Source organism: Streptomyces sp. NPDC050625 (genome assembly GCF_040654755.1).
Taxonomy (GTDB): Bacteria; Actinomycetota; Actinomycetes; order Streptomycetales; family Streptomycetaceae; genus Streptomyces.
The window spans coordinates 171243-261912 of sequence record NZ_JBFAIQ010000009.1; the positions used below are offsets into that span (position 1 = coordinate 171243).

Here is a 90670-nt window from a genome sequence, read left to right on the forward strand (position 1 = left end):
CATCACCGCGAGCGGCAGCGCGGGGTTCGCGGCCGCCGCCTCGACCACCTGCCAGTCGTCGTCGGCGAGCAGCTCGATCAGGACGTCGGGCGGCAGGGCCGCATGCTTGGCGGCTACGGGCCGGGCCTGCCTGTCCGCCAGGCAGGCCAGCAGCGCCAGGGGTGTGGCGTTGCGGTGCCGGGCCACCACGCGGAACACCTTCTGCACCGGCGGTTCATGCCGTGTCAGCTGCTCCAGCAGCGCGGGCGGCGTGTCCGGGTTGGCCGCCACCTTGGCGGCGACCCGGACGCCGTGCCGGTCGGCCATGGAGCGCAACTGGGCTGCGGACAGTCCCGGGTGCCCCGCGATCGACTTGAGCACCTTCGCGTCGGGATCGACGGCAAGTACGTCGCGGATCTCGGCCGGCAGATCACGTCGTTCGGCCACGAGCATCCGTACGCCCGGATGCGGGGACTTGGCCAGGTCCTTGACCTCCGCCGGCGATGCTGCGGCGATCCGGGGCAGCAGGGTCGAGCCGATCCTTGCGGTGCCGGCCAGGGCGGTGAGCAGGTCGAGGGGCACGTTCGGGTTGAGCGCGACGCTGCTCCGCACATCCGGGCTGGGGTCCATGGCCAGCGCGCGCATCACTGCCTCACCGATCACGGGATTCTTCGCGAGGTCGGCCCGGACACCGGGAGCAGGGTCATCGGCAAGCCGTGCGCAGAGCTGCGGCGGCAGGTCGGGGCGGGCCGCCAACTCCCAGCGCAGCACCGGTGAGGAGTGGTCGGCAAACCCGATGAGAACGTCGATCGGTGTGGCCGGGTTACGCAGCGCCCTCTCCCGCAGCGCGTCAAGGGTGGACTCGTGGGAACCGTCGCACGCGGCGCCCGGCAGCAGATCGCAGTCGGGCCGCGGGCAGTTCTGATCGTGCACGAAGGGCGTCGCCTCGCGATCGCAGACCAGGCACCGCCCGGCCGGCGGTATGCCCTCGCCCGTGACCAGCATCGCGAGGACATCCGGTGGCGTCGACTCGTTGGCCGCCACGGCGCTGCGCACTTCGGCGTGCGGGTGCCGCGCGAGCCGGGCCGCCATGTCCGGCGTCGTCCACAGCGCGAGTTCCACGACGACTCGTACGTCCGGGTCGGCGGCGAGTGTCTCCAGGACGTCGGACGGCAGACCGGGACAGGCAGCCAGCCTCTCCCGGTGCTCCACGACCGGGTCCGTGGCGAGCAGACGGGCCCACTCCGGGCTGCCCGCGCTCTCTTCCAGCAGGGCGAGCGCGGCCCGCGGCTGTGCCACCGGATCGATGTCGGCGACGGTCAGCCTGCCCTCGTAGGCAAGGTGCACCGCTGCCCCCTCGACGCGCCCGGCCAGCGCCACCGCCTGGGCATGGCTGAGGTCGTGACGGTACGCGAGAGCCTCGGCGAGTTCGGTGTCCGCGAGCTCGATCAGCCTGTCGACCAGCCCGGCCGGGAGGGACGGATTGACGGCGAGCCCGCACAGCACATGGTTCACGGAAGCATCATGCCGAGCCGGCTATCGAACAGCTCGCGAATATCGGACCACCGGTCGCCCGGCGTCGGATCGGTGCGCCAGCGGGCGCGTACCACTCCGTCGGCGTCGGGCATGACGGCGGTGAACAGAGGCACACGCTCGTCCGCAGACATGGAGAGGAGCTCCGCGGCCACGGCACCCGAGATCCGGTCGGCCAACTCCTGATATCCGCTCTCGTCGGCGACGACGCTGTGGATCCGGCCGTCCTCGTCCTGCCAGACACCTTCCACCAGGCCGTCGGCGGGGAAGGCCCCGAGGACCGCGTCGACGTCGGAGGACAGGTCCGGCCACACGGCCGGCCGGGCGCGGGGAGCGATCCCGGCCCGCACCGAGTCGATCGTGCCGGAGGTGAGACGGTGCCAGCGTGAGGCGCCCTCGACATAGGTCTCCTCCAGGAGCAAGGCGCGTCCCGAGGTGACCGGCCAGTGCAGACCGGCCCAGAACTCGTCGTCACCCGGTCGCTGGACCTGCGGTTCCTCGTCCATGTCCATGTCGTACGGGGAAGCGGTCAGGCGTTCCGCGAACAGCCCGAGCGCGCGGGTCCGCGCCACCGCCTCCTCGCAGGGCCGGTTGCCGCCGACGTAGAGGTACTGGTCCCATCCGACGTGCACCGCGAAAGCGCCCTCCACTTCCAGCCGGCACCAGGCTCCGCCGTCGCGCAGCATGACCCGCACCAGCTCCAGCCCCGTGGCGAGCGGTATCTGCGCTCCGTCGTGAATGCCGGCCAGGCCGGCCGGGAAGAGTCCGTCCAGCCCGAAGTCCCTCATCGGCGGCTCGGCACCGAAGTGCACCAGGCCGGGGATCTGTGGCTCGCGTACGGACAAGCGGTCGACACCGGCTTCCTTGGCGAATGCCTCGACGGCCTCAAGATAGGCAGACTCCACCTTCCCGTGATCGCTGACGACGTCCTGATCGCCGGTGTAGCGGCCGTGTTCGTCACGGTCGGCCGGGTCGTACTTGGTGACGCGGTGGACGTAGGGCAGGGGCACAGCCCCATGTTCCCGTGCGAGATCGGCATCGTCCCAAGGAATTTCCGTGGGAGGGGAACAGAACGAGACATCGATGCGGCGCTGACCGGCCTGGCAGACTGCACGGCGTGAAGACCCTGACACCCGAACGCGCCCTCGTGCTGGTGACCGCCGGCATAGCCTGCCTGGTGACCGCATCGGGCGGACTTCTCGGCGCTCTGCTCGGCGGCTGGATCGTGGCGCTCGTCGTAGGGGGGATCGCCGGGGCGGGTTCCGTCGTCGGCGCGTTGCTCGTTCGGCGGCGGGCCATGGCCGGTTTCCGTGCCGCCCGGCAGGAGGCGACGACCCGCGGCTACGCCGACGGCATCGCGCACGGCGTCCTGGTCGGCGTGGCCAACTACCAGGCGGCCGTCTTCCCGATGAACGTCGGTGGCGTCACGGACGACGAGCGCGCCGCACGCCGCACCGTCGCCTATCGGCTCGCGGCCGAGGACGAAGTGCCCCATCCGGTGCGCGAGGCGGCGGCCAATGCCCTCGCCGCGCTGGACGACGAGGATCTCGAACGGGTCCGGGATGCCATGTCGAAGCTGTATGCCGCGGTGCACGACCAGGTCGTCTCCCCGCAGGGGTGACCTGTTCAGTCGCGCAGTGGCCGCAGCCCGGGAGGCAGCTTTCCCTCCCGTTGCCTGCCCCGTCCCCACCGCCGTCGTACCGCCTCGGACACCCGCTCGCGCTCATATCCCGTGTGGGTCACGAACGCCTCGATCACCTGCGCGGCGGGCCGGTGCGGTGGCACGGCCATCAGCACCGCGTCGTATCCGTCCGGCAACGGCGGGGCCACCACGGCGACTTCGTCCCCGGAACGCAGCCGCAGCACCACCGCCCGCAGCCGGTCCTCGTCCTCGGGTACGGTGCGCAGCCTGGCGTGCAGAGTGTCCTGCGCCGGCGAGTACAGCCGTACGTGAGCCAGGAGCGCCCCGCGTTTGTACTCCTGCCAGCGGTCGAACCCGAGGCTGCGCGTCGGCGGTTCCTGCCACGGCCGCCGCGCGTCCAGACGCTCCAGCAGGCGCCGCAGGAAATCCCGTACGGCCGGCTCGTCGTGCGGTTGCCAGGACAGGTCCTGCTCCCACGCGTCCACGGCCAGGGCGGCCTCGATGCCCGCGTACTGCTCCTCGACGGTGAGGTCGTAGATCGGCTGCTCCAGGACCATGCGGGCGATGCGCTCGACCTCTTCGGCACTCAACTCCCTGCTGAACTGCAGGCAGTAGAGGATCGCCGTGACCACCCCTGGATGCATGCGCACAGTATGACCGTCCCGGTTTCCCAAGCCGTCCCGCTGCGATGACCTCGGCGATTCAGCCGGCCTTGCGCGCCACGCCCCCGTAGAAGCCGATCTCGGCGGATCTGGGCGGCGGCGGGGCGTCCGGGCGCCAGAACGGAACCTGGGCCAGGCCCGGCTCGATGAGTTCGAAGCCGTCGAAGAGTCGCGTCACCTCGGCGCGGGACCGCAGATTCAGCGTGGCCGTGGCCCTGTTGTAGATGGCCTGCGCCCCACTGCGATCGGCGAAGTCGCCCGTGGCGTGCGAGAGCACCAGGAAGCTGCCGGCCGGAAGTGCGTCGCGCAGGGTGGCGACCACCTCCGCGGGCTGCTCCGCGTCGGTGAGGAAGTGCAGGACGGCGACGAGCAGCAGGGCGACCGGCTCGTCGAAGTCGATGACCTGGCGGACGTCGGGGTGATCCACGATGGCCCGAGGGTCGCGCAGGTCGCCGAGCACGATGCTGGTCCTGCCGGCGCGGCTCAACAGCGCGTTGCCGTGCGCGCTCACGATCGGATCGTTGTCGACGTACGCGACGCGCACGTCCGGTGCCGCCTCCTGAGCGATCTCATGCACGTTCGGCGAGGTGGGCAGCCCGGTACCGACGTCGAGGATCTGACGGACACCGCTGCCGACGACGTACCGGACGGCCCGCTGCATGAAGGCGCGATTGGCCCGCACACCGATCCGCACCTCGGGCGCCGCGGCGGCGAGCTGGTCGCCGGCCTCGCGGTCCACCTCGTAGTTGTCCTTGCCGCCCAACAAGTAGTCGTAGATCCGGGCCGGATGCGGCCTGCTGGTGTCTATCTCCTCGGCACGCACGCCGTCCTGGGTCACACCGCGCTCCTCTCAACGGGTACCAACAGTTTCGCACACCAACTACCGTGCACAGGCGCGGAGTTGGGGAAGAATCACCGCACGGCGGTCGGCGCTGTCCTGAACGGCAGGCCCGGTACTCGCCGAGGACGGAGTTGTCGGCGTCGGCATCTCAGTGGGCGATCCCGTGGACACGGGTGGTGATGGGGGGCCGTACACTCGGCAGCCGTTGCAAAGCGGTTGAAACCGCCGATCGGAAGGCCACGTTGCTCATGTTTCAGGACGCCCCCATCTATCACCAGCTCATTGCCGAGCGCGGTGACGTGCCCGCGCGGGTCCGCGACGCTGCCGCGAGCATACGGCGCGACCTCGACGCGGTGATGCAGACGGGGCACTCCATCGGTTCCTTCGAGTCCGGCGCTCCGTTGGCGAGACAGGCCATGCCCTCGCACCCCGCGCTTCCCCCCGCCCCACCACTGCTATGAAGGCCCTCGCGGCGAGGAAGGCCGGATGCTTCTCGCTGGCCTCGCCGTAGGTGGGTGCCTGCCGAGTCGCTCCGCGCCTGCCCTAGGGGTGTTCGAAGAGCTGAAGCAGGCCCCCGAGCGAGAAGCACAGGGCGCCGGTGAGTGTGCCCCAGTTCGCGATGTCGGTGTTGACCAGCAAGCCGGTGGCGGGACGGGTGAAGGCGGCCAGGGCCGAGACCATGAAGAGGACGGAACCGAGCTGGTTCACCGCGACCACCCACCAGCCGAGGCTGCGCCGGCGGACGCAGAGGCCGCCGTGGCAGATCTCGACGAACGCCAGGTGACCGGAGGCCAGGAAGAGCGCACAGCCGATCACGTCGGGCACCCAGATCAGCCGGTTGACCTGCTGGACGCTCAGGCCCTTGAGGAAGGAGTCCAGCAGGTTCACCGCGAAGACGAGTGTGCCCAGGAAGAGCACGAAGGTGCTCAGCCAGTCCACCCTCATCGGCTCGTAGCTCCACCAACGCCAGCGACGGGTGATCAGCCGGCCTTCGCCGCCGGCGACATGGCGCGGTGCGTTGATCACCTGGAGCAGCGAGACGTATCCGCCGGTGTTGAAGAACAGGCCGCCCGCGAAGTAGATCGAGGCGCACACCGTGGCGTCGCCGGAGCCGAACTCGGCGACCGCCGCGCCGGCCGCGAAGAGGGCCCCGCCGAGCGTGAAGGCGATCCCGGCAAGGGTGTTGAGCCGGCTCAGCCGGGCGATGGCCGCCGGGTCCGCCCGGGTGTGCCGGACGGCCGCCGCCCCGCGCGGGCGGACGGCGAGCACCCCGCGCCGACGCGCGGTCCGTGACTCCCAGACGGCGGTGTCACCGCCGGGGAGTCGCCAGGTGACCCGGGTGGTGAAAGGTCCCGCGCCCTCGGCGCGCTGCTCGGGCTGCCCCACGCGCCGAGCCTAGACCGCGGCCGGGCCGGGCAGGCGGGCGAAACGCCGTCCCACCCAGCCGTCGGGCGCGGCCGAGGGGAGGGGATACGAGGCGCGGGCTGCGCCGGCTACAACAGCTCGGCGTCGTTCAGGATCAGCATGTCCGCCACGAAGCAGGTGACGGCACCCTCCGCGTCCCGGCCGATCCACACCGGGTACGAGCCGTCGCCTCGGCCGCTCGGGTAGGCGATGAGGTTGGTCCCGGTGGCCGGGTCCTCCAGGATGTGGACGCCGTTCTCGTCCGTGGCCAACTCCAGGGTGCCGTCGGCCATGCCCTCGCCGTAGCGCCGCCCGAGCTCGCCTGCCGTGCCGGCGTCGACGAACGCACCGGTCCCGCTGTCCACCCCGAAGCCGTAGAACTCTCCCTCCCGCAGCAGGCGCGTGTCCTGGCCGTCGAGCAGGGCCGGCTCCCAGCCGACCGTCGGCCGGTCGGAGACCAGGATGCGGACGGCGGTGTCCTCGTCTATGGTCATCGGCTTGCCCCAGAATTCGGTGTCGTACCCGGCGGAGGCGATCTGTACGGAATAGTTGCCGGGCGGCACGGTCACGGTGAAGCCGGCGTCCTGCTCGCACGTGGTGTACGTGGGATCACGCGCCACCAGTCGGCCGCTGGGCAGCCGCAGCGTTCCGGCCGCCGTCGGTTCACGGACGGTGTAGACCTCGTCGCGGTCCGAGAATCGCGCCCCCGCGGTGAACAGCTCGTCCAGGTGTCGTGGCCGCAGCCCCTCGGGCGTATGCCAGTTGGGCTCGGCAGGCTCGCCGTCCGGTTGGTCCGCGCTCTCCCGCAGCTCGTGGTCGCCGGCGCCTTCGATGCACAGTGCCGGTAGCAGGCGCAGCCACTTGCCGAAGGCCGGAGACGAGAACCACCGCTGCGCTTCAGGAAGGTCCGCGATGGTGTGGCGCGAGCCACCCCGGTCGCCCTTGGGCTCGACGATCTGTCGTCCCTTCCCGTCGGGCCGCAGATGGAGGGTCGCGCGTGCCGCGTCCGGTGCGAACTCCGGTGCCTCGTCGTTCTCGTAGACCCAGACGCGGCGGTACAGCAGGAAGAGCCGGTCCTGCGCGAGACGTCGCAGGTCCACCTCGACGCACCGGCGCCCCCGCGTGTCGTACAGCCACAGTCCGATGTAGTCGCGGGCGTGGTGCAGGTGCGCGACGATCACTTCGGCACCGTCACGCGGCCGGAGCACCAGCGCGTACGGCTCCCCCGCCGCGTCCCGTCCGGCGGCCTCGGCAGTGTCGATCGGTCCGAGCACGGCCGCGCGGGAGGCGTCCCATCCCTCGCCGTAGGCAACGTCGATGATCTTCTCGTCGCTCATCAGGACACGGCCTCCTGGTCGAACCACGGCTTGGACTCCGCCCAGTGGGCGACCCAGCCGGCGAACCCGCAGGCCGCGGTGGTGTGTCCGAACTCGGCGCCGAAGGGGGCCGCTCCGACGTCCGTGATGTTCCATATCTGTCCGCGGTGCTGGCCGGTCACGACGAGATGCCAGTACATGCCGCAGCCGTCGGTACCGAGCACCAGGGAGCCGTGGTTGAAGACGGCGTCGAGGGCGGATTCGTCCGGCTCGTCCTCGGCGCCCTCCCACAGCCACTCCTCCACCAGCGGAAACGGCCGGCTCAGGTCGCGCTCCCCGGCGTCCCCGCCCCAGTCGTCGGGCAGCTCGCCCAGCCCCAGCAGGCCATGGTCCGGCGGCCCCGTGTAGGAGCCGTCGGTCACTTCGGCGACGAAACTCCGGTACGGCTCGGGCAGCACGATGCCGTGGCGCGCTTCGAACGCATGGACCTTGTCCCAGCCCAGTGCCGACTCGCCGCCATCGTCCACGTCGAACGCGGCACGAAGAGCCTTGAGTTCGGCCGGATCCGCTTGCTCGGTGTTCATGGGGCCATGAAAGCAGCACCCACTGACACCGCTTACCCGGGTCGACATCGGTTCGATCCCGCCCCCCTGCCCGTGCCCAGGCGTCAGTCCAGGAGCAGAGGGTTGGGCAGGGTGGCCGCGGGGTGCATGCGGAGCAGGGTGTGGAGGACTCCTGACAGTCCGGACATGAGGCTGGGCGAGAACGCCTCGCGGGCCAAGCCGCCCACCGGGCCGCGTTGTTCGAGGCCCGTGAGGAGCTCGCCGTCGAGGTCGGACGGGTCGCCGAAGTCCATCGACGTCAGGAACTCCCACAGGCCGAGGTCGCCATGGCACAGGGTGTGACTCCAGCCGAAACCCTCGGCGGCGCAGGCGCGTGCCGCGCGCCGGGCCATGTCGAGGTGGGCGGGATCGCCGGTGCGCCGGTGGAGGTCGAGCATGCCGATGCCGACGCCCGCGCTGCCGTGGCACCAACTGGTGAAGAAGTCCTCCTCGGCACCGACGCGTACGTCGAGCCAGTTGCCGTGCTCGGGCCGGTAGAGGGACTCCTGGTAGTGGACGGCCCGTTCGGCGAGGTGGGTCCAGTCACGCCGGTCCGCCGCGGAACCCGCGTCGCTCAGGGCGAGCCGGGTCAGCGCCCAGCCGATGCCAGTGGCGCCGTGGGCGAATCCGCCGATGCCCTCGGGGTTGAGCCGGGTCGTCCAGCGGGCGCCGCTCGCGTCGACCGTGGCCAGCCCGGCCAGCCGGCGGCCGATGTGCGCGGCGGCGCCGAGCCAGCGGTCCTGCCCGGTGGCCGCGGCCAGGTTGAGGAGGGGCACGATTCCGCCGGCCGTCCCGTTGAGGAGGTCCACCTCGATGTCGTCCTCGACCAGTCGCCCCTCGGCGAGCAGCAGCGCTCTCTCGGCGGCCCGTTCCAGCAGCAAGTCGTCACCGAGCACCCGATGCAGCGCGAGCCACGTCCACACCTGGGAGGCGGCACCGCTGAACGCCCCGGGTGACGGCGTCGGCGTCTTGTCCTCGGTGCTGAACAGCACCCGCAGTGCCCCCTCGTACGTCTCGGCGACGCCCGGCACCTCGTCCGCCCTGCCTGCCCGCACCTCGGTCACGTACTCGGCGAGGGCCAGGGCGACTCCGCCCTGCCCGGTGTAGAGGTCGGCGGGGAGTACTCGGATGGACCATCCGGCCGGGGTGAAGACGGGGCTGATCCAGGTGACCGTACCGTCCTCGCCGCGCACCGCACCGTCGCACAGCCGTCGTACCATCTGCGCGGCCAACTCACGGCGCCGCCGCTCCCGGTCGCGGGCGTGCGGGTCGCGGGCCGCTTCCTGCACTCGCGCGGGCAGGGAACGCTCATTGAGGTAGGCGCCCACGAGCGCGTCCTGGATCACCGACTCCTCCAGCGCCAGGTCGGCGGTGCGCCAGTCCTCGACCGTGGTCCGTACGGCCGCCGCGTCCACGGTGAAGGTGAACATCGGCACGTCGCCGGCGAGGAGTTCCGCGATCTCGCCGTCGATGGCGGCGCGGTCCGTCGGTGCGCCGGGCAGCACCTCGGCGTTGCGCAGCAGGATGTCCCGGGCGCGCTCGACCGCCGCCGGCTCGTCGTGCAGGGAGGCGGGGTGCCACAGCATCCGGCCGATGTCGACGTACGCCTGTGTGGGCCGCAGGATGCGTCGCGCCCGGGCGCCCTCGAAGCGGCGCAGCAGGAGATGCGGGCCGTTCCCGGGCCGGTGCAGATACGCCGTCATGTCGCGGAAGCCCGCCAGGATCCGGTCCCAGTACGCGCTCAGCACCGGTGTGGGGCTGGGGTGGTTGCCCGCGCCGGGCATGGCCACCAGGTCCACCTCGAAGCGGGCCGCGGCGGTGCCGCCGTCCGCGATCACCGGATTCGGGATCAGCGGCTGCTGGCCGGGCAGCGCCCCGACCCCGGAGATGTCCACCCCGCCGAGCGCGAAGCCGGTGCCGCGTACGGGCAGCAGTCCGGTGCGCAGCACCGTACGACGGATGGCCGCGGCGGCCACGTCCACGGCGTCGCCCCGGCCGCTGGGCGGGAAGGGCGCGGGGGCGTCGAAGAGCGTCTCGGCGTCCACGATCACGGGCACCGGGCCCGCGGCGATCATGTTCTCGGCGTGCATGTCGGTGCCGCCGGTGAAGCGCAAGACAGCCAGCCAGTGACCGACGTTGCGGTAGAACGCGGTGAGTTCGGTGTCGTCCGCGCAGTAGCGGTGGCGGACGAACTCGGCCCAGCCGTAGCCCTCGCGCGCCAGTGTGCGCGGCACCCGGATGCGCTCGTGCGGCGCCGGGGCACCGGGGAAGCCCTGGAACAGTTCGTCCAGCAGTGCGCCCAGTGCCACATCGGCCTCGGACGGCCGGGGTTTGTACATGACGCTACCGCCTGCGAAGTCCACCCGGCTGACGGTCAGCCCGCCCCGGTGACTGTCACCCGCCCCGAACGCGACCCCTCGCAACTCCCCCGCAGGTGCCCCCAGCAATGTCCGCAGCAACTCGCGGTCCGCGGCGAGCCGTTCGGCGAAGCCCGCTGTCGCCGCCACCGACAGCCGTGCAACGGCCGCGATCCGCGAGCCGAGGGTGGGGTATCGGCCGGCCAGCCGGTCGAGATAGCCCTCCTCGCAGGACTGCTCGATGAACGAGGCCCATGTGTCCGTGTCGGAACCGGCCCCGGTCGCGCCGCCGTCGGCGGGCCCGGCGCCCGCCGCCATGCGCAGTGCGTGCAGTTCGATCAGGAACAGCCGGGACAGCTTCGCGTGCAGGGACCTGAGCAGGGCGGTGTGGCCGGCCTCCAGCACCACTTCCCGCTCCGCGGGGCCCAACGCGTCCACGGCGGTCAGCCGCCGAGCAAGGTCCTCCCGCCAGGGACGGGCGATGCCGCGTACGGGTTGGCTGAACCACTCGGCCTCGTCGCGCTTTCTTCCTCCTCCCGTCTCGTCTTCCAATTCCGCCTGTTCCGCCTGTTCCGCGCGCTCCGGCGCCGATCCGCTCACCCGTCCACCGCCCCCATTCCGCATTCCGCCGCGCGTCCGCGCCCTGCCAGGCGCCCCGAACCCACGTGGGGAACCGCGCGACCGGCCGTACTCGGCACGCGGTTCCCCACGCTCCTGTCTTCGGACCTCACTCCGTGGTGGCGCCCCAGGCTCTGGTGACGCCCCGGGCGATCAGCAGCACCAACTGCCGCGCGACCCGCTCGGGCTGGAACAGAAGCCGTAGAGGGAGTCGCTCGGGTCGGTCAGCGCGGCCTCCGCGGCTGCGCCGCCGACGTAGAGCGGCCCGGCGGGGTTGATCTGGCCGTACGCGCTCTCGGCACCCGACAGCCAGGCATCGAGCACGGCGGCGGTGTGAACACGGGTCTGGGGCATCAGCGGCCTCCGGACGTAGGAAATCGGGCGGATTGCCCAGCCCTGAGTATCACCGGCTTCGACCACCCCTCAGACGGCTAATCCGGCCACAGTCGTACGTTGTTCGTGCGGTGTGTCGTGGTCCGTGAGGCGTCCGGGGCGAGGGCACGGTCCCCGCCTGTGTGACGGTGCAGGGCTGGACCACCGGCTGACTACGGCACGCCGAGCTCGAAGAGGGCGTAGCCCGCGTAGGAGCCGGAGGCCAGAGCGGCGATGCCGAGCAGCGTGCACTGGAGGGGCAGGCTGAGGCGGCGCAGAGCCATGGCGAGGGGGATGAACAGCGGGAAGGCCGGGAGCAGATAGCGGGAGACATTGCCGAAGATCTGCTGGCTGCTCAGGACCAGGGCGATGGTGAGGACGGTGTGGACGACCAGCACCACCGGGGGCCGCAGCCGGATGAGCAGGGGGATGAGCGCGACGGCCAGCAGTACCGTTGCGACGCCGATGACGTCCTCGAAGGGGAACGCGAAGAGGTAGTCGAAGTGACCCACCGGGACGGATGTCAGCACATCCAGGGTCTGCCGGCCGTAGTCGAACTCATGCGCCCAGGCACCGGCCTGGAGCTTGAAGTAGCCGCCGTAGTCGCCCATTCGGTGGCCGACCCAGGCCAGATATCCCAGCAGGCCGAGCGGTGCCAGGGCCATCGCGGCCAGCGGGCGCAGGACGCCGTCCCGGCGGTGGCGCAGTGCGCCGCCCGCGGCGACGGCGAGCGCCGCGATCAGGGCGGCGGCCGTCGGCCGGTTGAGTCCCGCCGCACAGGTGAGAAGGCCTGCGGTGAGCCAGCGGCGGGTGAGTACGGCGTAGCAGGCCCAGGCGGCGAGAGCCGCGTAGAGGGAGTCGGAGTAGACCGCCCACTCCACACCGGAACCGGGCCATACGGCCCACAGGCCGGCCGCGGCAAGCCCGGCTCGCGGGCCACCGAGCAACTCGGCGATCGCGAAGATCCCCGTGGCCGCGACGAACGAGGCGACGACGGAGACCACCAGGCCCGCACCGTACGGGCCGAGTCCGGTGATCTCTGAGGTGAGCCGCATCAACGCGGGGTAGAGCGGGAAGAACGCCGCCGAATTGCCCTCAAGGGTGATCAGTCCGGTGGCGCCGGGGACCGGCACCAGCTCCGGGTGGTATCCGTGCAACGCGATCTGCTGGTACCACCAGCCGTCCCAGGTGCCCAGGACGTCCCACGCATGCGCTCCGCCGCCGAAGCGTGGGTGCTTCGTACGGTAGTCCCCCGCGGAGTGCAGCAGGTACATGAAGGTGCAGAAGCCGAGGAGTTTCAGGGCGCCGTACAGGGCCAGGGCGGGGGCGTAATGCCGGGCGGTCTCGCGTATGCGGTGGCTTGGGCCGGGAGTCGGGAACGAAGGGGGTTCATGGCCGGGCGGAGCCGCTGGTGTGAAGTTCGGCATCGGGTCGGTGCGGGTGTTCATGAGGCGGCGGGCCCTGTCAGGTGTCGGCGGGGTCCGACGCGGAACACCCAGGCCCTCATGAGCAGGAACCGCAGCAGCGCCGCGGCGAGATGGGCGGCGGCCAGTACGGCGAGTTCGGCACCGTGGCCGGCCTTGGGCGCCGCGAGTTGCAGCGCGGCGAGCGAGCCCGCGGTCAGCGTCAGGCCGACGACGAAGGTCACCAGCCCTCTGGCCTGATGGCGCAGCGCGCCGTCCCGCCCGCGCAGCCGGAAGGTGAGGCGCCGGTTGGCGGCCGTGTTGACGCCCGAACAGGCCAGCAGGGCAAGGGCGTTGGCCGCCTGCTGCCCGGCGGCCGGGCGCAGCGCCGTGAACAGCAGCAGATGCGCGAGCGTGCTCACCGCGCCTATCACCGCGAACCACGCCAGTTGCCTGGCCTGCCCGCCCGGTGACTCACCGGCTCTGCTCCGGGTCAGCGCCGCCCAGGGGAGCGTGCCACGGGCCAACGCCCTGGCGACCCTGGCGATGCCGCGCAGATCGGCGAGCACGGTGGCGCGGATGTCGACCCGGCTGTCCGGGTCGTCGATCCAGTCCACCGGCACTTCATGGATACGCAGCCCGGCCCGCTCGGCGATCACCAGCAGCTCGGTGTCGAAGAACCAGCCGGAGTCGCGCACGAGCGGCAGCAACCGCTCGGCGACGTCGCGCCGTATCGCCTTGAACCCGCACTGGGCGTCCGAGAACCCCACGGCGAGCGTGCAGCGCAACAGGGCGTTGTAGCCGCGCGAGATGACCTCCCGCTTGGGTCCGCGGACCACCCGTGAGCCGGGGGCCAGACGTGTGCCGATGGCGAGGTCGGAGTGGCCCGAGATCAGCGGGGCGACGAGGGGCAGCAGCGCCGCGAGACCGGTGGACAGATCCACGTCGACATAGGCGACGACAGGGGCCCGTGACCCCGACCAGGCCGCGTGCAGCGCCCGGCCGCGCCCCTTCTCGGGCAGTCGTATCCACTCCACTTCGGGCAGTTCCTCGGCGAGGCGCGCGGCGATCCGCGGGGTTGCGTCGGTGCTGGCGTTGTCGGCGACGGTGATCCGGAACGGGTAGGGGAACGTCTCCCACAGATGCGCGTGGAGCCGCCGTACGTTCGGCTCAAGGTCCGTCTCCTCGTTGAACACCGGCACCGCCACGTCCAGCACGGGCTCGTCATGGTGGGTCGGCAGTGGTGACCGTGGTGGCAGAGGGGCGATGTCCAGCGCTGAGGCCGACCTTGGATTCATCACGTTGTTCCTTGTTTGTGATCGCTCGCAGGGCATGCCGAAGGCACACCGGGGTGGTGAATTGGCCAATGAGGTGAGGTGGGGAAGAGGGGGCTCCGGGGCGAGTGCCGCGCGTGCTAACCGCTCGGACTGACCACCGACGAAGGTTCGCTGGACGTGTCGACCCGTTCCGTCGAGGACGCCGAGGGCGGGGGCGTGGTGACCGTGCTCCCCGAGGTGGCCGTGTCCGCAGACTCGGTCGCGGGTGGGTTGCTCGGGTCAGAACTCCCGTCCGTGGCAGGCGGCGCGGAGGTCGTCGGCGGGCCACCGGTGTACGGAGCGCTCGTGGTCACGGACGGGGAGGGGGTCTCGCTCTCGGTGGCGTCCGGCGTGGGTGACGTGGTGGCGGGGTCCGACGGACTGGTCGCGGGGCGCGGGTGGGGTCCGCTGGGTTCGTTCCTGACCGGGGCGTGGGGCCACAGGAGGATGACGATGCCGAGTCCGGCGACCGCCAGGGCGGAACCGGCGGCCCTCTGTACGGCGCGGACACGCCGGCGGGACCGGACACCGGCCCGCAGCCGCTCCCGCTGCTCGGGCTCGAAGGGGGTGTGCTCCTGGGCGCTGCGCATCAGTTGCGCCAACTGTCGCTCGAAGTGGTCCATGGCTCCTTCCTCACCTCACCGGCTCGATGACGTCGGCCAGGAGCTGACGCAGCCGGGCCACTCCACGCGAGGCATGGGACCGCGCGGTGCCCACCGGGCACCCCAGCACCTCGGCGACCTGCCGGTCGGGCAGGTCCTGGTAATAGCGCAGGACCACGGCCGCCCGCTGCCGCGGACTCAACTGGGCGAGTGCCGCCTCCAGTCGCGAACGCTCGGCCACGGTCGCCGACATGTCGCCCGTCGCCGCCACCTCGGGCAGTTGCTCCACGGGGCGCTCGCCCCACCACCGACGCCGGGCCGAGCGTCCGGCGGCGCGGGCCAGCACCTTGCGTACGTACGCCTCCGGCGCCTCGTCGGCGATCTTCGGCCAGACGAACCACAGCTTGACCAATGACTCCTGCAACAGATCCTCGGCCCGATGCCGATCACCTCCGGTGAGCAGACGGGCCAGATGGAACAACCCCGACCAACGGGCCGCCACGAACTCGTCGTACTCACCGGCCCTCGTCTGCTCCATCCCTGCGGTCCCCGTTCTTGCCGGCTGTCTACATCAGGGAAAAGGCACTGGCCTGGCCGTAGCGCTGCACTCGACGGGAGTGATCCGCATCACGTGAGGCGGGGCCCGGGCATGCCGATGGCCCCGGACCGCTCTCGCGATCCGAGGCCATCGGAGTGGACGGGTCGGGGGCCGCTCAGCCCCGGCCCATCGGTCCTGACGCGCCTTGCGTCAGCCCTGGCGCGCCTTGAAGCGCGGATTCTTCTTGTTCACGACGAAGGTCACGCCCCGGCGGCGTACCACCTGCGCGCCGGGCTTGGACTTCAGCGAGCGCAGAGACTTACGCACCTTCATGGCTGTCTGTTCCTCTCCTCCGGACTCCTACGGGCTCCTCCGGGCTCTCTTCGGGAGCCCGGACCACGGTCGGCGCTCAGCGACCGGCCGCGGCGGTACGGCCGTATCGCCGCTCGAACCGCTCCACCCGGCCTGCGGTGTCCACGACGCGGGTGTTTCCGGTGTAGAACGGGTGGCTGGCCGACGAGATCTCGACGTCGATCAGCGGGTAGGTGTTGCCGTCCTCCCACTCGATGGTGCGGTTCGAGTCCGCCGTGGAGCGGGCCAGGAACGTCACGTCGGCGGCGCGGTCGCGGAAGACGACCGAGCGGGACTCGGGGTGAATGCCAGGCCTCATGGGTTTTCCTCCTCGTGCGTGCGTGGCGGCTGCGTCCGTGTCCGTGGAAGCGGCAGCGGCCGGGTTCAGCGCTCCTCGCGGAACAGGACGTGCGTCCCCGCCACTCGGTCGTACTTGCGCAGTTCGAGCCGGTCAGGGTTGTTGAGACGGCTCTTGCGCGTCATATAGGTGACTCCGGTCCCCGCCGTCGACTTCAGCCTGACCACGGGGCGCGTGTTGGTGCGTGCCATGAGTTCCTCCTTCACTCACATCCCGATCTTGACCCGGGCATGTCAGCTACCGATATAACAGCCGCTCTCGTCGCCGCATTCCCGGGTTCCGAGTGGGAGGTGAGGAGCTGTACACGGTCCGGGGACACCGTCCCCTTCACGATCACGGCCCGTACAACCGGACCAGCGCCGCAGTCATTCCCTCCCCGACGACAGCGGCACGGCCCCTGACGGATGACCGACTCCGGTCCGCTCCCGTACGGTCACAGTTCGTGTCAGCCGACGTGCTGTCGGCGCCGATGACGGACTCGACGCCCCCGGGCAGCAGATCGAGCGGCCGGCACCACTCGCGCAGGTCCGTTTCTCCGACCTCGCCGGCGATCGGCTTGCCGACGTGCCGGGTCAGGGTTTCGGTGAGCGGCAAGTCCAGGTAGTAGCCGTGGGAGGGGCCGCGGTGGTCCGCTCTCAGCCGGGCCCGCATGTAGGTGCTGGTGCCGTCGGCGGCTACGGAGTCATGGCCGGGGCTCGTGAGTGGCCAGGAGTTGATCGATGGCGGTCAGGATCGCTGTTACCGCGCCCGATTCGGCGGCGAGGGCGGCCAGGGAGACGGACGGCCACCCGTTGAAGTTCGTGTTCCGTAGCTGGTGCAGCCGTTCGTCCAGGCCGCCGGCGCTCGGCAGGGCATCGGCGAACGCCGCTGTCGCGTCGAAGCCGAAGCGCGTGACGATCGACCCCAGGCTGAAGGCGAACTCCTCTCTCGCGGGGTCCTCGTACAGGGACAGCGTGCCGATCGGCACCCATCCGCCGCCGGCCATGCGGTAGTGCACGTTCATGCTCGGAAAGCGGCCTGTGCCACCCACCAACTTCCCACGCGACTCCGCGTGTTCGAGCAGCGCCGTGGCCACGCGGCGCACCTCCGGGGTGCACCTGGTGTCGAGGGCGGCCTGCAGTTCGGGACGTGTCGTACGTTGCGTACCGCCGTGGCCCGATGGTGTCTTCGCCGCCGTCGCCACTTCGCCGTACACACGCGGTACGAGAACCTTCAGCTCGCCGTCGCCCCGGTACTGGGTCAGCTCAACGGCGTACACATCGGTCTGGCGCATCTGCCGGTTGAGGAACTCGACTATCGCCCGCAGCTCCAGCGGGATGCGGTCGGCGACGAACAGCAGTCGCATCTGACCGGCGGCCAGCCGTTCCTCCACCGTCGCCCAGAAGTCGTCGGAGGAACGTTCACCGAGCAGTTCCCCGTACGCCTGCTCCACGGAGCGGCCGTCCGTCCGGCAGGTCTCCTCGAAGGAATGCTGCAACAGCGCGGCGGGCCAGTACCGGGCGGCGTTCGCGGCGTAGTCGAGCATCTGGCCCACGACTTCCCGGCGCAGGCGGGTGTCCGTGGCCCGCTTGACCTCCACCAGCGTCGGCACCCCGTCGGCGTCGACGAAGAGGTGGTCCAGCCGGTACACCGACCCGCTATCCGCGCTGGTCGGAACCCCCATCTCGCGCGCGACCAGCACGAGCCGCAGGGGCTGCCCGTCCGAGAGGGTCCCGAAGTCCAGGACACGCGGATGCCTGGCCAGTAGCTCCTGGAACTCCTCTTCCGTGGCGAACGCGGTCGCCTCCAGCGCCTCCAGCCCCGCCCCCACGACGAACACCGGCTGATCAGCCACCCCTGCCCCTCCCCCTTCGGGCTCCTCGGCCATGACCCTGGGTTCCATCATCGCCCACCTGCGCGGTCAACCAGCCGCTTCAGGTACGCACTCAGGTACGCACTTCCGAGGGGACCGGACGCGCACCCGCCCAGCCCAGCAGGACCACCGAACACACCGCCGCGAGGGCACACCAGGTCGAGACGAACTCCAGGCGCCACAGGGTCCAGCAGACAAGCGCGCCGACGGCGACCACGATCCCCAGCACCACCACCCGCCGGTCACCGGACAGGAGCAACGAGCCGACGGTGGCCAGCAGGTAGCCCGCGACGAGCAGTTGTGGATGGGAGAGGTCGACCGCGTAGCCGACCGTGCGGCCACGGATCTCGGCCGTCACCGGGCCGGTGGCGACGGCGTAAGCGAGCACCACGCCCGTCAGCACTCCGGCCGCGAGGGGGAGCGTCAGCCGACGCCGGGCCGCAGGCGGGGCGGCACACACCACGGCCACCGGGCCCCAGACGGCCAGCAGCGGCAGCGCGATGACGGCCCAGACGACGGTGGCGGGTCCACTGCCACCGCCCGCTTCCCAGACCATCGACTCGACGATCTGATGGGCCCCGAGCAGCAACGGCAGCGCGGCGAGCGGAAGGTCCCGGCGCCTGCGCACGCGTGCCACACAGGCCACCCCTACGGCCGCCACACCGGTGCCGGCCACGAGATCGGCCGTCGCACTCCAGCACATCACGCCACCATGAGGTCCGTCGTCGTGCGCATCCGCCCTCGCCGCGGATCACGCTACGTCCTTGATACCCAGGCCGCCCGGGTGACACGACAGCCGCCCCGAGGTACCCATCGTCCCCCCGGGGATGATTGGCTGACCCCGGCCATCGCACCCCGGCCCGACCGGGCCGACCCGCAGGAGGACTCCGCACCATGAGCAGCCCCTACACATACGAGTACAAGGTCGTCACCTTCCGGGAGTCGCTGATCGGCGACGCCCTGGACAGCGACAAGCTGGAGAAGGTCCTCAACAAGCACGCGGAGGACGGCTGGGCCCTCAAGGCCATCACCTCCGCCGACGTCAAGGGCCGCATAGGCCCCGGAGCCGTCGAGGGCCTCCTCCTGACCTTCGAACGCCCGCGCGGCTGACGGCCCCGACCGCAGACCGTGCCACGCACCCGCCCGCCCGGAGGGAACCGGGCGGGCGGGTGCCACTGTCCACGTCGACACGGTCAACGCCGGGTCCGCGCCGCCCACCGAGAGCCGATACTGGGCCGCATGACCCACCTCACGCCGCAGCAGCGCGCCCTCGCCGAGGCGATGTCGGAGGTCTCCGAGGCAGCGTATTGCGCCGGCTGGATGGAGGGCACCGAGTACGACGTATGGCGGCTCCTTCACCACGGCGGCCCCTGGGGAATGGCGAGCGCCGAGCAGTTGGTGCCGCTCCTGGCCGCCGTACGCACCGCACTTGAGCGCGCCGGGTGCTGGATCACATGGGAATCGGACGCGCCCGACGAGCGACCGATCACCCTCGACGAGTGGCGGCGCCTGTACCAGACATGGGCCCTCCGGAAGCAGGCCTACGATCATCCCCATGAGCGCGTGGAACGAGAGTCTTGATGCGGCGGGGATACGGGACCGGCAGTTGCGCCGCGACTACGACGCTCAGCGCGAGCTCGTGGCGCGTGCCCGCCGTACCGCCTACCTGGCGGCCCGGCTGCTGTTGCCGCGGCCGTTGCTGCCGCACGTGGTCGCGGCGACGGCCGTGATGGATCACGGTGACGACCTGTTGGACTCGGGTCCCGAGGCACAGCGGTTCGCGGCCTGGGCAGCGTGGGAACAGCAGGTTCGCAAGGGGCTGGACTCCGGGGTGAGTGACGATCCTCTGGTCCGCACGCTCGTGCACTCCGCGGCCGCCCGTCCGCGGCTGCGCGAGGCGGTGGAGTCGTATCTGTGCGCCGCCACCGCGGAGTTGGAGTTCGGCGGCTTCGCCTCGGAGGCCGACTACCAGGCCTACCTGGATGCCTATTCGCTGCCGGCCTTCATGCTGGTCGGCGTGCTGCTCGGGCCGGACACCGACACGGCCCCGTACCGGGCGGCGTGTCGGACGCTCATCGACGGAAGTCAACGGCTGGACTTCGTCAACGACCTGGCCGAGGACCTGCGTGAGGGCCGGATCGGCATCTCCGCCCAGGCGCTGGAACACCACGCCGTCACGCTCGAAGACCTCGCCGCGGGCCGGGTGCCGGCGGGCCTCGCCGAGCTGGTGAACAACCAAGTCGCCGCGGCCCGGGCATCGTTGGCGGCCGCTCGGGAGCTGCCCGCCCTGACCACGGCTCCCGGCCGGCTGCTGTTGACCGCCCTGGTCGACATGGAACTGCTGACCGCGAAAGCGGTACTCGCGCGGGGGCCACGCCTGCTGCAGGGCTCGGCGAGCCCGTCGCCGGTGGCTGCGCTGCGGGTACTCATGAGCGCTCGTCGGCGTAAGTAGACAGCGGCCGCCCGCCCGCGCCGAACGGGGAGCGGGCGCACGCGGCGAGCGGAGCGTTCCTCGTGCTCGCCCGCTCCCCGTTCGGGCAACCGGCGGCTGAGCAGCCGCCGAATCAGCCGCTGTTACGCGGCAAGACGCTCGGCAAGAGCCTTCGCCTTGGCCTCCGCGTCCTGCAGGGCACGCTCCCGGGAGGACTCGTAGAGCGGCACGAGTTCGGCCATGGCCGGGTTGTGGGGGGCCAGGGTGAGTTCGGGGACGATGAAGTCCAGGTCCAGGGCGAGGGTGTCGGCGAGGATCGCCGTCAGGTAGTTCTGGACGTACTCGAAGGGCTCGCGCGGGGTGCCCGGCGCGTAGGAGCCGCCGCGGCTGGCCACGACGGTGACGGGGGTGCCCTTGGCGGAGTGGGCCTCACCGGCGGTACGGCCGATCAGGATCACGTTGTCCAGCCATGCCTTGAGGGTCGACGGGATCGTGAAGTTGTACATCGGCGCGCCGATCAGCACCGCGTCCGCCTGCTCCAGCTCCTCGATCAGCTTCACGCGCTCGGCGAAGGCCGCCGCCTGCTCCGGGGTGTGCGCCGCGGGATCGGCGAATCCGGCGGTGTGGGCGTCGGCGGTGAGGTGCGGGACCGGGTTCGCGGCCAGGTCGCGGTAGATCACCGTGCCATCGGGGTGCTGCTCCTGCCAGGTCTTGCGGAAGGCGTCCGCGACGGCACGGGAGGCGGAGCCCCCGCTCGGGAACACGGACGAGTCGATGTGCAGCAAGGTGGCCATGCGTGTCTCCAGAAGAGCGAGCCCGAGGCGAAGCCCCCGGGCTAAGTTTTCGTACCTAGCTATATCTAACACAGGTACTTACTTTTTTTCACCCCCTCACGGCAGGGCGATATCCTGATCCCATGGCGGCGGATCAGAACCACGACGTGGCGGCATGCAAGCGAGTCGACGACGGCATCACTCGCGTCTTCCAGCTGCTCGGTAAGCGCTGGAGCGGCCCGATCGTGGCCGTACTGGTGGAACAACCGGCACATTTCGCCGATCTGCGCCGGGCCGTCCCCGGCATCAGCGAGCGCATGCTCTCCGACCGGCTGGCCGAGCTCGCCGCCGCCGGACTCGTGGTGCGCGAGGTCGACGAAGGACCGCCGCTGCGGGTCTCCTACCGGCTGACCGAGTCCGGGGCCGCGCTGGAGCCCGCACTCAAGGAGCTCGGCGAGTGGGCGAAGAAGCACTTGCCGGAGACCGGGCCCTGCGTGGAGACGGCCTGGAAGTGACGGTGGCGGCCGACGGCACCGGCGACGGCCCGATCGTCGTACGGGGGTACGACCAAGGGCGCACGGGTCGGCCCCGGACACGCACCTGAGCAGCGGTGCTTGAGCAACGGAGTCACTTGAGCAACGGAGTCAATGGATGACCAGTCGGGTGTTGTTGATCTCGCCGGCGATGAACGCGGCCCTCCGCCAGGCCCGTTTCGACGACGGTTCCCCACTCGACTCGGCCGGCACGGCCCGTGCCCGTTCGGCCGCCGATGCGCTCCCGGCTGCCGACCGCACCCTCACCTCCCCCACCGTCCGCTGCCGGGAGACGGCCTCGGCGCTAGGCCTCGACGCCACCGACTCGCCTTCGCTGAACGGCTTGGACATGGGCCGCTGGCGAGGCCGCACCCTGGACGACGTCAGCACCGCCGAGCCGGACGGAATGGCTCGCTGGCTGACGGATCCTCAGGCGGCGCCGCACGGCGGGGAGTCGGTGCACGAGCTGTGCCTGCGCGTTGCGCACTGGCTGGACGGGACCGCGCAGCTCTCCGGCCGTACCGTGGCGGTGGTGGAGCCGGAGATCGTCCGTGCCGCGACCCTGCGGGTGCTCGGAGCGCCGGAGTCCGCCTTCTGGCGTCTCGACGTACCGCCCCTGACCGCAACCGAGTTCAGCGGTCGCGCGGGACGCTGGAACGTGGGGCTGGGGAGCCGGCTCGGGGCAGCCTGACGCGTCTCAGGACCGCAGGAAGTCGGCGAGACCTTCCAGGAGCCGGTCGACGTCCGCCGCGTCGTTGTACGGCGCGAGACCCATCCGCAGACCGCCGGTGTCGCCAAGGCCGAGGTGCCGGGAGGCTTCGAGCGCGTAGAAGGAGCCGGCGGGTGCGTGCACGCCGCGGGCCGCCAGGAAGCGGTAGGCGACCGTCGCGTCGCGGCCCTCGAAGGTGAGGAGCAGGGTCGGGGTGCGGTCGGCCGCGCGGGAGTGGATCGTGATCCCCTCCAGTTCCGACAGGCCCTTGTCGATCCGCGTCCGCAGCGCGTCCTCGTGTCCTTCGAGGGCCGCGGCCGCGGCGGCCAGTCGCTCTCGGCGCGTGCCCGTCGCCGCGCCGTCGAGGCCGGCGAGGAAGTCGACCGCCGCGCGCGTACCGGCGAGGAACTCATAGGGCAGGGTGCCGAGTTCGAAGCGCTCCGGGACCGTGTCGGTCGACGGGAGCAGCTTGTCCGGGTGGAGGGATTCCAGCAGTTCGGGACGGGCGGCCAGGACCCCGTGATGGGGGCCGAGGAACTTGTACGGCGAGCAGGTGTAGAAGTCGGCGCCGAGCCGGTCGACGTCGACCAGGGAGTGGGCGGCGTGGTGGACGCCGTCGACGTACAGCAGCGCGCCGGTCTCGTGCACCGAACGGGAGATCTCGGCGATCGGGGGCCGGGTGCCGATCAGGTTGGACGCGGCGGTGACGGCGACCAGCCGGGTGCGCTCGGAGAGCACGGCGCGGATGTCGTCGGCGGTCAGTTCGCCCGTCGCGGGGTCGAACTCGGCCCACCGGACGGTGGCACCGGCCCGCTGCGCGGCCTGGATCCAGGGCCGGATGTTGGAGTCGTGGTCGAGCCGGGTGACGACCACCTCGTCGCCGGCGGCCCAGCCCTTGGCGAGGGTGCGGGAGAAATCGTAGGTGAGCTGCGTGGCGCTGCGGCCGAAGACGATCCCTGCGGGGTCGGCGGCGAGCAGGTCCGCCATGGCACGACGGCTTTCGACGACGATCGCCTCGGCGTTGGCCTCCCCCACCACTTCGTGGCCGCGGTTGGACAAGGGATGGGCGAGGGCGTCGGAGACGGCCTGGATGACCGGCTGCGGGGTCTGTGTGCCTCCGGGGCCGTCGAAGTGGGCGATCCCGGCGGCGAGGGCGGGGAACTGGGCGCGGATGCCGGTGACGTCGTAGCTCACGGGTGCTCCTGTCCAGGACTGGGTCTGGGACTGGGACTGGGTCTGGGACGAAGTCGAAGTGCGCGGGAAGCATGTCATCCGGTTCTCCCCCATGACAGCACCCAGGACGCCTGGATCTCGAACAGCGGTGCACGCCGGCCGAGACACTGACGGATGCCGTGCGGCTCAGTCCTTGATCGCCGCGAGGACCAGTTTCTGCAGTTGCTCGGCGGTGTGGTCGAGCGGCTGGGTGCTGCGCTTGGCGCGGCACATGGCGACCGTCCCCTCGACGGCCGCCACGACGAGGGTGGCGAGCTGCGCGGCCTGGTCGGGGTCGGCGCCGTGCTCGCGCAGGGACCCTGCGAGCAGGCCCTCCCACTCGTCGAAGATCTCGGCGGCCGCCGCCACGGCCGCGGGGACCTCGTCGGTCGGCGGCTCCTCGATGGAGACCGCCAGGACAGGGCATCCGGCACGGAACTCGGTGTCGACGACCACCTTGCGCCACAGGTCGAGGAAGGCCCGCAGGCCGGCGGCCGGGCCCGCCCGCAGTTCCTTGCGCAGGATCCGCGCGACGGTCTCACCGGCGTAGCGGACGGCTTCCGTGGCGAGTTGCTGCTTGCCGTCCGGGAAGTAGTGGTAGGTCGAGCCGAGCGGAGCCTTGGCATGCTTGGCCATCTCGCGGATGCTGGTCGCATTCAGGCCACGTCGACTGATCATGTCGGCCGCACCGGCCACGATCCGTTCGCGTGTCTGCGGACTGGTCTGGTTCACCTGCGGATTCTCCTCGCACTCCGCCGGATATAACGGCCGTCATAGTCTATCCCCTACGCGATCTGGTCAGCGGCCCAACGGGCCCACTCCCGGCGCATGGCGTTGAAGCGCAGTCCGTACTCCAGGGCGATCCGGCCGTAGACGGAGAGGTTGTCGTCGTCCCAGTCGATGTCCCGCGCCAACTGGTCGAGCTCCGCGTAACTCTGCTCGGACAACTCGGTGAGCTCGGTCAGATACGCGCGTGCCTGCTCCGGCTTGAGCACTCCGAGGAAGAAGACCCGCAGCAGCAGATCACTACGGGTGTTGCGCTGGGGCTTCGTCTCGGTCAGCCAGTGCCGCAGCTCGGCCAGCCCGTCCTCGGTGAGGGCGTACTCCTTGCGGCCGCGCGGCCCCTCGGCCGCCACCGTGATCAGCCCGGTGTCGGCCAGCTTGGTCAGCTCCGTGTAGATCTGGCTCTGCGTGGCCGGCCAGACGTTGGCCAGCGACGTATCGAATCGCTTCAGCAGGTCGTAACCGCTGGCGGGGCGCTCCGAGAGAAGACCGAGCAGTGCGTGTCTGAGGCTCATGCCGCCACTGTACCTCTCATATTCCAGGGTTGACATGTCGATGCCGGACCTTCTACTTTTGACATGTCGCGACAGAAACCCGAAACGGAGAGACCATGTCCTACCTGCGTACGTTCCTGCCGTGGATCGTCTTCGCCGTACTCCCGTCGGGGGACTGGCAGTGGGCAGCACTGGCCGCTCTGGTGGTCGCCGTGGCGCTCGTCGCCCAGCAGGTCAGGGCCGGCACCGGATTCGACGCACTGATCATCGAGTTGGGCTCGGCGTTCTTCTTCGCCGCACTGGCCGTCGTCGCCTTCGCCGATCCCCACTCCGGTGTGCACGACTACTCCGCGGCTCTCTCCTCGGGCACCCTCGCGGTGATCGCAGGCGTCTCGCTGGCCATCGGCAGGCCGTTCACCCTGGGCATCGCCAAGCGCACCACCCCGCCCGAGGTCTGGGAGCTCAAGCCGTTCATCCGCACCAACGTCGTCATCACCGCCGTATGGACCGCGGCCTTCGTCCTCACCGCCGTCGTCCTCGCCCTGGTGGCACACGCCGGAGACGCCCACTCCACCACCGCGACAGTCATCCAGATCGCGGGCTTCGTCGTCCCGATGGTGTTCACCATCCGCTACGTCGCCCACGTCCAGGCCAAGGCCGGGCAGATGGCCCGATGACGACTCACTCGTGCGGTAGGACCTCGCCGTCGGAGCCGCCACCGCGCACGACTTCGGCCCGCACCGCACCCCCGGCGGCCCTGGCCCCGGCGATCTCGCCGCTGTGCGCGGCCACCACCAGGGCGATCACCAGCGGCACGGTCCACACAAGGACATGAATCGAAGGGGGGTAGCTCGCAAGGGAGTAGCCGTCCCCTGACAGGAAGGCGACCGAGAGTGCCGCGAGCGGCAGACCGGCGGTGAGCCCCGCGAGCGTGCCCCTGAGCACGGGGCGCCCAAGCAGCCGCCGGGGTGCGGCCGCCAACATGAGCGCCGCGCCGGCGCCCAGGACGATGCCCGCCGCCATACTCACGAGGGCGGCTACGACACCCGCGGTGACGAGCGTGCGGACGGTCCCCCATCGGCCCCCGACCAGGAAGACGAAGGCGACGACCAGGCACCCGCCGGCGAGGGTCCCCGCGGGCCATGCCCCAACCCGCGCGCCCACGCGGACGCCTCGCCCGACGACCGATCGGACCTCCATGCGTGGCCTCCCCTTGCCTTCCTCAAGCACCGCCCGGCTGCGCGGTGTCCGGCCCTTCGGCCATTCGATGAATTGTCCCCACCGGTTCGGGTGACAGGCTGCGTTTTCTTCGGTCCTCCCGCAGAGGCCGCCCCTGAACTGGGCCCTGCATCGAAGCGCGGGCGCCGGTCGGCGCCGGCAAGAGAAGGGACATCGGATGCGCGTACTGCGCGCTCTCATGGGGAGCACCCTCGCGTGGCTGCTCCTGATGGTCGGCATCGCACCGGCCACGGCTCAAGCCGCCCAGCAGGGTGCGGTCGGCATCGCTCACTGCCCGACCGAGCACCGCGGCCGCGGGAACAACTCCACGCCACCGGCGCTCCAGAAGTACTTCATGGACGACTGGCGGCTGGGACCGGCGGACCTTCCCCGCACGGGCGCCCTCGGCCAGATGCTGAAGGGCTATCACCGCACGGACGGGACGGACGCCTACTGGTTCCTCGGCTGCTACTGGCAGACGGATCCGCAGACGGAGAAGTCAGGCTGGTGGTACCCGGACAACAACGGCTTCGTCCTCCAGGACGGCAAGCCGGTCGAGCGTGATCTGACGCTCCGCGCGGGGCAGTTGCTCGACCTCTTCGGCAGCGGCTTCGGCCGCTTCCTCGCGCCCGCGGGCACGCCGTACGCCAAGCGCGCGATTCCGCCGAGCAACCTCGACACCTTCGACCCCGCCCACCCGTACGGCTATCACCTCTACCGGGTCCTCAAGTCGTTCACCGTCCACGCGGGCCCGATCAGGCCCTGGTTCGGCCAGCCCGGCCAGGGGCTCCAGTACCTCACTGACAAGCCGATCCCCGAGCTCGTCATGCTGAAGGACCTGGAAGAGCTGCCGGTAACCTGACCGCGGCAGACCCTGGGTGGTCTCGGGCAGCGGCGCCGGAGACCACCCGGGCGACCACGGACAGGACCGACCGACCTGATGGACAGAGCAGAACTCGTCGAAAGACTCCGCGAGGCGGGCGTTCCCGAGGCGTTCTACGAGATTGCCGGTGTCGCCGCCGTACCCGCCCGACCCGATGCCCATTACTTTCTGCGTCGTACGGCGGACAGTTGGTGCGTCGGCCTGAGCGAACGCTCCCAGGACAGTGTCATACGGCGATTCGCCACCGAGGCCGACGCCTGCGCGTACCTCTACGACACGCTCACGCGGGCACTCGCTCCGCCGACCGGCAAGGCGGCGCCCCTGGAGGAACTGCTCGCGGACAGCGCGGAGATCCAGCGTCAGGCCTGGGAGGACTTCGAGCGCGCGGCACGGCACGAGGGCGACGAAGACGCCGGCTCCTGAGCTCACTGGAAAGGCGGGGCAGGCTTGAAGGACGAGGGCGCGGGTCCTGGAGGCGGTCCGCGTACGGGCTCGGGCCTGGACGAACGGGCGCACGCGCGGCAACGGTGGGCGGCGCGGGCGTCGTTGACGTTCGCCGGGCTGGCCGTGATCGCACCGCTCGGCACCGCGTCCTCGGCCGGGGTGGTACTCGTGCTGGTCGGGGGCCTGTCGCTCGCCGTGTGCCTGGCGGCGCTGTGGTGGACGCTCACCCGGCGGGGTTGGCTCCGGGCCGCCGCCGGGGTGCTCGCGGTCGCCGCGCCCGCCGCCGCGATCGCGCTCTTCGCCGTGGCGCGGCTGCTGTGGCTGCCCGTCCTGCTGCTGGCCCTGTGGGGACTTGCCGTATGGACCGGGAAGGTCGCGCTCAGCGGCACGCGGTCGCACGTCGTACGGGTCGTCGAGTACGACACGCCGCCTCCGGCACAGCCGTATCTGATCATGAACCCGTGGTCCGGCGGCGGGAAGGTCGAGCGGTTCGGGCTGAAGGCGAAGGCCGAGGAACTCGGGGCCCACGTGCATCTGCTCGGCGCCGGCCGGGCGGACGGGCCCGAAGACGTCGTCGCGCTGGCCCGTGCCGCCCTCGCGGAAGGCGCCGATCTGCTCGGGGTCGCCGGCGGGGACGGGACACAGGCGCGGGTCGCGGCCGTCGCCGCGGAGCACGACGTACCGTTCCTGGTGATCTGCGCCGGGACCCGCAACCACTTCGCCATGGATCTCGGGCTCGATCGCGGCGACCCCTCGGCGTGCCTGGACGCGCTCCGCGACGGGGTCGAACTCCGGGTCGACCTCGGCTTCGCGGGCGAGCACCCCTTCGTGAACAATGCGTCCTTCGGGGCGTACGCCGCGGTCGTGCAGAGCCCCGCGTACCGGGACGACAAGGTGCGCACGACCCTGGATCTGCTGCCCGAACTGCTCACCCACGAAAGTGGGCCGCGGCTCACCGCGCGCGTCGCGGGCACCGGCGGCCCCGACATCGTCATCGACACGCCCCAGGCCGTCCTGGTCAGCAACAATCCCTATCGCATGGACGACGTGGCGGGCCTCGGCTATCGGGAGCGGATGGACCTGGGCGTGCTCGGGGTGCTCGGCGTCAAGGTGGAGAGCGCTGCCCACGCTGCCGGACTGCTGCGCGGACGGAATGCCGAGGGGCTCACCGCGGTCACCGCCCGGCAGGTCGTCGTCGACGGCGACAAAGGGGACGTCGAGGCCGGCGTGGACGGCGAGGCCCTGGTGCTGCCCGCACCGGTCGACTGCCGCATCCGGCCCGGCGCCCTGCGGGTCCGGGTCCCGCGCACCCGGCCCGGCGTCCCCGCGGTCACCCCGCCCCTGGAGTGGCGGCGGCTGCGCAAGCTGGCGGCGACGGTGGGGCGGACGGCCCTCCCGAAGCGCCGGCAGAGCCGGTAGCGGCAAGCGCCCGCCTCAGCAAGGGCGAGTGCAGGCGCAAGTGGCCGCCTCTACAAGCCCTTTCCACCCACGCACAAGTGAACCAACTGCCTCCAAACGGTAGTTGATCTACTCCTCGTCACATGGAATTCCCCGATTGGACGGGCGCGAACAGGGTGCGCAGAAAGCGTTTGCCGCTAAGTTTTGGCATGCTCACACCCCGATCGGTCCACCCCCCCGTAGGAGACACCCCCATGCGCAGACTCGTCGCCTGCCTGGCGGCCGCGGTCGCCGCCCTCGGCGGGCTCACGACGGCAGCCACGCCGGCCGCGGCTGCCGGCTCGGGCACGTTCAGCGTGCTCACGTACAACGTCGCCGGCCTTCCGGAATCCCTGTCCAGCGCATCGACACCGCGCGACACCAGCACGACGGAGATCGGCCGGCGCATCGCACCGTACGACATCGTCAACGTCCAGGAGGACTTCAGCTACCACGCGTACCTGTACTCCACCGACACCCACCCCTACCGCACCGCCACCAGCGGCGGCGCGGGCATCGGCAGCGGGCTCAACACCGTCTCCGACTACGCCTGGGACGGTGACGACTTCGAGCGCGTGAAGTGGAACTCCTGCCAGCTCGACTCCGGCGACTGCCTCACCCCGAAGGGCTTCACCTTCATGCGTGAGCGCCTCGCCGAGGGTGTGTACGTCGACTTCTACAACCTGCACACCAACGCGGGCACGAACGACGGCGACCTCGCCTCGCGCGCGGACAACCTGAACCAGATCACGTCGTTCATCCAGTCGCACTCGGCGGGCAACGCGGTCGTGGTCATGGGTGACACCAACACCCGCTACACCCGCACCGGCGACACCATCGCCGAGTTCGCCGCGGCCAACGGGCTGACCGACGCCTGGGTGCAGCTGATCCGCGGCGGCACACCGCCGGCCAAGGGCAGTGACGCGCTGGTCTGCGACCAGACGGGGGCCACCGTGCCGAACACCTGCGAGGTCGTGGACAAGGTCCTGTACCGCAGCAGCAGGCTCGTCACGCTGAACGCCACCGCCTACAACAACGAGCACGCCAAGTTCCTGACCTCCGACGGGCTCATGCTCTCGGACCACGACCCGATCACGGTCGGCTTCTCCTGGTCGCAGAACCCGGACTTCCAGCTCAGCGACCAGTTCGGCGGTCCGCACGGCGACTACTACCAGGACATCGACAAGGTCCCCGCCGGCGCCCGCGCCACCACCGTCGCGCTGCGCTCCGGGTCCCGGGTCGACCAGGTCGGCATCACCCTGAGCAACGGCACCACGCTCACCCACGGCGGAACCGGCGGCACGGCGTCGTCGCTGACGCTCGGCAGCGGCGAGTACGTGACGACCGCCTACCTCTGCGAAGGCGTGAAGGACAGTCACACCCGGATCTTCTATGCCAGGTTCACCACCAACCTGGGCCGCACCCTCGCGGGCGGTACGACCACCTCGGACTGCGTGACCCGTACCGCACCGTCGGGCTGGCAGATCGCCGGCTTCCACGGACGTTCGGGCGACGAACTCGACAAGGTCGGCTTCATCTACACCAAGCGCTGACACCTAGCGCTGACACCGGGCGCCGGCCCATAGCGGCCGGTCGGCAGCGCCCGTACACCTGTGGGACGGAAGCGACCCCAGGCGTACGGGCCACCGGCGGACCCGAGTTCACCGGTCAAGGCGACTCCGACGATCTGACCCAGCCCAGCGAGCGCTCGACGGCCCGCTTCCAGTCGGCGTACTCCCGTTCCCTGCGCTCGGGGTCCATGTCCGGCAGCCACTGGGCGGCCCGGTGCCAGTGGCGGCGCAGGACCTCCAGGTCCGACCAGTAACCGGCGGCGAGCCCGGCGGCGTAGGCGGCGCCGAGGGAGACCGTTTCGGCGACCATGGGCCGTACCACGGGCACGTCGAGCACATCGGCGACGAACTGCATGAGCAGGTTGTCCGCCGTCATCCCGCCGTCCACCTTGAGCTGCTTGAGGGGGACCGAGAAGTCGGCGTTCATGGCGTCGACGACCTCGCGGGTCTGCCAGCCGGTCGCCTCCAGGACGGCTCGGGCCAGGTGTCCCCTGGTGATGTACGAGGTGAGGCCGACGATGACACCGCGCGCATCGCTGCGCCAGTGAGGTGCGAACAGACCGGAGAACGCGGGCACGATGTAGCAGCCGCCGTTGTCCTCGACCGTGCGCGCGAGGGTCTCGATCTCCGGGGCGCTGCTGATCAGGCCCAGACGGTCCCGGAACCACTGGACCAGTGAGCCGGTGACGGCGATCGAGCCTTCCAAGGCGTAGACGGGGGCCTGGTCCCCGATCTTGTAACCCACGGTCGTGAGCAGCCCGTTGCGGGACCGCACGACATCGGTACCGGTGTTGAGCAGCAGAAAGCTGCCCGTGCCGTAGGTGCACTTCACCTCTCCCGGGGAGAAGCAGGTCTGGCCGAACAGGGCGGCCTGCTGGTCGCCGAGGGCCGCCGTGATGGGGACGCCCGGGAGCACCAGGCGGGCAGCGCCGTACCGTTCGGCGGACGACCGGATCTCGGGCAGCATCGTGCGGGGCACCCCGAAGAACTCCAGCAGCTCCTCGTCCCAGGTGAGCGTACGGATGTTCATCAGCATCGTGCGGCTGGCGTTGGTGGGGTCGGTGATGTGCAGGCCGCCGTCCGCTCCCCCGGTGAGGTTCCAGATGAGCCAGGTCTCCATCGTGCCGAAGAGCACCTCGCCGTCCCTGGCACGCTGTTCGAGCCCGTCCACGTGATCGAACAACCAGCGCAGCCGCAGTGCGGAGAAGTAGGTCGAGGGCGGCAGACCGCAACGCTCCACGAAGAACTCCTCGCCGGGGCGCCGGCCCAGTTCCTCGACGAGCGGCGCCGTGCGGACGTCCTGCCAGACGATGGCCCTGTCCAGCGGGGCACCCGTACGCCGGTCCCAGAGCACCGTCGTCTCCCGCTGGTTGGCGATACCGATCGAGGCGACGTCCTTCGCGCCCACCCCGGTGCCCGACAGTGCTTCGGGCACGATGCGCTGCAGATTGCGCCAGATCTCCAGGGCGTCGTGCTCGACCCATCCGGGCTTGGGGAAGTGCTGCTGGTGCTCACGCTGCGCGACCGTCACCAGCCGCCCCTGCTGGTCGAACAGAATGCATCGAGTGGAGGTGGTGCCCTGATCGATGGACATTACATACCGTTCAACCATGATCAGCTCTGCCTTCCGATGTGTCGAGGAGGCGGGTGGCTACCAGCGAGCTGCGCCCAGGTCTCTGGAGATCGCCCGTGCGGCCTCACGGAGCAGGGTGATCAGGTTCGGGAGGGGACGGCCCTGGCTGTCGCAGATCCGCTCGACCGGCCCGGACAGTCCGATGGCGCCCACGACGAGACCTCCGTGCCCTCGGATCGGCGAGGCGACGCCGGCCTCGCCCATGCTCATTTCCTGGACCTCGGCGGCCCACCCGAGTTCCCGGACCTCGGCGAGCGCCCGGGAGAGCTCCTCCGGGTCGACGATCGTGTGCCGTGTGTAGGTCTCCAGCCCGAATTCGAGAACCGCTTCCAGAGGGGCGGTCCCGAAGGCCAGCAGAACCTTGCCGAGCGAGGAGGCGTGCAGCGGCAGCAGTGCGCCCACGTCCAGGGTCTGGAGCGTGTCGTCCGGCCGGAAGACGTGGTGGACGACCAGGACCCTGCCCTCCAAGGGGGTGCCCAGGCGGACGGCCTCCCCGCTGCGGGCGGCCAGGGCGTCGGCCCAGTTGATGGAGCGCGACCGCAGCTCGTTGACGTCCAGGTAACTCGTGCCGAGATGCAGCAGCGCGGCCCCGAGCTGGTACTTCCCCGTCGCCGCGTCCTGCTCCACGAAGTCCACGTGCTGGAGCGTGCGCAGAATGCCGTGGGCGGTGCCCTTCGCCAGCCCGAGCGAGGCCGCCACCTCGCCGAGCCCGAGCCGACGGGGCCCACCAGCGAGCAGCCGCAGAATTGCCGCCGCCCGTTCGATCGACTGGACTGGGCCGGCCATGAAACGAGCCTAGTACGGCCGTGGAGGGACCGCCTTACGTGCAGCTCACCGGCTCAGCACCAGGTGAGGGCCACCGTTCGACAATGCCGACCACCGTTCATTGACCGACTCGGCTCGTCTGCCTAACGTGCGGGAAAGCGCACTGAGCCCCGGCGATCCGCCGGCAGCGCTCACCGGAGGAGAGCACATGGCGGCACAGCTCGAAATCAGACCTGGGGGGGTGGTCGAACACGTCTTTCCGTTGCCGCCCGTCGCCGGCGCCGTCTCGGCCATACGCCGGAGTGTGAGGGCGGTCCTGGCCGCCTGGAACGTGCCTCCGGAGATCGTCGACGACGCGATCCTGGTGGTGACGGAGCTGCTCACCAACGCGCTCGTCCATGCTCTGCCACCGGCCGAGCTGCGGCTGTCCTGGGGCCCGCGCGACGGGCTCAGGACCCTGCGCGTGGAGGTGACCGACGCGGGACCCGTACTGGCCGCCGGTCAGTCGCCCGACGGAATCGACCCGGACGAGCACGGCCGGGGCAAGCAGATCGTCCACGCACTGGCCGCTCGGCACGGCATGCGCATCCACTGCGGTGGGGTCACCCGGTGGGCCGAGCTGGTGGCGGTGTGAGCACGGTGGGGCGGTACTCGGGACCACTGCCTGCGACCGGACCGTCGAGGGCGACGCCCCGCCGGATGCGCGTCCGGACCGACCGCCTGATGCTGGTGATGTGACCAGGCAGTTTCGCGTCGTGGTCTCGCCGCCCTCACCGAGCGGAGGCCGCAGAGTGCGCGTGGACGGCGAGATCCTCGGGCTCGCGTACGGTGTGCCGGACGTCGTCGAGTTCCTGCGCCGGGCCGGGCTGGACATCGACCCGGACGAGGTCGCCCATTCACCGCTGATCGAATGGCGCGAGGTCGGGCCGGATCAGTGGGGCCCGCAGCAGACGTGACGCGCCCTTGATGTTCAGAGATCGAGGTCGGCGGCGGCACTGTAGGCGTCCTGGGCCACTGGACGACACCGGCCGGAACCGGCGGCGGGATTCGAACCCGCGTCACCCGCTTGAGAGGCGAAGTAGCCGCTGCCTGCGCACCTGAACAAGAAGCACCGTAGCGTGGGCCGCCGCCGCGGGTCATCCGGTTTTCGCAGGGGCCCATCCCCCGGTTCTGCCGGTCCGTCAGCCAAAGGGCAGTGTAGGCGTCGATGTGCGGGTCCGACCGAGGCGCCGACGGCGTACGACACCGTGAACAGCACCGCCAGCAGCACGAGGTACCCGCAGAGGGCGGGCGGGGGCGAGCGAGGCGTGCCGAGAATCGTCCATCAGCCGCGTCTCCAGATCACGTCCGTACCTCCGTACCGCTTCAGGAGTCGGCGCGAACGGCGGCCGAGTTCCGGGGGCCCTCTCCGGCCCGACGGCGACAGCTCCGCCTCCGGACCGGCGCGGAGGCAGAGCTGCCGGGGTGCGTCAGGGCACGGGGACGATCCCGTGCGCCCGGGTCATGAGCGGCGCGTGCGGCTGGTCATGTAGACCGCTCCGGCTCCGGCGACGATCACCACGGCGGCGCCGCCCGCGATCAGGCCGACCGGGGCGCTCGCGCCCGTCTCGGCCAGGGGCGGCTTGCTGTCACTGGGCGACGGCTTCGGGGTGGTGGGCGGTGTCGACTGGAGCGGGGGCACGTCCGGCGTCGTGGGAGGCGTGGTGGAGGGCTTGGGGGTGGTCGGCGGAGTGGTCGCGTGGCTCGGCGGCGTGCTGTCCGCCGGGGTGGTCGGGGTCGCGGGCGTGGACGGGGTCGGCTCGGACGGTGTGGGGGTGGGCGGGTCGGGGGTGCCGGGGGTGCACGCCTTGTCCCCGCCGTTCCACGCGGCTATCAGGTGGTAGGGGGTGATGACGTTGTCCGGCTGGTAGGGAACGGGGCCGTGGCCCTCGCCGGTCTTGCCGTCGTACGAGATGTCGTCGCCGTACAGGTCGATCTGGCCGTAGCAGTCGGGCGATTGCACGGACAGGTGCTGCCAGGTCCGCTTGGCGTCGTCCGAGCCGGCCACGTCGGCGGCGGTGAGGTAGACGGTGGCCTTGTCGACCAGGGTCTGGTGACCGGAGGTGTACCAGTTCGAGCCCTCGGTGGTGTACTCGGCGAGGGAGACGGGGTATTTGCAGCCGTCGCCCACGGTCTGGCCCGGGGCGAGCCGGACCTCCACGGTTCCGGGGGCGCTGTCCCACTGGTGGAACCCGCCCTGCGAGGTCCAGTCCGCGCCGACGGTCTTTCCGCCGGCGTCGACGATGCGGTACTGGACGGTGGCGGACTGGCAGTCGGCGGCCGTCGTGGCGCTTGCGGCACCGGCCGCGACCAGGGGGACGATCGTGCCGGTGAAAGCGGTTGCCGCAAGAGCGGCCAGAGTTCTCGATTGATGCGAACGCGACAAGATAAGCCTCTGTGAAGGTGAAGGTGTGGGAGGTGGTGGACCGCGAGCGCCGACACGGGCAGACGCCATGAAGGCGTGGACGACCGAGTCACTCGCGTCACTTCGCTCGCTTCAGGCCCAGCGAAGTAAGCGAATTCTTGCCGCCTTTCACAACTCCCGTCAATTCTTCACGTGTTCGGCACATCGAGTCGCGCAGAGGAACCCTTCGACGCACCGGGACGGGCGGGCAGCCGCCCCCTGGCCTGCGCCGGGGCCCGCCCCACGAAGCCGTGCACCGAGGCTTGTCGCGGGGCGCCGAGTCTGATTGGGTACCCCGGCGCGCGATGGGCGCGGCAGGCAGAACGGGAGCGTGCGGCGTGCGTCCGACGGTACGGCAGGACATCAGGGAACCCTTGCCCGAAGGGCTCGGGCAGGCGATACGTGAGACCGCAGGAGACATCGCCACGCTGGTGCGGGGCGTGTCCGACACGACCGTCCCCGTACCGGGATCCGAGTGGACCCTCGGCGAGGCGGCCGCCCATCTGGCACTGGCCAACGAACTGATGGCCGACCTCGCGGCCGGGCGCGAGCGCCCCTACGGGGACGGCACGCCCCAGAGCCTGGCCGCCGCCAATGAACAGTCCCTCGCCGCCTACGGGGAGCGCCGGGCGGAGCCACTGGCGGCGGTGATCACCGAGCAGGCCGACGCCTTCCTGGCCGCCGTGGCGAGGGCCGCGGCCGACCCGACCGCCGACGACACACCGCTCGTCACGCCGCTCGGCCCCCTGACCAGACCCCTTCTCGCGTCCTACCTGCTCACCCACATGCTGGGCCACGGCTACGACCTCGCTCGCGCGGTGAAGCGCCCGCACATGATCGACCCGGACCGTGTCGGGCTGTGCATGCCGTTCATGCTCTCGGTCATGCCGCTCGTGGCCGACGCGGCCGCCACGGCCGGTCTCACCGCCCGCTACACCGTGCGGCTCAGGGGCGGTACGGCGTTCGGCGTGACCCTGGCGGACGGCACTGTGCGGGTGACCCCGGAGCCGCAGGAGCGCCCGGACTGCACCATCCTCATCGAGCCCGTCGCCTTCCTGCTCATCGCGCTGGGCCGGCGCAGCCCGTGGCCGGCCATCGCGCGGGGACAGATCGTCGCCTGGGGGCGCAAGCCGTGGCTCGCGCCACGCTTCCCGAACCTGTTCACCGCGCCCTGACCCCTGGCGCGACGCCGTCGATCGCCGCTCCCAGTCAATCGAAGTCGATCGTCCCTGGATTCAAGATCAGTCGTCTTATGTGATCTATCAGGCATCGGCCGTCAGTCCCGGAGACGCCCCCATCGGGCTGCATATGCATGTCTACGGTGCAACCACCGGGCGGGACGGCAACGCGCCGCGCCGCCGCAGCCGACAACCAAGGGGAGGCACGATGGCGAATGTCGAAGTGTCCTTGAAGGAGATCATGGCCTCGGTCGAGGGGGCGCTCGGGGCAGCGGTCGTCGACTACACCAGCGGCATGGCGCTGGGCACTCTGGGCGGGAACAAGGACCTCGACCTGAACATCGCCTCGGCGGGCAACACGGATGTCATCCGTGCGAAAGTGCGCACGATGGAGCAGCTGGGCCTGAAGGGCGACATTCAGGACATCCTGATCACGCTTGAGGGGCAGTACCACCTGATCCGCCTGATCAGCGGGCGCAATGGCAATGGGCTCTTCCTCTATCTCGTGCTCGACAAGTCCCGGTCCAATCTGGCCATGGCCCGGCACCAGCTGAAGCGGGTGGAGGAACAGATCGAGGTCTGAGCGGTCGTGGGCCCGGGCACACGCATGCCCAGAACGTGAAGACTTCTTCAAGTCACGAGATCAGCATGAACCCAACTCGTGGATGCGCAGGGTCCCGGGCGACAAGGATCGACTCATGAAGCCGGATCGAGCGGCGGCACCTTCGCGGTGCCGCCGCATCCTGGCGACCACTCCGACCCGGCAGGGAGCGAACGCGTGCAAGTCCCCCTCTACCAGGCCAAGGCGGAGTTCTTCCGCATGCTCGGTCACCCGGTGCGCATCAGGGTCCTGGAGCTGCTGCAGCACGGCCCCGTCCCCGTACGGGATCTGCTGGCGGACATCGAGATCGAACCGTCCAGCCTCTCGCAGCAGTTGGCGGTGCTGAGACGGTCGGGGATCGTCGTGTCCACCCGGGAGGGCTCCACGGTCCTCTACGCACTGGCCGGCGGTGACGTCGCCGAACTGCTGGCCGCCGCCCGCCGCATCCTCACCGAACTGCTCGTCGGCCGGAACGAGTTGCTGGCCGCGCTGCAACAGGCGCCCTCGTCCCCACCTCCGGCGACCACCACCAGCAGCAGTCACAGGTGACGGCCGAGGTCATCCCCGCACCGGCGCCTCGGCATACAGGTGGCCCCGTACGCGGCGCAGCCACGCTTCGGCGGCCGCCTCGTCCGGTTGCTCCGGGAGCACGCTGGTCGTCTCGTCGAACGCGGCCTGGTAGGCCCGGAGCACGGGCAGAGCGGCGGACGCGTCGGCGGCCACGCGCTCGCCGAAGTCGTGGTACTCCTGCGGGTTCTCGACCCGGATGGTCAGCCGACCGGTGGCGTACAGCTCCAGGCCCTGGTGGCACAGCCGCTTCAGGTGCCGGGCGTGCTTGGCGGTGCGCTTACGGGTGTCCGCGGAGAACGATCCGTCACCGCGGGCCTCCAGGCGCCGGAACTGCTGTGTGGCATAGCCGAGATAGGCGTCCCTGACGCGCTTGGCGCACAGCAGCGAGGACCGTATGCCGATCAGCTCGTCCCCGAACGGCGTCCGCACCTCGTACAACTCGTCCGGAAGCCACACCAGTTCCATCGCGGTCGGATTGCCGCCGAGGGCGAGGCGGCACCACTTGGCGGCCTCGTGCAGGGTGCGGTCGGGCTTGGTGGTGACGTGGGACTCCTTCGGCCGGTGCAGACCGTGCAGTTCCGCGGTGGGTACGGCGAAGACGCCGAGGCGGTCGACGTCGGAGCCCTCGTGAGCGAGTCCGTACGCGGTGGAACCGACGATCCCGGACAGGATGACGTTCGGGACGGTCACGGGCGGCCGCCTTCCTGTGCTTGCGCCCTTGTACTTGCGCTGTGGGCCTGGTGCGTGGGCTCCATTGTCATGACGTGCCGGCCGGCGGTCACCCGGATATTCACCGACGCCCGCTGCGCCCCGGGGCCGGCGGCATGGGGCAGCAGCGACCAGGTGCGCTCTCCGTAGGCGGTTGCCCACTGCCCGAGTTCCGGGGGCACTCGTACCGCCCGCCTGGAGGCGGAACTCACCGCCAGGGACGCCGAGTTGCGGGGACGGCGGCAACTCGTGGGCCGGCAGGTCAGCCACGTCACCGAGGGCGGCAGCGGCCGGGACTTCGGGTGGCGTCGTCCTAGTGGCCGATGTTCAACTCGGGGTGGTGACGGCGCATGGCCGCCAGCACCTCGTCCACCCCGACCGGGAGCGTGGTCGCGGAGATGGTCGCCGGGCTGTAGCCCAGGCGCAGGTTGGCCTTGCCCGTGATGCGAGCCATGCGTGGTGCGCGCGCGAGGTAGGCGCCGGGGTCGTGGAGGGTCAGCTCGATCATGCGCTGGGGCCTTGAACTGACCTTGATCTCCCGGATCCCGACCGCGGCGATCTCCGTCCAGCTGATCGAGCCGAGCATCGCATGGGTCACCCCCTCGCCGGTGATGACCAGCTCGGGCCGCCGTCGTACGAGACGGCCGATCGCGACGGCGGCGCACAGACCGAAGAACGGCACGCCCACCGCGCCCGCGAGGACGGCCTTGATGCTGGACTGGCCGAGCAGAGCCCATGCGCACAGCACCACGAACACGATCGAGCCGAGGGCGACGAGTGCGGTGCGACGTATGGAGGACGGGTAGACGGTTCTGGGCGGATCCGCGGGTTCGTTGGTCACGCGGTCACTTTAGACAGTCGAAGAGCGTCGGCTCACACAGTCGATGGCCTCCGGCCGGACCGGATTCCCGTGAGGGCTTGTTGAGTGATCGTCTCGCGGGAGACACTTCTACAGCACTGTAGATTGCGGAAGGAAGCAACCTGATGTTCGGCTTGAGCGAGCTGGCCCTGATCCTCCTGGTGGTCGTCGTGGTCCTGGGGATCAAGAAACTCCCCGAGCTGACACGGTCGGCCGGCAAGGCGGCCCGCATCTTCAAGAGCGAGGCGAGGGCACTGAAGGACGAGGACACCGGCCCGGGGAAGGTCATCCCGGGCACCGTCGTCGACCGCGATGACCCGCCCCGCTCCTGAGCGCGCCGAACTCGCCGGTTCAGCCGTCGGTCTGCTGTGTGTCCTCGGTGCACCTGCTGAGCGGCGCGGGCTTCGCCGCGGCGGGCGGCGTCGGCTGGGGCTCGGCGGAGCGGCGCTTGCGGAGGAGCAGCCGCCTCGCGGGACGCTCCACCGCCTCGTACAGGATCCACGACAGGACGAGGGACACCGTGAACAGGGCGGCGGTTACGGCCAGACCCGCCGCCACGCCGAAGTGCGGGTACTTGCCGAGCACGCTGGTGGCGGCGCGCAGCACCAGCAGGTGGGCCATGTAGAAGGCGAACGAGAGTTCACCGAGCCGGACCATCCGCCGGCCGCGCCACAGGGAGGGCAGACCGCGCAGGTCCGCCACGGCGGCCGCCGGGATGAGCAGGGCGAAGCCGGTGAGGGTGCAGGCGGTGGTGGGGTATCCGGCGGTGACCTGAGGGACGAAGAAGTAGCCGATGATGGCGAGGGCCAGGGAGGCTTCCAGGCCGGGGCCACGCCACCGGCCCAGCAGCACCAGCCTGGCCGAGGCGGCGCCGAGGACGAACTCGGGCAGGCGGGCGGCGGGGAAGGAGCTGATCGGCTGGTCCGCCCAGTGGTGCGCCTCCGCCCAGGCCAGGACGAGGACCGAAAGCGCCGAGATCCCGATCAGAGCCGCGAGTCCCCGGGGGCCGAGGCGGCGCAGCAGGAGTGCCAGCAGCGGGAAGGTGGCATAGAAGAACGCCTCGCAGGCCAGCGACCAGCTGACCGGGTCCAGCGTCTGCCACCATGGGCGCCACCAGGAATGGACCAGCAGGACGTTGGCCAGGGCCTGGGGCAGCGTCGGCTTCGGCTGGCGGGCCAGCGTGTACGCCATCAGCAGCGCGATCGCGGCGGTGGCCAGATGGACCGGGTAGATACGGGCGATGCGGCGCCGCCAGAAGGCGAGGGCGCGGTCGTTGGGCCGCGCGGACCAAGTCAGTACGAACCCGGACAGAACGAAGAAGAACGAGACGCCGACGGCGCCGGCCCCCAGTCCCCATGTCACGATCCGGCCGCCGTCGCCTCCGAAGTAGCCGAAGTTGCGCACATGCAGTCCGAAGACCAGCAGCGCGGCCACCCACCGCAGTCCGGTCAGGGACGGCAGCGAGGGCATCGCGGCGGGCTGGGAAGTCGTGGGGTCGGCTGCGGTGGCATTGGTGGACGGTGGCCTCGGCACCCTGGTCGCCGTCGTCATCGTGTCACCTGCCGGGGGAGGTTCGTTTGGGGCATGAAAGGGAACGTTGCCCATTCGCCCCCTTTCATTCCGGCGTTTTAACAAACATCACACCTGTGCCGAAGAACATCGTCGACCTCACACGCTCCACGGCGGGGAACACACCCGAATGGCTGACCGAGCGGGGGCCCCGGCGACGCCGCGGAGCAGCGCGAGGCGCCGGGACGGTCCGACTGCGGTCGGACCGTCCCGGCGCCTCGTGTTGTCCTCGCGGCCCCTGCGATCAGCCGATGTGATAACTGTCGCCGTAGACCTTCCAGTCCAGCGGCGTGTTCAGGTCGAAGTTGCCCTTGCGCAGGAAGACGCGCTGCTCGGTGTCGACCCGGCTGGTGTCGCTGTGGGCCTCCTCCTGCTTCATCGCCCACACCCGGGCGTCGAGGAAGGCGTTGAGGTACGTCGTCTCGTTGCCACCCTGCGCCGGCGGCTTGGCCTGGCGCAGCGCCCGCTTGCGGATGCTGCTGAAGCTGGTGGGGTCGCTGCCGTCGCCGTGCATGACGATGGCGTCGTAGTACGTGAACTGGCCGAGCGCCCGCAGTCCGTCCGCCTTGCCCTGCCGCACCGCGGGGTTGAAGTAGACGCGGTCGCGCTCGTCGTTCTGCGCCTGCTGGAACGCCGAGTCCTGTGCGGCCTTGCGCCAGTCCCTGGGGAAGTTCGGGTCGAGTCCGTCGTGCGAGTCGCTGCCGTTGACGCGGCGCAGTGCGGGCAGGTACTTGGCGAGGACGTTGCCGGGCTTGCGGTCGGTGTAGAGCTGTACGAGGTCGAGCATGTCGCCGGTGCCGGAACAGAAGCCGATGATGCCGGCGGTGTAGCCACGGCCGTCGCCTATGTCCTCGATGTACTTGTACTGCGCCTTCCAGTCGAGCGAGGAGTTCTCCGCGCTCGACACGAGCTTCATGGCGATTTCCTTCTTCGCCGGGTCGTCGAGGCCCGGGGCGGCCGCCTGCGCCGCGGTGGCGTGCTGCGCGGCCAGGAAACCGCCGAGGGCCACGGCGCCGGTCAGGGCGACGAAGGTCCGGCGGGAGAGGCCGGACGGGGATGCTGCGTGATCGTCGAGTTGCACCACGGGGGCTCCAACTGGAAGTGGGGGGTGGGACGTTGTCCCCTCTAACATACTGATAGGAAGGTTTCCTATTAGACGCCCCACCGGAAGCCCTACGGCGGAAGTTCGTAGCATCGAACAAGCCGAAGTCGTGACTCAAGGGGCGAGTCGGCTGGCAGTTGCTCGGTTCCGACCTCTGGCCCCCGGGACATACCGAACGGTATACAAGCCTGGTCGAACGCGCGCGAGCCGCTCCTGGTGGCGGCCGCGCGCGAAGTTCCGTGCTCAGGGGGGTCTTCGATGCTGAACGACACTAGGCCGGAAGAAGCGGCGAGACGTCGGCGGTGGCCGGTCGCGGTGGGGGCGGCGCTCGGCGGCTGCTCGCTCGTCGCCGCTTCCGCCGTACCGGCCTCCGCGCACGACGCGGGACGCGGCCACGACACGCAGTACGTGTCGCTCGGGGACTCCTACACCTCGGGCCCGCTCATCCCGCAGCAGGTGGACGCCAACTGCGCCCGCTCCGACCACAATTACCCCTCGCTCGTGGCGGCGCAACGCGGTGTGTCCGCGTTCAAGGACGTGAGCTGCGCCGGAGCGACCACCGAGGAGATGTGGAAGCCGCAGGGCACCAACGGTCCCCAACTCGACGCGGTGCGGCGGGACACCGACCTGGTGACGGTCCAGATCGGCGGCAACGACGTCGGCTTCGGCTCCATCATCCAGACCTGCGCCCGGCTCGCCGCCCAGGACCTGTCGGGAAACCCCTGCGAGCGCTACTACGCCTCGTCCGGGATCGACCAGTTGACGCTCAACATCGTCCAGACCGCGCCGAAGGTCGACCGTGTGCTGCGCGCCGTGCACGCCAGGGCGCCGCACGCCCGGGTGCTCGTCGTCGGCTACCCGGACCTCCTGCCCGACGACGGCACCGGCTGCTACCCCTCGGTGCCGTTCGCGTCGAAGGACTTCCCCTATCTGCGGGACACCGAGAAGCGCCTGAACGTCATGCTGCGCCTGGTCGCCGCCTGGAACCACGCGGAGTACGTCGACACCTACGCGCCCACGCGCGACCACGACATGTGCAAGGCGCCCGCCGACCGCTGGATCGAACCGCTGCAGCCGGCCTCGCCCGCGGCCCCCGCACACCCCAACGCCAAGGGTGAGCAGGCCATGGCGGGTGCGGTACTGGAACGCCTGGGGAAGGGACGCGGACGCGACTGAGCGGACCGGTGGCCAAGAGGCGCCGCGCTTCAGCGGCGTAGCGCCTCGAAGGCCTGCCGTGCGCCGGTTCCGATCGCCAGGTCGACGTCCGGCGCCAGCTTGGCCCGGCGGTCGGAACGGGTGAGCGCGGCCAGCGCCACCCGGTCGCCGGACTCGGCCTCCACGACGCCGATCTCATGCCTGAGGTGGAGGAAGGTTCCGGTCTTGCCGCTCACCCGCAGCGTGTCCGCGCGCAGTTCGCTCGCGAGCCGCTGGGTGAAGACCTGCAGCCCCATGAGTCTGCGCAGTTCGGACGTGGCATCGGGGTGCGCGATCTCATCCCGCCACACGCGCTCCAGGAGATCGACGAGCGCCGCCGCGGTGCCCAGGTTGGCGTGGGCCGGATCCAGCGTCTCGATGGAGTGACGCCCCGAACGGTCGTCACGGATCGCCAGTTCGAGGGCGAGCGAGAAGTCGTCGCCCGCCGCGCCGGCGGCGCATTCGTACATGCGGTTGAGCCGGTGGCGCACCCGGATGCCGGAGCACCCCCAGGTGCGCAGACGGGCGTCGACGTCCTCCACCGGCAGGAGGTCCAGCAGCGCGTCGGCAGCGGCGTTGTCGCTCACCGAGAGCATGAGGAAGAGGAGGTCTCCGACGGCCACGGTGGCCGGGTGCCGGAACGCCGCGAGCCCGGTGGCACCGACACTGCTGGTGTCCGGCTCGACGGTGACCGGCCGTGCCGGGTCGAGTTCCCCGCTCGCGATGCGGTCCAGCGCCACGAGGGCGAGCGGGACCTTCACCACCGAGGCCAGGGGCACGGGTTCGTCGACGTCGAAGCCGAGTTGCTCGCCGGTGTCGATGCCGCGGGCGAGGAACGAGCCGTGGACTCCGAGGGCCGCCCAGTCCGCGGCGATCGCCTCGGCGACGTCCAGCAGGGCGCCGTCGCTCGCGACATGGTTCGGGCGGGGGCTCATCCGTGCGCCGCCAGCCGTGCGGAGGCGTCCTGGCGTCGTGTCCCTGGCGGCTGCGCGGCCGGGGTGTTCCGCGCGGCTCCGACGGCGGCCGTCAGCAAGGTGACCAGCCAGTCCGGCACGTTCGTCACGCCCTCCTGACGCCGTGTGGTGCCGAAGTCGTACCCCCGGTGCAGCAACGCGTCGGCGAGCGGCGCCCAACTCGCCCCGTGCAGCCGCGCGTAGGGCTCAGCGCAGAGCAGGGTCACCCGGCCGGCCAGGGTCTCGGCCAGTACCGTCGCCGTGGGGCCGGCCGGACGGATCAGCCCCTCGGGCAGCCCGGCCCGCGCGGCCGCCCGGGCCAGCCGGTCCTGTGCGTACGGGACCTGGTCCTCCACCATGGTGAGGATCGGAACCGCGGCCGGCCGCCGGAGTCGGCCTCGTGCGGGCCGCAGGTCCTCGAGGTGGACCGCGCGCGAGCGAGGCCGCTGCCCGCCGCCCTCGACCGGTCCGGTGCGGGTACCGTCCGGCTCGTCGGGCGGCGCGGAGGCCAGACCGAGGGGCACGCGCAGCGCGGCGTGCTCCGGGGGTACGCGCAGGAGTGCATGCGTCAGCGATCCGTCGGCCAGACCCACCAGCCGTTCCTCCGGCGGCAGTTCGTGCAGGCGCAGCGTGGTGCCGTGCTCGGCGCCCGCGCGCATGACGCGTGCCAGTGCCGCCGGACCGCAGTCCGCAGGCACTCCGACCGCGCCTGCCGCCGCGTCGCGGGCCGACCGCGCGACGTGCCGCAGCCGCTGGGCCCGGTCCAGCACGTCCTGGGCGTAGGGCAGCAGGAGTACGCCGAACTCGGTGGTCGTGATCCGACGCCGTGAACGGTCGAACAGCGAGCCGCCGAAGTGCGCCTCAAGCGTCTTGATACGCCGGCTGAGGAGCGGCTGGGCGATCCCGAGCCGGTCGGCCGCGCGCGAGAAGCTCGATTCGTCTACGACCGCGACGTACGCCTCAAGGTGTGCGAGCAGGTCCATCCAGCAGTCATATCAATTGGTTATGGTGCGTTCAAAGTTCACTCTTGGACATGAGTGGGGTGCTGCTGTTTACCTCTGCACATGACCACTTCCGCATCCGTGCCGCGCCGCGGCCTGTTCAAGGCCGGCCTCGCCGCCTCCGCCGCCGTACTCACCCCTGTTGTCACGACGTCGTCCGCCTCGGCGCAGACGTCACCCCAACTGCGCAGTGTCGAAGGCGAGTTGAGTGAGCTCGAACGGCGCTACGGGGCTCGCCTCGGTGTGTACGCCCGTAACGTCTGCACCGGGCAGGTGGTGTCCCATCGGGCGCGGGAGCGGTTCGCGATGTGCTCGACGTTCAAGGCGGTCGCCGCCGCGGCGGTCCTGCGCGCTCATGGCCCCTGCTCACCGCTGGACAAGGTGGTCCACTACCCGCCCGCGGACCTGCTGCCGAACTCCCCGAGGACCGAGGCGCACGTCGAAACCGGTATGTCGGTGGCCGACCTGTGCGCGGCCGCGATCCAGTACAGCGACAACACGGCGGGAAACCTGCTGCTGCGCGAGATCGGCGGACCGGCCGGGCTCACCGGGTTCTTCCGCTCGATCGGCGACCGGGTGAGCCGCCTCGACCGCTGGGAGACCGAACTGAACACGGCCGTGCCCGGTGACCTCCGCGACACCACCACACCGGTGGCGATCGGCGCATGCGTCGAACGACTGACGCTGGGCCGGGCCCTGGACGATGCCGATCGCGAGCGACTGGTCACCTGGCTGAAGGGCAACACCACCAGCGGCCGACGGTTCCGCGCGGGCCTGCCCGCCGACTGGGTCGTCGCGGACAAGACAGGCACCGGTGACTATGCGACTGCGAACGACATCGGCGTCGCCTGGACCACGCGGCGCACACCGGTCGTACTGGCCGTGCTGTCGTCGAAGACCACCCGGGAGGCGCCCGTGGACAACGCACTGATCGAGTCCGCGGCCCGGATTCTCGCGCACGCGCTCGCACCGGGAGAGTGAGGCGGACACTGCCGGACGTGCTTACGCCGGGAGTCCGCGCGGACGCCGTACGTAGTGCCGAGTCCTACGCGACTGCGCGCCGATCACTGTCGGCGCAGGCCGCTGGTGATGCGCTCCCAGCGGGAGCGGGTCGCGCCGAAGCCGGTCTCGTGCTCCCAGATGTGGCTGCACGACGGGCACTGCAGATGGAGCAGGCTGCCGGTGTTACGGAGCAGATACCGCCAGTGCTCGGAGCAGGTGCGGCGCTGCTCGCAGGTGTCGCACCCCTGGCTGTCGTCACAGTTCGGGCAGCTCACCCAGGCTCGGCGCCCGATGTCGGCCTGCGGGTCAAGGGGCAGCACTGCCGTCTCCCCTCCTCGGCAGCACACCGGCCGCGACCAGGTCGTCGTAGACCTGTCGCTGCTCCTCGCTGAGGCCGGAGTACAGCAGGTCGTAGGCCGCTTCCTCGTCCTGGAGCACGGCGACGGGATCCCAGTCGGGGCCGAGCGCGTCGAGGACATGGGCCCGCCGCAGCACCTCGTGGGCGCCGAGGTCGACGGAGAAGTCGACCGGCGCGGAGGTGTCCGGCCGTCCGGTGCCGTTCCCGCGCACCGCGTCGGGTTCGTCCGGATCGACAGGATGGGTGGGGCCATGGGAGGACATGTCACCGAACCTAGGTAGGCCCCCTGGCCTGCGGCAAGGGCAGGTGGGGGAAGTCACAGCCCGTCCACCGAGCTGTGGGCCGTACCTGGCCGTGGGCCGAACCTAGGGCACCCGGGACGGATCGTCCGGTCCCCTCAGGAATTCGAGGTGGGCGAGGTCGCCGGGCGGCGGGGTGGTGACCGACCACAGCGGAGCGGCGTTCCCGTCGGCCACGGCGGCCGGGGCGTCGGTCAGGTTCATCCGCTCGCGCAGACGGCCGTAGAAGTCCATGGGGCCGAGCCGTACGGCCCGCAGTCTCTGCGGCGCGGCGTACACCCCGATCCAGTCCCCCGGATCGAGTACGCCACGCACCTGGCCGTCCACACTGACCGCCGCCCGGCCGGAGCGTTCGAGCACACGCAGTCCGATGGGCTCGTCGGGGGCCGTGACGACCGACCGGTTGAAGGTCATGTGCGGAGCGACCGGTGTGAAGACCAGTGCCTCCGAGCGGGGCGACACGACCGGGCCGCCGGCGGCGAAGCTGTAGGCGGTCGAGCCCGTGGGGGTGGCGACCAGCAGCGCGTCGGCGGAGTAGGACGCCAGGAGCCTGCCGGAAATGTAGACGCCGACCGAGACCTGCCGGTCCCGCGACAGCTTCTCGATGACGACGTCGTTGAGCGCCGTGACATGAAGGGGGATGCCCCAGTCCCTGTCGGCCTCGCACTCGGGGCGCACGCTCGGTGGCGGCAGCAGCGGGCCGCGGCCGTACTGCAACAGCCCCTCCACGTCCGAGGGCACTTCGAGGCGGCACGACGCGCGCATCGTGAGCAGCATGCGCTTCTCGACCTGGTGCCGCCCCTCCCGGACGGCGTCCAGAGCCGAACGCACCGCTGCCACGGGGGCCTCCGTGAGGAAGCCCACCCGTCCCAGGTCGAAGCCCAGAACCAGGGAGTCGTTGGCGGCGGCCAGCCGGGCGCCGCGCAGGAACGTGCCGTCGCCCCCCAGCGTGACGATGAGGTCCGGGTCGCCCGCGGAGTCGAGTTCGTCACGCGTACTGTGCCTGCCGCCGTCGCGCCACACGTCGATGTCCGTACACGGCACGTCGTGCCCTGCACACCACGCGCGTACGATCCGTGCGGCCTCCACGGCTTCCGGACGCCCGCTGTGGACGACCAGGCCGAGCCGATTCACCGTCATATCTGCCTCCAGACAACCCAGCGGAACGGCCAGTAATCCTCACTGGAAGCAGGTGTACCGCGGTGAGTGCCACGCCGCCGGGGGCGGGAGTCTCACGAGCATGCGCTCCCGTACCCACCGGGGAACAGCATGTCGACGGCAACCGACGTCGACCCGAACCGCTTTCCATCCCTACTCTGGTGGCGACTCGTCAGTCTCCCCACCGCCCGCCCGCAGAGGACCGGATGTCGACCTTCAGACTTGTCCAGTACCTGACAGCAACTGCCACGGTACTCACTCTTCTCGCCACCACCCCGACGGCCCTCGCCGCCACCCCGGAGCCGCCCGCCACCCGTACCTCGATTTCGGCAGCTGACACCTGGCAGCCGCCGCTCTCCACCCGAGGCCGCTACATCGTCGACGCCCAGGGCAACCGCTTCCGGCTGCGGTCGGCCAACTGGGACGGCGCCCAGGGCTCCTGGACCGGTAGCGGCAGCGTCACCGATCCGGCCAGCCACCACGCAGGCCAGAACTCCTACGGCATACCCCTCGGCCTGGACCGCGCACCCCTGCCCGCGCTGCTAGCCGACTTCCACGCGCTCGGCATCAACAGCATCCGGCTGCCGTTCTCCAACGAGATGATCCACTCGACGACGCCCGTCCCGGACACCGCAGTCACCGCCAATCCGCAACTGCGCGGCAAGACACCGCTGCAGGTGTACGACGCCGTCGTGGCCGCTCTCACCCAGGACGGTTTCGCGGTCGTCCTCAACAACCACACCAACACGTCCCGTTGGTGCTGTGGCATCGACGGCAACGAGCGGTGGAACAGCAGTCAGTCCACCCAGCAGTGGGCCGACGACTGGGTCTTCATGGCCCACCGGTATGCCGCCGACTCCCGTGTCGTGGGGGCGGATCTCTACAACGAGGTACGGCGTGACGTCTGGGACGACCCCAACTGGGGCTCGGGCGACGGACACGACTGGTTCGCCGCGGCCCAACTCGCCGCTGACCGCATCCTCACCGAGGCCAACCCGAACCTGCTCATCATCGTCGAAGGCATCAACTGGACCGGCGTGCCCGTCGACGGACTGCCGCACGACCGCCCCACCCTCACACCCGTGCGCACGCTCTCGCACACCCTGGTGGACGCCCACAAGCTGGTCTACTCGGCCCACTTCTACGGCTACACCGGCCCCCGGCACAGCGGCGCCACCGGACTCGGCGAGACCCACGATGCCCGCTACCAGGACCTGACCCGCGACCAGCTGTACCAAGTCCTTGCCGATCAGGCCTTCTTCGTCACCACCGAGGGACAGCACTACACCGCGCCCGTGTGGATCAGCGAGTTCGGGATCGGAGCCGGTGAGACGGGCACCGCGGCCCGCACCTGGTTCGGCAACATCACCGACTACTTCGCCGACCACGACACCGACTTCGCCTACTGGCCCCTGGTCGGCTGGGAGGGCCACGACGACTGGGCCCTGCTGCGCTACGACAGCGCGGGGCGCCGGTACGGCATTCTCGACCAGGGCGACTGGCGCGGCACCGCGTGGAACCATCTGATGACCTCGGCTTCTCGCACCGGGTACATCGCCCCCACCGCCACCTGGCGCATGCTCACCACCGACCACGGCGACCAGGTGCAGTCCCTGCGCGTGCGGGCCGGCGGCGACTGGGACTCCGGGGCCCACAAGGCCGCGTGCCCCGACGGCCTCCGGCTCATCGGCCTCAGTCACACCGCCGGCCGTGGCCTGTGCACCGACGCGACCGCCGGTGACCTGCGCGCCCCGGGCAACGCCCAGACGGTCGTCACCGACGAACGGTACGTGCCCGCGGGCGGCGACTGGGCCGGCGGCTACACCAAACTCCAGTGCCCGGCCGGGCAGTTCGTCATCGGCTACAGCCGGCGCGGTGAGCGTGTGTCGGCGGCCCTGTGCGCATCCGCCGGCAGCGCGCTGGGCCGCACGGGTCGTACGGTCTGGTTCGACCGCTCCGACAACCGCCCCGCCGGTGCCGCAGGCGGCGACTTCGCCTACGGCAACTACAAGGGCCAGTGCGCCGCCGACGAGTACATCGCGGGCATCGCCTTCACCACTCGCCTGGGCAGCAGCCCGGGTCCGGCGGCCCTGCTGTGCTCGCCTGTGCGCCCCTGAACGCCGGACCTCACCCTTCTTCGTACGGCATCGTCCTGGTCACCTTGCCGTGCGGGTCGGCATCGATGTAGCCGCTCTGGCTGTACTTGTTGCTCAGGTAGACCGCCATGCCGGCCGGAGTGTCGAACGTGGTGTTCGGCTGACGGATCACCAGATAGCGGGTCGTGGGCTTGTCGACGTTCAGCTTCTTCTCCGCTTGGGCGAGCAGGGACGGAAGGGCGTCCCAGTTGAAGTTCTTCAGGCTCACCGGCTGGTCGCCGCCCATCAGGGAGCCGCTGATGATGCCCTTCTCCACGCCCCCGTCGGTGCGGTAGGTGTAGGTGTCGTACGCGGTCCGGCTGCCGGCGACCATGACCTCCGCGGAGACGTATGCGGGGTAGACGGTGAGGTCGCCGTAGGAGTGGCGGCCCGTCTCGTCCTCGATGGCCTTCAGTGCGGTGCGGATGCCGTCGGGGGTGAGCAGGTCCTTCGACCTGCCGGGTTTCTGGTGTTCCGCCGGGCTCGTCGCCGCCGAGGTCGCATGGGAGGTGGCTCCGGCCGGCGTGCCCGTGACGCGGGGAGAGTCCGAGGCGTCGTCGTGGTTGCCATCGGCCAGCTGCCCCCGGATCAGGCTGCCGGCCACGATCGCGGCGACGACCGAACCGACGATGACGACGCTCCGTATCCGCCGCTGCCGCTTGACGGTCTTCTCGGCCGGGGAAAGTGCGACATCCGCCGTGGGCATGCCCGGAGGGGGCCCGAAGGTCGCCGCACCGTACGGCGGAGGCGGCGTCGGCGTCGGCGGTGCGAGCGGGTACGAGGTGCGTGCCTGCTCGGGGGCGGGCCAGGTCGCGGCGGCGAGCATGCGCTCGACGGTCTCGGCGTCCGGCCGCGCCGCGGGGTCCTTGACCAGCAGGCGGTTCAGGACTTCGGTGAGGGCGCCGGCTCGCGTGGAAGGCGGTACGGGTTCGTAGAGCACTGCGGCCAGGGTGGCCAGTGTCGTGTCCCTGCGCAGCGGATGATCGCCCTCGACCGCCACGTACAGCATCATCGCCAGCGACCAGAGGTCCGCCTCGGGACCGCCGGGCTTCCCCGAAATGCGCTCCGGTGCCATGTAGTCGGGGGTGCCGATGATTGCTCCGGTGACCGTGAGCGTGCTCGACTCGCGCAGCGCCGCGATTCCGAAGTCGGTGAGGACCGGGCGGCCGTCGCGGCGCAGCAGGACGTTGGCGGGTTTCACGTCACGGTGCTGCACGTCCGCGGCGTGTGCCGCGCGCAGTGCCGACAGGACGCCCTGGCCGAGCTGGGCGGCCTCCGCGGGGGCCATGGGGCCTCGGACGAGCCGGTCGGCGAGCGAGCCGCCCTCGACCAGCTCCATGACGATCCAGGGGTACGAGTCCCCGCCGCCGTCGACGATGTGGTGGATGGTCACGACGTTCGGGTGCTCGACCCTGGCGAGCGCGCGGGCCTCGCGCAGGACCCGCTCCCGCAGCGTCCGCGCGGCCTCCGGGTCGTACTCGGCCAGACCGGGATCCTGTGGCCGTACTTCCTTGACGGCCACGCTGCGGTGCAGCAGCAGGTCGTGGGCGCGCCACACCGTGCCCATGCCGCCGCCACCGAGCCTGACCTGCAGTTCGAAGCGGCCGTCGACGATCCGTCTGCCGCTGTCCCCCTCACTCATGCCGAGGAGAATAGCCCGCGTGAGGGGAGTAGCCCGCGTCACGCCGCCTTGGCCGTGACACGGAACGTACGCCGGTACGCGGTGGGCGTGACACCGAGCGCCGCCTGCAGATGCTGGCGCATCGACTGGGCGGTGCCGAAGCCCGCGTCCCGGGCCACCTGGTCGACGGAGAGGTCACTGGACTCCAGCAGATGCCGGGCGCGTTCGACGCGCTGCTGGGTGAGCCACTGGCCGGGGCTGACGCCGACCTCCTCACGGAAGCGGCGGGTGAAGGTGCGCACGGACATGGACTCCTGCTCGGCCATGTCCCGCAGCTGGATCGGCTCGTGGAGCCGGCCCAACGCCCAGGCACGGGCGGCCGTCGTGGTGGCCAGTTGCGGGTCCGGCATCGGGCGGTGGATGTACTGCGCCTGACCGCCGTCGCGGTGGGGCGGTACGACGGTGCTGCGGGCGACGTTGTTGGCGACGGCGGTGCCGTGGTCGCGGCGCACGATGTGCAGGCACAGGTCGATGCCGGCGGCGACCCCCGCGGAGGTCAGGACGTCGCCGTCGTCGATGAACAGGACGTCGGCGTCCACCTTCACCCGGGGGAACGTCCGCTGGAAGTGCTCGGCGTGCGCCCAGTGCGTGGTCGCCGGGCGGCCGTCGAGGTAGCCGGCCGCCGCGAGGACGTACCCGCCGGTGCAGATCGCGGCGAGCCGGGTGCCGGGACGGATGTGCGCGAGCGCGGCGGCCAGCTCGTCGGTCAGTACGCCCTCGTCGAAGACCGGCCCCAGTTCGTACGAGGCCGGGACGACGACCGTGTCGGCCGTGGCCAGGGCCTCCGGGCCGTGCCCGACCTGGATGGCGAAGTCGGCGTCGGTCTGGACCGGGCCGGGCGGCCGGATGGAGCAGGTGATCACCTCGTACAGGTGCCGCCCCCACGCGTCCTTGGGTCGCTCGAAGATCCGGTGCGGGATGCCCAGCTCGAAGGGGAGCAGGCCGTCGAGGGCGAGGACCACGACGCGATGCGGACGGAAGCCGGAGGCACGGTCGCTGCTGCGCATGGCCCGATCCTACCGGATGGAGCCGATCAAGCCAGGTAGACTGGGATGACCCTGGGGGGCCGGCCGTTCCAGGAGGAAGCGATGTTGCGGCAGACCCGACTGTCCGGCGAGTCCGACGACTATCTCGCCGCCCGCGAGGAACTCCGCCGGGCCGAGATCGACCTCATGCGTCGACGCGAGGAGGTCGCGGCCCGACGGCGGGCACTCCCCCAGGGGCCGGCCGTCGACGATTACGTCTTCCTCGAAGGCCCGGCCGATCTCGACGCGGGCGACACCCCTGTCCGCGAGGTCACGTTGAGCGGGTTGTTCACCTCCCCGGACCGGCCGCTGATCGTCTACCACCTCATGTACGGCAAGCTGCAGACCGAGCCGTGCCCGATGTGCACCCTGTGGATCGACGGCTTCAGCGGCGTCGCCCACCACGTGACCCAGAACGCCGACTTCGCCATCGCCGCGGCCGCCGACCTGCCCGCCCTCCGCCGGCACGCCCGCGACCGCGGCTGGTCCCGGCTACGCCTGCTGAGCTGTGGGGACAGCACCTTCAAGTACGACCTCGGCAGCGAGGACGAGGACGGAGCGCAGGATTCGACGATCTCCGTCTTCACACGCGACGAAGACGGCACGGTCCAGCACCGCTACTCGGCCCATCCCCGCATGGCCGAGGACATCGCCGAGCGTGGCATCGACCTGCTCGCCCCCGTCTGGCACCTCCTCGACCTGACCCCGGCCGGCCGCGGCGACTGGTACCCGCAACTGTCCTATTGACGCGGGCTCGCAGGCCGGGGCGGGGTCGCCGTGGTTCCCGGCCCTGTCGTCCCCGCGCGCACAACGCGCCTGACAGATCGCCATGGCGGCGCTATGCTCGCCGCGATGACCACTCACTCTGTTGACAGATCGGGGGTCCCGTCCGCGCAAGGTGAGTGCTGATGCTCACCCGAACGGCGAACGGGGATTCCCGTACTTCCTTCTGGCTGCGCGTGCGCGAGTTCGCCGTGCCGCCCTCCATGATCGAGACCGCGACCGCCCGCCGCCGGGCCGGGGACTGGGCCGGAGCCTGTGCCGCCGCGGGCATCGACGTCGATCTCAACCTGCGTTCCGTGTCACGCTCACACGGCCGGGAACTCATGGCCCGGCTCCGGGCCGATCTACGGCAGCTGGCGCCGGACCTGTTGCGCTGGCACATGCCGAGGATCGCTCCCGACGGGCTGCTGCGCCCCGGTCTGACCGTCGCGCTGGCCCGGTACGACGCGGCGGGGCGCGACGGCCCGTACCCGGTGCACCTCGTGGCCCGAACTCCCCCGGCCTGGGCGGATGCCGGGCAGCGGATCAGCCTCGCGCTGTGGGACGGGTCCCACGGTGAGCCGAGCGCCCGCCGCCATCCGCACCCCCATCCCAGCGCACGGTTCCGCCTCGACCTGCACCGCCATCTGTGGGACGCGCGCAGAACCGGTGAGTTGAGACTCCGGTCCGGGTTCGACGGGCTGCCCGCGGACGGTTCTCCCGGCGTGGACCCCGATCTGCTGGGGATGCTGCCGCAGGACCGCTGTTGTGCCGTCCATCGATGGGCGGCCGAGGCGGGAATCCTGCTGCACGACGAGGGGCGTCCGGCCGACTGCGGCGTGACCGTGCGACTGGGCGGCCGGCATCGGCTGACCCTGGAACTGGTCGCGGACGGGTGCGGCGTCGGGCCGCCCGGTCCGCGGATCGTGGGGGCGTCCGCGGGTGGCGGTGACTCCGGGCTGCCGGTGCTGCCCGACGCGGCGACCTGGATGCCGCCCGACCTCGAACTGCTCCGCGCGGGTCTGATCGACGTCGATCAGCTGCACCCGCTGGTCGCCTCGGCACTGGTGCCGGGCCGTTCACCGGTGCGTCCGCCCCGGGGCACCGACCCGGCTGGACAGCCGCGCATCGTGGAGTGCCGGGGAGCCCGGCACCGGATCGGTCTGGTGGACGGGGTCCTGGCCGCGTTGGACCACGATCCCGCCGAGGTCCGGCGGGAGGAGCTGCTGGCCGCGCTGACCGGTACTCCGCTCCCCTGTCTGCGGGCCATCGACGAGGCACACCGTCATCCGGACTGTCTCACGGGCGTGCGGGAACGCCTGGACCACGGTGACACCGCCGGCGCGCTGGCCGTCGTCGAGGGGCTGCTGGGCCCCGACGCGGTGCTGTGCAGTGGCGCGCTGCGTGACGAACTGGAGGCGGCCGCACAACGGCGGATCACCTACGGGCTGTTCAGGGCCGGCCTGATCGGACCGGGGCCCGACCGCCTCCGCGTGCAAGGGCGCCGTCCCGGTGGCCGCCGCGCGCACCCGCGCCACGCAGTCGCTCGCTGACCCGGGGACCTAGGTCTCCCCCTCACCTACACGTCTCACCACACACCCAAAGGTGATCAAACATGCCTGCATACAGCCCGTTCGCCATGACCGACTCCCCCTCCGGCTCGCTCTCCGACCCGGTCCGCACCTCCCAACTCGACGTCGCCGGCGACTTGTTGGCGCTGCTGCGGGACACCACGACCGAACCGCGCCCCGACACCCAACTGGAGGCCCTGACGCTGGCCGTGGCCGCCGACCTGCCCGTGCTGCTGTGGGGTGAGCCGGGCATCGGCAAGACCGCCGCCCTGACCCAGCTCGCCGAGGCCCTGGACCTGCCCCTGACCACGGTCATCGCCAGCGTGCACGAGCCGTCCGACTTCTCGGGGCTGCCCATCGTCGGGGACGACCCCGCGGAACAGGGTGTCCCGATGGCCCCGCCGGACTGGGCGGTACGACTGGTCCGGGCCGGCCGGGGGCTGCTGTTCCTGGACGAGTTGTCCACCGCGCCGCCGGCCGTTCAGGCCGCCCTGCTGCGTCTCGTGCTCGAACGCCGGATCGGCGCCCTGCGACTGCCGCCCGGGGTCCGGATCGTGGCCGCCGCCAATCCGCGGTCCTCGGCGGCCGACGGCTGGGAGCTGAGCCCGCCGCTTGCCAACCGGTTCGTGCATCTGCAGTGGACCCACGACCATGAGGTCGTGGTGCGCGGCCTCGGCGGGACCTGGCCCCGGGCGACCCTGCCCCGGCTCGATCCGCGGAGGCTGCCCGAGGCCGTCGACCTGGCCCGCCGTGCGGTGTGCGGGCTCCTGTCCACCCGGCCCGCTCTTGTGCACCGGCTGCCCGGCAGTGAGACGCGCCGGGGCGGCGCATGGCCGTCGCCCCGCAGCTGGGACATGACGGTGTGCCTGATCGCCTTCGCGACCGCGGCCGGCTCCTCCAGGGAGGTGCTTTCGCTGCTGGTCAGGGGCACGGTGGGGGACGGTCCGGGCCTGGAGCTGCTGGCCTGTCTGGACCGGATGGACCTGCCCGATCCCGAGGTCCTGCTCGCCGACCCGGCGGGTGCCGAACTGCCCGAGCGCGGGGACCGGCGCCAGGCCGCGCTCGAAGGTGTGGTGGAGGCTGTCCGCAACCGCCCGGAGAAGTCCCGCTGGGACGCGGCGTGGGCCCTGCTGGTCCAGGCGCTGGAGACGGGAGCCCCGGACCTGGTGGTCGTCCCCGCGACCACCCTCGCCTCGCTGCGGCAGGAGGGCTGGGACGTGCCGGAATCGATCGAGCGGCTCGCCCCGGTGGTGTCGCTGTCGAGGCGGGCGGACCACGCCACGGCCCGGGCCGCCGCGCTCACCTCGGAGGCGGGCCGATGACGACGGACGCGCCGGGGACACTGGACTTCGACAAGCTCTTCGCCGCCCGGCTGCACGCCGCCCGGGTCCGGCCCTACCTGGCGACTGCGCTGTTCGCCCTGCACCCCGTCGAGTCGCGGCAGGTACCGACGATGGCCGTCGACCGGTACTGGCGGTGCTATGTCTCGCCGGTGTTCGTGGACCGAATGCCGGTGGAGGAACTGGCCGGGGTCTGGGTGCACGAGGTGTCACATCTGCTGCGCAACCACCACGGGCGCAGCGACAGGGTCGCCCGGCAGCGCGGGCTGACCGGTCCCGGGGAACGGCTGCGGATGAACATCGCCGCGGATCTGGAGATCAACGACGATGTGTTCGGTCATGGGCTGGTCCGGCCCGAGGGCGCTGTCCGGCCGAAGTCGATGGGGCTGCCCGAAGGGGAGCTCATGGAGGAGTATCTGCGTCTGTTCCGGCTCGGGCCGTGGCTGGCGGACCTGTCCTGGCTCGACTGCGGCAGCGGTGCCGACGGGCTGGACCGGGAGTGGGACCTGGGTCCGGACGGCGCGCACGGGCTCAGCGAGCAGGAGCGCGACGGCGTCCGGTTCAGGGTGGCGCAGGGCATCAACGGCCGTCCCGGGAACGCCCCGAAGGGGTGGCGGCGCTGGGCGGAGGAGGCGTTCCATCCGCCGCAGCCGTGGCGGGAGTTGCTGGGGGCCGCGGTCCGCTCGGCGGCGTCCGGCTCCGGCGCGGGCGAGGACTACTCGTACGGCCGGCTGTCACGGCGCTCGGCCTCGGTGCCCGGCACGGTGCTCCCGAGCCTGAGGCGCATGCCGCCCCGGGTCTGCGTGGTCATCGACACGTCCGGGTCGGTCAGCGACGCCGAACTGGGCAGTGCGCTCCTGGAGGTCACCGCGATCTCCCGTGCCGTGGGCGGCCGCCGTGACCTGGTCAGCGTGTTGCCGTGCGACGCGTCGGCCCGGATCGTGCACCCGCTGTGCCGTGGTGAGGGCATACCGCTGATGGGCGGTGGCGGCACGGATCTGCGCACGGGCTTCGCCCGGGCCCTGCGCACCCGGCCACGGCCGGATGTCATCGTGGCCCTCACCGACGGGCAGACCCCGTGGCCGGCCACACGTCCACCGTGCCGGACCGTGGTGGGCCTGTTCCCTCGCACCCGGCCGTCGTGGGACCAGGACGATCCCGACTACGTACCGGACCGACCACCCGCATGGGCACGGGTGGTCGACATCGGGTGAGGCCACGACGGCCTAGGTCCTGTCGTGAAACTCGCGTCGTCCGCCCGAAGGGCGGGCCTCGCGGCGTCAGGTGCGTGCTCTCGGCGTGCCGGCCCCTGGCCCTCGTACTGGATGTACTTGGGTCAGGGGCCGGTGCGGCGAGAGTGCGTGCATGGCGTCGCGAGGCAGGCGGGAGTTTGACGACAGGGCCTAGGGTCTGCGTCGGCGTGCCGACTCCCGTGAGGCCGTCTTGGCCTTGCGGGAGGCGGTCAGGGCCTCGGAGTCGAGGATGTCGTCCCCGTACAGGTCCTGGAGCCAGTTGATCTGGTAGATGGTGTCGAGATAGCGCTCACCGAGGTCCGGCGCGATGGCCACCGCGGTGATGTCCCGGGTGTCGTGCCGGGTCAGCCAGTCCAGCGCGCCGCTCACCACCGTTCCCGTGGAGCCGCCGAACAGGAACCCGCGCCGGGCGAGCCGGTGGCACATACGGATGGTGTCGGCCTCCTCGACCCGGATCACCTCGTCCACGTACGCCTCGTTCAGCAGCGGCGGGCGCATGCTCATGCCCAGGCCCGGAATCATCCGGCGGCCCGGCTCCCCGCCGAAGGCCACCGAGCCCACGCTGTCGACGGCGACGATCCGCACCGGGCGGTGCCACCGCCGGAAGTAGCGGGCGCAGCCCATCAGGGTCCCGGTGGTGCCCGCCCCGATGAACAGCACGTCGAGCTGCGGGAACTGCGTGGCGATCTCCGGTGCGGTGGTGCGGAAGTGCGCCCGCCAGTTGCCGGGGTTGGTGTACTGGCTGAGCCACACGTACCGGTCGTCGGACGCGCACAGCGAACGGACGTAGTCGATCCGTTTGCCGAGGAAGCCGCCGTTGGAGTCGAGGTCGGCCACGATGTGCACCTCGCTGCCCAGCGCCTCCATCAGCAGCCGGGTGGACAGGTTGCAGCGGGAGTCCGTCACGCACAGGAACCGGTATCCCTTGCTCGCGGCGATCATGCTGAGCGCGACTCCCAGGTTTCCCGACGAGGACTCGACGAGGATCGAGTCGGGCGTCAGGATTCCCTCACGCTCGGCGCTCTCCACCATCTCGTTCGCCGCCTTCAGCTTGATGGAGCCGGCGAAGTTGAAGCCCTCGCACTTCAGGTAGAAACGCACCCCGAGAATCGACTCGAGGTCGACGTAGAGCCCGCCTTCGTTGAAGGCTTGCGGCGCGGATATGACGGGCACTTGGGCCTCCTGGTGCCAGGGCCGACGAAGTGGGGTTTCAGCCGTACCGGCGCAGGTCGTGAAAGAAGTTGTCGATGAGGCGGAGTTGTCCCGCCCTGGCCACCTCGTCGTAGACGTACTTGCCGACGGCGAGGTCGAGGACGCCGAGTCCGAAGGGCGAGAAGATCACCGTCCGGTCGGTCGGCAGGATGTGCCGTGCGCACATGACGTCGTCGAGGGTGCCGTCGAGGAAGTCGCGGCTGCCGGTGAGCTGTTCTGCCAGATGCGGTGAGGTGTCCGCCTTCAGGCAGTGCTCGACGTCGTCGACGATGTTGGCCGAGGAGAGCAGGATCTCCGGGGCGAGGTCGCGCAGGGACACGTGCAGGACCAGCGGGTGGTGCGCGAACCAGGCCTGGTCGGTGACATGGGGCTCGCCGGCGACGGTGGCGAAGACCACCAGGTCGCTGGAGCGAATCAGCTCCTCGGCGGTGTCGTGGACCTGGACCTGTGCCGTGGTCTCGGCCTGTCGCAGATAGCCGGTGAAGCCGACGGCGCTGTCGGCGGACACGTCGTGCACGCCGATCGTGTCGAACGACCAGCCGGTGCCGGCCAGGAAGGTGTGGATGTAACGGGCGATCAGGCCCGTACCGAAGAATCCGACACGGGTGGGGCGGGGCCGGTTGCGGCTGAGCCAGTCGGCTGCCAGTGCGGCGGACGCCGCGGTTCGCGTGGCGCTGATGATGGAACTCTCCAGGCAGGCGAACGGGTAGCCGGTGTCGTGGTCGTTGAGGATGAGGACCGCGGAGGCCCGTGGCAGGCCCGCCGTCACGTTGTCCGGGAAGCTGGAGATCCACTTCAGGCCGTCCACATGGTCTTCGCCGCCGATGGAGGCGGGCAGCGCGATGATCCGCGACGTGGGCCGGTCGGGGAAGCGCAGGAAGTACGACGGGGGGTTGACCGAGTCTCCGGCGCCGTGCAGCCGGTAGGTGGCCTCGACGAGCTCCACGAGCTCCTTCTCGCGGCCGGCGAGTGCCTGTTGCACCTGTGCGCCGGAGATCACCGCGAACGTCGGCGTCGTGGTCGCGTGGGGCTTGGTCCGCCGTGTGGCGGGTGACAGTGTGTTGCTCATCGCCGGCTTGCCTCCGGGGTCGGGACGCAGTCGGTCAGGCGGCAGGGCTCGGCCATGCCGACCAGCACCTGACGTTCTCCGCCGTAGGGCTCTCTGCTGTGTGCGGTGCGGATGTTGTCCACGAGCATCAGGTCACCGGCCTGCCAGGGCTCGCGGCGGGTGTGCTCCTCGTAGGTGGAGTTGAGGAGCTGGACGACGTCCTCGTCGATCGGGGTGTCGTCTCCGAAGCGGGTGTTGAACGGCAGCCCCTCGTCGCCGTAGACGTCCACGAGGTACTCGCGCACCTCCGGGGCCAGCGTCCACTCGTTGAGGAAGGCGATCTGGTTGAACCAGCAGCGCCTGCCGGTGACCGGGTGCCGCACCACGGCGCTGCGGCGCTGCCGGGTGCGCAGCGAGCCGTCGGGCTGCCAGGCGAAGTCGATGGCGTGGGCCCGGCAGTAGCGTTCGACGGCGGCGGGGTCGTCGGTGCCGAAGGACTCCGCCAGGGACGCCCCGATCTCGTCGTTGTAGCTGCGGGTGAGCAGCCAGCCCTCGTGCTCGAACCGCTCGCTCAGTGTGGTGGGCAGCGCCTGGAGCATCTCTTCGGCGTCGGCCACCGCGGTCGCCCCGCCCTCGGCGGGCGCGGTCAGGCACGCGAACAGCATCAGGCCGGGAACCTCGACGGTGTAGCTCAGCTCGTGGTGCATGCACATCGGCTGGTTGGCCGGCCAGGCCGAGGAGGAGTACAGCCCGGGGCCGTACGCCTCTCGGGGGGCGAAGGCTTCCCGCTCCGTCATCAGGCCGCCCGTCAGGGCGGCGAAGACGGCACCGACCTGATCCGTATCGCGCAGTCCCAGGCCGCGGACGAGCAGTGCGCCGTGCTCGGTGACCCGCGCGCGCACCGCCTCGCGGTACTGGGCCGCCCAGCTCGCCGCGTCGCCGGGGGAATCGACGTGCAGGATCGGAGGTCTGTCCGGCTTCAGCTCCACGTCGAGTGGTGCGGCCAGCGGTGAGGACGACATCTCGGTTTCCCTTCGGTTGCCCGTCTGGGGCTGGAGGTTCAGGAGGAGGCGAGCGATTCGGCTGCGCCGAGGACGATCCGCGCGGCTTCGGCCGGACGGGTGCGCAGGAAGTAGTGGCCGCCGTCGGCGAGTTCGTGCAGGTCCACGTGCTCGGCCAGCAGCTGCCAGTGGCGGTGCCGGTCACGGGCGCCGGGCGTGCTCGGGTCGTCGGCGGCGACGACCACGGTGACCGGCGCGGACAGCTTCACGGCCGGCGGGTCTTCCAGGGCGTCGGCGAAGTAGCGGTGCGCGGCCACGCAGTCGTGGCGGTAGGCGGCGCCGATGTGCCGGGCGTGCTGTGCGTTGAGTTCACCGAGTTCGGTGTAGCCGCTGTCGGCCGTCAGCCGGGCGGCGATCTCGGCGTCGCTGCGGCCGGTCAGCTCGTCGACGGCGGCGCGGCGGTCGGCGGCGGTGCCGAGCAGTTGCGCGCCGAGGAACACCCGGGAGACCTCGGTCCCGCGCTCCCGCAGTCTTCTCGCCGTCTCCACGGCGAGGGCCGCGCCCGAGGAGTGGCCCCACAGCAGGACCCTGGCCGGGCCGAGTGCGGTGATCTCGGTGACGACCTGTTCCGCCACCTCGGTGAGCGCGGCGAACGGCTCGTTGTGGGCGGCCAGGTCGTGGCCGGGCAGCTCCACCGCGTAGACCGCGGTCCCGCTGCCCGCCAGGGCGGTGGCCATGGGCTGGTAGTTGACGGCGTTGCCGCCCGCGTAGGGGAAGCAGACCAGGGCGCACTCCGGCGCGGCACCGGCGTCCGACAGCGGCTGGAGCAGTTCCTGGCGCTTGTGGCCGGCGCCGTCGAGGAGAGCGGCCAGGTCGGCGAGTACCGGGTGCCGGGTGATGTCCTTGAGGGACACCGCGCGGTCCAGGGCGATGGTGAGTTTCACCGCCGACAGGGAGGTGCCGCCGGAGTCGAAGAAGTGGTCTCGTTGTCCGATCCGTTCCTCGGGGACTCCCAGCAGTTCCGCCCAGGCGGCCGCCAGTTTCCGCTCGGTCGGGGTGAGGGCGGAGCGGTCGGGCCGCCCGGTGGCCTCGCTCTCGGCGGTCGGCCGCGTCTGTTCGGCGAGCGCGGTCAGGGCCTTCTTGTCGGTCTTGCCGTTGGGGGTCAGCGGCAGCTCGGACTGCCAGTGGAAGGCCGAGGGGACCATGTAGGCGGGCAGTGCCGCACCGAGTGCCTCGCGCAGTACCTCGGTCTCCAGACGGCGGCCGGTGTAGAAGGCGATGAGGTGCTTGCTCTGGTCGGCCCGCTCGGCGACGACCACGGCGCCGTCCCGCACGCCCTTCACCCGCAGGAGGGTGTTCTCGATCTCGCCGATCTCGATCCTGAAGCCGCGGATCTTGACCTGGTTGTCGCGTCGGCCGAGGAATTCCAGCTTGCCGCCGGGGTGCCAGCGTCCCCAGTCACCGCCCAGGTAGAGCCGCTCCCCCGGGAAGTACGGGTTGTCCCGGTACGCCTCGCGGGTCCGCTCGGGGTCGTTGACGTACCCGCGCCCCACGCAGACACCGGAGAACGCGATCAGTCCGGGCGCGCCCAGCGGTACGAGGGACAGATGCTCGTCGACGACGTGGACGTGCACGTTGTTGACCGCGTGCCCCAGCAGCACGCGTTCGGGCACCTCCGTCATGACCTCGTGGTTGGTGTCGTCCGAAGTCTCGGTCAGCCCATAGGCGTTGACCAGCTTGATGCCCGGCTGGATGGCGAACCAGCGCTGGACCAGCTCCCGTTTGAGCGCCTCACCCGTCACCGACACGCACCGCAGGTCCGGCAGTTCCCGGGGGTGCCGTTCGAGATACGACACCACGACTTCCAGGTAGGAGGGCACGACCTGCACCGCACCGGCCCGGCCGCGGACGATCGTGTCGAGGAACCGCTCCACGTCCACGATCGCGTCCTGCCCGACCAGGAGCGTCCGCCCGCCGACCAGCAGCGCGGAGATCAGCTGCCACAGGGAGATGTCGAAGCACTGCGGTGCCGTCTGCGCCACCACGTGCCCCTGGGCGATGCCCAGGTCGTCGATCTTGGCGTAGAGATGGTTGAGCATGCCCGCGTGCTCGCACATGGCTCCCTTCGGCTCGCCGGTGGAGCCGGAGGTGAAGTAGATGTAGGCGAGTTGGTCGGCGGTGACCTCCAACCCGAGGTCGCTTTCGGCATGTTGTTCCGCGCAGGCCGCCTCGATGAGCAGCTTCTCGACTCCGGGCAGGCCGGCCAGGGCCTGGTCGAGGGTGTCGGTGCTGCCGGGCTCGGTCAGCACCAGCCGGCATTCGGCACGCGAGAGGGTCGCGGTGATACGGCCGGCCGGGAAGTGCGGCTCGATCGGCAGGTACACGCCTCCGGCCTTGAACACCGCCAGCACCGCGGCCAGCCAGTCGAGATTGCGTTCGGTGACCACCGCGACGACGTCTTCCCGGCCAAGTCCGCGCCGCAGCAGCGCCCTCGCCAGCCGGTTGGCGCGGGCATTGAGCTCCGTGTACGTCCACTCGCGCTCGCCGTGGACCGCCGCCACCGCCTGCGGATGCTCGCGCACCCGCTGCTCGAACAGTACGTGTGCCCGCCCCTCGGGGAGCCTGCGGTGAGGACCGGCCAGCCCGTCGAGCTGTTCATGCACCTCGTCGTCCGACAGGAGGCTCTGCCGCGAGTGGTCGGCATCGATGTCATCGGCCATCAACCGCAGTGCGGCCAGGTGATAGCCGCCGATCCGGGCCGCGCACTCGGAGTCCAGCGTCTGGGTGCGATACCGCAGCCGCACGAACAGCCGCCCGCCCTCGTCGCACCAGGCGACTCCCAGTGCGGCCTCGTCGACCAGCCCGTTCTCGGCCCCCGCGGGATCGAACACGATCTCGTACGACGGCCCTGTCACCCCCAACTCCCGGCGCAGCTCGGTCACCGGGAAGTCGCGGAACGCCAGCAGTTCGGCCTCGACGTGATGAGCTCGCGACACCAGCGCGCGCCAGGTCCCCGGTGCGACGGTGAGCCGGCAGGGCAGCGGTCCGCCCCGGACCCCGGCGGCATAGCCCGTCGCCACTTCCCGCTCACCGGACAGCGCGGCCAGCACCTTGGCATGGGCGGCCAGCAGCACCGCGCTCAACGGGACGCCCGACTCCCGGGCCAGCCCGCGCACCGCCGCCGCCACGTCCTGCGGGACCGCCGCCTCGTACTCGGCCACTGACACCGAGGCCACCGGCTGCCGGACCCACCGCGGTACGGCGGTAAAACCACCGGCGGTCAGCACACAGCTCCAGAACTCCCGGTCGGCTTCCACGCGCGCTCCCATCGAATGGCCCTCCTCAACTCATCGTCTTCGCGGCGCCGTTGGGCGCGGGCAGGGCGGCTGCCGGGCCGATGCCACAGGACTGTTCGGAGGGGTCGGGCATGTCGACGGCGGGGTTGCCGCCCCACCGTGCGTTCGGGGGGACTTCCTCGCCCTTCATGAGGAAGGAGTCGACCGCCAGTACGGCACCGTCGCCCATCGTCACGCCGTAGTGCACATGGGCGCCGACGCCGAGCGTGCACCCGGCACCGAGCGTGGTGGTGTCGGACTTGAAGGTGCCGTCCTCCTGCGAGTGGCACTGGATCTTGCTCCCGGCGTTCAGGGTGCACCCGTCGCCGATGGTGCTGAGCGTCCGCTCGGTCATGTAGCAGCCGTCGTCGAACACCCTGCTGCCGACGCGGGCACCGGTCATCCGCCAGATCAGGGTCTTGAAGGGGGTGCCGTTGAAGATGTTCAGATGGTGGTCCGGAACCTTCCACAGTCGCTCGTGCCACCAGAAGTACGGGTCGTAGATGGAGCACAGCCTGGGGCGCAGGGCGCGGAACGAGGCGATGCAGCGCTCCAGCAGCACGTAGTAGAGGGCGGTGAAGGCGAGGGTGCAGGCCAGATACAGGGCGATCACCACATGTCCGAGCCAGCCGTACACCTCGACGGACTGCAGGGCGAACAGCGTGAGCGCGAAGGTGTACAGCCACCGCACGAACAGCATGAGGGCCATCGAGCGAAGGTTGTAGCGGTTCTTCGCGGCGAGACGGGTGCGCAAGGTGTCCCCGGTCCTGAGGTCGTCGAACCGTGAGTCCCGCTCCACCGACCGCGGTATCTCGAAGCTGGGCGAGCCGAGGAGACCCACGCCATGGCGGATCTCGCCGTCGAGGGGAATCAACACCTTCGTCGCGAGGAGGCAGTTGTCGCCCGTTCTGCCGCCGGCCGGGTAGACGATGTTGTTGCCGAGGAAGTTGTGCGGACCGATCGTGGTCCGGGACACCCGGAAGGACGTGCTGGAGAATTCCGCGTTGGCGATGGAGAGCCCGTCGGCCACCATCGTTCCGCTGCCGATGGAGGCCAGGAACGGGGTCTCGTGCTGCACCTCGGTGCCGAAGTTCGAGCCGGTCTGCTCGACCTTGGACAGGTCGTACCCGAGACCGCGCAGGTAGTACACGATGAAGGAGCTGTCGCCGAAGAGCCAGGCGAAGAACCTGATGTTCGTCATGCGCGCCGTCGCCAGGTGCAGCGCGTAGTGGAATCCGTACAGGGGATAGACCTTCTCGGGCTTGATGGCCCTGGCCACCAGCCGCGGAACGGTGAACAGGGCGGCGAGGCCCAGGACGACGAAGCCGAAGAACGTCACGAAGGACAGCAGCAGCGCGTCGCCGAGCAGAGCTCCCGTGGTGAGTCCGGCCGAGTCCGGTCCCAGTCGTGAGCCGAGCGCCGGCACCACGGAGAACAGCATGTACAGCCCGCCGACGGCCAGCGGTATGTAGAGGAGGAACAGCTGGAACAGGGTGCCCAGACCGAACCAGACCCGGCGCGCGGTGCCGCACCTCGCCGGAGCGACCCTCACATGGTCGACCTCGGTGGGCTCCGCCGGGGAACCGTGCCAGCGCTCGCCGTCCGGGATCCGCTGACCACGGTGCAGGGCGGACGAGTGACCGAGCTGCGCCCGGTCGCCCATCGCGGTGTCGATGTCGAGGACCGACTTCTCCCCGATGAACACCTCCCGGCCGAGGGTGACACTGCCGGTCTGGATACGGCCCGCGTGGGCCCGGTATCCGACGAAGAAGGAGTCCTTGCGGATCACCGTGCCGGCGCCGATGGTGATGAGGTCGGTGCAGACCGGGACGGTCCGGGAGAGGATCGTGACTCCCTTGCCGATGTGTGCGCCGAGCGCCCGGAGGTACAGCACATACAGCGGATTCCCGATGAACAGGACCATCGGATTGCCGTGGAGCAGCACCTTGACGAGCCAGAAGCGCAGATACGTCAGACCCCAGACGGGGAACTCACGGGGTTTCCAGCGGCCGATGAGAATCCATTTGGCGGCGATCGGGAACAGGCACATCGCCAGAAAACCGAGGCCGCCGAAGGCCAGCGAGCGCAGATAGATGTCGACCAGGTCGGAACCGGTCGCGACCCATTCGTAGCCGCGGGCGGTGACCACTCCGAAGACCAGGGAGTAAGTCAGGAAGAACAACAACTGGGCGGTTCCGCACAGGACATAGGTCGGTCGGCTCGCCAGCGTCACCGGCTTCGGTGCGATCGGCTCCGCCGACGGCTTCGAGGCGACAGACGAGGTGGCGGGAGCGGGATCCGTCACCGCGAGAGCCGCGGCGAGGCTTTCGATCGTCGGGTTCCGGTAGATGTCCTTCATGGACGCGGACGGCAGGTCCGGTATTTTCCTGACCCGCGCGCAGAACTGCGCCATCACCAAGGAGTTGGCACCGAGGTCGTCGAAGAAGTGACCGTCGACCGGAACTCGCTCCACGCTGGTGACGTCGGCCAGTACTTCGGCAAGTCTGTCGACGACTGACGCGCTTGTCCCGGATATATGGACCCCGGAGGACTGCTCGACCATTCGACCTCCCGGAGGACGTTTTCAACTGGGCATTGCGCCCGTTACTGATCACGAACCGTGGATTTCAGTTTCAGTCGATCACCGTGCGGGTGCCACTCCTGATCGATCGCCCTGCGCGACGGCAGCGCGCGACAGGCCCGTGTTCCCTGGATTCCGGCTGGTTGGGCGTGCCTCGGAGATCACCCGTATGGCGGTCCACGCATGCAGGCCGGACATGCCGTTGAGTGGAGCAATCGCCGGTGCGCCGCGGCCCGGCACAGCACGCTGGCCTTTCTGCTGAGCTCGTGTCCGGGAGTTTGTGTGTACAGGCTGCGTCAGTCGGACCGTCGTGAGTCCCGGGCACAGACCGACCCCCGGGCACAGACGCCCGAGCCCGCGTGGCTGCGCCGGCTTCCGGTCCTCTACGTGGTGGGCGTCCTGGTGCTGGAGCCCATCACGCCCGTGCAGTGGCCGGTCAGTTTCGTGCTGATCGCACTGCCTCTGGTGGCCGCCTTCGCCCACGGACCCGCCGTCGTCGCCCTCACCACGGTGTTGGCCATCGTCTTCGAGGGAATCCTGGCCGGTACCCCGTGCTGCGCGGGCCGTGCGGTCGGATATCTGTGGGACCGGCACTATGTGGCGGCCTACATCTGCACCGCCCTGGTGGGCACCCTGGGAACGATCCTGGCCGCCCACCGGATCCGACGGGAGCGCACCCTGGCCGATGTGCGCTTCGTGGCCGAGATGGCGCAACGCGTCCTGCTCCGACCGGTTCCGCACCGGATCGGCGACCTGGTGCTGGAGAGCTTCTACCTCTCCGCCTCGGCGGAGGCACGGATCGGCGGTGACCTCTACGAGGCCGTGCCCACCGTGCACGGGGTGCGGCTGCTCATCGGCGACGTCCGCGGCAAGGGCCTGCTCGCGGTGGAGACCGCCGCCGCCCTGCTCGGCGCGTTCCGGGAGGCCGCGCACGACGAGCCCGATCTCCCCGCCCTGGTGGGCCGGGTGGAGACCAGTATGTCGCGCAGGGCAGAGCAGATCCCCGGGAGCGATGTGAGCGAACGGTTCGTCACCACCGTGTTCGCGGAGGTCCGCACCGACGAGCAGACCGTCCGCGTCGTCAACTGCGGCCATCCGCCGCCGCTGCTCATCCGTCCCGACGAGGTGCGCGAGCTGAACCTGGGGCGGTCCTCTCCGCCGCTGAACCTCGGCGTGCTCGTCGCGGAGCCCTACCACGTAGAGACGTACGCCTTCCGCCCCGGCGACCAGTTGCTGCTGTACACGGACGGGGTCACGGAGACCCGCGCCCCGGACGGCTCCTTCTACCCCCTCGTCGAGCGTGTCCGCGCCTGGGGTCCGCTATCGCCCCGGGACCTGCTGGAAAGGCTCCACCACGACCTGCTGGCCTACAGCCAGCACGGCCTGCACGACGACACCGCCGCGCTCACCGCGGGCCTCCTGCCCGACGAGGGCAATGGACTTGCTCCGGGAACACCTTCCGCGGCATGACCGCCCGCCCACCCCGACGAGTAGAACTGCGACTGCCACTGCGGCAGCGCGGCTTACAGCGCGAGCCGGCCGCGGGCGACGCCCTGGGGCGCCGGCCGCGGCCGGCCTCTGTGGGTCAGCCCTCGATGCGGTGCTGGGTCCAGAACGAGGTCAGGTCCGTGCTCGTGGCGGCCTGGGCGGCCGCCTTGAACTCCGCCGTGGTCGAGACGCCGTACCAGTGCGAAGTGGCGTAGTCCTTCAGGAGCTTGGTCATCGCGGTGTCGCCGAGGACGCGTCGCAGATCGTGCAGGGCGCACTTGCCGTAGCCGTAGACCACGGTGGAGTACCGGGACGAGTGGGCGTCCCAGTAGGCCATCGAGTTGGTGATCTTCTCGGCGGACGAGGCCCATGAGACGCTGTTCCAGCAGCTGGTGCCGGTCCTTCCCAGGGCCAGGTCGGTGGCGTAGTCGGTGAACGCCTCGTCGAGCCAAGGGCTGTTGTACTCGTCGTCACCGACGATGCCGTACCACCACTGGTGGCCGATCTCATGGGTGAGCGCCGTGGTGCTGACCAGGTCGAGGACGAACCCCGGGTACTCCATGCCGCCGAACCAGAAGTTGTTGTCGATCACGGCGTCCAGTTCGCCGTACGGGTAGGCGCCGAACCGTGACGCGTGGGCGTCCACGGCGGATTTGGCGGTGGTGAGCATCGACTGGGCGCTGGAGGAGCTGATGCCCGAGACCGAGTAGATGTTCACCGGGATGCCGGCCGTCGAGGTGCCGGAGATCTTGCTGAAGGGCCCGGCGGCCCAGGCGAAGTCCCGCACCTTGGTGGCGGTGGCCGTGGTGACCGTACGGCCGCTGGAGCCGGGGGTGTCGACCGAGGTGCCGGTCGCCGGCACGAGCAGGGTGCTGGGGTGGTCGAGGGTCACCTTGAAGTCGGCGGCCAGCGAGTAGAACGACTCGCCGTTGTTGGTGTACGGGTCGAGGTGCCAGCCGGCCCCGTCCTTGACCGCGAGGACGGGCAGGGCGTTGCCGATGAAGCTGAAGGCCCCGTCGTGGCCGAAGCGGTCGGCGCCGCTCGGGACGGTGATGCCGAGGTCGAACCCGATGGTGGCGGTCTGCCCCTGCGCCAGCGGCGACGACAGGTCGATCTTGAGAGCCGTGCAGGCGACGGAGAGGGCCCCCGCGGTACCGCCCGTGACATTGCTGACCGTGATCGGCGGGGCCGAGCAGGTGCCGTGGTAGTTGTCCCACAGCCTCAGGTACACCTCGCCGAGCGCGGTGGAGGAGGCGTTGGTGAAGGTCACGCTCTCATGGCCGGTCCACACCGTGCCGCCGGTGTCGCTGCTCAGGCTGACGGTGTACGAGGGTGCGGCCGGGGTCCGGGTGGAGTCGGCCGGAGGTGTCGAACCGCCGGAGGTGTCGAGGGCGATGTCGTCGAGGACGAAGCTCGTCTGGAGGCTGGAGTCCTCGGTGCCGGTGAAGGCGAGGTTCACGGTCTGGCCCGCGAACGCCGACACGTCGAACGACTTCTGCACGTAGCCGGTGTTCTTGTTGAGGTTCGAGTACGTCGCCAGTGTGGTGGAGCCGATCTTCGCCGTGAGCTTGTCGTACGCGGTCGACGAGGTCGTCTCGGCGGTGTCGATGTGCAGCCAGAAGGTGAGGGTGGCGGTGCTGCACCCGGAGGGGATCGTGACGCTCTGCGAGAGCGTGTCGGTGTGGGTGCTGCCGACGCCGTTCAGCCAGGCGAAACTGGTGCCGCCGTGGGCGGTCTGACCGCTGCGGCTGGTGATCACGCCGGACGAGGACGGGGTCCAGGGTGAACTCCCGCTCTCGAAGCCGCCGTTGGTGACCACCTGGGCCGGGGTGCAGTCGGCGGCGAGCGGGGCTGTGGGCGGTGCGGCGGCGGCCGGGGTGACGGGAAGCGACACGGCGGCCAGTGCGGCGACGGCCGCTGCGCCCATGGCGAGGGCCTTGTGGGGGGTCGGTCTCACACGAAACTCCTTTGCGGCGGCCGGGATTCCGGCCTGCTCGGTGGCCGCCCGCCCGGCTGGGGTGCGCCGGCGGAGGACCTCGGGTTTGCGCGTTTGGGTCGGACTGTTCGCTCGGGGAGTGTTCCACCGCGGCCCCAGGGGTCGGGGCAACGGCCGCCAAAAGCCTGACAGATTTGACCAGGACATGCCATCAGGATGTCAAAAGTGGTCGTGCCGCCCGGAGTCGACCGGAGTCAGGAAGTGCCGGCGGGCGTGGCGACGGCCGAGGGCCGCGTCCTCGACGGCTCGGCCCCCGCCGCGGTCGGTGTCACCGACGGGCCACGGGTGGGAGACGTCGAACGGCTCGGGGCACGGGTGTTGCCGGACCGCTGCGTGCTGCTGGGGTGAGGGCCGGCCGACTCCGGCAGCGAGGACTCGGAAGGTGACGCCGGATCGGAGGGTGACGCCGACGGGGTGGGCGGTGCCGTACGGCCGCTCGCGGGGGGCGGTGCGAGCGGCACCGCGGGCGACACGGGCGCTCCGGGTGCCGCCAGATGGAGTTGGAGCGCGATGAGTACGGCCACACCGCAGGACAGGCCGACTCCGGCCGCGGCGCGCAGCCGTCGGCGGCGGCTCGCGGCGCGGCGGATCGCCTCGTACCGGCCCGGGGGTGCGCCGAGGTAGTCGGACGGGGGCCGCAGGACGACCGCCAGCGGGTCGTCGGGTTCGAACTCCGGGCCCTCGTCAAGGCGTGTGGTCAAGGCTTCTCCTCAAGTGGGCGCGGAGCAGTTCTCGGGCCGCGTGGAGGTCGGCCTTGACGGTTCCTTCCTTGCGTCCGGTCAGCGCGGACACCTCCCGGATCGGCATGTCAGCGTAGTAGTGCAGCAGGATCGGGACGCGCAGTCGTTCCGGGAGCGACTGCACGAGCAGCCGTACCGAGGGGTCGGCCTGTTCGTCGTGGGGGCGGACGGCGGCCTCCGAGGTGGCGCGGTGCATGGCCCTGCGCTCGCGCTCCTGCTTGCGCCAGTGGTCCCGGACCAGGTTGGCGGCGGTGACGTAGAGGAAGCCGCGGGGCTCCTCCACGGTCGTCCAGCGGGCCCAGAGCCGGGTGAACGCCTCCGAGGCGACCTCGTGGGCCGTCTCGTCGTCGTCGACGAGCCGGCGGCACCAGCCGGCCAGGCGCGGATAGAGGGCGGCGAACAGCTCGGACGCTGCCCTGTCGCGGGACCGTTTCAACGCTCTCCATGGTCGTGTCGCATGCACAGGGAAGGATGCCGGACCGCGGCGTACGTTCCGCCGGCCCGGCATCCGTGCGGTCGGTCAGGGGTTCGTGGAGCTCAGCGCGGCGAAGACGATCACGTTGTCGAGATAGCCGTCGCCGGTGTGGGGACCGCCGCAGGTGATGACCCGCAGCTCCGGACGGCCGACGTCCCCGTAGACCTCGTCCGCCGGGAAGTCCGCCTTGGCCACCGTCCGTACGGCGCCGACGGTGAACTCCGCCGCCGTGCCGTTCTCCAGGCGCGCCACGATCCGGTCGCCGCGGTGCAGCCGCGCGAGGTGCCGGAAGACCCCGTCCCCGTAGGCGCCGACCGTCACATGGCCGAGGATGACCGACGGGCCGACCTGCCCCGGCGTCGGCGAGTGCCGGTACCAGCCCGCCCGGTCGTGCGCCGTGACGGGAGGTACCTGCACCGTGCCGTCCGGCTCCAGCCCCAGCCGGATGAGCGGGGTGTCGACCCCGATGGCCGGGATCCGCAGCCGGACCGGCGCCGACCGCCCGAGCGCCCGCACCTTCTTCGCCGAGGCCGAGGCTGGGGCTGGGGCCGGGGGAGGCGCCGGCGTGGACGCGGCGCGAGCGGTCGAGGCCCGGTGGGCCGCCGGGCCCGCGCAGCCGACGAGCAGCGAGGCGCTCGCCGCGGTGACGAAGGCGCGCCTGGAGAGCGGGGTCATGCCCCGGTCGCCCGCCGGCGGCGTACGACAAGGACCGCGCCGCCGCCCGCGAGGAGCACCGTGGCAGCGGCTCCGCCGATCAGGCCGCCCTCGGTTCCGGACCTGGAGGACGCCGCCCGCACTCCGGTGTCGGGTGCGCCCGAAGGCACCACGGAGACCTGGCTCGGCGCCGGCGTCGGCGCCGTGGTCGGCCGGGCACCCGTGCCCCGGGAGGGTTCGGCGCTGGGCCTCTCGGTGGGGGCGGCGCTCGACGCCCGGGTCGGCGCGGCTGAGGGGGTCGCGGTCGCCCCGTCGGCGAACGCGGGCACGGCGCTCGCCAGCACCGCCGTGCACGCAAGTGCCATGCCCTTGGGGACAGTTCGGCGCATCGAATCGCTCTCTTTCGTCGGCCCGCCCGGTGGCCGGGAGGCTGGGTGACAGATCGAGCGGAGAGACGAGGCAGCACAGGGGCAGGTTGCAAAGAGACGGCAAAGTCGCCGGAGGTCCTTGCCGGAGTCGTTGCCGGAGTCGTTGCCGGAGGTCGTTACGGGATCTCCTGCTCGGCCCAGATGACCTTGCCCCCGGCCGTGTAACGGGCACCCCAGCGATGGGCAAGCTGCGCCACCAGGAACAGGCCACGGCCGCCCTCGTCCATGCTCCGGGCGTGCCTCAGCCGCGGAGCGGTACTGCTGGCGTCCGCGACCTCCAGGGTCAGCCGGGAGTCGCGCAGCAGCCGCAGCCGAATGGGCGGCTCGGCATAGCGGATCGCGTTGGTGACCAGCTCGCTCACGATGAGTTCGGTGGTCATGGCCAGATCGCCGAAGCCCCAGGCCTCCACCTGCCCGGTCGCCCGCGCACGGACGTCACCGACGGCGGCCGGGTCCACGGGTACCTCCCACGAGACCACGTGGTCGGGCCCCAGGGTGTGGGTGCGCGCCAGGAGGAAGGCGATGTCGTCGGGTTGCGGCCCGGCCACCAGTTGCTCCACCCCGGATGCGCACAGGGCGCCGAGGTCGGAGGCGGGCCGGGCGAGCACCTCGGCGAGGCGGGCCATGCCGGACTCCATGTCGTGGTCCACGCCCTCGATGAGACCGTTGGTGTAGAGGCCGAAGAGGCTGTTCTCGGCGAGTTCGATCTCGCCGGCCTCGAACCCCAGCCCGCCCAGCCCGAGCGGCGGCCCGGCGGGGGGCTCCGGGAAGTCGACCCGCCCGTCGGGGGTGACGACCACCGGGGGCGGATGTCCCGCGCGGGCCATCGACAACCGCGCCGTGACCGGGTCGTACACGGCGTAGAGACAGGTCGCCCCGAGGAACGTGGTGCTGCTCCGGTCGGCCGCGTCGTCGCTCGTCTCCTCCTCGCTGAGCCGGAGCACGAGGTCGTCGAGATGGGCCAGCAGCTCGTCGGGGGGCAGTTCCATGTCGGCGAGGGTCTGCACCGCGGTGCGCAGCCGGCCCATGGCCGCCGCCGCGCTGATGCCGTGGCCGACCACATCACCGACGACGAGGCCCACCCGGGCGCCGGAGAGCGGGATCACGTCGAACCAGTCGCCGCCGACCCCGCCGGTCGCGTCCGCCGGCAGATAGTAGGAGGCCACCTCCAGCGCGGTGCCGCCGGTCAGAGCCTGGGGCAGCAGACTGCGCTGGAGGGTGAGCGCCGCCGTGTGTTCCCGGGTGTAGCGGCGGGCGTTGTCGACGCACAGCGCCGCGCGCGCCACCAGTTCGCGGGCCAGCAGGACGTCGTCGGGCTGGAACGAGACCGGATTGACCGAGCGGGCGAACGTGGTGAGGCCCAGGACGGTGTTCCGCGCCCGCATCGGCACGGAGATGAGGGAGTGCAGCCCGTACCTGCGCATGCGCTCGGCCCTGGCGGGCTGTTCGGTGATCCACCGTTCGTCGGCCGGGTCGAGGACCGGGATGAGGATGGGTTCGCCGTTGATGAGCAGGTCCACGCCGTACGGCGGGGGAAGGAAGTCCACCCTGTCCCCGACCCGCGCCACGGCCTCCGGGCAGCCCTCCCGGGCCGAGCTCAGTCCGGCTCGGCGCATCACCGGCCTGGTGGGGGCCGGTCCCGCGTCGGTGAGCCACGTTCCGTGGCCCTCACTGCTGAGGACGGATTCCAGGAGGTCGACGATGACGAAGTCCGCGAAGCGGGGCACGGCGAAGTCGGCGAGCTCCTGGGCCGTCCGCATCACGTCCAGCGTCCTGCCGATGCTGGTGCCGGCCTCGTTGACCATCGACAGGAGCCGGCGCACGTTCCACCGCTCGGTGACGTCCTGGACCATGTAGCAGATCCCGATGACGGAGTTGTCCGCGTCCACCAGGGGGAAGAACGAGGTGGAGTAGGCGTGTTGGCGACGCGGATCGGCCCAACTCCATCCCAGGTACTCGTAGTCGGTCACCGGCTCTCCGGTCGCCAGCACCTCGCTCATCAGCCCTTCGATGGCCTCCGCCTGGATTCCCGGCAGCAGCTCGGTCAGCCGGTGCCCCAGCCGCTGCTCGCGCGGCACACCGCCGAGGCGTTCCAGGGTGTCGTTCAGCCACAAGTAGCGCAGTTGCAGATCCATGACGGCCATACCGATGGGCGAGCGGGTCAGGAAGCCGTCGAGGACCGACTGGCCGACCGTCCACTGCCGCCGCTGCTCGCGGGCGGAGAGCAGGAAGCATTCGGTTCGGCCGATCCGGAAGGACGCGGACACCCTGAGGTCGACGTCGATCGCCTCGCCGTCGCGGTGCCGTACGGGGACGAGACCGCTCCACCCCATTCCGGAGCGGCAGCGCTCGACGACGCCGGCCAGACGTCCCGGGTCCGGGCGCGACACCAGCAGCGGCGCGGCGGAGCCGCCGACCACCTCCGAGGCGAGATGGCCGAGAAGGGCTTCGGCGCCCCGGGTCCAGCCGATCACGACGCCGTCCGCGTCGATCAGCGCCGCCGCGTCCGTGGACGCGTCGAGAAGATCGCGTGCTCCTGCGGACGTGGGCGTCTCCGAACCGTTTCGCGCAGAATCCATTGATCCCATCCTCTACAGGACCATGGTCCTGCTTGCGCGCCCGATCCGCACGGTCCGGCGGACGGCCGCGGGGCCCCGGACGCGCCGGCCGGACCCGGGCGGGCCGATCCCGGCCGATGGCACACGTACGGCGATTTCTGGGCGTGAAGGATCTTGGTGACCGGTGCGGTCACGGGCCTCGTCGGACCGCCGGGATCGTCCTCCATGGCCGCGTCGGGGCCGAGTTGAGCATGCACCGCCGCATCGACGGGTGCCGCGGCCGCCGGCCATCACCCGGCTTGACCTGCACATGCGGACCCGGCGTGGCTGGGCAGGCCGCGGAACCCCGAGGCAGCATGGAAGTACCGGGAGCCAGAACCCAGACGTGCGGCAACGCCGGCCCAGACGGTCTGTCCTGCCGACCGGTCGAGGAGGATCTGGGATGACAGCCGAATCCTTCAAACCCGACAATGACGTCTCGGGCCCCCAGACGGTCCGGCCGACGGGCCTGCTGGATGTGCTGAGCGTGGCCGCGATCGTCCTGGACACCGAGGGACGCATCGTGTTCTGGACCCCGCAGGCCCAGGAGCTCTTCGGCTACACCGCGGAAGAGGCCCTGGGCACGGAAGCGGCCCGGCTGCTGATCCGCCCGGAACACCTGCAGGCCGTGATGAGTCTGTTCGCGGAGGTGCTGGCCACCGGCCGGGCCTGGGCCGGCGCCTTCCCCATCCGGCACAAGGACGGCAGCACCCGCCTGATGGAGTTCCGCAACATGCGGCTGCTGGACGACCGCGGCGATGTCTACGCCCTCGGCATCGCGGCCGACCACACCCTTCTCCAGCGCGTGGAGACCGATCTGGCCCTGTGCGAGCGGCTGATCAACCAGTCTCCGATCGGCCTGGCCCTGCTCGACCCCGACCTGCACTATCTCCTGGTCAACCCGGCCCTGGAGCGGATCGACGGCATACCCGCCGAGGAGCACATCGGCCGCCATCTGAGAGAGACCCTGCCCTTCTCCGACGTCGACACCATCGAGTCCGCCCTGCGCCAGGTGCTCACCACCGGCACCCCGCTGCTCGACCAGTACCACGTGAGCCGGCCCCCGACCGACCCCGACCAAGATCACGCCTGGTCGCTCTCCTTCTACCGGCTGGAGGACCCCGGCGGACGCGTCCTGGGCGCGGCCGCCTCGGTCGTGGACGTCACGGAACGGCACCGCGCGGCCACCGAGGCGGACCGGGCCCGGCGCCGTCTGGCACTCATCGCGGACGCCTCCACCCGGGTCGGTACCACGCTGGAAGTGGAGCAGACCGCCCATGAACTGGCCGACATCGCGATTCCCGAGCTCGCCGACATCGTCGCCGTGGACGTGCTGGACTCCGCCCTGGCCTTCCGCCGCAGCAGCAGACCCGAGAACGGCCCGGAACTCTTCCGGGCACTGGCCCTGAAAGCCGCCCGCCCCACCGTGGCGCTCCAGGCCGCCGACCGTCCCGGCGACCTGGCCGCCTACGAGGGGGACCGTCTGGTCACCCTGTGCGTCCACTCCGGCAGACCGGTCCTGGTCCGTCATGTGGGCAGCGACGATCTACGGCGCATCGCCCGCTCCCCCGATGTCAGCGAGCTGCTGGCCCGGGCCGGACTCCACTCCTATCTCGCGGTGCCGCTGATCGCGCACGGCGAGGTCCTCGGCGCGCTGGACCTCAAACGCACCCTCAACCCGCTCCCGTTCGACCAGGACGACGTCGTCCTCGCCAGTGAGCTCGCGAGCCGCGCCGCGATGTCCATCGACAACGCCCGGTGGTTCCAGAGCGTGCGCAACACCGCCCTCACCCTCCAGCGCAGTCTGCTGCCCGACCATCCGCCGCACCACACCGGCCTGGAACTCGCCTCCCGCTATCAGCCCGCCCTGGCGACCAGCGAGGTCGGCGGCGACTGGTACGACGTGCTCCCCCTGGCCGGCGGCAAGACCGCGCTGGTCGTCGGGGACGTCATGGGCAACGGCATCGACGCCGCCGCCACCATGGGCCGGCTGCGCACCGCCACCTGCGCCTACGCGGACCTCGACCTGCCGCCGAACGCGGTGCTCCAGCACCTGGACAAGATCACCTGCGATCTGGAGCACTACATCGTCACCTGCCTCTACGCCGTCTACGACCCGCACACCAGGGAGTGCCACATCGCCAACGCCGGACACCTGCCGCCGGCGCTGGCCGGCCCCGGCCGTGACCCCGAACTGCTGGACCTGCCCGCCGGAGTGCCGCTCGGCGTCGGCGGCGTCTCCTTCGAGACCACGAAGGCGGATCTCGGCTCCGGCGATCTGCTGGTCCTGTACACCGACGGCCTGGTCGAAACCCGGCAGCACCCCATCGACGACCGCCTGAACGTCCTCCTCAGCTTCCTCGACGAGCCGCACCGGCCCCTGGAGGAGACCTGCGACCTCCTCCTGTACGGCCTGCGCCACCCCGACGACCACGACGACGTCGCCCTCCTCGTGGCCCGGACCCTGTAGGCGGTTCCGGGAGCCGGTGCTCAGGGAGAGATCGGGGAGGAAGGACGCCCGTCCCCGGTCCGGGCGGCCGTCCACAGAGCGATCTGCGTGCGTGATCGCAGGCCCAACTTGTCGCGGACCTTGTCCAGGTGGGTGGCCACGGTGCGCGCCGAAAGACCGAGCCGCTCCGCGATCTGCCGGTTGGTCAGTCCTTCGGCGACGAGTGCGGCCACCATGAACTCCCGTCCCGTGAGCGGGGACTGATCCTCCACCACTGCCGTGGCGTCCCTCGTCGTACGGTGGTCACCGCCCCTTTCCCGCAGTGCGTACGCGACGAGCCGGTCCCCGCGCAGCCCACGGCCACCGCTGACAGCCGCCTCCCGTGCGGCCGCCGACAACCGTGCCCTCGCCCGGTCCACCGTCTGCTCCACCTGACGTCGCCACGGGGTCTCCGGCTCGGTGTCCAGCCGGCGGCGTGCCCGCGTGCTCGCCTCGTACAGCCGCAGCGCCCGCTGCGGATCCCCGCTCTCGGCGGCCACGAGGGCCAGACCCTCAACGGGGTACAGCGCGTGGAAACTTCCCTCCGGGACGATCCTCAGCACTTCGGCGAACAGAGCCTCGGCACTCTCCAGCCGGCCCATGGCCAGCCGCACGGCGCCCGCGGTGTGCAGCGCGGCCGCGAGCCGACTCCAGGGTGCGCGTGCCCTGAGCACCGGCAGACACCGTGCCATGAGCGCATCCGCCTCGGCCTCCCCGCCCGCTCGGAGCAGCGCCCAGGCCAGGTGATGGGTGCACCAGGCGGTGTCGTGGGGCCTGCCGAGGGCGGTGACGACGTCCAGGCACTCGCGCAGGTCCGCGACGGCCTCGGCGAATTCACCGCGGCACAGCCGTGCCGCCGCCCTCGCGTCCAGGGCGTTGGCGAGACCGGCGGAGTCGCTGCGCAGGCGTTCCAGTTCCACCGCCTGCTCGCCCAGGCGCAGTGCCCGTACCGGGTCGGCCTGCTGGCAGGCCACGCGCGCGGCGAGCGCCGGCACCGCGCCGCCGAGCGCAAGCCCGTCAGCTTCCCGCAGCAGGCCGTCCAGCAGGGGGCGGGCGGCAGAGGGCTGCTCCTGCTGGTAGTGCACGCGGGCCAGTTCCAGCGCCAGCCACGGGTGCGAGGCGCGGTCGCCGCCAGGGCCGACTACGGCAAGGGCGGCAGCGAGGTTGTCACGTTCCGCGATGAGCGGACTGTCGGCCTGGTCGGCGAACACCTCGTCACCGACCCGGTCGGCCAGCCCGGTCAGCCATGCGAGGGCGCGTCGTCGCGTGGTGTGCAGCTCGCCGGATGCAAGCAGACGCTCCATGGCGTAGGCACGGATGGCGGCAAGCTGCCTGAACCGCGCAGGCCGGGCATCTCCCGGCAGACGTACGATCAGGGACTTCGCCTCCAGCGCGCAGATGATCCGCAGGATCTGCCGCGGCGCGAGGTCATCGCCGGAACAGACCTTCTCCGCCGCGGACGTGTCGAATCCGCCGACGAGAACCGCCAGCCTCCGGAAGACCGCCTGTTCCGCCGGTTCGAGCAGCAGGTGGCTCCAGTCGATCGTGGCGGCCAGTTCGTTGTGGCGCCGTGGGCCGGTCCTGCTTCCGTCGGTCAGCAGCGACAGCTGGTCGTCCAGTCCCGCGAGGATGTCACTCAGCGGAAGGGTGCCGACGCGGCGCGCCGCGAGCTCGATGGCGAGCGTCAGTCCGTCGAGTCGGCGGCATATCTCGGCGACGGTGGCACCATTGCCGCGCCGGAGCCTGAAGCCCGGCGAGCGGCTCGCGGCTCGTTCGACGAACAGACGTACGGCATCCGACCGTAAGAGGGCCGTCGGGTCGTCGTGCGTAGTGCCGGCCGGCGGAAGGGACAGCTCGTCGACCCGGAACACGGTCTCTCCGGGTACCCGCAGGGCCTCCCGGCTGGTGGCCAAGATCCGTAGCCGGGGGCAGCGGCCCAGCAGCGTTGCGGCCAGCCGGGCGCAGGGCTCCGCCAGATGCTCGCAGTTGTCCAGGACGAGCAGCCGGGACGCGTCGCCGATCGAGAGGACCAGGGCGTCGGCAGCGGATCGTCCCGCCCGTTCACCCACGGCCAGCACGGTGGCCACGGACTGCGCGAGCAGGGCGCCGTCGTGCAGGGAGTCGAGCTCGACCAGGTCCACCCGTCTGCCGCGGCGGCGCAGGCTCGTCACGAACTCCAGCGCCAGCCGTGTCTTGCCGACCCCGCCGGCACCGGTCAGGGTGAGCAGCCGCGAAGTCCTCAGCAGGGCGCGCAGGCGCGACAGCTCCTGCTGTCGGCCCACGAAGGAATCGAGCGCCAAGGGGCAGGACACTGCTCGGGGCGGGTGGGCCATCGGGGGCGGCAGCCGGCCCGGCGGGCTGCGCACGGTGGGAATCCCCGCGTGCCGCACGCTGTCTGAGTGCCCGTTGTCTGCATGCGTTGGAGCAGTAGCGGGCCGGGCGACCGCCGTGCGGTCCCGAGGTCAGCGCCGCGCCGCATAACTCACACGTTCGACTCCGGCTCATGCCCGTTTCCTGGCCGCGGGTTCCCGGGGTGAAACCACTGGGTCCCACGAGGTTTCGGGCACGGGCGTCCCACCGCGCACCCGCGGTGGCCGGGACCGTCAGGCCGGCCGACCACCGTTCATGAGTGCCCGTCAGGGGGTGGCGGCCGGATCGATCCCCAGGACGACGGTGCCGGTCACTCCCTGGCCGAGGTCGTTGCCCACCTGAGAGACGGTGAGCACGGTCGAGGAGCCGCCGTTGCGGTAGATGCCGTCCCGCGCGTTGAGCGTGCGAGTGGCCCTGTTGTTCCGGTAGGGGGTCAGGGCCGCGACCTTGGTGTTGTACGTCTCCGGGAAGTAGAGCTGGCCCGTGTGGGAGACATGCCCTCCGTGGTACGTCCCGTTGGACACGGTGCCGCCGACATGCGTCTTGACGTGGATGTGCAAGGCGCGGCCGACGTACCACCCGGGGTAGATCGTGGTGAACTCCGCAACACCGCTGGAGTCGGTCAGCTGCACGCCGCGCAGGAAGGTGGTGTCCGGGGTGGAGCCGCCGGCGACATATCCGGAGTAGACACCGAGAGCGTCGCAGTGCCAGATGTCGACGGCCGTGTTGGGCAGCGGGAAGCAGGTCGCGGTGTCCACCACCGTGACGCGGAGGGTGAGCGGCACCCCCGCCTTGCCCTCGGTGATGTTCTTGCGGACCGTCTCCAGGTTCAGGTAGTAGGGCCCCTCGGTCTGCTCGGGCGTGAGGACGCAGGCGGCGAGCCCGGCAGCGGGCCGGTCCGCAGTGCTCCGGTCGGTGGCCGCTGTCGCCTGGGCGGCCGTGAGGCCCAGGGCAGCCACGCCGAGGGTCGCACCGCCGAGGGTGGCGATGACGGACCTACGCGTGGCGCCGGCCGGCTCAGGCGTGTGCTCGGGTTCCGTCGTGTTGTCGTGGGGGGTGTCAGTCATGCTGTGACCATGGCGCGTGCGGCGGCTCGTGGGATCGATCGGATGACCGACGAATTGGCCGCGTTACGAAACTCGCCTTGGGAACAGTACGAAACTCACCGCGGGAACAAACCCGTCCGAGTGAACCGCGGGCCGTGCTGGTCCATTGGGGCGCCGGACATGACGGCGTGAGCAGTCAATACGACCATCTGCTGACATAGTGCGGCCATGGAGATCATGACCGTCGGCAGCCGAGGGTGAAGGTGTCGTTCACACCTCGCCGTACGGCCCTGGCCCTGGTCCTCACCGGTGCCGCGGGGATCGCCGGCGCGGTCGGCCTGGGTGGCGTACTCCCCCACACGGGCCACCGCACTCCCGCCGGCGGTCCTTCCGCCGTTTCCCCGGCAGCGGTCCCCTCCCCCGGTGCCAGGGGCATCGGCGACCCGCTCATGCCGCTCGACGGCAACGGCGGTTACGAGGTCCGCCACTACACACTCGACTTCGACTGGAGGGCACCGCGAACGCCCTTCGACGCGAGCGCCACCATCAGCGCCACCGCCACACAGGCCCTCTCCCGCTTCGACCTCGACTTCGCGGGCAACACGCTGCACACGGTCACCGTGGACGGCACACCGGCGGCCTTCGTCCGTGACGGCGACGAACTCGTCGTCACCCCCGCGAAGCCCATCGCGCACGGCAGAGCGTTCACGGTGCGCGTCGCCTACACAGCCGACCCGACACAACAACGCCACCGCGACGACGCGATCCAGGACTACGGCTGGATGCCCACGCCCGACGGCACCTTGATCTACGCCCAGCCCGACGGCGCCAAGATGGTCTTCCCGGCGAACGACCACCCGAGCCTGCGGGCGCGCATCACCTTCCGCATCACCACGCCGCCCGGCCTCGGCGCGGTGGCCAACGGCCGGCTCGTCGAGCGTGTCCGGCGGGCCGACGGACACATCCGGTGGACGTACGACTCCGAGCAGCCGGTCGCGGCGCAGCTGGTCCAGATGGCGATCGGGAGGTTCACGTTCGTCGACGGCACCGGCCCGCGCGGGCTGCCCGTCCGGGACGTGGTCCCCGGCGGGATGGTCGAAGACACCGCGGCGTACCGGTCCCTGACCCCCGAGCACCTCGCGTGGCTGGAACAGCGACTCGGGCCGTACCCGTTCGGCCGCTACGGCGTGCTCGTCGGCGACACCGACCTGCCGGTGGCGCTGGAGACGCAGTCGCTGTCCGTCGTACCCAGGGACAACCTGCTGGGTGACCGGGTCGACGCCGAGCGGGACCTCGTACACGAACTGACCCACCACTGGACGGGGGACAGCGTCGCCGTCCGGCGGTGGTCCGACCTGTGGCTGAGTGAGGGTCACGCCCGCTACTACGAACGCCTCTACTCCGACACGCACGGCGGCCCCGACTTCGAGTCCGCCATGCGGGCCGCGTACGAGCGGCACGACCAGTGGCGGCACGACGACGGAGCGCCCGCCGAACCCACCGGGCCGACCCTGTTCAGGAACATGCGCTACGACGGCTCGGCACTCGTGCTCTACGCCCTCCGGGAGAAGGTCGGGGAGCAGACCTTCGAGAGGATCGAGCGGTCCTGGGTGACGAGGTTCCGGGGGCGGGCCGCCGGAACCCGGGACTTCATCGCCCTGGCCTCCGAGGTCGCGGGCCATGACCTGGCCTCTTTCCTGACCCCGTGGCTGTACGGGGCGCACACCCCGCCCATGCCGGGGCACCCCGACTGGCGGGTGGACCCCGTTCAGGACTGACCGTCACGCCCTGGGTACGGCAGCCGACTTGGTGCCGCCGACCGGGTGGCCTCTGCCGGGCTGCTGGTCCACGCGGTTGACCCTCGGCGCGACGGGGCGTGCCGGGCACGGAATCGTACGAGGGGTGGCGTAAGGGGCAACTCCCTTGTCCTGGCCGCGTCCTGCCGCGACGAGCCTGGTTGGAGACACCTGCAATGAAGAAACGCTTCTCCCCCCGTGTCCCCAGTGCCGTCCGCAGGCACCGCCGGACGGCCCTCGTGACGGCGTCGGCGGCACTGATGGCCCCACTGCTGGCTCCGCTGCTGTCCGGCACGCCGGGCGGTGTGGCGGCCGACCGGCGGCTGGAGAACGACTTCACGGCTGCCGCGGACGAGTACGACGTGCCGCGGAGTGTGCTCATGGGCGTGTCCTATCTGCAGTCGCGCTGGGACTCCCACAGCGGCGCGCCGAGCGTCGGTGGCGGCTTCGGACCGATGCATCTGGTGGACACCCGGCTGGCCCAGAAGGCGGACCCGGCGGCGCAGCCGCGCGGCAGTGCCGTGGCCCTCGCGGGACCGTCCCCCTCCCAGGCGGCCAAACCCGGGGGCAAGCGAACCGGGCAGCCGTCCGACCTGCAGCAGGCCGCCCGTCTGACCGGGGAGGCGGAGGAGCGGCTGCGGAAGGACACCGCCGCCAATGTGCGCGGCGGTGCGGCGCTCCTGGCCGAGACGCAGCGGCGGCTCGGCAAGCCGCTCAGCGACAACCCGGCCGACTGGTGGGAGGCCGTGGCGCGCTTCCCCGGCCTGGACGACACCACCGAGGCGGCGACCTACGCCAACGACGTGTTCGGAGTGATCCACCAGGGAGCGCACCGCACCACCGACGCCGGACAGTCCGTCACCCTGCCCGCCAGCCCGGACGTTCACCCGCGCGCTCTGAAGAACGGCGCGGCACGCCCCAAGGAGGTCGAGTGCCCGGCCGAGCTGTCCTGCTCCTGGCTCAGCGCGCCGTACACGGAGATCGACGACGACGCGTACGGCAATCACGACCTGGGCGACCGGCCCAAGGACCAGAAGATCGAGTACATCGTCATCCACGACACCGAGGCGTCCCTGCGCTCCATGTTCCAGACCGTGCAGGACCCGACGGAGGCATCGTGGCACTACTCCATCCGCTCCAAGGACGGCCACGTCACACAGCACATCAGGACCAAGGACATGGCCTGGCACTCGGGCAGTCAGTTCGTCAACGCCCGCTCCATCGGCATCGAGCACGAGGGTTTCCTCACGCAGCCCGACACCTGGTACACCGAACAGATGTACCGGTCATCGGCCCGTCTGGTGCGCTATCTGGCCAAGAAGTACAGCGTACCGCTGGACCGGCAGCACATCTTCGGCCACGACAGCGTGCCGGCCCCGACGGCCGAGAGCATCCCCGACATGCATGAGGACCCGGGCCCCTTCTGGGACTGGCGGCACTACTTCGACCTGCTGGGCGCGCCTTTGCGGGCCACGGCCGGGCCGGACAGCCCCATGGTGACCGTGCTGCCGGACTACTCCACCTACAAGCCGCGCTACACGGGATGCGGCGGGCACGGTGTGCCGTGCGCTCCGCACGGTTCCAGCGCCGTCCGCCTCCACACCGAGCCGGCCGACAACGCCCCGCTGATCCAGGACCCGGGCCGGCGCCCGAACGGTGAGGACTCCACGGAGGACGTCAGTGACCTGGGTTCGCGGGTCTCCGCCGGCCAGACCTACGCCGTCGCCGAGCGCCGGGGCGACTGGACGGCGATCTGGTTCCTGGGCAAGAAGGCCTGGTTCAAGAACCCGAAGAAGTACCCCACGGCCGTCGGCGCGGCGGGCCGGATGGTGACTCCGAAGGAAGGCCTGAGCGAGGTGCCGGTGTACGGGCGCGCCCTCCCGGAGGAGGACGCCTACCCGGACGGGATCACGGAGCCGACCGAGTCACCGCTGCCGTACACCCTCGGCGAGGGACAGCGGTACGTGACGATGTCCCACACGACCGGTTCCTATATCGACAGGTCGACCTTCGAGTACACGCCGAGCCCGGTGGTGATGGGCCAGGAGATGTACTACGAGATCCAGTTCGGCTACCGGCTCGCCTACGTCCGGGCCAGTGACGTGGACGTGGTGGACGCACCGGCCCTGGCGGGCCCGCAGGGACAGGCAGGCGGCCACCCCCCGCGGTGACGGGCGGCGGCCGGGTCTCATCGGAACGTGAGCACCGGCCGGACGGAGCATCCGTCGAAGACGCCGTCACCCTCGGGGCCGTACACGAACTCGACCATGGAGGGGTTGCGGTTGGCCGTGGCCAGCGGCAGCCACCCCAGCAGATTGCCGTAACCACCGCAGACCGACTCGCCACCGTCCCCGCCGTGTATCGCCGTGGCATCGCTCGTCAGCTCCGCACGATAGGTGTCGTAGGCGATGCGCAGGCCGAACGCGTGCGGCTGCTCGTGCGGCCCGGTGCGGTCCCCGTACGGGATGCGGTCCAAGGGGCAGTCGTTCCCCCAGCGGAACAGGGTGTTTGCCCCGGCTCCGCAGGCGTGCTCCCACTCGTCGGAGCTCGGTATGCGCAGTCCGCGAGCCGCGAGGGCGGCCCCCACGCCGGCGGGCAGTTCGGTCAGCTCCTCGTCCAGGTCCTCGTCCAGGTCCTCGTCCTCGACCGCCATGAGCACCGTGGGCAGGACGGCGCCGCGGCGGGGGCTGAGCACCTCCGCGAGATGGGCCCGCAGATCGGGGCCGTAGCCGAATCCCTGCTCCACGCTCTCGTTGTAGTCGGCGATCTGCTCGGGCGTGGGACGCCAGGCCTCCAGGTCGAATCCCAGAGTCACCGGACCCCCGGGGACCAGCGCGAACTCCTGCCCGTCGCGCTCGATCCGGACACGGTGCAACGGGCCGCCCAGGTGCTCGACCGTCTCGACGGCGGTCACCCGGCCGTGCACCAGGCCGGCGGCCTCCTGGGCGAGGCGCCGTGCGGTCGACGGGTCGAAGGACCGCCATTGGTCGAGCGTGAGATCAGCAAGTGACATACGGCGCAGTGTGGCACGCGGGTCGGACAGTCGGCCGTCGGCCAAGGGCCTTCGATGTGGCAGCCCGCAGCCCCGCCCCTTTCGCATACTGAGCGACATGGCCACCTACGACACGCTCGGCGCCACGTATGCCCGGACTCGACGGCCGGATCCGAGGATCGCCGCCCAGATCCACACCGCACTCGGGAACACGACGGACGTGATCAATGTCGGAGCCGGCACCGGCTCGTACGAGCCGCCCAGAACCGTTCTCGCGGTCGAGCCCAGCCAGGTGATGCTCACCCAGCGTCCGCCGGGCTCCGCCCCCGCCGTGCAGGCGGTGGCGGAACGGCTCCCGCTGCGTGACGACGCGGCTGACGCCGTCATGGCGCTGCTGACCATCCATCACTGGGCCGACCTGACGGCCGGGATCACCGAGCTGCGCCGGGTCGCCCGCCGCCGCATCGTCGTCCTGACCTGGGATCAGGACGTCTTTCGCGAGCGGTTCTGGCTCGTACGGGAGTATCTGCCCGAGGCGGCCGCGCTCGACGACGCCCGCGCGGTGCCGATCGACCGGCTCGTCGAACTGCTCGGCGGGGCCCGCCAGGAGCCGGTCCCGGTCCCCCACGACTGCGTGGACGGGTTCGGCGCCGCATACTGGCGCCGCCCCCACGCCTACCTCGACCCTCAGGTGCGCGCCGGGATATCCATGTTCACCCAGGCCGGCGACGACCTGATCGCGCCCGGCCTGAACCGGCTCGCCCACGACCTGACGACCGGCCGCTGGCGCGCCCGGCACGCCGAACTGCTCGCCCTCGACAGCGTCGACGTCGGCTACCGGCTCCTGGTGGCGGACCTCTGACGGACCCGTTGTCAGTGCCCTCCCCTATGTTTCGATCATCGAAGGGCGCACCGCGGGGCGGTGGCGCCGGTGGGGTCGTGCACGGGAGGGACCGGTCGTGGCGGAGACGACGTATCTGGAGCTGTCCGAGGACGGCGGCGGGGCGCACAAGTTCTACGAGGTGACGGTCGACGGCACCGCGGTCACCGTGCGCTACGGCCGCATCGGCGCGTCCGGCCAGGTGCAGTCGTCGACGTTCGCGACACCTGCCAAAGCGCAGGCGGCCGCGGCGAAGAAGATCGACCAGAAGGTCCGCAAGGGATACGCGGCGGCCGTGCGCGGTCAGCGTGCGCCCCGTTCCGTGACTCGGCGCCAGGTCGGCTCCGCGCCCTCGACGGCGCGCGCCACGGCGCCGGTGCTGTGGCGCTTCCGCACCGGTTCGGCCGCGTTCGGCATCCATGTCGACGAGGACCGTGTCTGGGTGGGCAACCAGGCGGGCGACGTCTACAACCTGGGCCACCACGGCGAGGTGATGGCCCGCTACCTGCTCCCGGACGGTGTGAAGTGCCTGGTCGCGGACGACTTCTGGATCTACGCGGGCTGCGACGACGGCCGGGTGTACGACCTGTCCTCGAAGCTGCCGTTCGCCGCGTACGAGATCGCCGCGAACGTCGACATCTTCTGGCTGGACATCCACGAAGGAGTGCTGAACGTCTCGGACGCGGCGGGCGGGCTCACCGTGATCGACCACGAGGACGAACACCAGTGGTCCCGGCGGTCGTCCGGCGGAATGGCTTGGATGGTGCGGGCCGATGAACACGCCGTGTACCACGGACACGGCCAGGGCGTGACGGCCTACGCCCCGGACGGGGGCGGCGAGTTGTGGCACACCGACACACGCGGGGGTGTGCTGTTCGGCTGGCAGGAGGCGACGTCGGTCTACGCGGGCACGGACCGTCATGTGGTGCAGCGCCTGTCGAAGGCCACCGGACGGGTCGAGGGCGTCTACACCTGTGACGCCGTGGTGTACTCGTGCGCCACCGCCCCGGGCGGCCGCTATGTCTTCGCGGGCGACAACTCCTCGTCCGTGTACTGCTTCGACGCGTCGGGCACCCGGCTGTGGAAGCTGCGCACGGGAAACGGCTCGGCCCTGTCGATGCAGTACTTCGACGAGCGGCTGTATCTGGTGACCACCGACGGGTCGCTGGTGTGCGTGGACACGTCGGAGGCGGCCATCGCGGCCGCCCAGCAGGGCTCGGTGCCCGTCGCCGTCGATGTGAAGTCGGCCGCCGCCCTGCCCACCTACAACCCGGCGACGTCGGTGTCCGCTCTGGCGACCGTCAGCACGCCACCCGCGGGCGGGGTCGTCGTCGAGTGCGTCGATCAGGGCGGGCGACTGCGGGTCCACGTGGTGTCCGAGGGCTTCGAGCCCGGCTGGAACGTGCAGTTCCCGCGGGAGATACGGCAGGCGGGGGCGCGCTATGTGGTCGATGCCGTCCACGCCGCGGCGGGCGGTTTCTACCGTGTACGGGGCGAGATCCGCCGCGTGCGGTGAGCCGACGCACCGCCTGCCACCGGGCGAGCGCCCGTCACGACGGTCGGCCGTACGGGTTCCTCCGTACGGGTTCGTTCCCCCGTTCGGGTCCGAGTGGGCCACGGCACCGACGGTGAACCGTCGCCGCCGATCACGCTTGGACGGTGCCGGCAGGTTCGGCACGTCCCGTGACGAAGGAGAACAAGGATGGCGATCGATACGGTTGAACGATTCCTGGCCGCCCTGAGCCCACACGACCGGGAACTCGTCCAGCAGCAGCCGCGCGCGGAGCAGGTGAGGCTCGCCGACGCCTGGGAGCGGGAGCTCGCCGAGGACACAGACCTCGACACGCTGAGCGAGCTGTCTCCCCCCGCGGCCGAGAGCGAGGCCGCGGCCCGGGTCCTCAAAGGCCGCTTCGAGTAGGTGACATCACCGTTCTCGTCGAGGACGAGGACCGCACCGGAACATCGGCGAGCCGCCGATCGTCGACAGGAGGGAGAAAGAGGACAGGAGGGGAAATCAGGCCCGGCTGCGCACCCCTCCTGATAGTTTCTACAAGACTGTAGAGAATCACGACCGTATGGAGTTCGCATGGCCCTGTGGGACCGCGTCAAGGAATCCGCATCTCAGATGCAGACCCAGCTGGTGGCGAAGAAGAACGACCTGAAGAGCGGCGCCTTCCGCGACGCGAGCATGGCGATGTGCGCGCTGGTCGCCGCGGCCGACGGCACCGTGGACCCCTCCGAGCGGCAGCGTGTGGCTCAACTGATCGCCACCAACGAGGTTCTGCAGAACTTCCCGGCCGACGACCTGCGCCGCAGGTTCGAGGACAACCTCGACAAGCTGATGGCCGACTTCGCGTTCGGCAAGGTGAGCGTGTTGCAGGAGGTCGCCAAGGCGAAGAAGAAGCCTGCCGAGGCCCGTGCCGTGATCCAGATCGGCATCGTCATCGGCGGCGCCGACGGCAACTTCGACAAGGACGAGCAGGCGATCGTCCGCGAGGCCTGTTTCGCCCTCGGACTGCCGCCGCACGAGTTCGACCTCTGACCGGCACGAGCCCGCCCCGGCCGACGGGGTGGGCTCACAGGGGTGTCGCGGCGTGCAGGATGAAGAACATCGTCACGGCGGAGTTGGCCGACGACATCGCCGATACGGCGGCACCCGCGGCCGCGCACCACGCCGCCAGCCCCACCGAGGTGAATACCGAGGGCCAGCGGCGCACGGCCGGCGCGGGGCCGAGCAGGGCCGCCACCCGGCGCGGTACCGGCCCGGTGGCGGCGAGACCGGCCAGGGTGGCCGACGGGGCACCGGGAGAGACGAGCGCCGCCTTGCCGATCGCGCGGGCCACGGTCCGGCGGCTGCCGACCCTGCGAGCCGCCTCCTCGTCCGCCCACCGCTCCGCCGTGTACGACACCGCCGTACGCAACGGCCGCAGGAACGGGTTGGCCTGCGCGGCGAGCTGGACGGCGAGCAGATGACGGTGGTGACGCTCCGCGAGATGGGCGCGTTCATGGGCGAACAGGGCCCGGCGCTCGGCCGGTTCGAGGCAGGACAGCAGCGCCGTGGTCACCACGACCCGGTCCCGGCGGCCGCCGGGCAGCGCATACGCGTACGGCACCTGGTCGGGCAGGACAGCGACCTCCGTGGCCGGCAGCCCGGCGAGCGCGCGGTGCGCACGGCGGCGCACGCGCCGGTGCCGCCACAGACTCCGGCCGCAGACCGCGACCACCGCACAGAGCGCGGGGATCGCCACCCGGCCGGCGACCTCGTCGTACGGAACCGCGTCACGCACCTCCGGATCCGACCAGCCGTCGGGCAGCGGGTTGCCGGGCAGTTGGGCCGTGCCCACCACCATCACCAGGCCGAGACAGACCGTGCTGCACGCCGCCATCACCGCGGCCACCCCGGTGAGCAGCCGTGTCGCGGTGCGTGGATGCAGGTGTTGTTCGGCCAGGCGTGCGATCGGCCAGGCCGTCAGCGGGAGGATCAGCGGCAGAAAGACGAACACTCCCATCAGGATTCAGCCGTCCCTCTCCGTCTCGGCGTGGCCGAGCAGTTCGCGCAGCAGCCGCTCGTCGTCCGGGCCGAGACCGGTGACGAAGCTCGCCAGCACGGCCTCACGGTCGCTCTCGGCGTCCAGCACCTTGCGCATCTTCCGGGCGGCGAGGCCCGCCTGGTCCGACGCGGGCGTCCAGGCGAAGGACCGGCCCGCCCGCTCCCGGGTGACCGCTCCCTTCGCCAGCAGCCGGGTCAGGATCGTGATCACCGTCGTATAGGCGAGGTCTTCGCCCAGGCGCTCCTGCACCCAGCCCGCAGTCGCCGGGCCGTCCGCCTCCCGCAGCGCCGACAGGACCATCGCCTCCAGCTCGCCCTGCCCCCGCCGCCGGGCACGCCGCTGGTGATCCGTCACGCCCTGACTCCCTTCCGCCCTGCCCGTTTCCCGGACGGCCATCGTATGTCGGCCGGGGCGGCCTCCGACTTCGCGGCGAACGCCGGACGGACGCTAGGGCCTGTCCGGCGGATCATGCCGGAGTCGCGGGGCATGGAACGCCCATCTGCGGCGTTGTCGTCGGTTGCCGACGCTCCGCGTCGACGCCCTCCTCCGCCTTGCAGCTGGACGCACCATGCCCCGCTCACCTGCGCTGATGAGGCAC

At 70.9% G+C, this 90670-nt stretch carries 85 protein-coding genes, 1 tRNA gene and 1 pseudogene (1 of these 87 running past the window's edge); 32 read left to right on the plus strand and 55 right to left on the minus strand.

Annotated elements, in window-relative coordinates; all coding sequences use genetic code 11:
- Both AB0I54_RS22585 and AB0I54_RS22590 read right to left on the minus strand, forming a co-directional pair.
- Positions 1–1494, minus strand: partial view of a hypothetical protein gene (locus tag AB0I54_RS22585; protein ID WP_363297881.1) — the 5' portion only. Its footprint begins 18 nt before the window's first position; only the first 1494 of its 1512 coding nucleotides appear in the window; it begins with the start codon at positions 1492–1494; its stop codon lies off the left edge, out of view.
- A complete protein-coding gene (locus AB0I54_RS22590) occupies positions 1491–2522 on the minus strand; it encodes an RNA-binding protein (RefSeq protein ID WP_363297882.1) in 1032 nt (343 codons plus the stop codon). The genes AB0I54_RS22585 and AB0I54_RS22590 overlap by 4 nt, the downstream gene beginning before the upstream one ends.
- A gap of 107 nt (positions 2523–2629) precedes the next feature.
- Between AB0I54_RS22590 and AB0I54_RS22595 the strand changes: the two genes are divergently transcribed.
- The gene (locus AB0I54_RS22595) at positions 2630–3133 is read left to right on the plus strand and encodes a hypothetical protein (protein WP_363297883.1); all 504 of its coding nucleotides are present in this window, start codon (positions 2630–2632) and stop codon (positions 3131–3133) included.
- Positions 3134–3138: 5 nt separating this feature from the next.
- Here the strand turns inward: AB0I54_RS22595 and AB0I54_RS22600 are convergent, their stop codons facing one another.
- From AB0I54_RS22600 to AB0I54_RS22680, 17 genes and pseudogenes are all read right to left on the minus strand, one after another.
- Complete coding sequence (locus AB0I54_RS22600) at positions 3139–3798, minus strand: hypothetical protein (RefSeq protein WP_363297884.1); 660 nt, start codon at positions 3796–3798, stop codon at positions 3139–3141.
- Between the two features lie 58 nt (positions 3799–3856).
- Positions 3857–4654 carry an SAM-dependent methyltransferase gene (locus AB0I54_RS22605; protein ID WP_363297885.1) on the minus strand — a complete coding sequence of 266 codons (798 nt, stop codon included), beginning with the start codon at positions 4652–4654 and terminating at the stop codon, positions 3857–3859.
- A 546-nt stretch (positions 4655–5200) separates the two neighbouring features.
- A complete protein-coding gene (locus AB0I54_RS22610) occupies positions 5201–6043 on the minus strand; it encodes a hypothetical protein (RefSeq protein ID WP_363297886.1) in 843 nt (280 codons plus the stop codon).
- Positions 6044–6150: 107 nt separating this feature from the next.
- Positions 6151–7398, minus strand: coding sequence for a DUF4241 domain-containing protein (locus tag AB0I54_RS22615; RefSeq protein ID WP_363297887.1), 1248 nt, complete (start codon positions 7396–7398; stop codon positions 6151–6153).
- Positions 7398–7961, minus strand: a complete 564-nt coding sequence (locus AB0I54_RS22620) for an SMI1/KNR4 family protein (protein WP_363297888.1) — start codon at positions 7959–7961, stop codon at positions 7398–7400. Before AB0I54_RS22620 ends, AB0I54_RS22615 begins: the two co-directional genes overlap by 1 nt.
- An 83-nt stretch (positions 7962–8044) precedes the next feature.
- A complete protein-coding gene (locus AB0I54_RS22625) occupies positions 8045–10936 on the minus strand; it encodes a type 2 lanthipeptide synthetase LanM family protein (protein ID WP_363297889.1) in 2892 nt (963 codons plus the stop codon).
- A gap of 171 nt (positions 10937–11107) precedes the next feature.
- Positions 11108–11308 carry a DUF6229 family protein gene (locus tag AB0I54_RS22630; RefSeq protein WP_363297890.1) on the minus strand — a complete coding sequence of 67 codons (201 nt, stop codon included), beginning with the start codon at positions 11306–11308 and terminating at the stop codon, positions 11108–11110.
- Positions 11309–11499: 191 nt separating this feature from the next.
- Positions 11500–12774 carry a hypothetical protein gene (locus AB0I54_RS22635; protein WP_363297891.1) on the minus strand — a complete coding sequence of 425 codons (1275 nt, stop codon included), beginning with the start codon at positions 12772–12774 and terminating at the stop codon, positions 11500–11502.
- Positions 12771–14027: a glycosyltransferase gene (locus AB0I54_RS22640; protein ID WP_363297892.1), complete on the minus strand. Its 1257-nt coding sequence runs from the start codon at positions 14025–14027 to the stop codon at positions 12771–12773. Before AB0I54_RS22640 ends, AB0I54_RS22635 begins: the two co-directional genes overlap by 4 nt.
- Positions 14028–14143: 116 nt before the next feature.
- Positions 14144–14668, minus strand: coding sequence for a hypothetical protein (locus AB0I54_RS22645; protein WP_363297893.1), 525 nt, complete (start codon positions 14666–14668; stop codon positions 14144–14146).
- 10 nt (positions 14669–14678) lie between these two features.
- Positions 14679–15185 carry a SigE family RNA polymerase sigma factor gene (locus AB0I54_RS22650; RefSeq protein WP_363297894.1) on the minus strand — a complete coding sequence of 169 codons (507 nt, stop codon included), beginning with the start codon at positions 15183–15185 and terminating at the stop codon, positions 14679–14681.
- A gap of 210 nt (positions 15186–15395) precedes the next feature.
- Positions 15396–15518, minus strand: coding sequence for a type B 50S ribosomal protein L36 (ykgO, locus tag AB0I54_RS22655; protein ID WP_046586208.1), 123 nt, complete (start codon positions 15516–15518; stop codon positions 15396–15398).
- A 76-nt stretch (positions 15519–15594) separates the two neighbouring features.
- Positions 15595–15855 carry a type B 50S ribosomal protein L31 gene (locus AB0I54_RS22660; RefSeq protein ID WP_363297895.1) on the minus strand — a complete coding sequence of 87 codons (261 nt, stop codon included), beginning with the start codon at positions 15853–15855 and terminating at the stop codon, positions 15595–15597.
- Positions 15856–15920: 65 nt separating this feature from the next.
- The gene (gene rpmG / locus AB0I54_RS22665) at positions 15921–16085 is read right to left on the minus strand and encodes a 50S ribosomal protein L33 (RefSeq protein ID WP_363297896.1); all 165 of its coding nucleotides are present in this window, start codon (positions 16083–16085) and stop codon (positions 15921–15923) included.
- 142 nt (positions 16086–16227) lie between these two features.
- Positions 16228–16545: pseudogene (locus AB0I54_RS22670) on the minus strand (hypothetical protein); the annotation flags it as partial.
- A 31-nt stretch (positions 16546–16576) separates the two neighbouring features.
- A complete protein-coding gene (locus tag AB0I54_RS22675) occupies positions 16577–17728 on the minus strand; it encodes a hypothetical protein (protein WP_363297897.1) in 1152 nt (383 codons plus the stop codon).
- 91 nt (positions 17729–17819) lie between these two features.
- Positions 17820–18449, minus strand: coding sequence for a DUF6629 family protein (locus tag AB0I54_RS22680; RefSeq protein ID WP_363297898.1), 630 nt, complete (start codon positions 18447–18449; stop codon positions 17820–17822).
- Positions 18450–18640: 191 nt separating this feature from the next.
- Between AB0I54_RS22680 and AB0I54_RS22685 the strand changes: the two genes are divergently transcribed.
- From AB0I54_RS22685 to AB0I54_RS22695, 3 genes are all read left to right on the plus strand, one after another.
- On the plus strand, positions 18641–18856 hold the full coding sequence (locus AB0I54_RS22685; protein WP_363297899.1) for a DUF4177 domain-containing protein: 216 nt from the start codon (positions 18641–18643) through the stop codon (positions 18854–18856).
- Between the two features lie 129 nt (positions 18857–18985).
- Entirely contained in the window at positions 18986–19327 is a 342-nt protein-coding gene (locus AB0I54_RS22690) for a hypothetical protein (protein ID WP_363297900.1), read from the plus strand.
- Complete coding sequence (locus AB0I54_RS22695) at positions 19302–20198, plus strand: squalene/phytoene synthase family protein (RefSeq protein WP_363297901.1); 897 nt, start codon at positions 19302–19304, stop codon at positions 20196–20198. Before AB0I54_RS22690 ends, AB0I54_RS22695 begins: the two co-directional genes overlap by 26 nt.
- A 122-nt stretch (positions 20199–20320) precedes the next feature.
- On the opposite strand, the gene AB0I54_RS22700 is transcribed toward AB0I54_RS22695, so the two are convergent.
- Positions 20321–20971, minus strand: a complete 651-nt coding sequence (locus AB0I54_RS22700) for an NAD(P)H-dependent oxidoreductase (RefSeq protein WP_363297902.1) — start codon at positions 20969–20971, stop codon at positions 20321–20323.
- A 122-nt stretch (positions 20972–21093) separates the two neighbouring features.
- On the opposite strand from AB0I54_RS22700, the gene AB0I54_RS22705 reads away from it, so the two are divergent.
- Both AB0I54_RS22705 and AB0I54_RS22710 read left to right on the plus strand, forming a co-directional pair.
- Entirely contained in the window at positions 21094–21465 is a 372-nt protein-coding gene (locus tag AB0I54_RS22705) for a helix-turn-helix domain-containing protein (RefSeq protein ID WP_363297903.1), read from the plus strand.
- Between the two features lie 136 nt (positions 21466–21601).
- Entirely contained in the window at positions 21602–22174 is a 573-nt protein-coding gene (locus tag AB0I54_RS22710) for a histidine phosphatase family protein (protein WP_363297904.1), read from the plus strand.
- Positions 22175–22180: 6 nt separating this feature from the next.
- Here AB0I54_RS22710 and AB0I54_RS22715 read toward each other — a convergent pair whose 3' ends face one another.
- The 3 genes from AB0I54_RS22715 to AB0I54_RS22725 form a co-directional block, all read right to left on the minus strand.
- Positions 22181–23386: a cysteine desulfurase-like protein gene (locus AB0I54_RS22715; protein WP_363297905.1), complete on the minus strand. Its 1206-nt coding sequence runs from the start codon at positions 23384–23386 to the stop codon at positions 22181–22183.
- A 165-nt stretch (positions 23387–23551) separates the two neighbouring features.
- Positions 23552–24136, minus strand: a complete 585-nt coding sequence (locus AB0I54_RS22720; protein ID WP_363297906.1) for a TetR/AcrR family transcriptional regulator — start codon at positions 24134–24136, stop codon at positions 23552–23554.
- A gap of 53 nt (positions 24137–24189) precedes the next feature.
- Positions 24190–24702 carry a PadR family transcriptional regulator gene (locus AB0I54_RS22725; RefSeq protein ID WP_363297907.1) on the minus strand — a complete coding sequence of 171 codons (513 nt, stop codon included), beginning with the start codon at positions 24700–24702 and terminating at the stop codon, positions 24190–24192.
- A 95-nt stretch (positions 24703–24797) separates the two neighbouring features.
- Here AB0I54_RS22725 and AB0I54_RS22730 point away from each other — a divergent pair, with 95 nt between their 5' ends.
- Positions 24798–25358, plus strand: coding sequence for a hypothetical protein (locus tag AB0I54_RS22730; protein ID WP_363297908.1), 561 nt, complete (start codon positions 24798–24800; stop codon positions 25356–25358).
- 4 nt (positions 25359–25362) lie between these two features.
- Here AB0I54_RS22730 and AB0I54_RS22735 read toward each other — a convergent pair whose 3' ends face one another.
- Complete coding sequence (locus AB0I54_RS22735; protein ID WP_363297909.1) at positions 25363–25881, minus strand: hypothetical protein; 519 nt, start codon at positions 25879–25881, stop codon at positions 25363–25365.
- A 196-nt stretch (positions 25882–26077) separates the two neighbouring features.
- Here AB0I54_RS22735 and AB0I54_RS22740 point away from each other — a divergent pair, with 196 nt between their 5' ends.
- From AB0I54_RS22740 to AB0I54_RS22755, 4 genes are all read left to right on the plus strand, one after another.
- Entirely contained in the window at positions 26078–26761 is a 684-nt protein-coding gene (locus AB0I54_RS22740) for a TNT domain-containing protein (protein ID WP_363297910.1), read from the plus strand.
- A 78-nt stretch (positions 26762–26839) separates the two neighbouring features.
- Positions 26840–27205 carry a hypothetical protein gene (locus AB0I54_RS22745; RefSeq protein ID WP_363297911.1) on the plus strand — a complete coding sequence of 122 codons (366 nt, stop codon included), beginning with the start codon at positions 26840–26842 and terminating at the stop codon, positions 27203–27205.
- Between the two features lie 24 nt (positions 27206–27229).
- On the plus strand, positions 27230–28645 hold the full coding sequence (locus AB0I54_RS22750) for a diacylglycerol kinase family protein (protein ID WP_363297912.1): 1416 nt from the start codon (positions 27230–27232) through the stop codon (positions 28643–28645).
- A 233-nt stretch (positions 28646–28878) separates the two neighbouring features.
- Positions 28879–30216, plus strand: coding sequence for a jacalin-like lectin (locus tag AB0I54_RS22755; protein ID WP_363297913.1), 1338 nt, complete (start codon positions 28879–28881; stop codon positions 30214–30216).
- Between the two features lie 115 nt (positions 30217–30331).
- Here the strand turns inward: AB0I54_RS22755 and glpK are convergent, their stop codons facing one another.
- Positions 30332–31846: a glycerol kinase GlpK gene (gene glpK, locus AB0I54_RS22760; protein WP_363297914.1), complete on the minus strand. Its 1515-nt coding sequence runs from the start codon at positions 31844–31846 to the stop codon at positions 30332–30334.
- 39 nt (positions 31847–31885) lie between these two features.
- Positions 31886–32653: an IclR family transcriptional regulator gene (locus AB0I54_RS22765; protein WP_363297915.1), complete on the minus strand. Its 768-nt coding sequence runs from the start codon at positions 32651–32653 to the stop codon at positions 31886–31888.
- A gap of 187 nt (positions 32654–32840) precedes the next feature.
- Here AB0I54_RS22765 and AB0I54_RS22770 point away from each other — a divergent pair, with 187 nt between their 5' ends.
- Both AB0I54_RS22770 and AB0I54_RS22775 read left to right on the plus strand, forming a co-directional pair.
- Positions 32841–33266 (plus strand): ATP-binding protein, encoded by a 426-nt coding sequence (locus AB0I54_RS22770; RefSeq protein ID WP_363297916.1) that lies wholly within the window; start codon positions 32841–32843, stop codon positions 33264–33266.
- A 100-nt stretch (positions 33267–33366) separates the two neighbouring features.
- Positions 33367–33588, plus strand: a complete 222-nt coding sequence (locus tag AB0I54_RS22775; RefSeq protein WP_363297917.1) for a hypothetical protein — start codon at positions 33367–33369, stop codon at positions 33586–33588.
- Between the two features lie 79 nt (positions 33589–33667).
- On the opposite strand, the gene AB0I54_RS22780 is transcribed toward AB0I54_RS22775, so the two are convergent.
- Both AB0I54_RS22780 and AB0I54_RS22785 read right to left on the minus strand, forming a co-directional pair.
- Positions 33668–33722: transfer RNA gene (locus tag AB0I54_RS22780), tRNA-Ser, on the minus strand.
- Positions 33723–34133: 411 nt separating this feature from the next.
- Positions 34134–35057 carry a hypothetical protein gene (locus tag AB0I54_RS22785; protein WP_363297918.1) on the minus strand — a complete coding sequence of 308 codons (924 nt, stop codon included), beginning with the start codon at positions 35055–35057 and terminating at the stop codon, positions 34134–34136.
- 356 nt (positions 35058–35413) lie between these two features.
- Between AB0I54_RS22785 and AB0I54_RS22790 the strand changes: the two genes are divergently transcribed.
- The 3 genes from AB0I54_RS22790 to AB0I54_RS22800 all read left to right on the plus strand — a co-directional run bounded on the left by AB0I54_RS22790 (position 35414) and on the right by AB0I54_RS22800 (position 37403).
- The gene (locus tag AB0I54_RS22790; protein WP_363297919.1) at positions 35414–36250 is read left to right on the plus strand and encodes a maleylpyruvate isomerase family mycothiol-dependent enzyme; all 837 of its coding nucleotides are present in this window, start codon (positions 35414–35416) and stop codon (positions 36248–36250) included.
- A 211-nt stretch (positions 36251–36461) separates the two neighbouring features.
- Positions 36462–36836 carry a hypothetical protein gene (locus AB0I54_RS22795; protein WP_363297920.1) on the plus strand — a complete coding sequence of 125 codons (375 nt, stop codon included), beginning with the start codon at positions 36462–36464 and terminating at the stop codon, positions 36834–36836.
- Between the two features lie 195 nt (positions 36837–37031).
- Positions 37032–37403, plus strand: coding sequence for a metalloregulator ArsR/SmtB family transcription factor (locus AB0I54_RS22800; protein ID WP_363297921.1), 372 nt, complete (start codon positions 37032–37034; stop codon positions 37401–37403).
- A 9-nt stretch (positions 37404–37412) separates the two neighbouring features.
- Here the strand turns inward: AB0I54_RS22800 and AB0I54_RS22805 are convergent, their stop codons facing one another.
- Positions 37413–38114: a nucleotidyltransferase domain-containing protein gene (locus AB0I54_RS22805; protein ID WP_363297922.1), complete on the minus strand. Its 702-nt coding sequence runs from the start codon at positions 38112–38114 to the stop codon at positions 37413–37415.
- Between the two features lie 331 nt (positions 38115–38445).
- Positions 38446–38973: an STM3941 family protein gene (locus AB0I54_RS22810; protein ID WP_363297923.1), complete on the minus strand. Its 528-nt coding sequence runs from the start codon at positions 38971–38973 to the stop codon at positions 38446–38448.
- A gap of 143 nt (positions 38974–39116) precedes the next feature.
- Here AB0I54_RS22810 and AB0I54_RS22815 point away from each other — a divergent pair, with 143 nt between their 5' ends.
- The gene (locus tag AB0I54_RS22815; protein ID WP_363297924.1) at positions 39117–39323 is read left to right on the plus strand and encodes a twin-arginine translocase TatA/TatE family subunit; all 207 of its coding nucleotides are present in this window, start codon (positions 39117–39119) and stop codon (positions 39321–39323) included.
- Positions 39324–39342: 19 nt separating this feature from the next.
- On the opposite strand, the gene AB0I54_RS22820 is transcribed toward AB0I54_RS22815, so the two are convergent.
- Together AB0I54_RS22820 and AB0I54_RS22825 are read right to left on the minus strand one after the other, a co-directional pair.
- Positions 39343–40542: an acyltransferase gene (locus AB0I54_RS22820; protein WP_363297925.1), complete on the minus strand. Its 1200-nt coding sequence runs from the start codon at positions 40540–40542 to the stop codon at positions 39343–39345.
- 262 nt (positions 40543–40804) lie between these two features.
- On the minus strand, positions 40805–41644 hold the full coding sequence (locus AB0I54_RS22825; protein WP_363297926.1) for a chitosanase: 840 nt from the start codon (positions 41642–41644) through the stop codon (positions 40805–40807).
- Between the two features lie 276 nt (positions 41645–41920).
- Here AB0I54_RS22825 and AB0I54_RS22830 point away from each other — a divergent pair, with 276 nt between their 5' ends.
- Positions 41921–42838: an SGNH/GDSL hydrolase family protein gene (locus tag AB0I54_RS22830; protein ID WP_363297927.1), complete on the plus strand. Its 918-nt coding sequence runs from the start codon at positions 41921–41923 to the stop codon at positions 42836–42838.
- Between the two features lie 29 nt (positions 42839–42867).
- On the opposite strand, the gene AB0I54_RS22835 is transcribed toward AB0I54_RS22830, so the two are convergent.
- Entirely contained in the window at positions 42868–43791 is a 924-nt protein-coding gene (locus AB0I54_RS22835) for a serine hydrolase (protein ID WP_363297928.1), read from the minus strand.
- Complete coding sequence (locus AB0I54_RS22840) at positions 43788–44792, minus strand: LysR family transcriptional regulator (RefSeq protein WP_363297929.1); 1005 nt, start codon at positions 44790–44792, stop codon at positions 43788–43790. Before AB0I54_RS22840 ends, AB0I54_RS22835 begins: the two co-directional genes overlap by 4 nt.
- An 81-nt stretch (positions 44793–44873) precedes the next feature.
- Between AB0I54_RS22840 and bla the strand changes: the two genes are divergently transcribed.
- Positions 44874–45791, plus strand: coding sequence for a class A beta-lactamase (gene bla / locus AB0I54_RS22845; protein WP_363297930.1), 918 nt, complete (start codon positions 44874–44876; stop codon positions 45789–45791).
- A gap of 83 nt (positions 45792–45874) precedes the next feature.
- Here the strand turns inward: bla and AB0I54_RS22850 are convergent, their stop codons facing one another.
- The 3 genes from AB0I54_RS22850 to AB0I54_RS22860 form a co-directional block, all read right to left on the minus strand.
- A complete protein-coding gene (locus tag AB0I54_RS22850; protein ID WP_316754425.1) occupies positions 45875–46132 on the minus strand; it encodes a hypothetical protein in 258 nt (85 codons plus the stop codon).
- The gene (locus tag AB0I54_RS22855) at positions 46119–46433 is read right to left on the minus strand and encodes a DUF6400 family protein (protein WP_363297931.1); all 315 of its coding nucleotides are present in this window, start codon (positions 46431–46433) and stop codon (positions 46119–46121) included. The genes AB0I54_RS22850 and AB0I54_RS22855 overlap by 14 nt, the downstream gene beginning before the upstream one ends.
- 102 nt (positions 46434–46535) lie before the next feature.
- Complete coding sequence (locus tag AB0I54_RS22860) at positions 46536–47609, minus strand: NAD(+)/NADH kinase (protein WP_363297932.1); 1074 nt, start codon at positions 47607–47609, stop codon at positions 46536–46538.
- Between the two features lie 224 nt (positions 47610–47833).
- On the opposite strand from AB0I54_RS22860, the gene AB0I54_RS22865 reads away from it, so the two are divergent.
- Entirely contained in the window at positions 47834–49744 is a 1911-nt protein-coding gene (locus AB0I54_RS22865; RefSeq protein WP_363297933.1) for a cellulase family glycosylhydrolase, read from the plus strand.
- A 10-nt stretch (positions 49745–49754) separates the two neighbouring features.
- On the opposite strand, the gene AB0I54_RS22870 is transcribed toward AB0I54_RS22865, so the two are convergent.
- Together AB0I54_RS22870 and AB0I54_RS22875 are read right to left on the minus strand one after the other, a co-directional pair.
- Complete coding sequence (locus AB0I54_RS22870) at positions 49755–51404, minus strand: serine/threonine-protein kinase (protein ID WP_363297934.1); 1650 nt, start codon at positions 51402–51404, stop codon at positions 49755–49757.
- Positions 51405–51442: 38 nt separating this feature from the next.
- Positions 51443–52450 carry a helix-turn-helix domain-containing protein gene (locus AB0I54_RS22875; RefSeq protein ID WP_363297935.1) on the minus strand — a complete coding sequence of 336 codons (1008 nt, stop codon included), beginning with the start codon at positions 52448–52450 and terminating at the stop codon, positions 51443–51445.
- An 81-nt stretch (positions 52451–52531) separates the two neighbouring features.
- Here AB0I54_RS22875 and AB0I54_RS22880 point away from each other — a divergent pair, with 81 nt between their 5' ends.
- The 4 genes from AB0I54_RS22880 to AB0I54_RS22895 all read left to right on the plus strand — a co-directional run bounded on the left by AB0I54_RS22880 (position 52532) and on the right by AB0I54_RS22895 (position 57355).
- Positions 52532–53215 carry a DUF899 family protein gene (locus tag AB0I54_RS22880; RefSeq protein ID WP_363297936.1) on the plus strand — a complete coding sequence of 228 codons (684 nt, stop codon included), beginning with the start codon at positions 52532–52534 and terminating at the stop codon, positions 53213–53215.
- A gap of 161 nt (positions 53216–53376) precedes the next feature.
- Positions 53377–54783 carry a hypothetical protein gene (locus AB0I54_RS22885; protein WP_363297937.1) on the plus strand — a complete coding sequence of 469 codons (1407 nt, stop codon included), beginning with the start codon at positions 53377–53379 and terminating at the stop codon, positions 54781–54783.
- 62 nt (positions 54784–54845) lie between these two features.
- Entirely contained in the window at positions 54846–56123 is a 1278-nt protein-coding gene (locus AB0I54_RS22890; RefSeq protein WP_363297938.1) for a MoxR family ATPase, read from the plus strand.
- Positions 56120–57355 (plus strand): VWA-like domain-containing protein, encoded by a 1236-nt coding sequence (locus tag AB0I54_RS22895; RefSeq protein ID WP_363297939.1) that lies wholly within the window; start codon positions 56120–56122, stop codon positions 57353–57355. The genes AB0I54_RS22890 and AB0I54_RS22895 overlap by 4 nt, the downstream gene beginning before the upstream one ends.
- A 189-nt stretch (positions 57356–57544) precedes the next feature.
- Here AB0I54_RS22895 and sbnA read toward each other — a convergent pair whose 3' ends face one another.
- The 5 genes from sbnA to AB0I54_RS22920 are packed head-to-tail and all read right to left on the minus strand — an operon-like array spanning position 57545 to position 66553.
- Positions 57545–58567 carry a 2,3-diaminopropionate biosynthesis protein SbnA gene (gene sbnA / locus AB0I54_RS22900; RefSeq protein ID WP_363297940.1) on the minus strand — a complete coding sequence of 341 codons (1023 nt, stop codon included), beginning with the start codon at positions 58565–58567 and terminating at the stop codon, positions 57545–57547.
- A 37-nt stretch (positions 58568–58604) separates the two neighbouring features.
- The gene (gene sbnB / locus AB0I54_RS22905) at positions 58605–59675 is read right to left on the minus strand and encodes a 2,3-diaminopropionate biosynthesis protein SbnB (RefSeq protein WP_363297941.1); all 1071 of its coding nucleotides are present in this window, start codon (positions 59673–59675) and stop codon (positions 58605–58607) included.
- Positions 59672–60676, minus strand: a complete 1005-nt coding sequence (locus AB0I54_RS22910) for a TauD/TfdA family dioxygenase (protein WP_363297942.1) — start codon at positions 60674–60676, stop codon at positions 59672–59674. Before AB0I54_RS22910 ends, sbnB begins: the two co-directional genes overlap by 4 nt.
- Positions 60677–60714: 38 nt before the next feature.
- On the minus strand, positions 60715–63984 hold the full coding sequence (locus AB0I54_RS22915) for an amino acid adenylation domain-containing protein (RefSeq protein WP_363297943.1): 3270 nt from the start codon (positions 63982–63984) through the stop codon (positions 60715–60717).
- A 13-nt stretch (positions 63985–63997) separates the two neighbouring features.
- Positions 63998–66553: a Pls/PosA family non-ribosomal peptide synthetase gene (locus AB0I54_RS22920; protein WP_363297944.1), complete on the minus strand. Its 2556-nt coding sequence runs from the start codon at positions 66551–66553 to the stop codon at positions 63998–64000.
- 300 nt (positions 66554–66853) lie between these two features.
- On the opposite strand from AB0I54_RS22920, the gene AB0I54_RS22925 reads away from it, so the two are divergent.
- Entirely contained in the window at positions 66854–68041 is a 1188-nt protein-coding gene (locus AB0I54_RS22925; RefSeq protein ID WP_363297945.1) for a PP2C family protein-serine/threonine phosphatase, read from the plus strand.
- 115 nt (positions 68042–68156) lie between these two features.
- Here AB0I54_RS22925 and AB0I54_RS22930 read toward each other — a convergent pair whose 3' ends face one another.
- The 6 genes from AB0I54_RS22930 to AB0I54_RS22955 all read right to left on the minus strand — a co-directional run bounded on the left by AB0I54_RS22930 (position 68157) and on the right by AB0I54_RS22955 (position 74931).
- Positions 68157–70016: a M1 family aminopeptidase gene (locus AB0I54_RS22930; RefSeq protein ID WP_363297946.1), complete on the minus strand. Its 1860-nt coding sequence runs from the start codon at positions 70014–70016 to the stop codon at positions 68157–68159.
- A 233-nt stretch (positions 70017–70249) separates the two neighbouring features.
- On the minus strand, positions 70250–70756 hold the full coding sequence (locus AB0I54_RS22935; protein WP_363297947.1) for a hypothetical protein: 507 nt from the start codon (positions 70754–70756) through the stop codon (positions 70250–70252).
- Positions 70740–71231 carry an RNA polymerase sigma factor gene (locus AB0I54_RS22940; protein WP_363297948.1) on the minus strand — a complete coding sequence of 164 codons (492 nt, stop codon included), beginning with the start codon at positions 71229–71231 and terminating at the stop codon, positions 70740–70742. Before AB0I54_RS22940 ends, AB0I54_RS22935 begins: the two co-directional genes overlap by 17 nt.
- Before the next feature lie 84 nt (positions 71232–71315).
- Positions 71316–71945, minus strand: coding sequence for a class F sortase (locus AB0I54_RS22945; protein WP_363297949.1), 630 nt, complete (start codon positions 71943–71945; stop codon positions 71316–71318).
- Positions 71942–72313: a sortase-dependent protein gene (locus AB0I54_RS22950; protein ID WP_363297950.1), complete on the minus strand. Its 372-nt coding sequence runs from the start codon at positions 72311–72313 to the stop codon at positions 71942–71944. Before AB0I54_RS22950 ends, AB0I54_RS22945 begins: the two co-directional genes overlap by 4 nt.
- Before the next feature lie 155 nt (positions 72314–72468).
- A complete protein-coding gene (locus tag AB0I54_RS22955) occupies positions 72469–74931 on the minus strand; it encodes a SpoIIE family protein phosphatase (protein ID WP_363297951.1) in 2463 nt (820 codons plus the stop codon).
- A 421-nt stretch (positions 74932–75352) separates the two neighbouring features.
- Between AB0I54_RS22955 and AB0I54_RS22960 the strand changes: the two genes are divergently transcribed.
- Complete coding sequence (locus AB0I54_RS22960; RefSeq protein WP_363297952.1) at positions 75353–77419, plus strand: SpoIIE family protein phosphatase; 2067 nt, start codon at positions 75353–75355, stop codon at positions 77417–77419.
- A gap of 20 nt (positions 77420–77439) precedes the next feature.
- Here the strand turns inward: AB0I54_RS22960 and AB0I54_RS22965 are convergent, their stop codons facing one another.
- Together AB0I54_RS22965 and AB0I54_RS22970 are read right to left on the minus strand one after the other, a co-directional pair.
- Positions 77440–79803, minus strand: a complete 2364-nt coding sequence (locus AB0I54_RS22965; protein WP_363297953.1) for a tetratricopeptide repeat protein — start codon at positions 79801–79803, stop codon at positions 77440–77442.
- 270 nt (positions 79804–80073) lie between these two features.
- Positions 80074–80874: an intradiol ring-cleavage dioxygenase gene (locus tag AB0I54_RS22970; protein ID WP_363297954.1), complete on the minus strand. Its 801-nt coding sequence runs from the start codon at positions 80872–80874 to the stop codon at positions 80074–80076.
- Positions 80875–81116: 242 nt separating this feature from the next.
- On the opposite strand from AB0I54_RS22970, the gene AB0I54_RS22975 reads away from it, so the two are divergent.
- Together AB0I54_RS22975 and AB0I54_RS22980 are read left to right on the plus strand one after the other, a co-directional pair.
- The gene (locus tag AB0I54_RS22975; RefSeq protein ID WP_363297955.1) at positions 81117–82631 is read left to right on the plus strand and encodes a M1 family metallopeptidase; all 1515 of its coding nucleotides are present in this window, start codon (positions 81117–81119) and stop codon (positions 82629–82631) included.
- Between the two features lie 194 nt (positions 82632–82825).
- Positions 82826–84820, plus strand: coding sequence for a peptidoglycan recognition family protein (locus AB0I54_RS22980; protein ID WP_363297956.1), 1995 nt, complete (start codon positions 82826–82828; stop codon positions 84818–84820).
- Between the two features lie 17 nt (positions 84821–84837).
- On the opposite strand, the gene AB0I54_RS22985 is transcribed toward AB0I54_RS22980, so the two are convergent.
- Positions 84838–85662 (minus strand): hypothetical protein, encoded by an 825-nt coding sequence (locus AB0I54_RS22985; protein WP_363297957.1) that lies wholly within the window; start codon positions 85660–85662, stop codon positions 84838–84840.
- A gap of 97 nt (positions 85663–85759) precedes the next feature.
- Between AB0I54_RS22985 and AB0I54_RS22990 the strand changes: the two genes are divergently transcribed.
- The 4 genes from AB0I54_RS22990 (at position 85760) to AB0I54_RS23005 (ending at position 89063) form a co-directional block, all read left to right on the plus strand.
- Positions 85760–86503, plus strand: a complete 744-nt coding sequence (locus AB0I54_RS22990; protein ID WP_363297958.1) for a methyltransferase domain-containing protein — start codon at positions 85760–85762, stop codon at positions 86501–86503.
- 97 nt (positions 86504–86600) lie between these two features.
- Complete coding sequence (locus AB0I54_RS22995; protein WP_363297959.1) at positions 86601–88037, plus strand: WGR domain-containing protein; 1437 nt, start codon at positions 86601–86603, stop codon at positions 88035–88037.
- Positions 88038–88223: 186 nt separating this feature from the next.
- Positions 88224–88439: a hypothetical protein gene (locus AB0I54_RS23000; protein ID WP_363297960.1), complete on the plus strand. Its 216-nt coding sequence runs from the start codon at positions 88224–88226 to the stop codon at positions 88437–88439.
- Between the two features lie 168 nt (positions 88440–88607).
- Positions 88608–89063, plus strand: a complete 456-nt coding sequence (locus AB0I54_RS23005) for a TerB family tellurite resistance protein (RefSeq protein WP_363297961.1) — start codon at positions 88608–88610, stop codon at positions 89061–89063.
- 34 nt (positions 89064–89097) lie between these two features.
- Here AB0I54_RS23005 and AB0I54_RS23010 read toward each other — a convergent pair whose 3' ends face one another.
- On the minus strand, positions 89098–90030 hold the full coding sequence (locus AB0I54_RS23010) for a M56 family metallopeptidase (RefSeq protein ID WP_363297962.1): 933 nt from the start codon (positions 90028–90030) through the stop codon (positions 89098–89100).
- 6 nt (positions 90031–90036) lie between these two features.
- A complete protein-coding gene (locus tag AB0I54_RS23015; RefSeq protein ID WP_363297963.1) occupies positions 90037–90426 on the minus strand; it encodes a BlaI/MecI/CopY family transcriptional regulator in 390 nt (129 codons plus the stop codon).
- Positions 90427–90670 lie beyond the last annotated feature (244 nt).

Excerpts from the sequence above, each read along its gene's own strand:
- AB0I54_RS22600 (WP_363297884.1), bottom strand. The coding sequence starts at position 3,798 with ATGCATCCAGGGGTGGTCACGGCGATCCTCTACTGCCTGCAGTTCAGC.
- AB0I54_RS22615 (WP_363297887.1), bottom strand. The coding sequence starts at position 7,398 with ATGAGCGACGAGAAGATCATCGACGTTGCCTACGGCGAGGGATGGGAC.
- AB0I54_RS22620 (WP_363297888.1), bottom strand. The coding sequence starts at position 7,961 with ATGAACACCGAGCAAGCGGATCCGGCCGAACTCAAGGCTCTTCGTGCC.
- AB0I54_RS22630 (WP_363297890.1), bottom strand. The coding sequence starts at position 11,308 with ATGCCCCAGACCCGTGTTCACACCGCCGCCGTGCTCGATGCCTGGCTG.
- AB0I54_RS22635 (WP_363297891.1), bottom strand. The coding sequence starts at position 12,774 with ATGAACACCCGCACCGACCCGATGCCGAACTTCACACCAGCGGCTCCG.
- AB0I54_RS22640 (WP_363297892.1), bottom strand. The coding sequence starts at position 14,027 with ATGAATCCAAGGTCGGCCTCAGCGCTGGACATCGCCCCTCTGCCACCA.
- AB0I54_RS22645 (WP_363297893.1), bottom strand. The coding sequence starts at position 14,668 with ATGGACCACTTCGAGCGACAGTTGGCGCAACTGATGCGCAGCGCCCAG.
- AB0I54_RS22650 (WP_363297894.1), bottom strand. The coding sequence starts at position 15,185 with ATGGAGCAGACGAGGGCCGGTGAGTACGACGAGTTCGTGGCGGCCCGT.
- ykgO (WP_046586208.1), bottom strand. The coding sequence starts at position 15,518 with ATGAAGGTGCGTAAGTCTCTGCGCTCGCTGAAGTCCAAGCCCGGCGCG.
- AB0I54_RS22660 (WP_363297895.1), bottom strand. The coding sequence starts at position 15,855 with ATGAGGCCTGGCATTCACCCCGAGTCCCGCTCGGTCGTCTTCCGCGAC.
- rpmG (WP_363297896.1), bottom strand. The coding sequence starts at position 16,085 with ATGGCACGCACCAACACGCGCCCCGTGGTCAGGCTGAAGTCGACGGCG.
- AB0I54_RS22680 (WP_363297898.1), bottom strand. The coding sequence starts at position 18,449 with ATGTGCTGGAGTGCGACGGCCGATCTCGTGGCCGGCACCGGTGTGGCG.
- AB0I54_RS22685 (WP_363297899.1), top strand. The coding sequence starts at position 18,641 with ATGAGCAGCCCCTACACATACGAGTACAAGGTCGTCACCTTCCGGGAG.
- AB0I54_RS22690 (WP_363297900.1), top strand. The coding sequence starts at position 18,986 with ATGACCCACCTCACGCCGCAGCAGCGCGCCCTCGCCGAGGCGATGTCG.
- AB0I54_RS22695 (WP_363297901.1), top strand. The coding sequence starts at position 19,302 with ATGAGCGCGTGGAACGAGAGTCTTGATGCGGCGGGGATACGGGACCGG.
- AB0I54_RS22700 (WP_363297902.1), bottom strand. The coding sequence starts at position 20,971 with ATGGCCACCTTGCTGCACATCGACTCGTCCGTGTTCCCGAGCGGGGGC.
- AB0I54_RS22705 (WP_363297903.1), top strand. The coding sequence starts at position 21,094 with ATGGCGGCGGATCAGAACCACGACGTGGCGGCATGCAAGCGAGTCGAC.
- AB0I54_RS22710 (WP_363297904.1), top strand. The coding sequence starts at position 21,602 with ATGACCAGTCGGGTGTTGTTGATCTCGCCGGCGATGAACGCGGCCCTC.
- AB0I54_RS22725 (WP_363297907.1), bottom strand. The coding sequence starts at position 24,702 with ATGAGCCTCAGACACGCACTGCTCGGTCTTCTCTCGGAGCGCCCCGCC.
- AB0I54_RS22730 (WP_363297908.1), top strand. The coding sequence starts at position 24,798 with ATGTCCTACCTGCGTACGTTCCTGCCGTGGATCGTCTTCGCCGTACTC.
- AB0I54_RS22735 (WP_363297909.1), bottom strand. The coding sequence starts at position 25,881 with ATGGAGGTCCGATCGGTCGTCGGGCGAGGCGTCCGCGTGGGCGCGCGG.
- AB0I54_RS22740 (WP_363297910.1), top strand. The coding sequence starts at position 26,078 with ATGCGCGTACTGCGCGCTCTCATGGGGAGCACCCTCGCGTGGCTGCTC.
- AB0I54_RS22745 (WP_363297911.1), top strand. The coding sequence starts at position 26,840 with ATGGACAGAGCAGAACTCGTCGAAAGACTCCGCGAGGCGGGCGTTCCC.
- AB0I54_RS22755 (WP_363297913.1), top strand. The coding sequence starts at position 28,879 with ATGCGCAGACTCGTCGCCTGCCTGGCGGCCGCGGTCGCCGCCCTCGGC.
- glpK (WP_363297914.1), bottom strand. The coding sequence starts at position 31,846 with ATGGTTGAACGGTATGTAATGTCCATCGATCAGGGCACCACCTCCACT.
- AB0I54_RS22765 (WP_363297915.1), bottom strand. The coding sequence starts at position 32,653 with ATGGCCGGCCCAGTCCAGTCGATCGAACGGGCGGCGGCAATTCTGCGG.
- AB0I54_RS22770 (WP_363297916.1), top strand. The coding sequence starts at position 32,841 with ATGGCGGCACAGCTCGAAATCAGACCTGGGGGGGTGGTCGAACACGTC.
- AB0I54_RS22795 (WP_363297920.1), top strand. The coding sequence starts at position 36,462 with ATGGCGAATGTCGAAGTGTCCTTGAAGGAGATCATGGCCTCGGTCGAG.
- AB0I54_RS22815 (WP_363297924.1), top strand. The coding sequence starts at position 39,117 with ATGTTCGGCTTGAGCGAGCTGGCCCTGATCCTCCTGGTGGTCGTCGTG.
- AB0I54_RS22820 (WP_363297925.1), bottom strand. The coding sequence starts at position 40,542 with ATGACGACGGCGACCAGGGTGCCGAGGCCACCGTCCACCAATGCCACC.
- AB0I54_RS22830 (WP_363297927.1), top strand. The coding sequence starts at position 41,921 with ATGCTGAACGACACTAGGCCGGAAGAAGCGGCGAGACGTCGGCGGTGG.
- AB0I54_RS22835 (WP_363297928.1), bottom strand. The coding sequence starts at position 43,791 with ATGAGCCCCCGCCCGAACCATGTCGCGAGCGACGGCGCCCTGCTGGAC.
- AB0I54_RS22840 (WP_363297929.1), bottom strand. The coding sequence starts at position 44,792 with ATGGACCTGCTCGCACACCTTGAGGCGTACGTCGCGGTCGTAGACGAA.
- bla (WP_363297930.1), top strand. The coding sequence starts at position 44,874 with ATGACCACTTCCGCATCCGTGCCGCGCCGCGGCCTGTTCAAGGCCGGC.
- AB0I54_RS22855 (WP_363297931.1), bottom strand. The coding sequence starts at position 46,433 with ATGTCCTCCCATGGCCCCACCCATCCTGTCGATCCGGACGAACCCGAC.
- AB0I54_RS22860 (WP_363297932.1), bottom strand. The coding sequence starts at position 47,609 with ATGACGGTGAATCGGCTCGGCCTGGTCGTCCACAGCGGGCGTCCGGAA.
- AB0I54_RS22865 (WP_363297933.1), top strand. The coding sequence starts at position 47,834 with ATGTCGACCTTCAGACTTGTCCAGTACCTGACAGCAACTGCCACGGTA.
- AB0I54_RS22870 (WP_363297934.1), bottom strand. The coding sequence starts at position 51,404 with ATGAGTGAGGGGGACAGCGGCAGACGGATCGTCGACGGCCGCTTCGAA.
- AB0I54_RS22875 (WP_363297935.1), bottom strand. The coding sequence starts at position 52,450 with ATGCGCAGCAGCGACCGTGCCTCCGGCTTCCGTCCGCATCGCGTCGTG.
- AB0I54_RS22880 (WP_363297936.1), top strand. The coding sequence starts at position 52,532 with ATGTTGCGGCAGACCCGACTGTCCGGCGAGTCCGACGACTATCTCGCC.
- AB0I54_RS22885 (WP_363297937.1), top strand. The coding sequence starts at position 53,377 with ATGCTCACCCGAACGGCGAACGGGGATTCCCGTACTTCCTTCTGGCTG.
- AB0I54_RS22890 (WP_363297938.1), top strand. The coding sequence starts at position 54,846 with ATGCCTGCATACAGCCCGTTCGCCATGACCGACTCCCCCTCCGGCTCG.
- AB0I54_RS22895 (WP_363297939.1), top strand. The coding sequence starts at position 56,120 with ATGACGACGGACGCGCCGGGGACACTGGACTTCGACAAGCTCTTCGCC.
- sbnB (WP_363297941.1), bottom strand. The coding sequence starts at position 59,675 with ATGAGCAACACACTGTCACCCGCCACACGGCGGACCAAGCCCCACGCG.
- AB0I54_RS22910 (WP_363297942.1), bottom strand. The coding sequence starts at position 60,676 with ATGTCGTCCTCACCGCTGGCCGCACCACTCGACGTGGAGCTGAAGCCG.
- AB0I54_RS22915 (WP_363297943.1), bottom strand. The coding sequence starts at position 63,984 with ATGGGAGCGCGCGTGGAAGCCGACCGGGAGTTCTGGAGCTGTGTGCTG.
- AB0I54_RS22920 (WP_363297944.1), bottom strand. The coding sequence starts at position 66,553 with ATGGTCGAGCAGTCCTCCGGGGTCCATATATCCGGGACAAGCGCGTCA.
- AB0I54_RS22945 (WP_363297949.1), bottom strand. The coding sequence starts at position 71,945 with ATGACCCCGCTCTCCAGGCGCGCCTTCGTCACCGCGGCGAGCGCCTCG.
- AB0I54_RS22950 (WP_363297950.1), bottom strand. The coding sequence starts at position 72,313 with ATGCGCCGAACTGTCCCCAAGGGCATGGCACTTGCGTGCACGGCGGTG.
- AB0I54_RS22955 (WP_363297951.1), bottom strand. The coding sequence starts at position 74,931 with ATGGATTCTGCGCGAAACGGTTCGGAGACGCCCACGTCCGCAGGAGCA.
- AB0I54_RS22960 (WP_363297952.1), top strand. The coding sequence starts at position 75,353 with ATGACAGCCGAATCCTTCAAACCCGACAATGACGTCTCGGGCCCCCAG.
- AB0I54_RS22970 (WP_363297954.1), bottom strand. The coding sequence starts at position 80,874 with ATGACTGACACCCCCCACGACAACACGACGGAACCCGAGCACACGCCT.
- AB0I54_RS22980 (WP_363297956.1), top strand. The coding sequence starts at position 82,826 with ATGAAGAAACGCTTCTCCCCCCGTGTCCCCAGTGCCGTCCGCAGGCAC.
- AB0I54_RS22985 (WP_363297957.1), bottom strand. The coding sequence starts at position 85,662 with ATGTCACTTGCTGATCTCACGCTCGACCAATGGCGGTCCTTCGACCCG.
- AB0I54_RS22990 (WP_363297958.1), top strand. The coding sequence starts at position 85,760 with ATGGCCACCTACGACACGCTCGGCGCCACGTATGCCCGGACTCGACGG.
- AB0I54_RS23000 (WP_363297960.1), top strand. The coding sequence starts at position 88,224 with ATGGCGATCGATACGGTTGAACGATTCCTGGCCGCCCTGAGCCCACAC.
- AB0I54_RS23005 (WP_363297961.1), top strand. The coding sequence starts at position 88,608 with ATGGCCCTGTGGGACCGCGTCAAGGAATCCGCATCTCAGATGCAGACC.
- AB0I54_RS23010 (WP_363297962.1), bottom strand. The coding sequence starts at position 90,030 with ATGGGAGTGTTCGTCTTTCTGCCGCTGATCCTCCCGCTGACGGCCTGG.